The organism is Photobacterium toruni (assembly GCF_024529955.1).
In the GTDB taxonomy this organism is placed as follows: domain Bacteria; phylum Pseudomonadota; class Gammaproteobacteria; order Enterobacterales; family Vibrionaceae; genus Photobacterium; species Photobacterium toruni.
On the sequence record NZ_AP024856.1, the window covers coordinates 57,672 to 173,014 of the forward strand.

Below are 115,343 nucleotides of genomic sequence, written 5' to 3' on the forward strand. Positions count from 1 at the left end.
CAATTATCGTCAAACTAAACGTCCATATTAGTGCTGATGAGCCTGGCGATGTACGTTCAATCCTCGACGAAGTGTGCACAACACTCACTCAAGAAATCATTGACGAAGTAATAGCATCATTAAAAACAACCATGCCATTGTATGAATTTTCATATTGCCGCGATGATGGCTGGGATTTAACGATTTGAGCAGTGTCGATAATCTATAGCAATGCATAACGTCACTTATCGACAGCTACAACCCACTGAATTAATTAGAATAATAGAAAATATTTTTTAACTTTAACCTTGTAATCCTCGCTGGCGTCACTATACTCATTTATATAGTTAGCAGCGAAGTGAATTTTATGTCTTTAATGGAAGCGATGTCAGCAAGCGAAGTCATTACCAATTTTAAATTTCCAGGCATGATTTGTGAGGTCAAACGTGCCTACGATAAATACAACAAGCCGACTTATAAAGATGATAACGGTGAGCTGATTGAGGGCATCTATATTGATTTAGAAAATGAGGTTTATCACTCCTTACCTGCTTACAGTAGCTCCCAGATCAAAACGTTGGTAACGAAGACACCTGCGCATTTCTATCGTCAATATCTTAGCGGCATAGACAGAAAACGAACCACTAAACAGACACAAAATACTCTCGATGCGGGTACATATGGTCATGAGCTAATATTAGAACCACATGGCTTTTACGACCGTTATTTCCGTGGTATTACCGCAAGCGATTATCCTGATGCGTTATCACTGTCTGTAGCAGGTTATAGAGAAATGTGTGCTGATAGAGGTATTACAATACCAAAGACGGCTAAAAAAGAACGTTGTATTGAAGCATTAAAACAAGCTGAACCTCAGCTTGAGTTTCTCGATGATTTAATTACTCAACACAATAACAATACCAGCCACACGGGTAAAAAAGAGATTGATCCTATTGTGTGGGACGATGCACACCGTGTCCTAGAGTCACAGCAAGAAAATGAAATAGCCAATGCATTAGTTAAAAATGGATTGCCTGAAATATCGTTTATTACAAAATGTCCGATCACTGGCATGTGGCTAAAGTGTCGATTTGATTGGTTACGTTTTGACAACATTGCAGTCGATGTGAAAACCACGAGGAGCACCAACCCAATAGAATTTGCCAAGCAATCAGGCAACTTGGGTTATCACATTCAGGAGGCATTTTACACATATGTAGCATCTATTCTGGGCGTGAAAATAACTAACTTTATTTTCCTAACCGTTGAGTATGTCGAATGTGATTGGTGCGAAGTGTACGAACTCGATGATGGTGAGGACGCCATGCAGAAAATGATAGATGGATTAAACCTATTGAAACACTGCAAAGAAACAAACAGCTGGCGAGGATACTCTCATACTGACACGATTCGAAAAATTAAAATCCCCAATTATCTACTTTAAAGGTGATAACCTTGAATTATACACAATCATTAGCCTATCAAGCGATCATGGCAACCAAGGTTGAGTTTCAAAAAATCGTTGATACCAATGGTGCAAATTTGAATGTCGATAATGAACTGACATACATGTCGCAATGGCTAGAAAACACAGGTCCGAATGTGTGGGCAAACATCGATGCTAATTCTGTTTATTATGCAGCACTGCAAGCAGCACGCGTTGGTCTTACCTTATGTCCATTTAATAAACTGGCATTGTTTGTGGTACGCAATGACGGAATGAATGCGTATGCCGAATACATGCCAACCTATCATGGTTATATAAAACTCGCATGTGATAGTGGCCTTGTACAACAGATCACCTCATCGTGTGTTTTTCGTGATGACAATTTCACTTACCATGGTGCATTTAAACTACCTGACCACTCTGCGAAAACACTCTCTGATCGTATTGAAGACCGCGGCGAACTCGACGGTAGTTTTGCCATTGCCATTTTAAATTCTGGTGTCGTTTTTTGTGAAAAATTATCCGCAGATGAACTGAACGAAATTCAAGAAAAAATGCGTATGTCATTGAATTTTACTGTGTGGGATTCAGTGTTTGTCCACCAGATGTACCGTAAATCAGCAATACGTCGACTAATGAGATTATTGTTACCTCAGTTAGCCGAGCAATCCGAGAGTGAATCGTATATACAACGATTGAATGGCGCAATGGCTGGAGAGGACTCCATGTGGGATAAAATACAAGGCTCAGTTGGACGTCAGCATGTCATCGATAACAATATGCCTCCGACACCACCTAGCAATGTGCAAGCAGCTCCCTCTGTAGCAAGCAGTACACCTCAAAACAGTGTCACAAATAATAATGGTGTTAACATCCACAATATACAAAAGCTGCACAAAATAAATCACAAAAATGTGGTAAGTGAAAATACCGATCTCATGGCAAAACTTGTTAAAAATGAGAGTGATATACGCGTATTTGAAACGCCATCATCAACGAACAAAATGCCAACAAAAGGGTTAGGAGAATGGTAAAAATCTTTACAGCTCACCGCATACGCGGCAGCAATTGGACATTCGAGGTGAATAGTACACGTCAGCCAACTGAAGTTTCGTGGGTAAACAATAAATTAAATAAAAAACGAAGCTACTCTGGCAGTGTAGGCCAAGTGACGTCAAAAATAGGCGAGCTGTTTGCTCAATATGCACGAGATGACAACTATGCTATTAAGTTGAGCATCGACAGTGATAATGTGATGCTTGGTGCGCCTAAATCATTACGACCAATATTTCCTACTTTTACAGCAACGAATAACTATGACGTAAGTGGTTCGTTCATGAGCTTTGAAAATGCTGACGACGTTCAACCATGTGTATTAAAGATATTTAGCAAAGATGCCGACTATTTTGCTTACCTTGTACACTGGCAAGGCAAGATGATTGGGATGTCCCTTCAGAACTGGCAGAAAATCGTGCCTTTATGGCGAGAGAATGATCACGACGTCACCGCTTTAGTCGGCCTGCATCGTGATGGAACGATGGAATTTGTCGACTTTATTGACAATGGAAATGAAGATGAGCAATTGCTACGTAACTTGCGAGCGTGCTTTCCTGCTATAAATCGCCATGATGAGTCTCAATTTATGTTCGGCTTAAACCAACAAAAGGAATTAATACTTTATAAGCCGTACATTGACATTGGTGTTATCGTTAGACGTTACCACAACACAGAAAAATGCTGGGAGTTAACGTATGCAGAAGAAATTGGGGACGATACCTGTGATGGTGATGAAATAATAAAGCTAAGGACAAATGCGCTGGATGATAAACGACTCTACTCAGGCGCAATAGTACGAATAAAGGCCATTATCAAAAATGGATCAATAACACGAATTGTTGATTATACTGTGACACCAGATTTAGACGATAATGAAGATTTTACCTGTGGGCAAATGAATGCGCACTATTTATACCCACATGGTCAATTTGCGACATACGAGATGTAATTTAATTAATGCCATATGATCGACAGTTAATAAAGGCATCTCGTTTTTTGTTCCTGATCTCTTTAAGTACCCTTTCCCGTCGTTTATTATCCTCTCCATCCTCTTCGACTTTTTCTAGTAACTCACGATCGCAACGCTGCAGACGATAAATCTCCCTTTCTATTATGCTAATACCAATCTAACTAAAATTATGATCTAATTGAACCCATCATTTTTAGATGAGATTCGCTATGGACAGCCTAAACAATACTGACTTTAAAAAGCTTGCTCGCCAACAAAAAACAATTCAAATGAAAATGAGATTACTTGCCTTGGAGCACTTCAAGGAAGGTAAATCTCGTACTCAAATTGCTAAATATCTCAAAGTTAGCCGAACAAGTGTTAATAAATGGGTTAGTGTTTTTCTTGAAGAAGGCTTAGAAGGGCTTCAAGAAAAACCGCGTAGTGGTCGCCCTGCATTTCTCACATCTAAACAACGTGAGCAGTTATCCAATTATATTAAACTTAAAGCTCAAGACTCTTCTGGCGGGCGATTAATAGGCGCGGATATTCATGCTTACATTCTCAAAGAATTTGATAAAAACTACCACCCAGATTCTATCTATTATCTACTTAAGCGCATGGGCTTTTCGTGGATAACATCACGGTCAAAACATCCAAAACAATCACAGCAAGCTCAGGATAATTTTAAAAAAATTTAAAATTAAAACGATCCTTAAGATCCCAGGACATATAGCGCTCGATAAGGTCGATGTATGGTTTCAAGATGAAGCAAGGTTTGGACAACAAAATACCACGACCCGTCTTTGGGCTGAACGAGGAACTCGACCAAGAGCGATAAAACAACAGCAGTTTGAATATGCTTATCTATTTGGTTCGGTGTGCCCAGCAAGAGGAATTGGTGAGGCGTTAGTGGTGCCTTGGGTAAATAAAGAAATAATGATTGAACACCTTGCTCAAATATCACGAACCACCGAAAAAGGTCGTTATGCTATTGTGGTGATGGATGGTGCAGGCTGGCATACTGACGATATTGCCAATCAGTTTAATAATCTCAGTATCATCAAACTTCCACCCTATTCCCCTGAACTTAACCCGATTGAACAAGTTTGGAGTTGGCTACGACAACACTATCTCGCTAATCAAAATTTTGCTGATTATAACGACATTGTCGACAAGGTTTGTCTTGCATGGAATCGCTTCAATGAATCTGCTTTACGCGTCACTAAAATGTGTTCGAGAGATTGGATTAACCTGACCAGTTAATTTTCCAGATTGGTATAATACATTCTTGTTTAATAAAACCAACATTTTGTAAACGTACAAAAATATCATTATCTTTTGAATGTAATTTCATTTTACCCTCCACTTTTACATTATTGTAAATAGTAAAATGTGAGAGGGATTAAATTAAGCAGTCCATTATGCGTTGCTTAACTCATGCCTATTATGCGTTTGTATTTCACCAATCGTTTTTCATCCGTTTTATCCAACTGACAACCAATAGACTCTAAATCACGTTGATATCGCGTTAAGATTAATAAGTTTTCACGCGCCCACACACCTTCAGCATGGCTTCCTTTCACCACACGTGGACGGTGGCGTAAAGCTGGCCGCGTTACAGTGTTAGAATTATCTTTATTTGAGAAAAAAAGCACAACTTTCGTGATTCGCTTGCCCTGTTTACTCTTATGATCAGGGATCGCTGTCAACGCCAAATCAGACAATTGGTTCACCTGCTCGAACGATTTGGTATTTTTCAGTAACTCAGAAATAGATTTATAATTGACAACGAAAAGTGCGTTTAATCTTGCTAAATCAAGTGTAATTGACCAACCACCATTCGTATCTTGACTCTTATTCGCATTGGCATGCATACGTAAGAGTAAATATAACCTTCTGGATACGAGTGGCAAACTATCAATAATTTTAGCGTCATAAACAGTGAAACACTCTGTTAGTAATAACATGTGTTTTGCAATACTCGGTGTCAACACAACATCGATTTTGTGTGCTGAATAAAGCTTTTTTTGGTCAGTCGTAGTTAGCACGTTTCTCGAGGTGAATCGTTCGAAATCATGCGTAGTGTGTACGTCATGATCACGACGACGGATATAGAATTTAGCTGACTCGATAACAGAAATAACAGAAATACTAGAGCTCGTATAACTCATGATATTAACGTCGGAGACATGTCGATAATTGAGCAGAGCAATGGCATCTTGGGTGAATTCTTGATAGCCGTGCGTTTTATTCGACAGTGTGGTCTTAATATAATCAGAAGCATTGATGGTCAACGTTCGGTATTTTTCATCGATACTGGTGCCGCCACTTTTGAAATAAGCGTTGACGTAATCATCATCGTTGATCAAATCCATTGGATACGGATCTAAATGACGGACAATATATTCCAGCAAGCGCCACACTCGTTTACTTTTAACAGTAGATAACAGGTTCAGCAGATTATTATCAATACGATAATTCTGCTCATACATTCCGTTGTAATGCTTCAGTTTAAAATAATTTAACTGTGCTTTTTTATTTTCATTATCCATAGATAAACTATAACGGTTTAAATAAATTAGATATACATCAAAGCTAATATTATTTAACCAATAACACAGAATCAAATTATAAAGCTGAAAGCATACATAATTTCGATCAATAACCGATTTTCTCTGTATACTTTTTACTCCGAGTAAAAGGTGTGAACACTCTACTTTTTACTCCGAGTAAAATTAATTCACTCTACTTTTCACTCCGTTTGTTTGTACTTTTTACTCCGTTTATATGTACTATTTACTTCGTTTGTATGTACTTTTTACTCCGGCTTTGTATTTTAAGATACTGTTTTTTATGAAGAATAAACACCCATAAAAGAAAGAAAGGAAGTTCAATATTGAAAGATAAAGAAAGAAAGAAAGAAAGAATGAAGCTCATCACTTATTTATTTTTAAATGACTTAAAAAAACGGGAATAAAAAATAAGGGAGGCAAATTAGCTTGATTAAAGTAAAGATCACGAGACTAACTTTGCAACACTAACGATACCGTCGCTAGTAGGGCTAAGAAGCATGCAACCAGTAATTGATAATCTCTACATAACCGTCATACCGATCTTTTGTCATCAGGATGCAGAGCGATTAGATTATTTTTGCTCAAACCATGATATTCATTATCCACAATCAGGCTACGTAGAAAGCAAACCAATATATTTTTGTACTGTGGATCCTATTGTGATCGATGACGCCAATTTGGTATCGATGATAAACAAATACCGGGCCATCTACGCGCTAATATTCCACACTGCAGATTTCATTGCTGGACACTTAAACAATGCGAACTTAACCACTAAATCAACGATTGAATTTTCAAAAACAGCTGCATGGTTTAGACACGACATATTGTCGATTATGCAAAAGAAACTCATGCCCAATGTTGGGATAGATGACAGAGTTATTATTACGGCACCAGAGCAATTAGCGATGAGCCATTTCGATCTCAACCCCTATATTATCAGTATTAGATGCTCAAAAAGATGTTATTTATATTGAAAATGTGAACCCTACGTCCACACCAAAATTACTGCCGTTCAATATTGATAAAATCAAATACCACTACATACAAAGTCAATTGTCGACATTAATAAGTGCACTTACCTATTCTGGCCACTCTTGCACGGTTCCTATGTCATTATTTTCCCAAGAAAATAATTAAGGAGCTCAAATTGGCCTCCTTAAGTTTCCAACAGTAAACCAATTTATATGATAGTTACTATCAAGCTGTTATAGGGCGTTACTAAAGATTTTTCCAGCTTCTATCTCTTAAATTGACACTTATAGGTACAGCAATATGAAAACAATGATTAGTACTATCAACTCAGCCTTGAAGAACAAGAAAATTGCACTATTCACCGTATTTGCATGCATGATTTCAACCCCAGCTATGGCTGGTACTGGTGGTGGTGCTTTTGAGGGCTCATGGGATATGTTGAGTGAATTGGCCATGGGTTATCCAGGTCAGATCCTTGCATTTCTAACTATCTGCGGCGTCTTATTTTTCTCTGTTGTTCGTCCAAATTTAATTGGTCTAGGTGGCTCAGTCATAATCATGGTGGTGCTCGCACAGTTAAAATCAATCGTTAATGGATTCCTTGATGCAGGATTACCGATTTTATAACAACGTAAAAAGAAGGCAGATTACGATCTGCCTTCCTTTTAGGAGGAAGTGTGGCCAAAAACGAAATTAATGAAAACGAATTACATCAACTTCCATACAACCAAACCTACGTCCCTGTCAGAATCAATGATAGACAAATATTTGCAGGCCTTGAGACTGACAGTTTTGGCATTTTGATCCTTTGCTTTGTTATCGGCAATTACACACAGATGCTAGATCTAGGTATCGCGGTGGGGACGATTTTGGTTTATCTAAATGGTAAAGCAAAAACCAACTTTCAACGGGGAAAACTTCGGCACTTGATGTGGTGGTATGGGCTAGATATTCCGAAAGAAACCAGACGTTTACCTGATTGCTACAAACGCGAGTTTTTCCGGTAAATAAATAAGTATCACGGCGCATTACGGAGGATTTAACATGCCATTTTTTTCAAAAAAAAGTAAAAGTATCAAAGAGAAATTACTGCCTAGTAATATACAACGATCTTGGACAGAGGCTGTCGATCACAGCTATAGAATGACGATTGCAACTATTTTGTCGGTAGCGACCATCGTCTTGCTGAGCTACAAAATAGTAACAACAAAACCTGTCACCATCGTTATCCCACCACAGCTCAACGAAACAATCACCATTGTTGGTAATAAAGCAGGTGAAAGCTACAAAAAATTATGGGGTATTCATATCGCCTCGATGCTTGGTAATGCGTCTGAACGTAGCGTGAAGGTTGTATTAGAAGCCTTAAAACCCATGTTATCTGTTGCTGATTATGACGTAATGTCTGAACAATTATCAACACATGTCAAAGCACTCGCCCTTCGTTACCAGACCCAAAAATATACTGTCCAGGATACATATTACGATCCCAAAAGAGACATCATCTACATCTACGGTGACCGCGAACTTATCAGTAAGAAAAAAGTGACCGCCAAGAAAGCTGGCATGAAACCTATTCGATGGACCTATGAAATTACAATCAAACAAGCTGGTGGAAAACCAAAAATGCCATACATAACTCAATATGAAGGTACGCCTCGTTTTGATTCTAATCGATTAGAGAAGAAATAAGGATTTGTGTCATGAATTATAAAACTCTATTTACCGGCTGCATGCTGGTGCTTATATCGTTCACATCTAATGCTGAGCAATATCAACTCCCCATTACACCGATCGGTGAGGTTAAATTAAAACAATCGGATGCTGTAGATGACAGGATCGACGATGTAATCAATCAGGTTGTTAATAATTTACCGTCAGACAAAAAAAAAGAACTCATAAAACATTTCCCTGCCAATGACATCGCCCAACCAAACAAGACTGTCTCTAATAGCTTTGCCCCTCAGAAAGACAGTTTTGGGCGTTCGACGTTGCTTTATGAGCAAACCAGTACCGAGGTGATCCCTAAGACCACACCAGCAGATATCATCACCGAACAAATGAAGAAAAAATTTAAGCCTGTGCAACGATACAAGCTAACTGCAGGCGATAACATCACCTTACCTGCTGCCAAGTTTATCATGAACAGTATCCGCACCAATTTTGGTCAAGTCGAGGTGAAAACGACAGATCCCAATGTCGTGCTTGAAATGGATGGTTCATTTGTATATTTCACGACAGAGAAAGACGCACCATTTGGTCTGCGTATATACGAAAAAGGTGTTCCTGAGTCTCAAGTAAATATTACCGTGTGGCCGCTTAACGTCCTCGCGACAATGGTTGAGGTAAATGTGTCTCTTGATAAAGCAACGAAATCGAAAATTGCTAAAATCAAACGAGATATCAAAATTGAACAACAACACACAGAAATACGTATCCGTGACAAAGAAAGTGAGTTGATACTCGCCTCTGATCCTAAATTTCAATCATCGCCATACGAATACCGAATCAACAACATCTTTTCTCAAATTGCAGGTAATGAAACACCTAAAGGCTACAACTTCATTGAAGGCATTCCACCTAAAGCAAAGTACCCTTGTCGTTTCGATGCTAAGTCTGAAACAAAACAGCGCCTAATTTCTTCACGAAGGATCGTTGATGTTGTGCTAGTACAAAACACTCATCCAAGTCGATCTATCGTATTACGCGAAGAACAGTGTTGGACTTCAGGCGATATCATTTCTACCGCAATTTTAAACAAAGCAACACTTAAACCTAATGAAATGACAGAGGTTTACGTTATGCGCGACCGCCTTTATTACGAACGCATTAAAAATCGTAATAACCGTCCTAGTTTATTAAATTAAGTGAGAAAATGAATGACTAAATTGAAGAATCAATTTGAGGATGTTTGGGGTGACCGTAAAAAACGTATCGCACTATTATTTGTCACAGGCGGTATAGCAACAATTGGTTTAATTCCATACATCACTCCTCAACCCGATGATAATAACAATCGCAATCTTACAGCAATACAAAAAGTATTCGGGCCACTCGATACTGAACAAATTCTTGAACGTCGTGACCTAGATGGCATTGCAGAGGCCTATGAAACACTTTCTAAAATTGAACGCCGTGGCATGGATAAAACGGAAAACATTGAATTTGAGTCCTTGCTCGGTGAAATTGAAGAATTGCGGGACCAACTATCATCTACTCAGGATGAATTTACCCGACTCAAGAAAGCTCAAAAAGTCGCTGATCAACAACGTATCCAGCAAGCTTCGCTTAAATCGAACAATAACATTAGAAACACAGGCGGCACCAATATAACCGAAGAGCAAAGACGCTTTGGTGAACAACGTACCACACCAACGGAAGTCGTTAATACTCAGGCTAATCAATCAACAGTAAGCCAACCGTCCCAATTCGGTATTAGAACAGTGAATGACATGGCTGATGTGATGATGATGAATAATGGAAATATTATTAATTTAAGCCAACCGAGTGCCGTAAATAGTAGTACTGACAATACTTCACCAGAACAAAAGCAAATAGAACTCGCTAATAAAGAAAAAGCGCTCGATGAAAAAATAGCGAATAACACTATCAGTGAAGAGGCAACAGGCTACACCATTCATATTCCAACAACATCATTACTCACCGGTGTTCTGCTCTCAGGAATGCAGGCACCGACATCAATTGGTGCCAAGCGAGAGCCATTACCTGCCACAATTCGTTTTAAACATGATGCGTTGTTACCGAATAACTTTCGGGTGGACATACGTGATTGCCAAGGCACGGTCAGTGCTATCGGAAGTTTATCGGATTCACGCGCATATATGCGATTAGAAAAAATTGTCTGTATTGATGAAGATGGTTTGATTGCAGAAGTAAGCGCTAAAGGCTACGCGACAGGTGGAAATGGACAAGCCGGTATCCCTGGACGCCTAGTATCGCGCAATGGGGAAGTTCTGCGTGGCAGTGTTTGGTCAGGCCTGTTTTCTGGGATCGCACAGGGTATTTCTCCTCAACGAGTTATCGGCGTGGATGTTGTAAACGAAAACTCAGGTGGTTTTCAAGTCCCTGATCTTGGCTCTATTGGTGCATCTGCCGCGTTAAATGGGGTTTCTGGCTCTATGGATCGTATGAGTGAATATTACATAAAAATGGTCGAGGAGATCTGGCCAACTGTCGATGTTCCAGCAATGCAGGAAGTCACTTTCTTTCTGACAGATCCATTGAAGCTCACATTTAATTAAGGAGCCAAGAAATGAGTTCAGATAAATCTGCTATTGAAATTATCGAAGAAACCATACAAGAGAAGCACACTCCATCTCCCTCAAAAACCATTGAAGGCGTCGCTTCTAAAAAGAATGACAGTGAACACCATCAGCAAAAAAACAATACTGGTTCTGATAAAAACTTGTTTTTCGTATTAGTAAAATATGCGTCTATGGCCATTTTTATGGTGTTAATGTTAATTATCTACAATATGTATTTTGATAACGACACCAACGAACAAACCAAAATTGTCATTATGGACATCAACGAAAATACACAACATGTCATTTCGCAAGGTGGCGATGAAAACGCCATTATTCGTTATAACAATTTCGTCTCTAATTTATTGTCTGATCGTGGGTTCATTGTCCTTGATCGTGCAAGTATTTTAGGTCCAGTGCCTGCTGAATACCTAGCGCCACTTTTCGACCTATCCGTTATTACGCCAACGAGCTCGACATATAAACCACGAAGACCAATTACAACTCTGACCCAAAAATAATAATTATTGCGAGGCATTAGTGAAAACTGGTGCCTCATTTACTCACCAATCATCAGCTGCCCCAAACTTGGTACCTAAATAAATTAATGGGGCCAATATTGTCTGCTTAATTTAAACAATGCTCCCGGATCACACGCAAACTATGTGTAAAAGGAGAAAGCTATGATTTACCTGTCAGATTTACTACGGACCCTATTACTCACCTCTTGTTTTTTTATCTCATTATCTATCAATGCGTTTGAAATTGATCTCAAAAAAACGAAAGCAGCATTTGATAACCTGCCTAATGTTGTTGCTCAACATGCGATAGCAACTGAACGCTTGCTGATGTTGGAATTAGAAGATGGCACATTTTTACTGTCCACAGGGGATGGTCGATTTGTCATCAAGGGCGCATCGTTATTTTCTAGTCTGAACACTCGATATATTAAAAATGTAAAAGAATTTAAAGAAGCTGACCAACTCACATATAAACAAATTGGTATCAAACTTGAAGAACTGTCTGGTTTTTATATTAATGAAAGTGCAGACAAAATGGGTGGTTCAATTTTTGTCTCTCAAACATGTCCGACATGCTACATACAATTAAAGCGTTTAAAAAAGAATTTTCCTGACAAACGCTTCAAAGTCATCGTCACACCTATCCTCTCTAAAGCTGAATATCGCGACGGTATTTTAGCGCAATGCGCCAATGATCCTAGCAACGCTTTGCGATCACTCGTTGACAGAAAATGGTCGCAAGTACGGTTCCCAATTAACTCTGAGGATAACGAGTGTCGAAATGCACTCAACGCTATCAACCTCAATATCGCCAGTCTACAGATGTTAATGCAAGGACAACGCATGGCAATACCAGCTCTGATTAATAACGAAGGTCAGCGCTTTATGGGACTGGCTGACGATCACATTACACTAAAAAAATTCATCGATGGAGAATAATTAATGCAGAACAAATATCGCTTTATATTGGTGAATTCTATTTTGTTACTAACGAGTGGATGCGTCGGCGTTATTGGTGAAGAAAAAAGTACCTGTCCAGATAGTCAATCAGGTGTCATATGTGCATCAAGCCGTGAGATATATGATCTGACCAATAAATATGATAGCGCGGAAGAATATGCAGCCGCCACAGGTGATCCACGTGTCATTACGCTTGATCAGGAGGGAAATGTAATAGAAAAAAAGACAGTAAGCACCGCATATACTGGTGCGAAAAATAACGCTCCTTCTGTATCACATGATAACCAAATGTTTAGCGCGGCAGAAAACGCATATCAAACGCAACTATTACCACCACCAGAACCGCTTGCGATGAGAAAACCTGCGAACATTGTTCGTATCCTCACTCGACCTTATACGACTGAAGAAGACACGTTAAAAGTGCCGGGTTATGCCTATATCGAAGCACAATCTCGAACGTGGATAATCGACCGTAGCGTACAAATTGATAATGCTCAGTTTACGTCATTATCAATGCGACGTGACTCTATCAAACAAGATTACACACCACAGGACCCAAACCATATTGGTGTCGAAAATCGAACCGGTGCAGATGCAAAGCTGACAAATATGCAGGTACAACAAAATGCACGCCTTGAAGCTGCAAAGCTCATTCAAGATGCTCAAAGTCTCAAAGGCTTTAAATAAATAATGAGGGTGTATGGCTAATTCAGTTAATAAATTTTATGAGGATTTCGGTAAGAACGATATATCGAAATTAATGCCCGTACTTGGATTCAATCGTCGACATCAATATTTTGAATTAGATGATAGCCACATTGGAAACATGTACAAAATCCAAACGGCAGGTGGTGCTACTGACAATATGCAGGCTCAACTCGAGTCTATTTTTAAACAAGAATGGCCAGATGACAGTTTTATTCAAATTGTATTCTGGGCAAACGACGATCTCAATGAATTCACGACCAACTTTTCCTATTACCATGGCTATCGTCAAGAAGGAACAGTAGGTGAGAAATTAAACGCCATTTCTCGCGGTTTAATCAATCATTATCAAAAAGCGTCACAGGATGGATTTGCCAGAAGTGAATGCCGTCCTCGATCGTTTGACTGCTATGTTTGTGTGAAAACACCAATCAAAGGCAACCTTGGTATACCTACAAAAGAGGAACTTAAAAATTATAAATCTCTACGTGATGATCTTGTAGAGAGCTTCGATTCTGTTGGCCTATTCACTCAAAATATGGACGAGTGGATGTGGCGTGACATGATGAACAAAATGCTAAACCGCAAAAAAAACTCTCCATGGCGCCGCGGTAAAACGCCTCATTGCGCTTCACTGTTGCCGCGAGAGCAGGTGCAAGATATTGGCGGTGGTATTACGTTCGAAAAAGATAAAATTTTTATTGATGATCAGCAAATCGCTTTATTAAGTCCAAAAGTTTACCCAAAAATCATTGGCTTTGGCGATATGCTCAATGTGTTTAATGATTGGCGATTTGGTCAGCAAACTGCGTGGGGTAATTTCCTCATGGTTTTAAATGTCCATTTCCCTAACGATAAAAAAACACGAAGTGAAGTTAAAAAGAAGCGTACTTACATGGGTGCTGTTGCGAATAATCGACTAACATCGTGGATGGACAAAGTACGTTGGCAAAAGAAAGATTATGATATTGCGTTTGATAAATTAGAACAAAAACGTTCTCGGTTAATTAATTGCTACCTGCAGTTTATGATTCTTGGCGACAATGAAGACCATTTAGATAAACAAGTTTCTAAGTTTAAGCAAATTGCAGCCTCAAACGCAGGTTTCGATCTTGAGCGGGACACACATCTTACACCTCCACTATTTTTACACTCCCTGCCCTTTGGACCAGAAGTCTCTGCAATGAAAACACTTAAACGCTACAACACACTACCAAGTGATGTTGCCGCATTTTTCTCCCCTGTGTTTTCAAGTTCTAACGGTAATGCGCCTAATAAACCAATCATACCGTTTGTGACTCGCAATATGGGCATGTTTGGGTTTAATCCTTATGAGACAGACGGCTCTATGAACGGACTCGTTGTTGCAGAATCAGGCTCAGGCAAATCTGTACTCGTACAGTACATCGTCACATGCGTTCTTGGATCAGGCAATCTGCCGTCGTCGAAGATGTGGTCGGAAATGAACCTCAGTGAAAAAGAACTCGAAGATGCTTTGCGCATCAGTGACGATTTGATACAAGCCAAAAATGACGGCGGGATGGCAATGATCATCGATGTTGGTCGAAGTTACCTAAATCTATGTGACGAATTAAATGGCTTATTCTTGTCATTTGGTCCAGGCATGGAGTTCTCACTCAATCCTTTTCCATCCGTTGTTGATTTCAACTCTGCAGAAGATCCGCAATCAGGAATGATTTTAGAGATGCTTAAAATCATGGCCGATCCTTCCGGCAAGCTCGACGTCGTTACGAGTCGTATGATGGCTGATGTCCTTCAGCAAATGTGGGAAGCACACGGCACAGAATCGAGTGTCACTATCTTTCAGACAATGTGCTCGGATTCAGAAGACAAACGTTTAAAAGATATTGGTATTACTCTCAAACCCTACGCTGAAGGCGGCATGAATGGACATCTATTTACCACCAAAAAGCCACCCCCGAGCCTCGACAATCCTTTCATAGTTTGTGAACTGGAGGAATTAAAAGCTCAACCGGAAAACCAATTGATTGCACTCATGCAAATTATCAATCTCTGTTATCGACATTTTTTCCTTGCCGATGGTAATAAAGATCCGTCTAAGCAACGTCGTAAGGTATTTATTGTTGATGAGTGTTGGTCATTTTTAGGTGGTAATGATGACTATCAAGGTCAGACGAATCCTGTGGCCACGTTCCTCGAATCAGCTTTTAGACGATTTCGAAAAGTTAATGCGAGTGCCTGGATCATTACTCAGATGCTGTCTGACGTCTATGGCTCATCAGTCGGACGCGCCATTGTCGCTAACTGCGTATATCGCCTTTTCCTCTACCAAAAACGTGACACTATCGAGCAAGTAAAAAAAGACAAAATGCTCGATTTATCTGAGCAAAACTTCGAGTTACTTAAAAGCATACGAACACGAAAAAACATGTTTGCAGAAATATTTTTCCAAGCAGGTGATGACGTTTGTGAAATCATTCGCTTTTATGCCCCCAAATCCATGCTGCTGCTTTACTCAACAGATCCCCGCGACCGTGCGGAAATTCGACGTTACCAATCACAAGGGATGAGTATTGACGAAGCAATAAGCGCAATCATTAAAGATCGTGATGAAACGGATTACGCAAGCGATATGTATGATCTTGAGAATGATGACGAGAATGAAGAAATTCACGAGGAGGCGGTATGAAAACAATAGCGATTGTTAAATGGTTTGATAAAGAACGTGGCCATGGCTTTTGCAATGAGTTCTGCGTGATAAAAGGCGATGTCATTTCTTCTAACGATGTATTTATTCATTATTCAGACATCGAATCTCAAGGCTTCAAGAAATTGAATAAAGGTGAGCTTATCAAATGCAGTATTGTTCGAACCGAACGTGGAACTCAAGCTCGCGAAATCACGCGTTTTGTTAAATAAGGATGTATTCATCTTAAACCGTGAACAATCACGGTTTAGGTGTATTAACAAACAAACATATACAAGGTCACATGATGAGCTTAATAAAAAACATTTTTTTAGTGTTAGCACTCTTAATGTCAACATCGAGTTTTGCTAGTTCTAAATCACAAAATTCTGTTTTAGAAGCAATTGATGATTTTTGTCCTAAATGCGATGGACTCGTTGAGCGTTACAGACTGAAAACAAATGCAGTATGTAATGGATCACCCAACATTGTATCGGTATTAACGTCGGATGGCGGTTCGATATTACTTGGATTGAAAGCGACAAATCATCCGTATTTTCAGGCGGTCGATACGTTTTCTAACACAGCGTTCAACTGTGATTTAAACGTGTGGTCAAAACACATAGAGAAATATGTAGAAAAGATCAGTGTAGGCGGTACAAGCACCACTATTTATTAGGGACGGATTTAATATGAAAAAAATATTATTGGCTAGTGCAATACTTTTATCATTATCAGGATGCGGTGGAGGTGATGAAGATAAGGACTCCAAGAAAACACCAACAGGCAGCGTAACCAAGGCGAAATTAGATATTGATACTAGACTCACGCTTATTGAGCCAGAGGTCAATCAAGTCGAACTTATCACACTTAAATTTTCCAAAGCTGCGACAACTGACGGCTCAATACGCTATACCATCGCCAATGAAACAACCACTGATGACGACATTTTTGTTGGTACCCAAACGATCAGTTTCAAACGTGGCGATAAAACAGTAGTGCTACCAGTTTCTATCAACAGTGATCTTGTTTATGACGATGGTGAAACTTTTACATTAACGATTGATTCAGTGTCAGGTTTAGACATTGAAAATGCCTTAATGACGATTACATTGTCAGATCCACGTACTCTTCCTCAACTATCAAGCCAAACAACACAGTCAGATTTTAAAGAAACAGACGGGCAGGTAGACGTTAAATTAAAGCTCACTGAAACCTCACCGTATGATGGTTGGATAGATTTCAAATTAGAAATGTTAGATGAAACAAAAAACGAATCTGGTAGCAATGGTATTGAGGCGACGCTTGATAATGTGCGTGTTGAATTTAAAGCAGGTGCCAAAGAGATAATCGTACCAATTACGATCATTGATAATGATATTTGGAATGGCGGAACCACACCACACACGCTCACGGCTATCGATTCACAAAACCTAATTATTACTGGCGGCGCTGTTAATACTCATGAAATTAAGCTAACCGACGATGATGAGAATTATCCGACAGTGTCATTTGAAACAGAGAAAATCGACACATTAACAGAGGGAAGTAAGTATCAGGTCGCAGTTATACTTTCTCACGGCCTAGAATTTGGCACGAATGTCCCCTTTAATTTTTCAAGCGGTACAGCATCGTTAGATGACTATCTGATTAATGTCGACGGTTACGATTATTCTTCAGATACAAATCCTGGCACGAATATGGGTATAAGCTTCGAAAGCAAAGAAACTGTAAAATACATTGAAGTAGAAGCCAAAAACGACAATGTAAATGAGGGTGGTGAAACGATCATCATCAATCTTTTAGGTGACCAACTCAGCAGTAATGTTGAAGCTGGTGAGCACCTTACTAAAATTATCATCATTCCAGGCGACATTAAAATGAATGATTCTGGTGTCACTGATTTCCTAAAAGACGTTAATGATATTTCTGCCTCACCATTCCCTCTTTCCCCACAAGATTATCCTAATCAAGATGGTGAATCTGGTTTAGATGTAGATAATTTCAATAACAGCGATGGTCATGCTGGACGCTCTTATAGCAAATTAGATTACGCTGGAAATATTCTAAGCCATGATAGTGCAGATTACGAATGCATCAAGGACAATAATACTGGCGTTGTATGGGAGCGTAAGTCACAGCCTTACACGGGTGAATTACCCCCTGACGGATTAGATGACTCTCAACTACGAAGTTTTGTGAAAACAGAAATAAATGACCAAGACCGTTATCGTTTCGCACACACCGTTTTCAATGCCTCAAATTATAAATACTTTTGGTTTAACGATGTTGATTCAATAAATGGTGGTAACGAAGGTACAACGGGTGTTCGCTTAGAAGCAGATATACCCGTAAGTGCGCAGTGTGCTTTCCCGCGAGAAACAAATGCCGAAGCTAATGCAAAGTACCCTGTTATCGATGGCATTCGATACTGTTCTACCGAGCAATATTTGAAGTATCTCAATAGTGCAGCATTGTGTGGTCGTACTGATTGGGAAATTCCAACTATCCATCAATTACGTAATAATTTTGTTTATCAGAAATCTGGTATTAATGCCCAAGCACCGAATTTTTACGACAATATCAATATCACCGATGAGTACGTATCAAGCACACCATCGCCAACGAATAGCGGTTCTGTTTTCTGTTTAGATAATCAATATGGCCACGTAAAGCTGTGCAGTAAAAACACTGCTAATTCCGTGATTGCTGTAGCAGGAGGTTTAAAATGATTAAAATTATCTTAGTTTCGGCCATTGCAGCCAGCATGGCACCGAGTGTATTTGCGCAAACGTGTAACGATAAAATGGTACGTTCCAATGAACAGTCTCAGTTTATTTTAAATGATAGTCGTGGTGTAGTAACAGATGCTGTAAACGCATTAGATTGGCAGATTTGCCCACTCGGCATGAGCTTTGAAAATGGCGATTGTATCGGAACGGCAACGCAGTTCGATTCTTGGAAAATGGCTCTAGATGCTGTCAGTAGCTTCAATGCTTCAAGTGATGTGCAATATCGATTACCGACAATTATCGAGTTAAGTTCTATCGTCGAACGCAGCTGCTCATCGCCGGCTATTGATGTTGCTGCATTCCCATCCACACCTAATGCATGGTTCTGGTCTTCTACATATACATTTGGCGCGAACGATGTTGATCTAGGCCGTAAGATTAATTTTGAAGATGGCCTAGAATTTGATAATCGTGCTAATAGTAATCGGCATATTCGTCTGGTAAGGTCATTGCGCTAATGATCAAACTTTTATCTTCATTATGCCTAACAATACTGTTGGGCATAATATTAGTCCTCACATTGGACTATAAAGCAGGGGTAGAAATAAATACTAATGTCGATAATCAACGCCAACATATTAAAGAGAGTTACGCATCAGATACCAACCTGAGTCATTTTGCTCAACAACATTCTGGCCTGAGAAACATAACACTTATTTCTACGAACATTGAACACAACAAATTGGTTAGTTCATTTTGGTCAGTCACGTTTAATGACGACACTAATACCATGGTTTTTGGTATTGATGGCAAAGGGGACTGGATTAATACCCACGCTTTAACAATGACGATGCAATCGCCTGCACCGTTTAAATCCTGATTATACAGAGACTGCATTAGACATTAATGCAGCACCTGTTTCTCGCTTAAAATATTTAAACACTTCAATATCCTCTCCTTAATTTAAATCGCATCTATGCCTAGCGAATATAGTAGATCATACGACCGCTATTTGGGTATTCACTATGCGAAATCTACTGTTACTACCATTTATTTTTTTATCGTCATTTTGTTATGCGGAAATTGTTGAATATACATTTACCGATACTAACAATAATAGTGTGAGTAAAAAATCGGATGTTCAATTCCTCAATCCTTCATCAGATCTCGATGTTTTTCTCTCTGGTGGTTTGGATAGAAAAATGAAATTGAGCATTCGGGATTTAAGCACAAATACCAATATCTACGAACACACATCAAATTACATCACCATCGATGATCGACTTCAATCAAGTGCAGGTTTGGAATATTACGCAAAAATATTTTCAGTCCCTCGGTTGACTGATGGCAACTATAGGCTTACTCATCAACTCATCGATAATACAAATAGCATCGTAGTAACAGAAATTAAAGACATCACCGTAGATACTGAACTGCCGAGTTTTGGCGAGTGGAGTGCGCAAGGTGGCTATGGTATGGATGTCTCAAGTGAGACATTTAAGCTTGGACGTGGTGGGTCTGGAAACAACCGTTTTTTCTTAAACGACGTTAGCGACAATACAGAAATCGATAAAGCTCTGCTTGTGCTATATCGTGAAGATGGCAGTGAATATTCACGACGTAATGCTATATACGATCCCGTCAATACTCAGTTAACCAATCACTACCGCTATCTCTTTCCGTTAAGCAATTTGGATGAAACCTTCACCGTAAAATACGAAATTACCGACATCGCAGGTAATGTTTCACACCTATCTAGTAAAAAAATGATGATGGATAATGATCCGGGTGAAAGGACACTCGTTGGATTTTATAATCCTTCCAAGTCAGGCAGTGTTGTTCCTGGATTATCAAATTATGAAGCCTATCGATCAGGCATGACGGTCTACACCAACCCTGTTCGTTTCGTCTATCGCATTCCCAAAACAAACTGGTACGAATACAGCGAAGGTGGATTAAGAGCCACGAATGGCGCAGGCTCGGTAAGTAAAGTCAGCGAAGACGATGACAATGTTTATGTTCAATTTATTGCCCCTTACAATTTTTTCGATGGCAATTACATTCGCTTCATAAACAAATATGAGTGGGGTGGCGCTGGTGTCGGCTATTCAGTAACGTTGGATCCAAGTGCAAGAGCATCACCATATTTAGCTGGTGTTGACTATTACTACAGCGACGTTGGCTGGATGAGCATGTACCGTTACGCCATCCAGAATGATCAACTCCCTGTCTCTATCTCTAAAGTGCGGATAAGAGTGAGTGCTCGTAACTACGACCAGATTGGTTATCACATTGGCGGTAATTGCACGATCCCCGCAGGAAGCACATCTTGTGAATACCCGTGGTCATATACAATGGAAAGTGGTGAGGCTGGTTATCTTCACTCTAATGCAACCGTCTATGATACTGACAGGACTCTTAGAAGTAACCCTCGCTGGGCAGAGGTCCAGTTTAACGATAAACACTATCCAAGCATCAATGCTGTTTACGATGATGTCGAAAAAAGCATTACTGCCAATATTAATCAGCCCGGTGCCGGTTACTATTTTGACCGGTTGCGTTTATCACACGCTTGGCTAATCAATGCCGATAATGGACAACAAATTAATGCAAGTGGTGGGTTCGTCAGTCGTAATGGCGAAAATTATGTTTATAAGTGGTATCTAAAAGACATAGCAGAAGGGGACTATCAGATCCGTGTTAGAGCTAAAGAACGACACGGCCCACAAACTGATTCAACTGCCTTTTCCTACCGCAGTGATCGAACACCTCCAGTGATAACCTTTGCATTTAAAGATCAACCGTATGTCGAAGGTATGCTAATCAAAGGACTCGAAAACATCAGTTTCAAAATAGAAGACGCCAGCGATGTGGCAATCACATCTATTAATTTTAAAGGCGGTCCAGCATCAGATAACGTCGAGTTGGCATGGAATAAAAAGGATGACTATTGGGGACTAGAATATCCTCGAACTTTTCCATCGCAAGACGAGGCTGATATGTACATTCTTACATTAACAGCCACTGATGCGTTCGGTCAAAGTACGACCGAGGTTTACAGTTTTAAGTATGAACCCAACAATCTATTTTCTGTCGAGTCTGTTAAAACCCTCGCAGTCAATAGGGTACTGAGAGATAGCACCAATAAACCGCACATCTTAATTAAGTCCAACCAATTGCGTTCTGACAACGGCAACCTTGCTTTTGGTCCTCAACAGGTATTCGTCACTGTTCGTTCTGATTCACCGATGCCACTGGAGGTACATAACACTGTCATACGTCCAGGCGAAACAAAAGGTATCGATGTAGATATAGGTTCCGATGGTCGCTTGTACTTACCTTTGATTCCAGCAGAGAGCGGCATAGAAGGTAAGGCTCAATACATGCTCGAAATTAACGGAATAAATTAAGGAATGTATCATGCGGTTTTTATCGATGCTTTTTATCGCTGTCTTATTTTCTCTTCTTAGCTCAACAGTACACGCTAATACCTTTCAGAAAAAAGCTTGGGATATTTACTTCCAAGCTCAACTTGACTCTGAAATCTCTTTTTATACGTTTGCGAAAGGCTACCTCGAATACTTGAAGCACGGACGCAAGCCCATTCTTTCCATAATCGACTACACGTTACCTTCATCGTTTCCCCGTATGTGGATCATTGACCTTGCTGAGAAGAAGTTGGTGAAACGCACGTACGTATCTCACGGCACCAATAGTGGGACGCTGTTCGCGACTCAATTCTCAAACACTATTAACTCTAAGCAAACGAGTTTAGGGACATACCGTGGCGCTGAAGTCTATTACGGTAAACACGGTCGTTCGCTCAGGCTTGATGGATTGAGTGAAGGCAATAGTAACGCAAGGAAACGTGCCATTGTGATCCACGGGGCAGACTATGCTAACCCAGACGTGATTACTAAAATTGGCATGTTGGGGCGTAGTTGGGGATGTCCCGCCGTGCCGAGTGAAGATACCAATGTGGTTGTCGATTATTTAAAGGATGGCGCCACTATCTACACGCTGAGTAATCTTGATAATCCTTATCTACTCGCCAAAAAATAGCGGCTTTGAGTAGTATAAAACACCAAAATACGCCATCTGTGGCGCATGCGCCACAGCACCAAAAAAAAGCAAAAATAACGATTAAAATTAAACACTTACAACCAAAAAATGACGCCGCATTTTTTTTTAAAACTTTGGCGAAATTGATTAAAAAAACAAACAAATCCAACGAGGAGAGAACAATGGTTAAAGAAAAAAAAGTGTACTCGCACACAGTATTCTGAATACAAAAAATGCCGCGTTGGTCAATTAACGCGGCATTTTATTTTTAAGTCTGGTTGTTAACTGATAAGACTCAGAATACGTTTTAGCTTATCTGGATGGTTCAGTGCTATGTCGATAAGTGATGTTATCTGTCCAGTTTGATCTTCAGTTATATTGCGCATTTTAATTACTTTATTCGATTTTGACGTTCGTTCCAGTTGAACAGAGACTTTGCCATCATCAGAAGCATAAATGACTTCAGGCGCTTTCTTATTAGTTACTTTATCTTCATGTGCATTTAATTTCTTCACACGACGATTGAGGAGTTGGCTCACTTTCTTTTTGAACACATCTTTATTTGCATCAGCATTTTTCTCAGAGACATCTTTGACTAATTCTTTGAAAAACTGCTCAATGTCTTGGCCAGCTTCCTTTACCAACTCCAAAGCCGTTATATAACCTAAGCTATCACGTTCCGATATATCAAGACCACGTTTCGTGAACGTATAATAAATAGGAGCAGGGACTTTAAATGCTCTTAAACTACGACTTAGTTTTGTTTCAGATATCCCTTTAACAGCGGCAAACTCTTTCTGTGTACCTTCCCACTTATCTAACTGCGCACTGTAATACTTACCGAGCTCGTAACTGCTGATCGGTTTATGATTATCTGCAGTCAAAACAAGAGACTCAATTTCAGAATCTGTAAGCTCTTCTTTGATCAATTCGTAATCAAGTGGACAGTCATCCATGATTGCGCGTGCACGACGTCGAGAACCGTCAATAAAGTAAATCAGGCCATCACTGCCTTTATAACAAAGACAAGGGCTGGTCTGTGTGTCTTTGAGATCGGCTAAATCTTCTAGAGAATCTTCGGTCAGCAGCTCTTGAATACGAAAGTTCTGTAAGGGAATAGCTGAATGTTTCTCTAAATCTTCACGACCTTTGAATGTTTGTAGAGAAACAGTGACAGGCTCTGTACGGCCTTTAATACGAATTTTTCGTGCCTTAACCGCTAAACTATTTGCGTTACTGCCACCAACATAGGCGCCTTTTTGATGTCCTAATTGACCAATTTGCATAATTATTTCTCTAAGTTCAGTGTTTGCATTTCAATTTTAAACGTATTTACGAACGCCTCAGAAGAGGATATGGCTTTATGGAATTCAGTTTTCGACGTTTTAGAACGTGACTGAACAAGATCTAATACTGTACGGCCAGTTGAAGCTGCTTCAAGAAAAGCTTCACTACGATTTATGTAATTAGATATCAAGCGATCTTGTACTGAGCGACATAAGCGGCCAACAATGTCTTTTTCTTCACGCGACTTCGGATCATGATTAACAACAGCGGCTTTTAACCATTTTATATTTGTTCCATGAGATGGTAGTTGTTCTAATCGTGTAGCCAAGGTACCCATGAAATTAGTTGTCGATGCTAGATCTATAAATTTAGGCGTGATTGGCACCAGTAATGCATCAACAGCTTCAAATAAACACCATAAAATTGCATTATCTGCAGGCGGGGTATCAATTAAAACAGTATCGAAATGCTTATTTAAAATAGGTTTGATGTTATCTCTGAAATCACAAATTAGTGCCAATTTTTGTTCATCTTCGAGATTGAAGAACACTCCAACTAAGCGATCATCAGTAGGGTAAGCAATTAAGGTTTTCAAGTTAGGTAAATGGGTATTGAACATCACAGCAAGAATAATCTCTTCCAATGTATGCCCATTATCTAAAAAGGTCTTAACTGGATTATCATCTTCAAAATTTCGAAGGAGTATATCGATGAAGGTAATGATTTCTTCATCTTTTTGTTCTGCTGAGTTGAACGTTAATGTTGAACCCACACTACCTTGGGGATCCATATCGATAACCAGCACCCGCTGTGAGTCAATTAAATCTAGTGCTAATCCAACAGCAAGCGTCATGGTCGTCGAGCTCTTGCCAGTACCGCCTTTGTGGTTAGTAATAGCAATGAGTTTTGATGAGTAAAGATCTGAATAATATTGTTCAACACCCATAAATTCACGCAACGATGCAATATCATGGCGAGAATAGTAATGCGATTTAGCTATGACGATAGGTTCAATTTGATGTTCATTGCTTTGGTTGTACTGCTCAATTTTTGTTGATAACGTTTTGTTTGTCATATCAAGAAATTTGCTCAACTCACCTTTCTTCATCGAATGATTCAAGATCCGCTGATCAACGCCGGAAAATAGATTTTCATCATTAACTTTGATACGCAAAGCTTCACCAAGAGAAGGGCGCTCTTTCACCAATCTCCCGTATAAGTCTGAACAAACTTGATTAGCAACGAACATAACAACAAAACCTCTAAAATATTTTGAATATTTATAATAATAGATAAATTAAGAATAAACAAATAGAATTACACCATAGAATAAAGAATTCGCCTTTCATGAGGTAATTACTCAGTTATGTAAATTATTTTGTGTTACAACCTCAATGTGACATCTATCACGAAACGTAATTAGATGATTTTTGATACCAATAAGATTGAAATCGATATTTTCTTAAAACAGAAAGTTTGTAAATGATTCCAATAAATATTGTATAGAGTGACGAGTTGGCCGCTAGTCAAAGCCACTTCTTGGCAGCTCTCAGTAAGAGATCTAAATAAAAGTGATCAAGTAAATTACGCCACATCATTTAAAATCAGTATCTTAGCAAACGCTGATGTTCACTTTAGACAAAGAACCCCCACGTTACTCTAAAGTGAGATAGTTCGTATTGTGTCTAAAGTGACAGGTGGACGATTAGGCAATGTCCGTTCTAGGCAGTTTTCAGTGAGAGATCTAAATAAAAGTGATCAAGTAAATTACTCCACATCATTTAAAATCAGTGTCTTAGCAAACGCTGATGTTCACTTTAGACAAAGAACCCCCACGTTACTCTAAAGTGAGATAGTTCGTATTGTATCTAAAGTGACAGGTGGACGATTAGGCAATGTCCGTTCTAGGCAGTTTTCAGTGAGAGATCTAAATAAAAGTGATCAAGTAAATTACGCCACATCATTTAAAATCAGTGTGTTAGCAAACGCTGATGTTCACTTTAGACAAAGAACTGCATATTCCTCTAAAGTGAGATAGTTCGTATTGTGTCTAAAGTGACAGGTGGACGATTAGTCAATGCCCGTTCTAGGCAGTTTTCAGTGAGAGATCTAAATAAAAGTGATCAAGTAAATTACGCCACATCATTTAAAATCAGTGTGTTAGCAAACGCTGATGTTCACTTTAGACAAAGAACCCCCTCGTTACTCTAAAGTGAGATAGTTCGTATTGTGTCTAAAGTGACAGGTGGATGATTAGTCAAACCCACTTCTTGACAGCTCTCAGTGAGAGATCTAAATAAAAGTGATCAAGTAAATTACACCGAATTAATTAAAATCAATAGCTTAGCACGTATTTAAATTCACTTTAGACAAAGATAGCCCGTATTTGTCTAAAGTGAAATAGTTCAAGTTGTGTCTAAAGTGACAGGTGGACGATTAGTCAAACCCACTTCTTGACAGCTCTCAGTGAGAGATCTAAATAAAAGTGATCAAGTAAATCACGCTGCATCATTACAAATCAGTGTGTTAGCAAACGCTGATGTTCACTTTAGACAAAGAACTGCATATTCCTCTAAAGTGAGATAGTTCGTATTGTGTCTAAAGTGACAGGTGGACGATTAGTCAATGCCCGTTCTAGGCAGTTTTCAGTGAGAGATCTAAATAAAAGTGATCAAGTAAATCACGCTGCATCATTTAAAATCAATCTGTTAGCGAACAGTGGTATTCACTTTAGACAAAGATAGCCCGTGTTTGTCTAAAGTGAAATAATTCAAGTTGTGTCTAAAGTGACAGGTGGACGATTAGTCAAACCCACGTCTAGACAGTTTTCAGTGAGAGATCTTAAATACAGCCGTTTTGAGCAAATTATTGCCTACGTTATTTGAAGGGTATCCTATACGGACTTATTTATTCTTTATTAGATCGGGTCATGGTAGGAAAAATTGTTAATGTAGACCAACTGGGTTTTGACGAAGCCTAAGGATTGAAGGCGATTGGTCTAGATTTTCTGATAATGAATTAGCGGCGCTATCTTCAAGCAAAAGTGCAAGTTCAATTCGTAATGAATTAGAAAGTGGTGACATAGCCTTGATAGTTGATTCTCCATCCTCTCCGATGCTTAGTAAGATGGAAAATGGATTTTCAGTTTCCCAACAAAATGCACCATTACTCTCTGATTATGGCGTAAAAAAAATAGGTCACCGTTTTTCTGGAAACTATTATGGTGGGACTGTTGCAAAGTCTGGAGGGTCACTTCATCCAGCTAAACCAATGCCAACTTATATCCCTGAGCCTGTTATTAAAACGCAACCTTCTATTTATGATCCGATAAAAATTAGCGACAATTTATCTAAACCAAAAACAAATAAAATTTTTGCTAAATCGTGCTCTCAGCCATTTGGTAATACAGAAGCTTGTCAAAAAAAAGAATCCCTTAATAATGCTTTTCGTTTTTGGGGGATGTTCTTCAGTTCTGCTGAGGCCTTTGTTCCTCCTTTACCTATTACGGCTGTGGCGGGGGCTGAAATAACACTCGGTGCAGGTGCTGCACAAAATAAATCAATAAATGGAAAAACAGCTTTAGCACTCACTAAAGTCGTTGGTAATTTCAAGGATAAGAAATTAGATAATATGCGATTTTCGGTTGAAATATCTCCGGTGATGTCTGTCGCAGTTATGTTGTTTAAAGCCTTACAGTTTGGTGATAAAACGCAGTATACAGAAGATGAATTACGAAATAGGGAAGAGGTACAAAGCCGTATTCGTGTACAAATCACAGAGCCTGTGGGTGATAATGTTTATCCGACAGTACAAGCCTACCATGTTGATGATACTCGTATCCCTGTTCGTTATGTCAGTAAAAATGAACAAGCCCAATATTCAGTTGCTTTAGAAGAAAATGGCCCAACGATATATTGGTCACCAGACGAGACTGGAAATCAAGTTCCCCATACAACGCCCTCTCAAGATGATGGGGTGTCATTCGGTGATATTTGGGTAAATCCACTCAGTGATGCGGTTAATGACCCATCGACGGTATTACCGATGCCAGCTGAGAGTGATTGGCAAGATAGAATTCTTGTGTTCCCAGAGGATTCAGGGATTGAGCCATTGTATCTGGTCTTTAAGACAACTGCTCGTAATGAACCAGAGAAGGTGTCAGGGCAAGGAAAAGATGTTAAATGGAAAGATGGTTATTGGCTTGGAGTGGCTGCAAACAAAGGGCAAGGACAATATATACCAACAAAGATAGCGGATGCATTACGAGGGCGGGAGTTTAAAAGATTCTCTGATTTGCAGACGGAACTTTGGAAAGAAGTTGCGAAACATCCTGAATTATTTGAACAATTTTCAGATTTAAATAAAAGTCAAATTCAACAAGGAAATGCACCTTTTTCAAGACATAATTGGAAGAAATTAAAAAGGTATTCACTACATCATATTGAGCAAATTCAGCATGGTGGAGGGGTTTATAATATAGATAATTTAAGCGTTGTTACTCCTAGATTACATTGGGGAGAAATACATGGTTCAGGAGATAGAAGCTGATGAATTTAAAAAAAAACATTGAAGAATATTCAGAATTTGATTTTTGTAATTTACTAAAATATTTAAATAACGCGCAAGAAAAGGAAGCTGATGAGATCATGGATTGGTTAGATGACAATATTAAGCATCCTGATGGTTATGGTTTAATTACTCATCCAATTGAATGTGGTATTGAGGATTCACCTGAGGCTGTTATAGCAGAACTAAAACGATGGTATAGAGAGCAAGGATTATTTTTGTTTAAAGAATAAACTTGTTAGTCCAAGTTAGTAATGTCACATAAAAAACTAGTGCGCATAAGATGGCATATGTTAAATACAGCTATTATTGACAAAATTTACGTAACACGTTTCTGCCCCAAAACGTGTTAGAGCATCGGAAAATTTAAGATTCTTGGTATCAAAAAACGAACGTTTGATTAAAGGTAGATAAACCCAATCGGGCAAGTTATTGCCCAGATAAAACTAAGTGTATGATATTCATCATGTATTGATACTAAATCAACTCACAATAAAAACTTTAAAAAATCATTTCATAATTGTGAAAATAAATATTAATTAGGATTGAAGTTAAGTGAAATATTGCATAGAAAATATAGAAACACTTTTAGCCAATAAGATAAATGAGGCATATTTAGAGTTTGGTTCAAAAGAACTTAAGATCATTGATATTGGTGCATTTCCATGGCATAAGTCGATTGAATTATCTTTTCTCTTTACTGAACATGATCCTGAAGATGAAGATGATATAGCTTCTTGGGCCAATTATGATTACTCTGGATTAACTGAGGGTAAATGGAAAGAAGCAGAAGAACTCGCTTCTGAAATGTTCTCACTCTTTGGTGATTGTAATGATGGAAAAGGGCCGTTTATTGACTTCGCTAAAGCAGCCACTTCAAAAAAAGTTAAAGAAATTATAAATCAATTTAATTTATCACCTGATTTTACTATTCAAGTTTTACATCCAGATGATGACAGTAATGGCAATTACTGTGAGCTAATAAATCAAAGTGAAATAAAGTAGTCTTATATAAATTACCGAGTCAGCGTAATCTACGAGCAAGCCATATCAGATATAGCCCCTTTTTAGGGGTATATGTAGCAACGTTCTATATTGTTTATTGAAATTAGTATCGTTGTTGTTTCTATAATGATTTCTCCATTCTCTTTTGTTATTACCATGTTCATTTTTGGTTTTTCGCCAGTAATTTGAATTTCACATTTTGATGTGATGTTCTTTGTCCCTATTCTTGGTGGTTCTAACATGCTTAGTGCTCCAATTGTAAAGTACACAGCATTTACACCTTCTTTTTCCCACCTTTCATGAATCTCTTGATCTGAAAGGAAAAAGTAACACCTTATAGTTATACTGTTTCCTTTCAATATAATATCTTCTAAATAAATCGTTTCTGGTAACGTATATGACTTAAATATATGAAACCATGCTTTATCATTAATTTTTTCTAACCAATTCATGATCTTAATTTTTCCTCAAGAGCATCAACCTGCGGTTGCGACTTTCCCGCTGTAAGTTCATCGAATACAATTACGGCATCAGAATTACGTTAGCTCCGACCATGTATAACCCGAATAGTATCAATGCTCTTTTTACCTTAGATAAATGTTTTCATAATGCGCTGAAAAACGGTCACGTTTTTCGCACAGCAGAGCTTGAAGCAGTGGTCAAAGTATTATCATGTAAAACACATAAGCTCGGTGCTAAAGCGTATAGTTGCACCAACCCTCGGTGCTCTCATGAAAAACGGGTATGTAATACCTGTAAGAGCAAGCTCTGCACGTCATGCGGCCAAAAGGCCACAGAGCGTTGGATAGCGGTCATCAATTCAATCCTCCCTGATTGCAAATATCGGCATATTACGTTCACGATGCCAAAGGCATTTTGGCTAATTTTTCAATATAACAGAGTGTTATTGAACCATCTGTTTTCCCTTGCCGCCAACACATTAATAAAGCTTGCGAAAAAGAGAGGGGTAACCGTCGGTATTTTTTCGGCTCTGCATACCTATGGTCGACAAATAAATTTCAATTGTCATATTCATTTATCAATAGCGGAATTCGGCTTAAATCGACAGGGGAAGTTGAAATCATTTTCCTTTAAGTTTGATTTGCTCATGAGCCAATGGCGTTATGAGGTCATTAACCTGTTAAGAACACATTATCCCGTATTAATTTTACCGCCAGAATTGGAGGTGGAAGGCAATAGCCCTCAGTCCTGGACTGCATTTTTAGACAGAAACTATAATCGTCATTGGAATGTTAATGTTAATGTTAATGTTGCCAAAAATACCACTCATAAGACGCATACCGCGAAATATTTAGGGAGTTACGTGAAAAAGCCGCCGATAGCGGCTGCTCGGTTGGCTGATTACACCGGTGGGGATGTGACATTTACTTATCTAGACCACAGAAGTAAAAGCTATAAAGATTTAACCTTAAGCCAAACAGAAATGATGCTGAGGATATTGAACCATGTGCCTGAAAAACACTTCAAAATGATCCGTTATTTTGGTTTTTTATCGAACCGTTTACGGGGACGCTTATTGCCATTGATATATAAACAACTCGGACAAGAGGTTGTTACTGCCAAAACCTTTGGTTTTGCAGCGATGATGAAAGCATTTTTGAAGGTTGATCCGTTCAAATGTATTTTGTGTGGTGCTCGAATGGTATTCACGGGATTTATTATAGCAGGATTAAAAGTAGGTCAATTAGTATCAGCAATAGAAAATATTGCGTTACAGAGGCCAATTTAAGGCCGTAGTCAGGGTAGATCTATCCGAAATCAGTGTTTATGATCAAAACCGCTTTAATTCCATCCAAATTTTCTCATTCTTTAATCTACTTATAATGAAAAAGGTCAAAACCACGTTTTGTATTCGTTTTTCTTGATGGATAGTAATCTTTCAGATTCCTATCCATATTAAAAGTGATCAAGTAAATCACGCTGCATCATTTAAAATCAATCTGTTAGCGAACAGTGGTATTCACTTTAGACAAAGATAGCCCGTGTTTGTCTAAAGTGAAATAATTCAAGTTGTGTCTAAAGTGACAGGTGGACGATTAGTCAAACCCACGTCTAGGCAGTTTTCAGTGAGAGATCTAAATAAAAGTGATCAAGTAAATTACGCCGAATTGATTAAAATCAAAAGCTTAGCACGTATTTAAATTCACTTTAGACAAAGATAGCCCGTATTTGTCTAAAGTAAATAGTTCAAGTTGTGTCTGAAGTGACAGATGGACGATTAGTCAATGCCAGTTCTAGGCAGCTCTCAGTAAGAGATCTAAGTAAAAGTGATCAAGTAAATCACGCTGCATCATTACAAATCAATCTGTTAGCGAACAGTGGTGTTCACTTTAGACAAAGAACTCCCACGTTTCGTCTTAAATGAGATAGTTCATATTGTATCTAAAGTGAGGTAGTTCATATTGCATCTAAAGTGAGGTAGTGAGTATCATGTCTAATGTGAGATAGTTTATATTGTATCTAAAGTGAGATAGTGAGTATCATGTCTAATATGAGATAGTTTATATTGTATCTAAAGTGAGATAGTGAGTATCATGTCTAATATGAACTTTTAGGATCTAGATTAGAATTTCATAAATTCACAACAATAATTTATAAAATTATTTGATTTAGTTGTTTTTTTCCCACCAAATCTGTGCACAACCCTGTGGATAAGCTGTGATGTATAATTTGATCTCTAACTCTATCAGTTAGATCTCTTGCTCTGTATCTGAGATCTTTATAATTAAAATGCCGGATCTATGATCAAAAACATACGATCAGTAATCCAAACAATGAGATCTCTAAGCCTAAATAATGGCAAAACATTGATAGTAAAGGGTTTTTCTGGTTGTTTTCCCTGAGCAGATCAGAGATCCGATACCTGATATCAAAAATACGATATATTAAAGGAAACAATAAATGATTGTTTTTGATAAAGAACAGAATTGTTATCTTGAAAATGAAAGAGTTGGCTCTGATGGTTCAATACTGCTTTTTAAGAAAAATGATCTCGACAATATAGATATTGAACGTCTTAAGCGATCAGAAAGGGATAAGTTATCGAAAATATTAGAGAATTGTACTATTGGTACTGATAACTGTTTCTCTACACTTCAAATAAGTCAAATCCTAGACAAAAAAGTACCAACAATCAGGCGTTTTATTCAAAACCTATTAAGTACTGACTTTGCCAAAAAGGAAGCTAACTTCATACATAAAGATAATAGTCGAATAATCCTCTATGTTTTTACGCCTCAAAATAGTGAGAAAAATGTTGTAACGAGCTACTCAACAATTACTTCCATAAGCAACATGAATAGACAGCTAACTCTTGTCGGTGATTCTAATCCAGTAGAATCAGCTCATCTGTCGATTAATGAAAACGGTCTTCTTCAAGCTTTATTTCAAGATACAGCTATCCCTAGACATACGAGCTTTGCGAGCTGCTTAAGACCATTAACTAAAAAAAATAATATAACTTTTACTGATTATGAAGTTAAACATTCAGAAGACTTTTCGTCTAAATTAACGGCGATAGACAAGACAGAACGAATTGCTGATATTGAACACTTACGGTTCTTATACGTTATCATAAATCTTACAATTTCTTATTTTGAAAGGCACAAGAAACAATTTATTGTAAAAGATGAGATCGAGGCGATTTGTAGTATAGACAGAGATCAAATGCTCACTTGGTTAATGATGGAAACTGGTTCAGAGTATTGGAAAGATCACGTTGATCGTTACATAAAAATATGGGCAAATACTGAATTTCAAAGCATATCATTGTTTAATAAACAATTCTTAAAAAATAGAAAAACACCTTTATTCAGGATTGAATATGAATTAGCTAATAGGATAGATGCTAAATATCCAGAGATATATGTATTGAGGTGGGATAAGAACGCCTTACAATTCATTCTGTCAGAAAAGGGGCCATACGTGCTTCCGTGGTCGGTTATGGCTGGTTCTAACCTTGCATTTATTCTATATATCGATGCACGAAAAAAATGGCCAGGTAAAGCCTCAGCAAAACAAAAATATTACTATGATCATGAACAACTAATGAATCTGTTTCCTGTTTTCACTAACAAAGGAGAAACTCAGACAGATGAGCAGTTTATCGATTTTGTCATCGTTTCTTTGTATGAACATATCAGTAAGGTAAACATTTATCTTTCAAAAAATAAACAATTTAAAACAAAGAACTATGATCACATCAAATTTTATGATCGTCTTTCTAAGATAATTGATTTTAAAAATGTTAAAGCAAAAAAAAGATATGTTTCTCGTATTCAAGCATACATTGGCGGAATCATGTTCAACTTTGATATAGAAGGGATTGGAAAAAATAAGAAAATATATACAAGAGTAGACTATAAAAAGAATGAAGTAATATTTAACTCTTTACCTGAAAGAGTACGATCAAAAACTTTTGAAAATAGTAGTTGTTTAAGCATACCAAGCGACTTAAAGAAATTCGGTTATTATACTGTTTCTGCTCAATACTATGCATCTGATGAGATAACACTGAATACACATAAAATTATAAATCCCCGTATAAGCATTAAAGAAACACGGGATGATAAGTCATACCTAAATATACCTGAAAATATAATTAATATTGTCAAAGATGAAAGACAAACAACAGAATTAACAGACTTTACTCCCATGTTGTCAGAACATGCAGAAGAAGTATTACCGGAGTTTTTAGAGCCTGAATTACCACCTGTCGTTAAACCAAAAACAGTGAGAAATGTGAAAGCATTACCATTTAAGGTTGCACGATTTCCGTCGGGTAGAAGCCAACCAGAACAAAATCATTTGTGGATTACGATCAATCAAAATGATAAAACGAAACAAAAATTATTAGTTAGCTATTATTCGACAGAAGATGATATTAAAAACACGATTAAAGAGATCTGTCATCTAACACATGACTTCGAGGAACGTGTATCAGAGAGAATTAATAAAAACATGTATGGCTTAAAACCAATCCACATTGGACGGCATTTAATCGATAGAAATGTTATGAATGATCTATTCAGAAATATGAATTCTGTGTTAGATGAGAATTTAAAACTAAAGAATATCGACCAACTTTACTCAATAATCTGTAATAATAAAAAGCACATTATTACATATAGCGAGAAGTGTAATCCTCTCACCGAACCCCTCGAGTTCGTAAAACTCTTTCAACACTATTTTAAATAATTATTTACTGGCTGCATGCCCTTAAACAATGCAGCCAGATAACAATTACTCTTTCACTACCAATGGTACTCTTACTGCTGCTTTCAATGTGCGTGCTTGGGATTTAGTCATGTTGATTTCAAGTAATTTACAAATATAATCAAATGAATAGTCCTGCATATATGCAACAACATCAATTGGTACACGAGTTTTAGATTTTGGCCACGAGTACAGGTAATTATCGTTATATTTTCGATTTGTTTTAGTGCAGACGTGCCGTATTGCATCAATTGGAGAGTCGAACATTGAGATATATGTGTCTACTACAGAACTATATGGTTGTTTATCCATTATTTGGTCCATAAAATCATCTACTAATATAAATAATACATCAAGAGTTAAAGAATTGACTATATAAATAACTATATTTTGGTTGTTAACAAATCAGCTATACGGTGTATGTCCTTAATTCGATTATCACGAATTAGGACTGACATTATGCATAAAATTAATATTAATCCACATGCGATGCGTAGAGTGGAGCATCCAATCAAACCGCCGAAAAAATGCTTTAATTGTAATTCTAAAGTTGTACTTCAGGATGCTGATGACGTTTTTGGAAGGGCATTAGGCGCGTGGCCATGGTTATATATTTGTACGCGTTGCAACTGCCGTGTAGATACCCATCCAGGTACTGATATTCCCATGGGTACACTAGCAGATCATGAAACACGAAAGGCACGCCAAATTTCAAAATCACTGTTCGCCGATTGGGCTAAACGTAATAATTACAGTCAAACGCGGCGTTATGAATTGTTATCGTCAATGCTGGACGTCAAAATAACAAAATGCCATTTCGCCATGTTCGATCTTGATACATGTAAATCTGTTATTCAGTTATTAACTCGACATTAAAGTGACCATATCTCTAGTCCTATCTATGTTGATAATGTCACGGATAAATAAAAACCGCCTCAATAATAGACGGTTAATTATTAGTTACTCAAGTGTACCGCTTAGTTACATTACTTCACTTTTTCCTGGTACTCATTAATGCTACTTAATAATGAGTTGTAAGCGACAACACCGGGATGTAGTTTTTCCCCTACGTATATAGATGGTGTACCGCGTAGACCCAGATCTCTGAAAAGCTTATTGTTTTGATTAAGTTTTTGTTGAACGTCGGGACTATTAGCTGTTTTTTCTAATTCAGCCAAATCGACATCTAGCAAAGAAGCCAGCTTGAGAGCTTGGTCGTAATTGATGCCTTTCGTGACCATGAGCTCGTGTTGATAGGCAGGGTAGGCATTAGGTTTAATTATTGACATACCAATGGCCAATTTGGCTATTTTTGCTGACTCTGGACCTAATATTGAGACATCTTTGTAGATTATTTTTGCACGTTTGTCGTTGTCTATCAGTTGTTTTAATTCCGGCGCAAAGGCTTTACATGCACCACAGCGATAGTCAAAAAATTCGACGACTGGTACAGATCCATTGGCATTAAGTACAGGATCAGATTCATTTTCAAATAGTTGTTTAAAGTTAGCCTTCAATGCATCTTTTGCCGTAGATTTAGCTTTATTATCGACGAACTGTTGTAGTCGCAGTAACCCATTTTTTAGTAATTCAGGCTCCTCAATAAATGCTTGCGCAAGATATTCGTTAAATTGAGTTTGGGTGAGCGACACTTGTTTGTTCTCAGTTTCTGCTAATACGTTGGTTGAAATAGATGTCATTGAAAGTGCGATACCAATAATTAATTTTTTCATCATTTCATTCTCTTGTTCAAATATCCATTAACCATAACGGTTCAAATAAAAATATATTTCATTTAATGGAGTAAAAAACGTTCTATTAAATTTTATTACGCTTAAAACTTGCACTCTCCCACGTGCTGACTATACTTATCTCTATAGTAAGCGCTGGAGAATAATTTATGTCTAATCCCCAAAGACAATTACAAAACGAAGCGATGACGAAGATAATTGATTATGCTAAACAGCTATCTTCATCAACCACAGATACTAAATGGCGCGAAAAATATATATCGTTATTAAGTAACGATGACGAAAATACCTACTTAGCTTGTGCTGGAGAACGTACTGATATTATTGATAAATTAAAACATTGTGAAAAGCGTGATGCATTTAAAATCGCACCACTTACGATTGCAGGAATAGAAAAATTATTTAGTAGTTCACCATTATTAAATAAACATTTATGGCAATACGCCATTCACTGTAAATTAATTATTCACTCTGTTATTAAATCAATGTCTTTCACTGACAATAACATCACCGATTTAGAACAGGACGGTTATATCGAGGTTGTTAATTCATTGCGTTATTATAAACACACGACTGGCATACAATTTACCACCTACGTTTTCCCAAGACTAAAGGTTAAATTGGTTCGTCATTGCCGCGCATATAATAATAGTGTGCAAAAAAGTCAGCGATATATCGACGAAGAGCGTTTAGTTACTAAATTAAAAGAATCAAACAACCTTACTTATTCTGAGATGTTAGATGTAACGGGGTGGAATAAAAATAAATTGAACTTAGTGCTGCGACGTGCCTCTCAAGTGCATTATGTCGATGTAAATGAGAGCATCAATATCCATGCAACTGAGAAAGATACTATAGAAACACAGTTATCCGATTCTCAATTACATAGCTTATTGCACGATGAGTTATCACGTAAGAAAAATGTTATGCCTGAGCGTGAAATATTTTGTCTATTACACCTAATTGGGTTTGCAGTTAATCCTATGTCAAACTCAGAATTAGCAAAGCATTTCGGTGTATCGAGAGCTGCGGTAAGTAACTATAAAAAACGTGCTATTGATAAGCTGCAAATCTGTCAATTTGCGTAATAGCGTACACATCCACTTTCTAAACATGGGTTAATACAGTATTAGCCCATTTTCAAGCTTGGACAACTTGGTTTCATCCACTTATTTCTTAAGATAATATCATTTGCCTGACTCCCAAAAAGTCTCGCAGCTGTACTCAACACGTGCTCTAAATGACGTGCCTCACGTACACTCAATTGCTGAATGATCCAAAAATCAAATTCATCGACAATCAAGATGTGGTTTGGATTAAATAAATTTGGTTGATTGTTATTTGCGCTCATCGATTTACACCTCTACTACTAATAATCAGTTTTTAAAATATTAACGATTTCTTACCGCTTAAATGCAATTTAGCGGAGAAGAATTGCACTGGTTAACTACAATCTTTTATCGTTATTTTTAAATCCGCGGCATTACTTAATCCTGAAGAGTCAGTCACTTTGTATTTAAGTGTGAAGGTGCCGTCGGTGTTTGGATCGGATACATACTTAAATGAGCAAGGTGGAAGGAGCGTGATCGTACCGTGAGGTGGGGTTCCTATAATTTCACATGTATGCGTTTCTGTCACATTCAGGTCGTAAAATTCACCTGTAATAATTTTTTGTTGACCCATAGGTAGTGCGGTGCTTATCGATTCGACAATAGGTGGATTCTGCTGAAATACATCGCCATATGTTACCCCTGCCTGTGATGCATTAAAAAAACCAAACCGGCCTTTGGCTATTGTTTCATTCACGTCAAAAATTACCGCTCCATCGACTTTAGCAATAAAACGATCCGGTGATATCTCTATTTGGAACGTGTAATCGCGGCCTACTTGCCATCCTCCACCATGGTTATGATAAACGTTACTGATCCCAGAGCATGGGGCTTCAGCATGGTTCCACAAGCATGCGTTTATTGTCTCGAGACTACCGTTTACTTTAAAAAAATGAAAACCTTCTATAGCGCCTTCCTGATTGTTTTTCTTCCAATGAAACACATGAAATTGTCCATTTCCGTAGCCTACTATGTATCCAATGAAATCATCATCGCCAGCATCAACTCGAATTCTTCCAGTAAATACCTGATATTCGAAAGATTCGTGAGAAACAAACCCTGTTGCTGTTTGATTTACGCTTTGTATGACGGTATTACCGGATGGCTGAACATTCCACTGTCCATTACTCGGGTTACCTATCTGTGACCAAAGCGAAAGGTTTGCAGGTGACGGAGGCTCGCCAGCCAAGCTGGCAAACGAGGTTGTGATCGCTAAATAATATATAAATGCTCTGAGCATGATATCGCCTTTTTTTTAATAATTACAAAGACGATAATTGAAACTGTGCGAGAATATTGTAATTAAGCAGATTAAATAATCATCCTTAATTTAGTTTGCCATGCGAATCAGCCTCATGATGAGTTGTGGTTTGAATTCAATTAATGATATTAACTCAGACTTACCACATTCGAGAAGCTTCGCTAAATTAGGAATATATCGAGTTGATTAACTGGGTCTTTCATGGATTTATCATTATAAATAGCCATGCCCACAAGTAACCAAACCATCGACTCTAAAGTAAGCTTTCGCTTTCTCATCGTTACAGTATCAGTCAACGTATAAGCAAGCTTCATTAATTAACTCTAAAGGCAATAAATCAGCCAGTGTTTCAACTTCAGATCCATTTTCTAGTTGATTATAGGTAGCAGGTGTATAACCAATGAAGTTACCGTGAGCATCTTGATAGTAATTAACTTGGGTGGATTCAGCTGCACAAATAGAAGTTGCGGTTAATAAACCACAAACAAGTAAAGATAGTTTTATCATTGTTTCTTGGGGCTTGTTGCAAATAATCAAAGCAGGTAAATGAGACCTACAATTGACTCATTATTACTGGAAAACAACGTCAATATTGAAGAGACGATTAATAAAAGCGGATCTCTCCCGCACAATAGTTTGACGTTCATCATTGCGTAACCAAAAATCAAACTGCCCTTTGTTCAACATCCGTAATGATTCAAATCCCTGAATCGTTGACCATGCACGTTTTCGTATTTTAAGTCCACCGGTGGCGACAATGAGTTTCTTAATAGGCGCGTGATCAGACTCGATACCATTATTGAGGTATTTTACTTGTCGCTGCTCAACATCCTCGCGTAATCGCCCCTCCTTCTTCAAACGGGCAATCGCATTAGCATAGGATGAATGCTTGTCTGTATTTAGCGTTTTAGGCTGATTATTGATGCTGTAATGTCTTAGGCAACGCCTAAGAAACTGATAAGCGGCTTCTTTCTTGCGCTTTGGCGAAAAATAGAAATCTAGTGTTTCACCTTGCTTATTAATAGCGCGATACAGATAAAACCATTTTCCTTTTACTTTGACGTAAGTTTCATCGAGCTGCCACGAAGAGTCCATCCTGATGAATTGGTAACGATGTAACTTCTTACGTAATGATGGAGCATATTCAATAAACCAACGATAAATAGTCGAACGATTCACTGCAATCCCTCGCTCCGCCAGCATATCGCTGAGATTTGCGTAACTCATTGGGGTCGAACCATACCAACGAAGACACCAAAGAATAATCTCAGGAGTAAAGTGTTTCCATTTAAATTCAGGATTAGCCATTGAGTTGCCAGATTAAATGAGGAAAGAAACGATTCTGCGTTCAAGCTGAATTTTTTGCAACAAGCCCTTGTTAATGATGTTACCCGATCCTAAATTCTCACTTTTGGTGCTTTTCGCAAGCTAATTACTAAAAAAACAGGGTTATTCATCAGTTTATAAATTTGGTAATTATTACAGATGTTATGTTAAGTTAGTGGTTAAGTGCGTCGATCTAACTAGATATTAACAAAAAAGTTAATAACAGTGATTCATTGAATGAGTGGTATAGTTTTATCTAATTTAGGAACGTCGTTATTATTCCAAGCATTGCCATTTGCGACTTATGGGCTTGTTGCAAAAAATTAAAACAAAGAAAAAAGCTTTGCTCGTAAGCAAAGCCAAAATAAGGGATCATTATTTATTTTTCTGGGGCTCTAATGGCGTACTACGATAATCATTACCCGCTAAAATATCATAGTGAATTACGGTATCATCTTTAAATTTGGAAAAATCAAAGTAAACAGTTCTTCGAGCAGCACTTTTTTTAGTCGAAATATTGACATCATTTGCAAAGATTACGCAGCTAATATAGTCTTTCCACGTACCATCTTTGTAATTATTCCTAACAACATTGCATCTTTTGGCCTTAATTTTAGAATCAAGCTTGATTGGCTTATCATCTCTTAATATGCTCGGTGAGATAGTTACCACCTTACAGAACGCTGTAAGGCGATAAGCCATTATTGAAGTTGATCTACAGTATAATTCTTCGATGTATATATCTTATTTACCTTATCCCAAGGGATCGGGACTAGTGTTGCATTAGCTTTTTTAGCTCTTTTTAAAACAGAATTTCTAGTCTGATTATGATCGGAATAAGTACTCCCATTATAATCAGTATTAGGCGTCGCGATGGGAGATAGCTCTGTGACATAAGTATATTTACCACACCCCTCTAACCATACTTTTACTTGGCCGTTAGGTAGAAAACCAAAATCAAATGTCGTTTGGTAGCAAGAGCGACGAATACCATCAGCTTCAACTCGGTTTTGTTTTTTATACATCAGCACTTTCATTTTTGGCGTGACATTTAGTTCTGTGATATAAAATTTTGCATCAAACAAGGATGTCCAATAGAGCACTATTTTATCGGGTAAATGGTTGGTGTATTGGACTTGTCTATATCCACCCATAGTCGCAAAAGCTAAGGGTAATCCATAGCCATCATAATTGGGTAGAAACTCTTTCACGCGTTTTAGGCCACTGACCGTCATAAACTGACTATGAGTATGTAAAATAGAAGTCCAATCTTCTGTTTTATTAATACCATAGGCTTTGGTGACTCTTACTGGATAAAATGATGGCATGGCATAAGCCACCGTCCAATCAGGTACCTCATCAGGTACTCGTTCTTTATTTATCACGCCACATCCACCCAGAAAAAGGGAGAATATCACTGTTGATATAATGGTTTTCATTTACTGTCCTTGTTTACATTCAAAAATTTCACGAAGAGCGATACTGCCATCGTCCTTATAAAATTGATGATTAGCTATCCCACCATCTGCTGAATGGTGAATAAGGTCGTTATCCATAAAATCTTGTAAGCGTTTATCGTTACACAGCGATTTTACAATCTTATCTATTTCACCATCTTTAGCGGCATTTAAGATCGTTTCGCAATATTGACCAAAAGGTATAGAGCCAATTGTTTGTGGAACAATGTAAGTTGGAAAATCTTTATTATTCCAGACATCACCATCTTCGATTTTATCATCCAATGGCACACCATAATAGCTCGCTAAACCAAACATTAAGCGTAAATACAAGCGGGATAATTCGCCATGAGCCACGCGTCGATAATACAGTTTGGTGGTAATTTGCTTTTGATCACCACTCAAGGGGGTGATATCACTTTTGACTGTAAAATTTTGGGCTTTCCAGCCCATAGTAACTTCTTTTTCTTGGTGCTGTTTAAGGTCGTCTTCAAAACGTTTTTGGGTTCTTTTGAGTTCAAAATCAAAGAAACGGCCTCTTTGAGTCAGGGTTTTTATGCACTTATTCTCTAGTAATGGTAATAAGTACCCTTTATCGAGTGCGGCAGATGCATAATAACCGCCGCCAATATCAGAGTGACAGCCAGGCACTTCAAGCTCGATAAAATTTGACGCGGGATTGAATTTATTTAAACAAAAATTATAGCGGTATTCCGCTTTTCGGCTTGCGGTTAAATGAACCGCATGCTTAACACGCGCAGGGTCTAGCCATAATCGTACATTTCCTGTTTTATCATTGTGGGGAGATGTATCAAATGTTGCGAAGTCGGTGATTGCCGCTACCGTATCAAATATTCCTGCAAAAGTGATTTCACAAGAATGGTTGTGTTGCCAGTCAAAGTTAACTGCAAAGTTAATATTGTTATCTTGGCAAGCTTTAATCATTTGAGTCGCAAACTTCCCTTCTTTACCTTCTAACACAAGGTTAATAAAATGCCGTGCCGCCGCCGCACCTCGACTAAAACCCCATACGTCTAATTCAACTTTTTTAATACCATCATATGCATCAAAAACATCTAATATTCCAGAGTGTATATCCTTTAAATTTTTACATAATTGTTTAATCCCTGTCTCGGATTTTTGGGTGACACCATAATCACCAATGCCAAGCCCTTGTCCGAGAAATACTCCGCGCAGTAATGATTCATCAGCGGGGGCGATATCGGTACTGTTACCTGTACCAATCCCTGTGATGTACTCACCGTGATAAAAAATCCGTTCTTTTTTATTTGGTGTCATTATTGTTGGATAACGTTCAAACAGCTTCTGAATATTGGTATGCTCATTGGCGGCACTACCTGTAACTTCATAAACTTCAACACATTGGTTTTCGTCAGGTTTGTTTTCAATAGGAATTCGAAACTTTTCATGTTGAGGGTATTGAAAGCAGTGGTCATCTAAATCTTTAATGGGAATACGGCCGTTGTGACTCGCTATTTCAAAACGAGATTTCCACAGTGGGGTGAATCTTTTTATCTGCTCTAGCCCCCAATCTGAACTATAAGTATTATTTCCTGTGCCGTCGAAAAACAGACCAACACGAAGTGTAATGTAATTAAAACCTTTTACTTTAATCACATAGCTGGCATTCGTGATTAAATGAACCTCGCCTCCAGCCTTGGCGATATGCTTAGGTGGCAATGTTTGAGTGGATTCTAATTCAACAAAATCTCCCGTAGTGGCCGTGATTAATTGTTTGGTAGCATTGTTATGTCCTAGCGATTTTAAACGTTGAATGACATTATCTGGCTCACCATCAAGAGGGGTGCGTTGTTGTAACTCTTCTAACCATGTCGCATTATCAAACACAATTGAAACTGGGCCGGAAGCAAGTGACCTCAACACAACAGGCTTATCTGTAAGCTGTATGATAAATACAGTGCCTGATGCATCGGTTAATCGACCACTGATGTTTTTAAAAGGAACGTTATGCTCGTCCACAAACATTAACTCAATCCAGTATTTCATTTTCTCACACGGAATACAGAATGGACTTGTACCTGTTGGGCTACTCATGAGATTTTCCCTAACCAATGTTGTAGTTCTTGTTGTTCATCAATGTCTAAATGTAATCGCTCAATGACCAGAGTGAAGGATATTTGGGTCTGTTGTATTAATTGAGCGATCACCCAAAACTCCAAAGACGCTTTTTTTATCAACGAGCTACCTTGGTTAAATAAGAGAGTTAAATCAGATTCTGTCTTATTCAGTTTCGCCATTAACTCTGGAATAGTTTGCCAAAGTCGTCGTGAGACACAATAGGCGTGGTTGTTGATGTTATACAGCTCAGTAAAGTCATCATTTTCAATTATCCACCACGGCGCTTCTTGTAAAGAAAACCGCTCTGGGTAAGCATTTTCAAAAAGTGTATATTTCCCAGAGATCATCACATAAACCCGTTGTGCAGCCCCCAGTAATTTTGCCTGTCTTTCTATAGAACTGTTGTAATAAACCGCATTAAAAATATGAGGGTCATAAAAACGAAACATCACGTTTTCACCTTGATAACCCGCTAAGAGCAAGGAGCGTAAATGGGCAATAAGTGTCTGATATGATAGCGACTCAAATAGAATACCTTTAGACAGTAAAGATTCATCTAGATGAGTGTGATTGTCAGTGATAGGGATCACCCAAGGGGAGACGTCGACCAAATCATAAAAAGGTTGAGAGGCAAACAGGGGCTCAGCGCCTTCTAGATAGCTCGCTCCATTGTGTAACACTGCTTTATATGTATCGTGATTAATGAGCCAATATAAAGGGAGATTATTTTCTATTTTATTCAACATTAACTTTGCTCCTCTAGAGGACAGGTTTTCACCATAGGAACATTAGCTTTTTCTGCTTTCATGAATGCGGTAATAGAAACTATAGCTGTAGGTATTAATGCCACAGCAGCTTCGACCGCACCAGGTAATAATGGCGAAACACCCGCATAGCCAGAGCCGCTGCCTGCACTCCCTCCTGAGTTTAAATTCACTGCCGTCCCGACCAATGACACACCCGACGCGTCTATTTTGATAAAGCTACCGCCTGCTTTTAATGTAATTTCAGCACCAGCTTCAATCACAACTTTATTACCGGCTTTAATATGAATCTCATTCCCCGCATCGACTAATATCGCTTTACCTTGTTTAAGATGCAAAGTGCCATCGATCATCAATGTTTGATCACCTTTAATATGGTGACGACTTTCACCATCAACCGTTAAATGATCATTCATTTTTATCTGGGTAAAGCGCTCATTTTCTACATCAAGGTGTAAATCATGTTTAATGTTATCGGTACGGTCATTTTCAACTAAGACATTGACATCTTTTTGCGCTCGAACGTAAATTTCTTCTTTACCTGCTTGGTCTTCAAAACGTAGTTCGTTATAGCCATCACCTTGATGAGTTTCAGTGCGTAAAACAGTACGTGTTTTGTGGGCGGGTAACTCATAAGGGGGTTGGTTCGTCGCGTTATAGGTGCGACCTGTAATAATAGGCTGATCGGGATCGCCTTCTAAAAAGTCAACGATAACCTCATGGCCAACACGAGGCAGGGCAACCATACCATATTGGCTACCCGCCCAACCTTGAGATACTCGCACCCAACAACTCGCGTTATCATCACTGTTACTGTAACGATCCCAAGGAAATTGAAGTTTGACTCGCCCAAATTCATCACAATAAATCTCTTCACCTTCGGGGCCAACAACCAGCGCGATTTGTGGGCCATCAACGGTGGGTTTGGCATTAAACGGCGGGCGCCAAGGACGATGAGCGGCAATGACAACAAACTCATTATTATAGGTTGTTGCGCCTTCACCACCGGCTTCTTCTAATGCTTGGGGTTGAGTGCCAACATGGGTGACAGCGATGATCAACCAATCACGATTACAGGTTTCATCATCATGCTCTTGCAGCGTAAATTTCACGCCGGGAAGAATAGTGGGTACATTACTTTTGGCATTCGCGGTCTGGGCATCGCGTCGAAGAGATTCAATTCGAAACTGCACAAAAGGTTTACCACTGGCATCGTCTTTATAACGACCTGGGTAATCAAAATGCTCATACGTGGCTTGTTGATAATCTGCTTCTTTAGCTGCTGATGTTTGCAAAAAACTATAAGCCGGCTTTTTAAAGCTGTAGTCTTTTAGCTGAGCGGATGATGAACTAATTTGGGTGTTACGCGAAAAAGTTCGAATAAAAGGCACGCTACTGCTACCACCACTGCGGCTATTGTAAGCTAGGGGCTCAGCTAAACGGGTTACTGTTTGGGTATCGTCACTAAAGATAAGAGTATTTTTGTTATTGTCGTGATTGAAGTAATAAAAAACCCCTTCTTCTGCGGCAATTCTATCGATAAAGGCTAAATCACTTTCACGGTATTGCACGCAATATTCACGCTGTACTAATTGGCGGCTGATTGCAAAACTATAATCATTAATGCCCATTTCTTGCAACAAGATAGAGATAATTTCTGGCACTGTTTGTGTTTGAAAAATACGGCTATTTTGACGCAAGGCTAACCGCGCCAAAGGTGGTACAAATTCAACGTGATAGATTGTGTGGCTATGGCCGGTATCGCCCTGAGTGAATTGGCGCACAATACCATGCCATTGCTGTTGTAATTCACCCTGCTGCCAAACTGTCAGAACCGCATTACGATCAATAGTTTCAAGCGGCGTTAAACTGGGATTGCGGCTGGCTAAATCGATTGTAAAAGAAAAAGGTAAAGACAAAGTGTCGTTGCCTTTAAATTCAGTCACAGCAAATGTTGATGCATCAAGTCCTTCAACCGTGAAGGTAAATTGTAATCCTGTTTGTTGTGCCATGATGTTACCTCAATTAAACCTATGCTAAAGCGATGAATGAATGCCTTAGCACAGGCATAAACGACAAAAGCCCGCACTGGAGGCAGTACGGGCAATAATTATTTGATTCTTACGCTTCTAGCGGGGCGCGCCAGTCATCAGCACCAGATGTGCCAGAAACCGTGTGATCCCAATTAATTTTGCGGTAAGCCATTGAGATTTCGATCAGCTGAGTGAAATCAGCTTTGGTTGAATCTTGGCAATGTGGCATTTGATTGTCGATATTCACAATTGTTGCATCAGTTAATGTGGTTGTGAAGTAATGCTCTTGCTTACCTTCAACAGAAGTGCGGTACCACTTAAGTTCAACCGTTGGCAGCATTTCACCAGAAGCCAATGAGTTATACATTAGCGGTACGGCTTTGTTCAATGCCACGGTGAATTTGAAAGGCTTATGGACACGCTGACCAGCAGGTTGACCTGATTGTGGATCAGTTGGCACGGTTACAATGTGCTTAAACTCTTGCACCAGCATCTGGTCTTCATGACCTTCAACATAAATGTTACCGACAGAATCAGCGGTAAATGAACCCGCAGTGATGTTGCCCTGAGTGCGACCTTGGATAGAAATATAACAAGGAGTTGGCATTGTAATGTCCTAGTTTAATTAGAAAAACGTAGAGATAACTACGAAAACGCATCTAATTAAGCAGGTTTTATGCCAATCATTAAGCTATTGATATTAATGTGATTTTAAATACTCTCATCAGAATCAAGCAGGTTATTGCCTAAGTTAAGCAAGAACTTGCCCACTGAGCGATAATTTGCCCGTAAAAATATATTTGTTGAATGTTAAATAATCTAAATATTCCGACTGATAGATAATTATAAATTACGTTAATTGAATATGAATGAGCATGTTATCTAAATGATGATGGCACTAATATTTTTAGGGTATACTCCAATGAAACCAGTCCACTTTAGCTCTCACCCCGCATTGTATCATTAAAGAAACCATCTATAATAAACCGATTAAAGAAACCAACTTAAATTGAACCAATAGGTGATGATAATGCTGATCCGTGCTTACCTTCGTGCCTCAACTACCGAGCAAGATGCCCAACGGGCAAAAGAAGAACTCAAAGCTTTTGGGGTGAAGTTTAATCATCGTATTGCGGGTTATTACATCGAGAACCAATCTGGTATCAAACTTGAACGTCCAGAACTCAACAAGTTGATCGAAGATAGTGAAACCGGTGATGTGTTGCTGATTGAAAAGATGGACCGTCTAACACGTTTACCCTGGGGAGAATGGAAAACCTTAAAAGCACGCATTATGGCCAAAGGTTTAGTGATAGTCGTAGCCGATCAATCGATGACTCATACCGTGTTCAGTTCTGGCGAGCAAAACAGCATTACTCTGGCCTTAACTGAATTTATGTTGGATTTAGGCGCGGCCATGGCCCGTGATGATTATGAAACCCGTCATAAGCGTCAAGCACAGGGTATTGAGAAAGCCAAAGCTGCTGGTAAATATCGTGGCCGCCAACCTAATTTAGCCTTACATCAGGATATTTTAGATCAACTCACATTAGGTCGTAGTTATTCGCAGATTCAAGAGAAGTTAGGCTGTAGCCGGGCGACAATTGCGAAGGTAGTAAAGATTGATTTTTAAATGACTTTTTTCGTTATGGAAATACGACAAACATAAGCATGAATTAGACTAAGTCAGACCCCACCAATATAATGGTGGTTTGACACCGAATGAATCAGCATGCAGATTTAATAATGAATACAAACCTGTGGCCAATTTTACTTGACCACTACAGTTTTCTTGGTAAGGGCTTTGTAATACTAATAAGTAGTTAAAAGTAAATTACTTATACCTAAGTCATTGATGTTTAATCAACACAAAACTAAAAATTCACGATAACTTGTTTCTTGGTACTTACTTAAATTTAGCATGAGTTGCGCAATCAACTTCGACAAGTTTCACTTCGTTACAAAACCTTGAAGTTTCACCTATGCCACTCCAAAATTTTTCATAATGCCTTTCACCTGAAAAAGGGTTAGTTATGGCAATAATCGATTCTCCATTCCATGTGCTTGGTAAACCTGAAGGAACGTAACATTTATTAGGGCTCAGAGTTTGCTTAAATCTACTCTTATTCACTATCTCTGACGCCCCTCCTCCATACCATTTGCATAATACAAGAAAATCCAATGGTTGGTTTGCTGGGAGGGCATAAGTTGGAGAGAGAGATGCAAATAATGGACTTTTTTCACCATTTACAGCATAAACAATATATGAACCCCACTTATTAATGTTACCTGCAATTTCAACCCGAGCGAAATTACCAGACTGCAAATCAACAGGAAGACCGTCAAATGTCGTATTATCAGCACAACCAGACAGAACTACTGTAGCCAGAATCGTAACCGCAAAATTTTTTAGTTTATTATTCAATTTATTTTCTCTGATTATATGTAACTTTACTAATCCATAAAGCTATCCATGCCACTTCAGGTTTATTTGTTTTAAACCTTTAACTAGAGCTAATATTTCTTTTTGATGTAGTTTAAGATTAACAACCTACAAATAAAATCACCAATAAGCATAAGAAACCTATAGCCTAATCCAAATTGGCATATTAGTTTACAATATAATACAAACTGTTGTATATGATTTAAGGAGGATTAATTGTAAAGGTAGAAGGCCCTTATACAAAGAGGAGTTGAGGTATATCCTTTTTATTATGTTTCGTATGCTTTGAATTATTGTGTGCTAAATATACCGAGTGCATATTTGGTCATCAACACCAAAAGTACACAAAATAAGTGGTATTTATCTGTATGCAGTAGGGCATGATTAAAAGCATACGGTATTTTAAGGGAATACGGGCTAGGGGCGTTTATTGTGTTGAAGTGGTGATTTGTGAATTAGGTAACATGGTTAACAAAATAACAATGTGGGTTTACCTCTGTTTTCACTTAGGGAAACCCATTAAAACACCGGCTATTCTGTTCGTTTTGAATGAATAGCGATCACGTAGTGCGGGATAGATGCATACTGTTAAATAGGGCCGTTTTTAGTGAAAATTAATATAGGTGTCGAGTGCATGGGCTTTTCTAAATCTATTCTGCTCGTTTCATGTAGCAGAGTGGCAAAATAGTTAGCTGAAAGTGGTTGAGTGAGGATATATTTCAACGATTAATGATTTGTTTATTGTAGGAAATAATGAAGAAATTATTAATCTTCATTTTCAATGATGCTTTTCTTAATAGCAAGCAATGTTCAAATAATAGCGAGACGATAAAAATGAGCCAACAACATACTCTTACATTGGGTGATGTGAAATTTTATGTAAGTACGGGCATGATAGAAAAATATACGACCATTTATAAAAACATTGTTATACCTGATGATTTTGACGGTATCTCTGTAACTTCTATCGGGTCTTATGCGTTTTCTAATAATAAGGTAACGAGCACCATCCCTAACTACATTGCTTTTATTGGGTCTTATGCGTTGCCTAATAATTACTTAACAAGTGTGACCATCCCTAATTCCGTTACTTCTATCGGGTTGGAGGCGTTTTCTTTTAATGCATTAACAAGCGTGACCATCCCTAACTCCGTTACTTCTATCGGGGATGGGGCGTTTTCTAATAATTGCTTAACAAGTGTGACCATCCTTAACTCTGTGACTTCTATCGGGTCTTATGCGTTTTCTTATAATGCCTTAACAAGCGTGACCATCCCTAACTCCGTTACTTCTATCGGGGATGGGGCGTTTTCTTTTAATCGCTTAACAAGTGTGACCATCCCTAACTCGGTGACTGAAATAGGGAAACATGCGTTTTTTAGTAATTACTTAACAAGCGTGACCATCCCTAATTCCGTTACTTCTATCGGGTTGGAGGCGTTTTCTAATAATCACTTAACAAGCGTGACCATCCCTAACTCCGTCACTTCTATCGAGAGTGGTGCGTTTTTTAATAATTACTTAACAAGTGTGACCATCCCTAACTCCATTACTTCTATCGGGTCTTATGCGTTTTCTAATAATTATTCAACAAGCGTGACTATCCCTAACATTTCTATCGGGTCTGATCCGTTTTATAATAATGACTTAACAAGCGTGACCATCCCTAACTCCGTTACTTTTAATCGCTTAACAAGCGTGACCATCCCTAACTCAGTTATTTCTATTGGGGATGATGCGTTTTCTAATAATCACTTAACAAGCGTGACCATCCCTAATTCGGTGACTAAAATAGGGAAACGTGCGTTTTCTAATAATCACTTAACAAGCGTGACCATCCCTAACTCCGTTACTTCTATCGGGGATGATGCGTTTGATGGATACGTAATAATTACAAGAATTTAATTCCTCTGAATTAAACATAACACCCGCTATATAAATTTAAGAAAGGTAGCTATTGGCAGCCTTTGTTGTATCTGGACGTTACCGCGTATCTGTCGGATCGCATTAGATGGATACTGTTAAATACAGCTGTTTTTAGAGAAAAGTCATGCTAGGTGTCGAGTGATAGGTCTTTATGGTCTTAAAATCGATTCTAGGGACGATTTGACGGATGTTTTGGTTGCATCAGATTGATCAGTGATTTATGGCGAGATTGATTGATAAAAATAGGCAGATTTATTTTAAATCTAAGACATAAGGTCGCTTAGGCGGCCTTTGTTGTATCTAGTTGTTACGTGGTTTCGTCTCTGTCTCAGATCACATAAGATGCATACTGTTAAATACAAATGATTAAAATGAATTATAGTATTTACTCCATAGTAATTATTGATGTTTAGGTTATTTAATCTTATTAAACAATAAGATAACCAATAGAGATAGTTTTTACCTATCAAATGAATATCATCGATCGGTATAAACATGGTTTTTTTTAAAGTGTATTGTAAGCCTTGTAGTTCGTTTTTTTTTGTTAACCTACAACTAGGGTTGAAAGTGTTTATTTGAATCAATAGAGGCTTTTATGGTTTCAAATAGAGCTATAGATGAGGTGATTAAGATGTTTTTATTTTAAGACGGTATCGCTTTTAATTTATCTTCCTCTGTTCGCGATGCATATTGAATTTCAAAGTTTAATAGATAACAATTCATCTGTTAGCTGTGGTGGCTAACTCAAAAATTATAGATTTATTAGCTGTGGTGGCTAACTAATCGATGTTGAAATGCATCAACAAAAGACCTCGCTTTTATGATTTTAAGCGGGGTTTTTTTGTGCTTTAATTTTATTAGTGGTTATGTTTTGCGCATCAATAAGTTAATGATATAATACCTGTGTACCTAACCAGTACATATTGAGTTTAACCAACTCGAATAAAATTAAAATCAAAGGTATAAATTATGCTTAAATTAACAAATAGCTATACCCCTGCCGTATCTCGCCAGAAAATGTATGATCTCTTTGTAGATACTCCATGCTTATATCAAATTGCGCTTAATCTAAATGATACAGATATAATTGTATTAGCTGCTTTATGCGATGGTAAATCAGTAACAAACTCTGATTATTATATTGGTGCTGATTACTCGATGATAAGATTATCTGCAATAATTGGTCGATTGCGACGTAATTTTCCTATTTCTGCAATTGAAATTAATTGTTTAAATGAAATCAAAAAGCCAGTAAAGCGCAATAAGTACATTATAACTAAAGATAGTTTGGCTGATTTACTTAGTGATCCTTTAAAGGTTTTATCTGAATGTGAATGTTTAGCATCAAATAAGAAAGATACTAGAGAGAAGCAAGATATAACTCGGTTTATAAGACGTCATGGTGAAGCTACTGCGTTTAAACATTTCTTCAAGCAAGCGTATAGCCATAAATCATTAACATCTGAGCAATTAGATTCGTTGTTTGGAAAAATTGATGAAATGATTAGTTAATAATTAAGTTTGATATGAAATGACCGTCCATCGAGGCGGTCTTTTTGTATCTAGAAATGACAGCGTATCTGGTGTTTTCTTTCCTTTGAAAGCTATTGTATATGGTATGATTTTACCGTGTTTACTTCTTGAAAATATTAACAAATGAGTATTGAATTTTTAGATAGTGATTTTGATAAAGTTTCTTATTTAGCCTCTTTAATTAAAACATCAGTTACAGGTGGTAATATTAAAGATCCTACAGATAATGCAGACTTTAAAACTTTAAGATTAGAGTTATTGAAAGATAATTTTTTGGTTCAATACCTACCATCTTGGTTAAAAATATCCCGTGATTTATCAGGTGTTTGGGACTATATACAACCTAAGTTTCCTAGTTATAGGGAGAGGAGAGGTTTTATAGATAAAGAATTTTCAGATGTATTATCTTATTTAGAATTTAGTACTAAAGACGCTAGTATTGATTTGCTTAATAAAAAGATGCAATCAACTTTTTCCCCTACCAAAGACAATGTTCAAGAATTAAAACCTCCTATGAATACTCAAGAAACACAAAAAATAAGTAATAAAGTTTTTATTGTTCATGGAAGGGATAACGAGGTTAAGCAGGAAGTAGCGAGGTTTATTGATAGTGTAGGTTTAGAAGCAATTATTCTACATGAACAAGCTAATAGGGGGATGACAATTATTGATAAAATTGACCATTACTCAAATGATGTTGGATTTGCTTTAGTTCTCTATACTCCTTGTGATTTAGGTAAAAGTGTTTCTGAGCACGAAAATGGAATCTTAGCAAAAAAAAGAGCACGTCAAAATGTTGTTTTTGAACATGGTTATTTAATGGCTAAGTTAGGTAAAGATAAGGTAGCTGCGTTAGTAAAGGATGATGATATAGAAAAGCCTAATGATATAGCTGGGGTTGTTTATATTTCATTAGATAAGGCTGGAGCATGGAAGTTAGATATAATGAAAGAATTAGAATGTGCGGGCTATAAGGTGAAGTAAATATTAGTTAGTACGCATAAATAGATTAACTGTTAAATGACCGCCCATCGAGGCGGTTTTTTGGTATTTGTAGGTTAGTTTGTGATTTGTTATAGTTTAACTACAATGTAGTTACGGTGTAATTATGAGTTATCTACAATTTGAGTGGGATCCGAATAAAGCGGAAAGTAATATTCGAAAGCATGGCATTACTTTTATAGAGGCTGAATCAGTTTTTAGTGATGAATGTGCTCGAGTGATACCTGACCCTGACAGCTCATATGGTGAAGAACGCTTCATCATTATGGGGTTGAGTGAGAAACATAACACTCTCGTTGTATGTCATTGCTATAGAGGTGATGACGAAAGGATTCGAATTATTTCAGCTCGGAAAGCAGAAAAACGAGAACGTAAACAATATGAGGAGTTTCGTTATGCGTGATCAATATGATTTTTCAAACTCAATGGCTAATCCATACGCGAAAAAAGTAAAGAAGCAGATCACTATTCGACTCGATGATGATGTGGTGACTTACTTTAAATATTTATCTGAAAAGAATGGTATCCCATACCAAAACTTAATTAATCTTTACCTAAAAGATTGCGCATCAAAAAATAAAGAATTAACAATGGATTGGCAGTAAAATGTTACAGTAAAGGTCGCTCATATGTAGCGGCCTTTTTTATGCCTGGTTGATACGATTTAGCGCTGTTCACATAACATTTGTAATGTTAAATGCTAACAATTTAAGAGGTCGCTTAGGCGGCCTTTGTTGTATCTGGACGTTACCACGTATCGGATCGCATTAGATGCATACTGTTAAATACAACCGTTTTTAATGGATAGGAATCTGAAAGATTACTATCCATCAAGAAAAACGAATACAAAACGTGGTTTTGACCTTTTTCATTATGAGTAGATTAAAGAATGAGAAAATTTGGATGGAATTACTCTAAATTGAAGAGCCGTAATTATTTACAGCTCTTCTTTGTAATCTAAAATTAGTGATTAATAGGAGTACTTATGTACAACGTACTATTTAGTGTAGTTGTATCGGGACTTAATTCAAAATTCCAATTGCCACTGTTAGGAAGATGATTACTTCCACTAAGAACAAATTGAACTTCATTACTTGACTTATGCCAGATTGTTACCATATCCCGAATATTACTAGTATTCATAATGCTATGCTTTATAACATCTGAACATCCTTGAACAAATTCACCATCATTCAAGATTATTGTATAAACAGTCCCTTTGGGGATTAAAAAATCAGCAGCATCAACAGAATCTACAGACAGTGAAGCTATAGTATTAGCTTCTTCATGGGGAGTATCTGGTGGTGCTATATCATGAAATACAGGGATTGTTATAGATACAGGATGAGGTACAGATAAAACACTTTGATCAATAGTTAGTGTAATAGAATTAACGGCTCTAAGATCATCTAGTGCTGTTATTCGATAGCGAATACTTGACTCTGTAGCCCCATAAGGAGTGACACGATTTGGAGTAGATAACGTTGTTGCATTACGAAAATCGTTAGCATTCGTTGTATTAAAGGTAGCACCATCGATATCGATATATAATGTAAAACCGAACAATAAATAAGAATAAGGGATAACATTCATATTTGCGGTAAGAACTGGCGTAGTAAGATGCTGTGTCGATTCTGGCGAAGACGTAAGGTCATTCGCAATAACTGATTGTGTAACTCCTAATGATGACCCACAAATAATCGCCGCTATAAAATAAGTATTTAGTTTCATTTTTCACCCGCCTACAAAATATTTTAAAATGTCAACATGTCCTTAATGACATGTTAATATTACGTTATTTATATGATGCAAACTGTGATCGATAACTTGATATGCACGCAATTGCCCTTATGATGATAAGTATGCTTCCTCGTGAATTTATCCTCGCGTTTAACGCAACAGTTAGATGTTCTGTTCCGAAAGACGGTCTTTGTTATATCTGGATGTTACGTAGTATCTGTTTGTTTGTACGTATAAAATTTGTGATGTTAAATGCTAACAATTTAAGAGGTCGCTTAGGCGGCCTTTGTTGTATCTGGTTACTGATACCAATTTTAAGCTATGTTTTGACCTTAATAAGCCAGTAATGTTAAAGTGACCTATCATATATGATAGGTTTGGTGGTTGTGAAATGGCTTGGAAAGTGGATTTTTACTCTGGTGTTGAAGATGAAATATTAGCAATGCCAGCTAAAATTCAGGCTCGTATGATTAAGTTACTCGAATTAATTGAATTATATGGAGCAAATTTAGGCCCACCACATACAGACTCAATGGGAGATGGGCTTTTTGAAATAAGAGCTAAAGCTCAAGAAGGTATAGGTAGAGGTTTGTTTTGCTATTTAAAAGGACAGCACGTTTACGTATTAAGAGCTTTTGTGAAAAAGACGAACAAGACCCCAAAAAAAGAAATAGAACTTGCCAGAGAGCGAATGAAAGAGGTGAAGTTATGAGTTTATCTGCATTAAAAAGAAAAGCATTACAGAATCCTGAAGTAAAAGAAGCTTATGATGATCTAAGTGTTGAATTTGAATTAATTAGTTCTCTAATTTCAATGAGAGAAAAATCAGGCTTAACTCAAGATGAAGTTGCTGAAAAAATGGGAACAAAAGCTCCGAATATTTCACGCTTAGAATCTGGACGATCAAATCCTAGTCTTAAAACTTTAGTGAGTTATGCTCAAGCATGTGGATTTAAGCTAAATCTTGGTTTTAAACATGCTTAATTTTTGTAAATTTAATTTTAAAGGTCGCTCATATGTAGCGGCCTTTTTTATGCCTGATTGATACGATTTAACACCGTTACACTGTCTCAGATCGTACTAGATGGACACTGTTAAATAGGACAATTTTTAGCGAAAAGTCATGCTACGTTTATTTGTGGTCTTAAAATCGTTTCTAGAGGCTATTTGGTGAGGTTTTGGCTGTCTCATACGAAGAAATATTTTGTAACTAAAGATATGAGCAAGATTTTTCAAATTAATGTTATATAAATTTAATTTATATCTTGCTGCTTCAAGAGGTTTTTGTATGGTTCAAACCGAACGGATAGATAATTATTATATAAATGATATACGAACTCGGTTAGTAGAAAAGTTACATGAGACAAGAAGAACCATAATTTCAGGTGATAAGGACAAATTGGCTCAAGTTTTAGTTGAACTAGATCTTTATCAAAAAACGTTTGATGATTTATATGAGGGAAGGCTTTAGTTTCTTCATAATATCTAAAGAGGTCGCTTAGGCGGCCTTTGTTTTATCCGGACATTACCGCGTATCGGATCGCTTTTGATAATATATATTTATCAAATTTACTAATATGTTTAAGCAAAGTGAATGCTTATTGTTTTTTATTGGTGAATTGAAAAGTAATTAAAATCAAGATATTGAAAAAATTTGGAATATTTATGCCTAAATCAGTACAGCAACAAATTGGGAATGTGGCTCTAGTCGTTGAAAATTATGGGCTTGTTGCAAAAAATTCAGCTTGAACGCAGAATCGTTTCTTTCCTCATTTAATCTGGCAACTCAATGGCTAATCCTGAATTCAAATGGAAACACTTTACTCCTGAGATTATTCTTTGGTGTCTTCGTTGGTATGGTTCGACCCCAATGAGTTACGCAAATCTCAGCGATATGCTGGCGGAGCGAGGGATTGCAGTGAATCGTTCGACTATTTATCGTTGGTTTATTGAATATGCTCCATCATTACGTAAGAAGTTACATCGTTACCAATTCATCAGGATGGACTCTTCGTGGCAGCTCGATGAAACTTACGTCAAAGTAAAAGGAAAATGGTTTTATCTGTATCGCGCTATTAATAAGCAAGGTGAAATACTAGATTTCTATTTTTCGCCAAAGCGCAATAAAGAAGCCGCTTATCAGTTTCTTAGGCGTTGCCTAAGACATTACAGCATCAATAATCAGCCTAAAACGCTAAATACAGACAAGCATTCATCCTATGCTAATGCGATTGCCCGTTTGAAGAAGGAGGGGCGATTACGCGAGGATGTTGAGCAGCGACAAGTAAAATACCTCAATAATGGTATCGAGTCTGATCACGCGCCTATTAAGAAACTCATTGTCGCCACCGGTGGACTTAAAATACGAAAACGTGCATGGTCAACGATTCAGGGATTTGAATCATTACGGATGTTGAACAAAGGGCAGTTTGATTTTTGGTTACGCAATGATGAACGTCAAACTATTGTGCGGGAGAGATCCGCTTTTATTAATCGTCTCTTCAATATTGACGTTGTTTTCCAGTAATAATGAGTCAATTGTAGGTCTCATTTACCTGCTCTGATTATTTGCAACAAGCCCAAAATTATGATGATGCTATCGCGTTTTATACTAAAAAGCTTCAATTTACATTGATAGAAGATACTGACTTAGGTGGTGGTAAACGTTGGGTTCAAGTTTCTCCTCCTAACTCAAATGGTACAAATTTACTTCTTGCTCAAGCAAGTACCCAAGAACAGTCCAATGTTATTGGTAATCAAACAGGGGGGCGTGTTTTCTTATTTTTACAGACCAATAATTTTTGGCGTGACTACGATCTAATGGTATTGAATGGTGTAGTCTTTAATGAAAAACCGAGAATAGAAGAATACGGTATAGTTTTGGTATTCCAAGACCTATATGGTAATAAATGGGATTTACTGCAACTGAACAATACAACTGAATGATATGTAAAAATTTACGATAAAAGACCGCTTCGATAGGCTAACACCTATCACTTAAGGTGTTTGGAACGAACTGGATAACGAGTTTTATTGATACGAACGGCTCTCTGCTTGGGCCGTTTTCTTCGTTCAGGTAATATGTAACGCTTTACTTGTTTTCTCATTGCTCTCAGTTTTTGAGGAATTGAACCTGGTGAAGCGATGGCACACCACATTAATTCATCTTGAATATCTCTTAACGCCATCATAAAACTTATCAGTAATGGTGAAACATTCGCTTCTGCTGCTATTCTACTTATTTCTAAGCGAACAAGATTATAAGCTATCAATATTCCCCATATTTCTTGCTCAATACCTTATACTGATTGACTACGCAATAATATTTCATCTTCAAGCATGTCATGTTTTATTTCACCATAACTGTTTTCTATCTCCCAACGTTCGAAATAAACATCAAGCAAAGCTTGATAGTTATAATGGTCACCAACTAAGGAAGTAAGAAGCCCTTGGATATTATTTTTTTGAGTTTTTTCTGGATACAGCACTAATCTAGCCTGCCATTTTTCAGGCAGGCTTGGGTCTTTAGTTCTGGCATATTTGGATACATCCATTTCTACAATCAAATCTCGTCCTGCTTCATCAAGCTGCTTAATGACGGTATATCGTGTATTAGACTTAATTGGAGTCATCCAATGACTCGAACCATGCTGACGTTGCCAATTAATCATCAACTCGGCGCCAAGATAACATCGGTCAAAAATAGTTAAAGAATCTGGCGCTATTGAAGATATAAGCTGTTAATTACCATGACGATGGTTACAGGACTGAATGTTTCTCAGCTTGCCTTATTAAATATGAATGAAGTGATAAAACAAGAGAAGGATATTTTGCTTTGTAAGCATGCGGATATGATCGCTATTAGTGTTATGGATTTCTTTAAAAATAACAAAGAAAAACAAAACCTAAAACCATGGTTTCATGGTATGCCACCTGAATCGAGAGCAAAACTTCTTTATGCGTTAACTACCGAGAGTCCAAATATAACTGATATATTAGCAAAGAAAATTAGAGACGTAAGAAGTTATGAAACAGCACCATTTGGTACCGTTAAACTGACAGATAAAGAAAATACACAGCTAAAACTAGGGCTATCTGAAGAGAGTAAACGCTGGGCCGCTGTAGCGAATTTATTATCATTCTGGGTAAATGGCAATCCTGTTTATAGGACAATTGAAGATCATCAAGTTGAAGAAACCTTCACTCGTTTTAATCCACAAGGGCAAACTATGATGGTTGCTGATTATGGTAATAAACTAGTCCCTTATATTGTTTGGGAAAAACTTAAAATTTTTTTAGATAGATCGAATTCGTTCCTTATTTCTTCAAATGTATCACCAACTGAAAGGATCGACCAACAAAACATTAAAAAAGTAATAAAGAAATTTAATAATTACTTTTCATCTTATCCAAAAAATAAATACGAAAAAGTAGTTAAATTATTAGATGGAGAGGAATTCAGTTTTATCGTTTATAATGGAGATTTCAATCTCATAGGGGAAATACCCACTAATAATATCAGCTTATCTTTATGGAAATTAGGGTATTACCATATTGCACGTTCAAAAGTATTTCCAAAAGAATATAAAAAAAGTTCACTAAAGAAACTAATTAAGGAGAAATTAAATTCTGTTTTAGAATTAATAACAGCTCAGGAAGATACGATAGGAAAGATTGAAAACGCTAAAGAAATAAAAGATGCTATAAAGCAACATGATATGAATAAATTACTTGAACTTTTAGGGAATATCTAGTGAAAAAAATGTTCTACATTACAACTATAACAATAGTATTGTCGACTACCGCATGGGGAATGGATAACATAACGAATACAACATCTATCGATTTGTCACAAAACTTATCTAAGCAGGATATAATAAAAGTAAATTTAGCACATGCTTATTATATTTATGGCGGTAACCCAAAGCGAGCTATAGCACTTCTAAAATCATATATTGATGATAAAAAAAATATCAAAGCTCGGTATATTTATGCATCAGCATTATCACGCTATGATCTCAATACTTCGCTAACTATGCTGAAAGATCTTACTGATGAAGGCTACCCCTATGCAATGGAAACTTATGGAGAAAAAAGAACCTGCGAGCTCAATAAATACAATAAGTCTTGTCAGAAACAAGGCTACGATAAGCTATTAAAAACTACATATATCACATGGCGGAAAGCAGATCCTGAAGAGTTATATAATGACGCTTACCAAAAATATCTTGATATTCATGAGGTTCAATGAGTAAATAAACAACATACTTGGTATAGTAATAAAGCAGATAAACTACTACGTCAATGTGCTAAAGAGCATTTTTTTCAGTGCGCAAATGCTTTGCAACTTGGTTATTATTCGGTAAAAAACCGAACAGAAAAACAAGAGCATGAATATGAATATGAATATGAATATGAATATGAATATTATAAAGACATTGCAAAAAAAATCTTAATTGATGTTGAAAATAACAACCTTTATGCAACTAATTATATTGGTTGTTTTGATAAAGAAAGAAAATCAGCAAATGAGATATGTTTAACTCATGATGAATATAAAAAAATGTTGGATAACCTAGCCATTAAAGGTAATCTTCGAGAATACAGCAATTTATCATATTTATTATTTAATAGTAATGATGAATATAGCTTAACTGATTATGTTACTTTTTATGCGTATCTTCTCTATCCAGATGTAAAAATACCAAACGAATTAAAAACATCATATGACAAAGCAATAAAATTAAATAATGGTTTAGGCTGGAACTTCAAAATGATTAGCACTAATATCAAACCATGGGAAAAACTGTATAATGATAAAAATATTAATGGTTTCTTCAATAAAGTTAATCAATTAAGTTCAGAAGAATAAATCTATCCCCCTCATTATGTTGAGGGGTGACCTTTACCATGATAGCTACATTTAAATATTTTGGGCTTGTTGCAAATAATCAGAGCAGGTAAATGAGACCTACAATTGACTCATTATTACTGGAAAACAACGTCAATATTGAAGAGACGATTAATAAAAGCGGATCTCTCCCGCACAATAGTTTGACGTTCATCATTGCGTAACCAAAAATCAAACTGCCCTTTGTTCAACATCCGTAATGATTCAAATCCCTGAATCGTTGACCATGCACGTTTTCGTATTTTAAGTCCACCGGTGGCGACAATGAGTTTCTTAATAGGCGCGTGATCAGACTCGATACCATTATTGAGGTATTTTACTTGTCGCTGCTCAACATCCTCGCGTAATCGCCCCTCCTTCTTCAAACGGGCAATCGCATTAGCATAGGATGAATGCTTGTCTGTATTTAGCGTTTTAGGCTGATTATTGATGCTGTAATGTCTTAGGCAACGCCTAAGAAACTGATAAGCGGCTTCTTTATTGCGCTTTGGCGAAAAATAGAAATCTAGTATTTCACCTTGCTTATTAATAGCGCGATACAGATAAAACCATTTTCCTTTTACTTTGACGTAAGTTTCATCGAGCTGCCACGAAGAGTCCATCCTGATGAATTGGTAACGATGTAACTTCTTACGTAATGATGGAGCATATTCAATAAACCAACGATAAATAGTCGAACGATTCACTGCAATCCCTCGCTCCGCCAGCATATCGCTGAGATTTGCGTAACTCATTGGGGTCGAACCATACCAACGAAGACACCAAAGAATAATCTCAGGAGTAAAGTGTTTCCATTTGAATTCAGGATTAGCCATTGAGTTGCCAGATTAAATGAGGAAAGAAACGATTCTGCGTTCAAGCTGAATTTTTTGCAACAAGCCCTCATAAACCCGATAACAAAATAAAAAGTTAACCATATGGTTATTTTGATAGAGTGTCAAAACCATAAAAGACATCAAAAAATATAATAAAAAACAAATTGATTACCATACGATGGACGTGTAGATGAGTCTAAATTGCGCAATATTATTTAATATTTATTTTAATAATTTACCTTTTACATTATTAAACATCGTTAATAACCGTTGGTGAGCGAGGAGATGTTGTTGAATAAATTTTCGACATACAATGACTTGCTTAGTGTAATCTTCGGGTAGAAGGAGATTTAGCTCGTGTGCAATAGTTTGAGCGTATTTGATCTCTTGTGCTGATGGCGGTGTTAACGCTTCAGGAATGGCTTTTAAAATAGAGGCTTCTAATGCCTCATTAAATTCTGGCCATGTTGTTAGATCAATACGATCTTCATTAGTTAATGATAACAAAGCTTCTTGTTGTTTTGAAACAGTAAAGTGATAAGTAATATTTCCAAGCTTAAATTCAATGATATTCATATTAATAATGCGGTTACTTACAGTAAATACGTACTAAATGAGGTAGTGAAATATACGGTTAAATTTTTCTTAACCTCAGCTAAACGATGAATAAATGCCTTAGCAAAGACATAAACGATAAAAGCCCGCACGGTCGAAACAGTACGGGCAATAGTTATACTTAGAATTACGCTTCTAGCGGCGCACGCCAGTCATCAGCACCTGAAGTACCTGAAACCGTGTGATCCCAATTAATTTTGCGGTAAGCCATCGAGATTTCAATCAGTTGAGTAAAATCAGCTTTGGTTGAATCTTGGCAATGTGGCATTTGATTGTCGATATTAACAATCGTTGCGTCTGTTAACGTTGTTGTGAAGTAGTGCTCTTGCTTACCTTCAACGGAAGTGCGGTACCACTTAAGTTCAACGGTTGGTAGCATTTCACCTGATGCCAATGAGTTGTACATTAGCGGAACGGCTTTGTTCAATGCCACAGTAAATTTAAAAGGCTTATGGACACGTTGGCCAGACGGTTGACCTGACTGTGGGTCAGTCGGTACTGTTACGATATGCTTAAATTCTTGCACTAACATTTGGTCTTCATGACCTTCAACGTAAATGTTACCCACAGAATCAGCGGTAAATGCGCCGGCAGTGATGTTGCCCTGAGTTTGGCCTTGGATAGAAATATAACAAGGAGTTGGCATTGTAATGTCCTTTAATATGAAAATTTTTAGAATGTGTGCGTACATATAGCAGGATGTGTGCCAAAACTCAAAGTTATATAACCTGTTGTTTTTATATGGCATTTAGATATATGGTTTTATCAACAAACAGAGGTGAGCGAGTTGTTGCTTATATCGGGCAAAATGTTGCTTAACGGGCAAGATATTGCTTCTGCTGAGCAAAATGTTGCTTGAAAAGATACCTATCTAAAAATATATCATTATTTTCAGTTGGTTACAGTGTTAACTCTTGGCTTAATAGTTGCATGGCTATTACTCGTTATGAGTAGTAACGAAATAATGGTGTCTTTCGTGGCAGCATTTTGATCTATTTTACGAGGAGTAATAACTATTGAGTACGATGGGATTTTATCAGAGTCGGCAATTTAAGTTTGTGGATGATGAAAGAAAACTGAGAAATTCTATAAGATATCAATTAATTAGAGATGAGATCAATCGTCTTAATAATCCATCTTATGGAAAAATTGATTGGGATAAAATCAAGATGTTGTGTGAGGATCTTGCTAGAACTGACGGGTTGAACTTTTTGACAACACTCTATTATACAACAGCATTGGTCAAAAAAAAAGGGGTGAGTGGGCTTGCAAATGGGCTTGAACTTCAACTTGCTGCGTTAATGCATCTCTATGAAAATAAAGATGCTAATCTAGTTAAATGTGCAGATCTATATCGTTGGATGATTGCGAGATTAGGCAATGATTTACGTCGATTAGAGCCTAAAGAATCACAGCTTAAGGACCTTTACCGTTGTGAACGTTGCTGTAAAGAAATTTATGAACTATTTCTAGACGTACATCCTCAACATGTTCCTGATTTAGAAGCCATTAGTTATGTGATTTTTGAACATGTCGATTATCTTGAAGGTAAGTTAAAGCTAATAGAGGCAGATAAACAAAATCATATTAATGAGCAACAAGATATCCCGCCTAAATTACCTCTGCGTAATAAGCATCTTATACGCTTTTCTTGGGTGTTTTTCTTCAGTTTGTTATTAGGGCTATCAGTTTTTGTTATTAAAGACTATTTGAGATCTACAACAAATTCATTGTTAAAGCGAGTTACGGCAGAGAAGTTAGAAGCTCAAGTACTTACTACAAAGCAAATTGATCAATTGCAGCATCAATATTCACCCTCTGTATTCACTGATAATAAGGCGACTATTATTCCTTTATATTTGCGTCAAGCGAATAATGAAATTAATGCATTATCTGGTAAGAATATAGCTCAAGCATTTTCTTTGATGGATACCGTTAAGCAACTGTATCCTAATGATGCACAAATAGAACAACATCAGCAGTATATTGCAGATATCCTAGAGCGATTTGAGACACAATATCGACGCTTTAAAACAGCCAGAACCAATATCGCAAACTTACAACAAACGATGAATCAAAGTCATAGTAATAAATTGGCAGCACTATCAGACGAAATTAATGGCTATGCGATTAGTTTATCGCCAGTTTATGGAAGAATTAGTTATATTGAACAACAAATAGCAAATAAAAATCAGCCAGAAGTACAAAAAGAGCTTCAGCAACTTGATGGTGAAATAAAAGGGCTAGAATTGAAATTTTCACAATTAATAGATCAAAGTAAAAATATTTAAATGTAGTTACCATGGTAGAGGTCACTCTTTGATCATCAGAAATATAAAGATTTTTTTGGTAAGCGTCATTATATAATTCTTCATGATCAGCTTTTGAAGTGGTCAAGTAAAATTGGCCACAGATTTGTATTCATCATTAAATCTGCATTCTGATTCATTCGGTGTCAAGCCACCATTATATTGATGGGGTCTAACTTGGTTGTAACACCGTATAATATATTCAGTGATCGCTACTTTAACTTCATTCGATAAGCGATAACCTGAAGTTGGCATCCACTCTGTTTTAAAACTTCTAAAAAATCGTTCCATTGGTGCGTTATCCCAACAATTTCCACGTCGACTCATACTTTATGTAATTTGATACCTCCAAAGTAATCGGCGAAATTGTTTACTTGTATAATGACAGCCTTGATCGGAGTGAAACATGACACCTTTAGGCGCCCTCGAACTTCATAAGCCATCGAAAGGGCTTTACCTGTTAGATCTGTATTGGGTGAGCCTGACGTTGCCCAGCCAATCACTTTACGGGCAAATAAATCAATCACAACAGCAAGGTACAACCAACGTTGTCCTGACCAAATATACGTTACATCGCCACACCAAACCTGATTAGGCTCAGTAACTGCAAATTGGCGATCTAATATATTAGGGATATTTAGATGTTCATTTTCTGCTTTTTTATAACGATGCCTCTTAATCTGGCAGCTAACTAACCCTAAATTTTTCATGATGTTAGTGGCTTTATATCGACTTAACGGTACGCCTTTAGTTGTAACGATACCTGCAATCGTTCTGGCTCCTGCTGAGTTACCACTTGCACGATGTGCAGCCTTCACTTCACTAGATAATAGTATTTGCTCTTTTGACTGCGTTTTAGGCCGTTTAGTCCAATATTTATAGTTACTGCGATGAATATTAAAGACATTGCAAATGATAGATACAGGATAATAAGCTTTTAATTCATCAACTAAAATGAAGTTTTGAATGAGTCCGATACCAAAAGAGCGGTTGCTTTTTTTAGTATTTCTTTCTCCATTTCAATCCGTTTAATCTTCTTTTCTAACTCACGAATTTTAAGCTGATCAGGCGTCATTGGTGTTGCTTTTGGTGTAATCCCACCACGCTCATCTTTAAGCTGCCGAACCCACTTATCCATTGTTGATTTACCGACATTCATCGCTTCAGCTGCTTCTTTTACGGAGTAGCCTTGGTCTAAAACGAGTTGTGCTGATTCCAATCGAAATTCTGGTGTAAAATTAGGACGTATTCTTTTAGTCATTATGTCACCTATTAAATTATGAGGTGATGATATCACCTCTTACTAGATGGCAAAATTAACTATGCTACTTCACATAGTCTATTAGTCGCCCATGGATGGAGCTCAGTCACTTCTACTGCCCTTCATGAACAAGGTTTTGATAGTTTGCTTATTGAAGCATGTTTATCACATGCAGATCAAAATGAATTAAGAGCAAGTTACAACCGCTCGGATTATTTAAAGCAGCGTAAAGAGATCATGAGCTGGTGGAGTGCATATATAGAAAAAGCTGCGCAAGGCAGCTTCTTCTATAATTAGCAAGTGTATAACTCTTTAGATACTAGACAAGAACTTAATTAATAAAGTGTCTTACTCAATTTAAAGTTCTTAAATAGTAATGATGTAAACGGATTAGCATCTACTTCAGTATTTAAACGATAAATCACATCACCATTATCAATAACGAATCTATAATCAACACTCGTTTCACTAGCACCTACAACCAACCCTCGTTCAAGAAGACGGAAAAATGCCCATGGCCCTTGAATCGTAATTGCACGTGGTGATAAATTCTCCGACGCAGGAACTAATGATAATTTAGAGACTGCAGTTTCACGTAATGTATTGGGCCAAATCAGCTCTACTGGTCGACGAGAACCGTGGCTATACTCAACATATTGACCATCAACATTAATTACGCTACGGCGTTGATTAGCACTTAAATTAATTGGCTCAAGCGTAAACTCAACATCTAATATACCTTTACGGTTAAAGAAAGCTTGTTGAATTTTTTTCGCACTTGCAAATTGTTTAAGTACATCACTACGTAATAATGCCTGTTTATCACCACTATTCATATCCATTGAAAGATTATCATTAATAAATAATTTCAAGTCATTATTATAAAAAGTATCCAGTGTGCCACCAGGCGCAAAGAAAACTTCAAAATCCTTTAATGACACATCTTTCGATGCATTACTATTGAATGGATAACGTGAAGCAAGTTTTTCTTTATATTCCTTATATACATCACGCTGCCAACGAACTTCAACATATTTAATCGCTTCTTGCCTAACCACATACCAACTTTCATCTGCAATATCTTTAACTAAACTATCAAGCGGTTTAGGTAAATTAGTAGCCATCTGTTGTAATGCATAAATAGGATCGTTATCCTTTAATGCTAATCGCTCTTTCGTTGCTTCTAAAGCCGCCTTACCTTTGTCAGGTGCATCTTGAATCGCTTTCATATAATGATAAAGTTGTTGTACTGAGGCCATCACTTCTTGTAGATATGCCGGTTGTTTACCATTATTGTCCAAAATTGAATCTATCTCAGTAAACGGTGTTGCAATCATTGATGCTACTTTATATTGCGGCGTTGCCATCAACACCATCCTTGCCTTATCATTTTCAGGTAATTTTGGAAATAACTGAGTATTTATATCAACAATTTTAATAAAACGCTCTATTGGCTGTTTATGACCAACAATATTACCCAAAACAGTTACTGCTTCATTAATATCTGAAAAGTACTTAATTTCGATATTATTTAAGCCTAATTGCCATGTATTTACATAATCATCAACATACAAATCACGAATCTTTTGGCGTAACACTTGTTTATCTTCTGAACTAAACTTAGCCACTGTTGACTCACCTAATACCCAACTGTCAGTCAATGCTACATCTGACAATAATTCGATTTTAGGTAAAAAGTAACTATTAAAACCTTTGGTCGTTAATAACTGTGGAATGTTTAGAGCATCATCTTGTGCGCGCTGACCAAAAACCACCTCAAATACAGGACCAACCGCTTTTTTTATATTAAGAGGCGCACCTAATGTTTGATCTGCCGTACGTTTTAAGTTGTTATAAACACGATCAGCCAAATCCACTGAACTTAGATCCTGTTGAGTTCTCTCGATTAAATTATCATACGGACTCATTATCGAAATCGCATTTTTATTACCGTGATTACGAAGACCTTGTAAATCAGTATGTGCTAACGAATAGTTCAAATGTGCAAGTAATTGATCTTGAGTTTTAGCGTCATTAGGAAAGTTTTTCTGCCACACTTGTGCAAAATACCGTTTTACAACATCATCTTGACGTCCACTTTGATCAGTCAACATTCTAAAGACCCGTAATGCAGATAACTCTTGTTGCTCTGAATTAGCACTCTTAATATCCACAGCTAACTGTTTCATTAAAGCAGGTAAGAACCGAAACTGTAGTAATCCTAAATAGGTCTCTTCAACTTTTGGTCCGATCTTATGACCTTGATAAAGTCCCATATCAGATAAATACTTAGGCTTATCTTGAAACACTCCAAACTCTAATGTTGCTTGACGAATTGAATTTAATGGTCCTAACAACTCTTGCTCTGAGCGCATCAATTTAGCGTCCGAATATTCCTCTTTAAATAAGCTGACTTGCTTTAGTACTGCATTTTCATGAGCAATATTCTGTCTGTAATAACGTTGCCAACCACCAATTAATAATACAGATGCAATACTGCATGCTAAGACCGACATCGATAACACTTTTCTCTTATGGCGAATAACACGCAAGCTGTCTGATGCAATACCCGCTTCTGGATAAATAATCTCGTTAAAAAGTCTCTTTACAAAAAAGGTGGTTGAGTTTTTAGACAGTTGAGCGCTATTAATTGTATTTGATAAACCATAACGACGAGATGCAGCATCAACAAATGCATTAGTGGGTACTCCTTGCTGATAAACAGACATAAAGTAAATACCACGAATTAACGCGGGTGTTGAAAACTGATCACTAGCAAAAGCATCTACTAGTAACTGCTTTAATACATCATGTAACCCTGCTACTTGACGAGAAAAACTATAAATGGCAGTACGATCTTCAGTATCAACGGCATGACGTAACGCCAATGGTAAAGAATCATTAATCCGTTCAATAAACTGAGTGTAGTCTTGGTCAAATTCAGCTAACCAGTGATCAAAATCTTTTACAGTATCCAGTGAAAAAGTAAATCCCATGACCTCTTCACGTTGACTTTGGGTATAATTTCGAAAATAAGGTTCAAAACCATGTAAAAGATCCAATTTAGTCAATGCGATATATACTGGCATTCGTGTTGATAAAATCTCCATCAACTCACGTAAGCGAGCACGTAATAAATTAGCATATGCACGACGCTCAGCAACAGTTGAACTCGCAAGGTGCTCAATATCAAGAGCAATAACGACCCCATTTAATGGTCGTTGTGAACGCGTTTTTTCTAGCCAATTAACAAAATTAAGCCATAAACGCCGTTCCATCTCTCCATCATTATTCTCTTCATTTTGGCGTTGTGTCAGTAATTCGCCATCAGGATCAATTAACACTGCATCATCACCGATCCACCAATCAAAAGAATATGGATTTTCACTCTTTTTTCCTGATGCTCGCATTACACTAGAGAAAACAAAATTCTGACTAGAACGATTAATTAAACTTGTTTTACCCGCATTTTCTAATCCTAAGACTAAATACCAAGGCAAACTATAAAGATAATTACGCTTATTTAAATTTTGTTTTAGCTCTCCCATTACTTGGTTAAGCTCGACCTGTTGACGAGCTTCTAACCGCTTAATAGGATCTTCAAGTAAAACCTCTTCGCGGGCTTTATCTTTATTAATACGTTGCAAGCTACGCCATTGCATACCTCCCCATACTGTAAAACAGCACAACGAGAAAATAATGCTTAGCACTACACGAGATGTAACAGTAACTAAAGGTTGTTGACCATAAATATCTAACCAGGGACCTGCCCACCAAATAGCTACATTAATTAAAATAAATGTAACTAATGTAATCACAGGTAATGATATTTTAATACTTGAAACTAATCTTAAGCCGATTGATCTTATTAAATTCCACATTTTATATTTTCCCTGTGGTTATTCTGCTGCAATATTATTTTTAATTTGTTCAATTAATGACGGTTCCCATTCCGTAACCGACATTTCATTTACTTGACGATATAAAGTCTGATATTGCTCTAATGCCATTGCTGGCAATGCGTTTTTCTTCATCACATCAGCTGATAACAAACGCCAATAAAAAGCATCTCTCGGTTCAGTTGCTTGTGATAACCCGTCATTAAGCATTTTGAGAGAATGAGCAATTCCCTCTTCAAGTGCTAGTGCAAGCGCTTCATCACGTTTCTCATTCCAACTGCCCATTTGAACCGCTTCATCAACCTTTACATTGCCAACAGAACTATCTAACCACTTCAAGCTCACTTCACTAATAAAAGGCACTAACCCTTTAAATGAACAGGTTTTCAATGCTGGTAGCCGTTGAATAAAACGTTGTAATTCATCTTTAATAATCGCAGCCCACATATCTTGTCCCAATGCTATTGCGATACGATAACTTAAGAAATGTCCATCTAACCAATAAGGCGCTTTAGTTAAACTTTCTTCTACTCGACGCCACAATTCAATATCAGCCCCACGCTGTAAACCTTCTTCATAATCACTAATACGATCTAATGAAACTGGCATTAACTGCGTTTCTCCATTCACATTGGCATCAGGTAAACTATGAATTGAATACCACATTGCAAAACGACGAATACGGAGGCTTAACATCACTCCATCACAACCAAGCTCAGAAAGACAGTCAACAGCTTTCAGGAGTGACATTTTAAAACTACGTTCACTACCACTATCAATATCTAAATTAGGCATCGGCACTGCAAATACGGCTGCCGTCACATTATTAGAATTAGACGAATCTACCGCTGAAGTTACGCTTGCCTTTGGCGTTTCAACTTTAGAGATACTACTCACTTGAGCTAATTTATGCCGTAAACGCGCACTAATATCATTAACAACATCTACAGATAAAATTAGCTCTTCAGCCTGAATACAAAGATCTTGCAACAATGTTTCTAACTTTGATTTAAGCTCAATATCAAATAAGGCACTATCTAATTTATCAGCAGCAACATACGTTCGCTGGCAAATTTGATTAAAAAACTTTTTACGGTGGACTGCACCTCGTTCACCAGGTATAGGTTGACATTCAAACCAAAAATGCGAGATAAAATCTACTAACACACCAATAGATAGAGTGAAACGCTCCGGCGTAGCTTTATGTTGCAAACACTGCATTAACACTGTGAGCAACTTGATATCTTTCGTTTTTGTCGAGAGTAAACTGATGACACTATTTTCAACATCTTCCCATTGCACTTCGCCATGAGAAAGTGAACCCACTTTCATCATCTGACTATCAATAAAATTCAGCAGAGGATCATCTCTCAAACGCTCACCGACAGGGTTATCCACCATTATCGGAGCAATCAGTTGCTCTCTAAAACTTGTCATTGACATTTAATACTCCTACCAACGACAAATTTCTCGCATTGGTTTAATAACCTCAGCAAGATTTTTATTATCAAACTCTAAATTATCGATACCTGCCACATCGGATCGTAATATCAGTTGTGGTGCAGAAATCATCGCTTTAATTACATCAATTGCAGGAATACCACGACCTGAACGCAATAAATACCCACTATTATCACTGATCCAATCCTGCGTCACGACAGGTGATCCTGGAATTGATATGGTGACTCGTCCGGCTTGAATTGGTTGTGGTAAAATTAACTGAATACGGCTAATTTTTTCAAAACAAGTCAACATCAGAATTGGAGCCATTGAAGTCTTACCTTGCAATGAAATATTCGTTGCAGTTTCTGTTAACCACATACGCGATAATTCGTTATCTTTATCTTTATCTTTATCTTGTTGATTAAAAATAAATCCTTTTGTATCCCCTCGACTTTTTTCACTATTTACAGCACGTATCCATGATGACGGATATTGCACAGTATTAAGACTAGTCGGCGTTTTAACTGCTGTAACAGGAGTATTAAAAACCTCATCAAAACACTGTAAACGTTCAAGCTTTGATTCAATATCTCGGCATTGATTAGCCTGAGCGAATGTCACTGATAAAATTGGTTGTGCCGATACTAAGCCTGACGCAAAGGTCAGGCTTGACGATAGTACGATCCATTTCATTATCATCTGATCTGGATCTCCAGCTTTTGACATTTATGTGCCAGCGTACGTTTAGGTAGACCTAAGCTTTCGGCAGCCTTCGCACGATCACCATGATACTGTTCTAATCGATTGCGAATAATGGCTTTTTCGTAAGACTCTAAGGCGTTTCTTAAATTATTAATCGCAGAAAAGTCATTACCATTAACAACAAGTTCCTTCACCGACATTTTTATATCTAATGGTAACTTGGCAATAAACGCCGATTTTATAATCAAAGCTCCACATTGAGTTTGTACACAAGCAAATTCAATTAACGAACGTAGCTCACGTACATTACCTGGATAATTCAAACTCTTAAGCTTATTAAGTGCCAATGGTGACAACCCTAAAATATTACGCTGCTCACGATCGTTATACTGACGGATAAAATAAGTTGCTAGCTCATCAATATCAACCAACCGACTATTCAGATTTGGTACCAATAATGGGTATTGATATATACGATAATAAAGATCTTGTCTGAACCCCCCACTATTCACACTTTGACGTAAATTAACATGGGTTGCCGCTATTAAACGAAAGTTCGAAGATTGCTCTTTATTCGATCCTAAAGGCCGATACTGGTATGTTTCCAATACTCGCAATAATTTAGCTTGCAAAGCCAATGGTAACTCACCCATTTCATCTAGAAATAATGAACCGCCATCAGCTTGGGCAATCAACCCTTTACGGCTTATCAGTGCACCTGTAAATGCCCCTTTCTCATAACCAAATAACTCACTTTCTAGTAAATTTTCAGGGATTGCAGCACAATTAATTGCAACAAAAGGTTTATTTCGACGGGATGACAAGCTATGAACAGCTTTCGCTACCAACTCTTTTCCTGAGCCAGTTTCACCTTGAATAAGCACCGTGAGATTAGAGCTAGCAGCCATTGCTATTTGTTCACGCAACTGCTCCATAACGGCACTACTTCCAATCAGCTTGCATGTCATATCTAACCATGCATTTTTTTCCTGTTGCTGGGCTTTTAATCGTACAATAGAATCACTCAGTTGTTGTTTATACGAATGCTGCATCTCCATATCTTTGAGTAACATCCATTGTGCGACAAACGCATCACTAAACTCATACCAATTATCATCAGTCAACAATCCATTAATTATGTTCTGCTGCCCAATAAGTACCTGAATAGCTGCAACTTGTTTATCAGTATTTAATAATGGTGTAATTAATAGACTACTACGATCATCAACTAATTCAGCTAATTGCTTAAACGGCTCATTCTGTTGCCAATAAACTAACCGATTATGATCAAGTAAAATCAATGATGCTTGTTGTAATACATGAGAAAACGGATGATCGAAATCACTCACATCCCATGTCCAATCTTTATTATCAGCAACGAATAAGCTGCGACCATCATCCGCTGGATAAACAACATAACTGGCCGTTAACGCTAACTCTTGCTTTAATGTATTATTATAAAAATCAGTCAGCTTGACTCTATCTCTATAACTAAGTAAAGCTGATGTACAATGAAGCCATTGTTGCATGACAATTACTCCACTTCACCACAAAACTGTCCATCCGCTACCATCAAATGAATGCGAGTGATCGCTTCACGGTGAGCAAGTCGATTCAATAAGGCTAAAGAAACTGGTGGTAACATTTGACCTTCAATAATGGCTTCTAACATACGCGCACCATTTTCTGCACGTGTCGCCCGACGTAAAATCTCTTCAATTAGGCAAGGCTCAATGATCACCTCAGCTTTATAACGCGTTGTTAATAACTTCTCTAATCGTGATAACTTACCGCGGACAATCTGTTCCAGCACCTCTTTATTAAGTGGTAAATATGGCACGACTTCCATACGAGCTAATAGTGCCGGCTTAAAAAAAGCAGCCAATTCTGGGTACATCTTTTCTTCTAGTAACTCTGGCTGATCGGCATAATCAACAATGGTTTGATAACCAAGGTTAGAGGTTAAGAAAAACACAATATTCTGGCAGTCAATAATACGGCCTTCACCATCGGCTAATTCTCCCTTATCAAAAGCTTGATAAAACAAATTCAATACTTCGGGGTGCGCTTTTTCAACTTCATCAAGCAACACAATCGAATAAGGCATTTTGCGCATAGCTTCTGTTAAGACACCACCCTCACCAAAACCGACATAGCCAGGAGGAGAGCCAATTAAGCGAGACACTGTATGCTTCTCTTGATACTCTGACATATTAATTGTGGTTAAGAATTGTTGACCACCATAGAGCTGCTCTGCTAACTGTATTACAGTTTCAGTTTTACCGACCCCACTAGGCCCAACCAATAGGAAAGCCCCTTTTGGTCGACCGGGACGACGAAGATCTGCACGAGCAGTTAATAAATGGCGATGAATGCCAGCAATCGCAACATCTTGACCTTTAATCGCTTCACCTAAAATACGTGGTAATTCTGTAATTTTGGTTAATTCATCCGTATTCATTTGATCAACAGGTACTCCTGTCCAATCAGCAATGACTTGAGCAATTTGCGCTACATCTACTTCTGGATAAATAAGCAATTCATCATGTGGAATTTGCTCAAGCTGAGCATAAAGAGCCACTAATCTATCTCGTAACTCATCAGCAGATAACTCTACTTTATCTGTTGGTGCTATTGATTCTGATCTTGGAGAGAGAATCTGCCTACGAGTCTCAATAATATCAATCACTAATATCTTTTGCTGCTGCCATGCTTGATACAAAGACTCACATTCTGTCTGTTCTATATTTTCAGCTTCGGTCAAGACAGCTAAACGATCGTCATCTATAGATAGCCCTAATTGCTGCTGACGATGGATCATCTTTATTTCTAACTGGCGCTGATGATAACGGCTCTCTATTTCAGCAATACGACGTGGTGGCGCACTCAAATTAATCGCAATACGTGCACAAGCTGTATCTAACACATCAATCGCTTTATCCGGTAGTTGACGGCCAGAGACATAACGAGCCGATAATTCTGCTGCTGCACGTAACGCATCATCACTAATCAATACATTATGCGCATTCTCATAAACACTATGGAGGCCACGCATAATATCAACAGCTTGTTCTGTCGTTGGCTCATCAAGTTTCACTAATTGAAAACGACGCGTTAATGCTGGATCTTTTTCAAAGTACTTCTTGTACTCCTTCCAAGTAGTCGCAGCAATCGTGCAAAGTTCACCACGAGCTAAAGCAGGTTTAAGTAAATTAGCAGCATCGCCACTGCCTTCTTGGTTGCCAGCTCCTATCATCGTATGGGCTTCATCAATGAATAAAATGATAGGTGTTGCTGAATTCTTAACCTCATCTAATACTGATTTTAGGCGTTTTTCAAATTCACCTTTAACCGAAGCACCAGCTTGCATTAAACCAAGATCAAGTGCCCATAGCTCTACCTGCTGCAGTGACTCTGGCACTTTTCCTGCCACAATACGTGAAGCTAGCCCTTCAATAACTGCACTTTTACCAACGCCTGCATCACCCACAACAATTGGATTGTTTTTACGACGTCGACATAAAATATCAATCATCAGATTAATTTCAGTATCACGACAAAGTACAGGATCCAATTTTCCTTGACGGGCTTGTTCAGTGAAATTTGAACAAAAACGAGCAAGGGTACTGTTGTCATTACTTAAGGCTGGCGTCGTTTGTGCTAAAGCAGTATTAGTAACCGCTGTCTCTGATGATTCCATAACTAAAGACGAAAATTGTTTACGGAATGACTCGCGATTAATATTTTCAAACGCTTTAATTAAATTAAATGCTAAATATCGATCTGGCCGTATTAATGCTGCTAAAAATATAACGCCTGATCGTAATTCAACTTCATTCATTTCAATTGATGCAAGTAACCATGCTTCTTGCAATAACTCTACCAATAAAGGTGAAAAAGAAGGATAGGTATCATTACCAATTTCATGTGGCATTGCTTCACCACATGTTTGTTTAATAATTTCACTGTTTAAACCAGCATGGTTTATTAATATTCGTACGTCAGATAATGGGTTTTCTAAAAGAGAAAATAAAAAATGTTCAAAAGTCACCTCATTATTTTCACGACTCATACATAATGCTGCCGCTTGTTCCAATGCAAGTTTAGTTTGTGCATTTAACTTATTAATTAGCACCGGAAGTTCAATTCTGATCACGATAATGCCCTATTGAAGAATGTGATTAAGCTGTGTTAAAACATCTATTGATTTATTATTTAATAAAACAGAATACACAATAAAAATAGCGAGCCAAGATAAAGAAAAACCAGCAAATATAGTCCAAAGAGGTATTTGCTTCGTTAACTTATATTTTTTCGCAGCTACGAGTTCAGTTGCAGATGTTAAAGGTTGCGGATCTTTATCTTTTAACCTACGCAAAATTTCATAAAGACTAGCAAATACTTTATCAAAAGCTTCTTTACCATTATTCATCACCTTATATCTACCTTCAAACCCTAGAGCTAAACAAAGATAGATAAATACAAGTAAATCTTGGTACCGTTCTGGTTCAGCCTCTAATCGAGAAAGCACAGAGAAAACTTTTTCACCTCCCCAAGTTTCATTATGAAATCGAGTTAACAATGAATGTTCAGCCCAAGCACTATCCGCGCCCCAAGATGTGCTCATTACGGCTTCATCAACAAATGAACACAGAATATAGCGATAAGCTAAAATAACAGCATGTTCATACTCAAGCTCGGTTAGTTCTACTTCAATTGCTTTAATTTCTTCGACTGCTTGATTGTAAATTTCTTCAATATTATCGCAACTTCCTAATCGGCGAATACGTAAAGCCATACCTAATAATGGTGTAGCTGCATCAATAAATACATTAATATTATTCCCACGTAACTGAAACCAAAAGTCTTGGTCTTGATTAATATTATCTACATTATCAAACAATAAATCGTCATAACTGCTTTCGCGAATACGACCAGACTTCTTTACTACGCTATCCATCCTAATTAACTCCTAATCGCCCAAAACTGAAGATCAAGATCAGGAAAATCACCTGCCACATGAAACGCAAAACCACTCGAATTTATAAACATTTCCCATGCTGTACTGGTCTTATCAAGCTGGAAATATGTGTAGCCAGCATGGTAAGGCAATTGACGCGGAGCAACAGGCAAAGGCGATAATGGAACACCAGGTAATTGCAAAGAAATAAGCTCACGAATCTTCTCAACTGATGCAATTTTTGTCTGTTGCATGAATAACTTACGTAAATCATCTTGTGGCATACGCGCACGGACAGCTAATATAAACTCAGCATCAACAACAAGATTAGTATCTTGAATCGAAGCCACCATAAGACCATATTTACGTTTATGTAACTGAATTGAGACTGCACGAGGTTCAAGCACAATACTTAACGCTTGACGCAACATTGACATTACTGTCATAAATGTTTGCTCTGGCATATCATGATCATAACTAGCAAACTCTGCTGTCATTCTGCTTTCATCAGTAAACGTTGCAAGCTCACCACAAATAGACGTCAATTCTTTATATAACGCTTCTGGATGAACACTACGTAAGTGCGTAATATGCTGTAATCTAGGTTGAGTGCGATTTAACATTTGTAACAACATAAAATCAGCAACATCGGCAACCCCACCTTGATTCGATAAACCAATACGTGATGCAATATTTTTTGCACGCTCTCGCATTAATCCAGCCATTTCACCAATAAAACGCTGCAAGCGAGGTACAACTTTCACATTAAGGTGGCAAGGGATGAAATTATCATCCAACATTACACTGCCATCAGGGCGTTTTTCTAAAATACGAGCGATCGCAATAGAAGCATATGCACTACGGTCATCTTTACCCAACATTAATCTGATACTCGTCGAACTCACATCGATTAAACAACTATCACCTTGTAAGGACTGAATATCTCGCACTTCTTCGCGCTGAGATTTATAACGTGTTATACCAATCGAGTCATTCCAGCTTACTTCAGATAGTGAATCACTACGTAATGGAATAGTTAAGTAAATAATTTGATTCGCAAGTGAACTATCAATTATTTCTAAGGCATCAGGCAATAAATCTTGCTGAGGAATATTAAATGATGTGCCATCAGGCATAATTCCAGCAGCTCTCTCAATCGCAATACGACCAAAACTTAAATATTCTAAATTTAAACTTAATTCTGTTATCCCATATAAATATAAACTAACAGAATTAAGTCTTTCATCAATCACACTTTCAAAATATCGTTGTTGTTGTTGGAAGTGTTGAGGCTTTATAAATAACCCCTCATTCCATATTACTCGACTTTTAGATGACATATTATTCAACCCTATCCAGCATCACTTGATTATCTTTTATATAGATAAGTAGATGATAATCTCTACCCAACGTTTTCACTTTTACAGTTTTTTTCCAGTCACTATGATCACTATCCGAAAAAAATGCCATAACGCCGATATAACGCGTGTCAGCATCTAATTTTATTTTTTCGATAAACTTAAATTTATTAGGCAACAAAACATAATCATAATCTTCAATATAATTACTTTTTAATGTTGCTTTATATTTCAAAGCTAATTGATCATAAGATGCCGAATTAAACATTGAATCATCTTCAAGCTCAAAAACTTTTAATTCAATCGGTGATGCTTCTTCATTATTATTAATATTTATTGAGTCTGTAGTTACCATACTTATTGTTATCGTACTGGCCTCTAAAGTCGGATCATATTTAGAACTACACCCGATTAACAATAACAACCACACATATATCACTACGCGCATCAAAGAAGATATTTTCACATTTATACCTCCAGCTGTTTCTCTCGCAAGTTCTTGTCATAAGATTGATCGAAAATTTCCCAAAATAACTTCTCAAAACCGTGTTGACGATTTGATGTTAACTCTTTGTGATAACTCTGGTACATTTCCCAAGCCCATGATTCAGGTGACTGGCTTGTAACTTGCCCAGGACGACGGTAACGCAAAAAACGCCGCATCAATACTTCAGGTGAAAAAGCTTGTATGATCTGATTGAGGGCATCATTAATCGCAATATGTACAGCTTCGTTATGATCTTTAACTGTGCGTAAACTTTCTTCAATCGCTGCAGGGGCTGATAAATGTACTACGCTACGCTGGTTATCAAACATTACTTGCACTGTTTCGTCATAACTTAACCCTAATCGCAATGGGTTATCTTCAATCGGTTGTAAATTTTTATTCATCACACCATAACGGCTAGTATTCACTTGCTGATGAAGTTCAATAAGTCCTTTCACTGCAGCTTGCAGTGACGCTCCCATTTCTTCAGAAAGCATTTGCATTTCAGCAAGGTTTTCACTATTACTAGTCCGTACACCTAATCCACGAAATAATGGACCTGTTAATAAATGATTTTCGTCATTAATTACAGCAGATTGATTATTTGAGTAAGAAAACTCTCGGCTCATTTCTTCTTCAAGCAAATCCAACGTTTTATCGTCCATTATCTTATCCTTGTTGATATATGTTGCTGCGGTGAGTAACTTTGAATCCTCACTTGGATTCGATTGATATTTAAAACCACTCAACGAAATAGCTGAAGTTGGATCACTGTCGGTATCTGCCTGTATTGTTCTTTCATGACCAAACCACTGATGTTGAGTATTGATTAATGATTGCGTATCTAACTGCGAATGTTGTTGCGTCGATACGGACATTAATGATTCAGTATCTAGATGATGTTTTAATGCATCGAGTGCCATTAGAGGATCATCAATAGCAAACTCTTTCTCTTCAACCGTTAAATCTAGCTCTTCACCAAATAAATCAAGATGTTCTGAGTCAGATAACATATGCTCTATATCTTGATCCTTATCGCTAAACGAATTATCGATAGAAACACGAATAAGATAAGGGCCAAGGGAAATAACATCGTTTTCATTTAAACGCGCATGCTTATCCCAACCAATAGGCATCTTAGCGTCATTGATATAAGTCTGATTAGAAACATCTGTTATACAAAAACACCCATCAATTAACGAGATACGACACTGAGTCGACTCCAGCACACCTTGACGATCTTTAAGATACCAATCACTTGATAAACTTGAACCAATTGTTCCACCAGTAGCAATAAATTCTTTTGTTGCAGATAAACCTGGTTCTAAAGACTGCGTATTAGTGATTTTCAGTTTCAGAAGTTTTTGTTCAGCCATACGTTTATCCTTTACTGTCGAACTTGGATACAAACTTTACGATCTTTATCGACTTGACCTAAAAAGGAAGACCACCCTAACGACAGTGTTGAGTCTTTTCCTAATTTTAATAATGGTACTTCGTTTTCTTTGAGCTCTAACTCTAAATCAAACGCCATCTGTTCACGAAGAATGAATTCGACTAATTTACAAAACGGTTTGTATTCTTTACCTGAAGGCAAAAAATCGTCAAATCGAGTTTGAATCAGCCCTTTAATTTCAATGACAAATTTGCCAGTACAATCTCGTACTTTTGAACCAATAATCGTACTTTCACCTAACTCACTGTTTGCCATGCCAAGACACATACGCTGATGAGCAGGGATAACAACACTACGTTCTTCCCACTGCCGAATAGAAACACTATCTAAATCAAAGCAGTGTGCAATAATCCCCGCAACCACTTGAGGGGAGCGACTTCTACCCGCTAATGTACCAGCATAAGACAGCATTTTTCCCCAATTGATATCCGTTTCACCACGAAGCTCATCATCAGCGAGACCAACAAAAGCAAATAGTTGCGATGAAAAGCTATCACTGGCATTTTCTTGAAAACGAATGTAATAACGGTATTTACGCCAAATGCGATAAACCAGTGCCAATAATCGATTATTAAAAAAATCGAGGAAATGCCGACGTACACCGGTTTCACTCTCAGTAGCTATTTGTTCAAGTAAAAATCCAGGTAAAGGAGATTGCGCGCCATTTAACCCAAAAAAAGTTGTTTCAAGACAAAAACCACCTTGCTCTAATAACTCTAATTTTGAAATATCACTAGCTGCAAATCCTAAACTCGGATTTGCTTTAAACAATAAACGACAATTTGCTTCCCAACCTTCACTATCTGGATCTTGATCAGCTAAACGTTGTAATAACTCAACCAATTGATAAAAGTCATAGGATCGTACTTGTTGTTGTAATATATTCACTTTTTCTGATGTACAATGAATATTATCAAGTGTTAAATCAAAGGCTGTAGACCCACTTGCGTTCCCCATGAATACTGTTCCTGATTCACACTATTAATCACAATAAGCTCATGAAATGAATTTATGCTGGCATACAAGGAGAAAAATCGGCTCAATACACTACCAAATAAATACAAGTCACCTTCAGAACTGAAAGCCTCTTGATTAAGTTCTAACTTAGACTGTAAGCCCCTAACTGGTAATCCTTTAATAATTCTCTCTACTGGTTTAGAGGTTATTTTTACAATTCCATCAAGACGCTGTTTTGCAACACGCTCAGCCTGTCGATCAACAAGTGCTCTAAAATCATATGCTCGTAACACTGTATACAATGCATCTTTCGATAATAATGAAAGATAATTAAGCGATAAATTAGAAATTAACGTCCACAATAAACTACCATCTAAAGTAGGTCTTAATGGTTGCGTCGGCTCCGTAATATTAGAAAAGGTCGCAAACGATGGTGAACTATTGGTCGGAACACAAATATCACCTAAACCTAATTCCAATGGTAACTGCCTGTTAGTACAAGTGAGTTGTAATGAGATAGCCTCACTAAAACCGATAGCTTGAGTCTCATCACCACGTACAAACGAAATATAATGATCAAAGCCATCATTACGCATACTATCTTTAACTCTGGCACGATAATAAAGAGCTAAACGATGACGTGAACGCTCAATTTCATGCTGGAAACTTTCAAAAGCGGTATAAACCCGTTTTTGCCCTCGTGCACGCGACTCGTCTACCTCTTGTCTGCCTTGGACATGGTCAATACTAAATATCTCAAAATGTGTTGGAAAACGACTTGATGGCATGATCTTATATTCAGAACGCTTTCCAGTGAGATCTATAGGATCAGCATCATGAGAAAATAAATTAATAACGGGCGTGCAAAACAATTTAAAACATTCCTCACGAATGCGAACATCCGCTGGCAATGTCTTTGAAAATACAAATCGAAGATGAAACACTTGTCCCATATTCGGTGTAATAAAACGATCAATATTTTCCACATCACCAAATAAAAACACATCTGGAAAAGTTAAGTATTCTTGTAAAATTCGATAACCTTCATACACATTCTTTGGATATGGCATCACAGCATCAGCACTATCAAAACCACGACTTCTAAAGTGTGATGCTGGAATAGAGAACTGCTTATCATCACAAATCAATTCAATATGTGCTAAATAATGATTCAGCCATAAATAAAGCATCTGCGCACTGTAATGCTGACCACCAAGAAAAAACTGTAATGTCTTCAGATTAATATCAGCTAAACCTTGCTCACCTAATACATCTAACTGTAAATCAATAATCGACGATTCACGGCTATGTATTGTAGTAACATTAGTGAGTTTTAATGGATAAATATCTATATCCCGACAAGTTTTAAATTGGCACACAGTATCAAGCACAGCTTCACTATCAACATCAGTATTTGCTTTAATTATTTGACGAACACTGATCGCTTTTTCGATTGGCGAAAATTGAACAATACTAAAGCTTGGCACCGGGCGTAAATAATTAGGCCATAACATATTAATGATAGAGTGCGTTAACTCCGGAAATTCATCCTCGACCTTTTCCCGTAAACGAGCAGTTAAAAAAGCAAATCCTTCTAATAATCGTTCAACATCAGGATCTGTATTTCGCCCTTGCAAAAAACGGGATAGCTGTGGGTGAACTTCTGTAAAAGCAGCCCCTTGCTCTTTTAAAAAAGCCAGTTCATCTCTAAAGTATTTTTCTTGTGACAAAGTCAAATTACTCGGTATTTACGACTGTTATCCAATAGCAAATCAATACGTACTGATTCATGCAGTGCACTAGAATTGATGCATGCTGTTATATGAAAAAAAATATTTAACGGACTTCCATCATCTGGCATATATCGAATATCAATCTGTTTTAATCGCGGCTCATAACACTCAAGACAGCGCCGAATGGCTAATTTAATCTGTAAAGCCAAATCATGAGTTCCCAATGTTGCATCATTAAAATCAATCAAACCTAATTGTGGCGCACTCATTGCTTCACCAAGTCGGCTATTAAGCAATTGCGCCACATTTCTTTTAATTGAGTCCAATATTTGCTTCGTATCAGGAGCTGTCGTCATTGTTATCTGAGGTGAATCAGTCTCTAATCGTTCAAAGAGACTGACACCATAAGCCCTATCTGCTAGCTCAATATAGGACATTAAATTATGCCTGATCTAAACGACCAACTAGCGATAACTCAAAATTTGCACCCATATATTTAAAGTGAGGGCGTACAGATAACGCAACTTGATACCAACCTGGATCGCCTTCAACATCGAGTACTTCAATTTTTGCAGCACGTAATGGACGACGACTACGAACATCTGCTGGCGGATTTTCTTGATCAGCAACAAACTGCTTAATCCAAGCATTCAATTCACGTTCAAGATCTTGACGCTCTTTCCAAGAACCAATTTGCTCACGTTGCAACACTTTAACATAATGTGCTAAGCGGTTAATGATCATCATATAAGGTAGTTGAGTACCTAACTTAAAGTTCATTTCTGCTTCGCGTCCCTCTTTTGTATTAGGGAACACCTTCGGTTTTTGAATCGAATTAGCAGAGAAAAATGCAGCATTATCACTACCCTTACGCATAGTTAATGCAATAAAGCCTTCCTCCGCTAGTTCAAACTCTTTACGATCCGTGATCAAAACCTCTGTTGGGATCTTAGCTTGCAATTCACCCAAAGATTCAAATAAGTGCACAGGAAGATCTTCAACTGCACCACCACTTTGAGGACCAATTATATTTGGACACCAACGATACCGTGCAAAGCTATCTGTTAAGCGTGAAGCTAATGCAAATGATGTATTACCCCATAAATAATTATCATGGGAATCACTAACATTTTCACGGTAGTTAAATGTTTTTACCGGATTTTCATTAGGATCATACGGTGTACGTAGCAAGAAACGAGGTGCAGTTAGAGCTAGATAACGAGCATCATCAGACTCGCGCAATTGGCGCCATTTAATATAACGAGGGCTATCAAATGTTGCTTTTAAGTCTTTAATATTTGGTAACTCTTCAAAAGATTCGATACCAAAAAACTCAGGTGCAACACCTGAAATAAAAGGGGCATGAGCCATTGCACCAACAGCACCGACATACTGCAATAATTTCATATCTGGCGATGATGGAGTAAAAGCATAGTTACCAATGATCGCACCAACAGGTTCACCGCCAAATTGACCATAACCAGAAGAATATACATGCTTATATAAACCAGATTGAGCAGTTTCTGGCGCAAACTCAAAATCGTCTAATAATTCTTCTTTAGTTACATTTAACAATTCGATCTTATTGTTCTCACGGAAATCAGTGCGATCAACTAGCATCTTGACGCCACGCCATGCTGATTCAATTGCCTGAACTGAATCGTTATGCAGAATCTCATCCATTTGATCACTGATTTTACTATCAAGCTCAACGAGCATTTGATCAACAAGTGCTTTATTAACTTGATCTACACCATGCTCACTACCTAATAGATTTTCTATAAAAGCAGCAACACCTTTTTTTGCAATATCGTAACCATCATCACTCGGTACCATACGAGTTTGAAGCATAATTTCATCAAGTAAACTACCTTGGGTTGCACTTGACGATTCAACAGCTTTTTGTACAGACATTTATTGGTCCTTTAGAAGAATTTCACCTACAGAAATGATTATTTTTCTGCTTCGCCACTAACAAGTTGCAGCTCACTTAATAACATTTCACGAGACTCTTGAGACTCAATAAGTTCTTGAAGACGAGAGCGAAATGCTGGGATATTTCCAAGTGGACCTTTTAATGCAACCAACGCTTCTCTTAACTCAATTAGTTTTTTTAGTTCAGGGACTTGCTGACTTATTGCATCAGGAGAAAAATCATCTAATCCTTTAATAGAAAGCGAAATAGATAAATCAGAATCAACATCAGATAATTTATTTTTAACTGATGTCGTCAGCATTAAATTACTTTCACGCATGACTGATTCGAAATTATTTTTATCAATTGAAACAGCTTTACGATCTTCAATCGCGGTATCTTCAGCATGCCCTTTGAATTCACCAAGAACTAGCGTTTTTAATGGTAATTCTGTTTCTGATTGCACATCACCACTATGAGGAACATATTTAATATTAATACGTTCTTTTGGTGCTACGCTGCCTTCTTTCGACATATCTTTTCCCTGTTATATTTGTTTTTTAGATTAAAATTGGCCATTTTAAAGCGCATGATAATAGCCTTAAGTTGCATAAGGATTGAGGCAAATTAAACATCTAAAAAAATAATCATTCAAGAACAAATTTGATCAAGAAAATTTAAAGAGAATAAGTATAAAAAAACAACACCAAAAAATTTTATATAAATATTATTATATTACAACCAGTTACATGAAATGCTTTATAAGCATGTAATTGCAATTACAACACATTAAAAAACAACCAACAATATGATTTTAAACAATTAAATCAAATAATGCGGTTTTTATGATCAATTCAATAAAAAAAAATTATTTATACTAAAAAAAAAACTTATATTACAAGATGGAATTGTATTATCTAAATAGTAAATTATTTATTAGGCAAATTGTTGCCCCAATTTTTAACGTGCTACGCTAATTAGATTTATTACTCTGGAGCAATAATTAAATGAATGATGTCATCACACTCGGCAGTCCAACATCAACAAAAGGTACTGTGGTATCAGGTCACTCAAATGTCATGATTAATGGGCAACCTGTTGCATTAGTTGGCGATATTGCAACCTGCCCATGTGGTAGCAAAAGTTGCAGTGGTCAAGGTCCAATCGTGGCTCAATCACCACGAGCTGCCAATGTTAATGGGGTAAATTTTGCACGTGCAGGAGATCTTGTGAATACGGGATGCGGGATCTGTTTTCTTAAGCCAAGCTTGCATATTGTCAGTCTCAGTACTAACACAACAAAACCTACCAATATGGGAAATGGCATCAATATAGGCAATAACATTTATATTAATGGGTAAATTATATACCGTTATCATCGGGTATAAATTTCCCAAAGCAGCACTATCAATAATTTTCTACAACTTGACAATATTCAATACATTTACAACGAGCAATAAGTCGCCTGACGAGCAAGTTATTGCCCGATCTTAAGTAATAATTTGCTCAACTTAATAAAAACCTATCACCACCCAAACTTAATTATTTAAAAACAATTAGTTACAAATAAGATAAAGTTGGCACAGATAATGCTATTCGTAACTACCAAATATTCAAACTCATTTTTAATTCAGTATTAAGGACATTACCATGCCAACTCCTTGTTATATCTCTATCCAAGGCCAAACTCAGGGCAATATCACTGCGGGTGCATTTACTGCCGATTCAGTGGGTAACATTTACGTTGAAGGTCATGAAGACCAAATGCTAGTGCAAGAATTTAAGCATGTCGTAACCGTGCCGACTGACCCACAGTCAGGTCAACCGTCTGGCCAACGTGTCCATAAGCCTTTTAAATTTACTGTGGCATTGAACAAAGCCGTTCCGCTAATGTACAACTCATTGGCATCAGGTGAAATGCTACCAACCGTTGAACTTAAGTGGTACCGCACTTCTGTTGAAGGTAAGCAAGAGCACTACTTCACAACAACGTTAACAGACGCAACGATTGTTAATATCGACAATCAAATGCCACATTGCCAAGACTCAACCAAAGCTGATTTTACTCAACTGATTGAAATCTCGATGGCTTACCGCAAAATTAATTGGGATCACACGGTTTCAGGTACTTCAGGTGCTGATGACTGGCGTGCGCCGCTAGAAGCGTAATTCTAAGTATAACTATTGCCCGTACTGTTTCGACCGTGCGGGCTTTTATCGTTTATGTCTTTGCTAAGGCATTAATTGATCGCCTTAGCAGAGATTTAATTGAGGTAATATCATGGCACAACAGACAGGATTACAATTTACCTTTACCGTTGAAGGGCTTGATGCATCAACGTTTGCTGTGACTGAGTTTAAAGGCAACGATACCTTGTCTTTACCTTTTTCTTTTACAGTCAATTTAGCCAGCCGCAACCCAAGTTTGTCCCCTAGCGAAACCATTGATCGCAATGCTACACTAACGGTTTGGCAACAGGGCACATTACAGCAGCAATGGCATGGTATCGTGCGTCAGTTTGTTCAAGGTGATACGGGACATAGCCATACAATCTACCAAGTAGAATTTGTGCCCCCTTTTGCACGTTTAGCGCTGCGTCAAAATAGCCGTATTTTCCAAACACAAACAGTGCCAGAAATTATCTCTATCTTGCTGCAAGAAATGGGTATTAATGACTATAGTTTTGCGATCAGCCGCCAATGTACACAACGTGAATATTGCGTACAGTATCGTGAAAGTGATTTAGCCTTTATCGATAGAATCGTCGCTGAAGAAGGAATACTTTATTACTTCAATCATAGTAGCAATAAAAACACCCTCATCTTTACTGACGATACCCAACAGGCGGCAAGTTTAGCTGAGCCTCTTGCTTACAACAGTCGTAGTGGTGGTAGCAGTAGCGTACCGTTTATTCGAACTTTTGCGCGTAATACCCAAATTTGCTCATCATCCGCTCAGCTAAAAGATTACAGTTTTAAAAAGCCTGCTTATAGTTTTTTGCAAACTTCAGCAGCGAAAGAAGCAGATTATCAACAAGCTACATATGAGCATTATGATTACCCGGGTCGTTATAAAGACGATGCAAGTGGTAAGCCCTTTGTACAGTTTCGAATTGAATCATTACGACGCGATGCCCAGACGGCTAATGCAAAAAGTAATGTGCCCACTATTCTTCCCGGCGTAAAATTTACGCTGCAAGAGCATGATGATGACACCTGTAATCGTGACTGGTTGATCATCGCTGTCACCCATGTTGGCACTCAACCTCAAGCATTAGAAGAAGCCGGCGGTGAAGGTGCAACAACATATAATAATGAGTTTGTTGTCATTCCCGCTCATCGTCCTTGGCGCCCGCCGTTTAATGCCAAACCCACCGTTGATGGCCCACAAATCGCGCTAGTTGTTGGTCCTGAAGGTGAAGAAATTTATTGTGATGAATTTGGGCGTGTCAGAATTCAGTTCCCTTGGGATCGTTACAGTAACAATGATGATAACGCCAGCTGTTGGGTGCGAGTTTCACAAGGTTGGGCAGGTAGCCAATATGGTATGGTTGCCCTGCCTCGTGTAGGCCATGAAGTGATTGTTGATTTTTTAGAAGGTGATCCCGATCAACCGATCATCACTGGCCGTACTTATCACGCCACCAATCAGCCTCCTTATGAATTACCTGCTCATAAGACCCGCACTGTTTTACGCACTGAAACCCACCAAGGCGATGGTTATAACGAACTGCGTTTTGAAGACCAAGCAGGCAAAGAAGAAATTTACGTTCGAGCGCAAAAAGATGTCAATGTCTTAGTTGAAAATGACCGTACCGATAATATCAAACATGATTTACACCTTGATGTAGAAAATGAACGTTTTAGCCATATTAAAGTGAATGATCATTTAACGGTTGATGGTGAAAGTCGTCACCATATTAAAGGTGATCAAACATTGATGATCGATGGCACTTTGCATCTTAAACAAGGTAAAGCCTTATTACTCGATGTGGGTAATGAAGTACATCTTAAAGCGGGTAATAAAATAATATTAGATGCAGGAAAAGAATTAACGCTTAATGTAAATGGTAACTTTATTAAGTTGGATGCATCAGGCGTGTCGTTAGTGGGAACAGCATTAAACTTAAATACCGGAGGGAGTGCGAGTAGTGGTAGTGGATATGGGGGAATTTTACCTATCACGCCATCAGGATTGCAACCCGCTCCTTCACTTGTTCCTGCATTACTCACGGCAGCACAAACAGCAACGTTAAAAGCTGCGGCACCATTTTGTGAAGAGTGCGAAAAATGTAAAGATGGCGAGTGTGAAATATGATGGCATTAAGCCTTTTATCTCAATTACAACAAGCTGTAGATAATAAGCAGAATGTTTTTGCTGTGTTAAATAAGACCAGCGATAGTAATCCATTAATGCATTTTTCTTCGTCTGATTTAAGCCAAAGTAAGCCACTATGGCTAGGAACTCAGTATCAAGAATGGTTTGATGTCATGCCAACGCTTATTCAAGTTCCTTTAAACGATCCTTTTATTCAATGGGTAGAGCAAGCAAAGCCGATTGATTGGGGAATATTTATTGTTTCCCCCTTCAATTTTGACGATGTGTATCAACATCTCCAAAGCTTAACTCAAGTATGGCTACCTAATGGGCAATATTGTTTTTTTCGTTTATTCGATCCTCGTTTTTCCATGCCAATAGCCCTGCAATGTAATGATCTTCAGCGAGCTGAATTAATGGGGCCGACCAGTCAATGGCTCAGTTACCAACATCAGGTTATTCGCCATGATGAGATTACGCTTGGTCGAGTACGTGAATTTCCTTGGTGGGATGTGCCTTCGTCAGTAATGAAAACACTTGAAGCTGAAGAGACCGAAACATTGGTGAGTAATTTAATTCAGGACTTAGAAGACCTAAGACCCGATCTTTTCTTGTATTTTCCACGCCCACTTTTAAAAGCCAAAGTTCAACGATTTGCCAAAAATAACAAACTAGAGACAGATCATCTTTGGCAGCGCTTTATCCACGATATTGAACAGGACATACAACAATAATGATGACCAATAAATACCAGCAATTAGCCAGCGAGATAGAAAATAGACTGGCAAAATACCCTGTTCTCATCAGTAATTACCGTCAATATAGTGAAAGCTTTTTACTCCAGCGTGCTGATGACATAAGTCACTTAGCTGATGTGCCATCTCTGTTTGACATGGAAAAAACATTTAAGGTTAATTCGCAAACCAAAACGGTAGATAAAGATGATAAAGACTACGGCACGGTAGCGAAGTGCCCACTAAATGGTGAGTTGACTATTTATAATCAATTTGAGTCTATTTATGAAACACCGATTACGGCACTTCCAGTGATCGTTACTTCGATAAAGGATCATAATGAGCAGTATAAGCAGCTCACTGATAACAATGGGAAAGTCGTATTTAAAGGCTTAAAACCAAGCGCTAAATATAAAATATCCATTAACTACAATCCGACACAAGCCAATGTTGATGCGTTATTTTCATCTTATCAATCTATCGCTGATGAACTGCAAATATGGCTGCAAAAACAGTGGGATGACCGTTTTAAACGAACATGGCAAGAGCAAATAAATACACCACAAGGTGAGCTAGCGTTTGGATTAGTTCAAACTTTTTTATCCTCTATTGGAGAAGCGTTAGTTGCATCATGGCAGCAAATTAAAGATCTTTTTGAGTTATTAAGTGATCCTGAGAAGGCGTTAAATAACTTTTCTGAAGGTGCGTCTGATCTGATTGCTGAGATCAAAGCGAAGATGGAAAGTGCGCCAGAAAAAGCTCAGAAAGCACTCTTATTTGCCTCTGATGAAGCGGCCATGTTTTTGTTTGCTAATGCAGTGATTGATTTTCTAACCATGATCCCCAATCTCGGTGTGCTAAAGCAAATTGTCAGCACGGGAGGAGGCGTTGTTGTTGGTGTTGTATTTGGTATCTTAGGTGGGGTTGTAATCAGTTGTATTGCAACCCCAGCCGTTGGGATGGCTTACTTAGTGTTAAAACTTGGTAAAAAAATTGCTGGTATTATCAAACCTATCATCCAACTTATCGAAGAGTTTTTCACATTGGCGGTGGGTTTAGTCGATAAGATCCAAGATTATGGAAAATTGCATCTAAACGGCATTGTCAAAGGCAGTGTGACCAAAAGTGGCGAGTTTATCTCTAAAGCAAAAAATAAGGCATACACCACACTAAAAATAAAAGAAAAAGATATTGATAAGCATCCAGAAAGCTCAAAAGACTTGGCAGGCAACAAGACTGATAGTTTACAAAATACCTGCACAAACAATTGCCCCGTTTCAATGATTAATGGTGAAGAATTACTTAATATTGATGATTTCACGTTACCCGGGCCACTTGCCTTTACGTTTTCACGCCTGTATCGAACAACCGCAGTTGAAGTAAATCGAGGCTGTGGTTTTGGTTGGAGTCATTCATTATCTCAAGTTTTAACGTTTTCAGACAACGGTGTTATTTGGCTTGATAATGAGAACAAACAGACTTCATTTCCTTTACCTAGTGCACAGCGCCCTGCCATTGTTAACCCTATAGCAGATAGTGCGATTTATTTGGGGAATAAAGAGAACGAGTATTTATTAGTTCAATCCAATCAAGTAACGCATCACTTTGAACGTGATGGTGATCGTGCTCGATTAAGTGGTTTTTCTGATGGGTATGGTAATCGATTAACGGTGCGCTATAACCAATGCGGTTTACCCGATGCGGTTATTACACCGCTTGGAACAGGATTATGGCTGGTATATGCCCAAGACAATCAATTATCTCAAATAGAACTAAGAACCCGAATTGTTGAGGATGGGCGTTCAAACTGGCGTACCGAACGTGTGTTGATGACGTATGCGTACAACCGTCAGCAACAGCTAATGTCAACGCGAAATAGAGCCTTTGAAGGCGAAGATTATGAGTATAACGAAGATAACGTCATTTCACTTCGTCGTATGGCGGGTGGAATTGAGTTCTTTTGGCTATGGCAAGGAACGGGGAAGCATTCAAGAGCAATCAAGCACTGGAGTAACACGGGAATTGCTGCGGAATATGAATGGAATGACAACGATGGTTCGGTTGTGGTTACTCATTCAGATGGTAGTACAGAAACCTATATTCATGATGAGCATGCCAAATTAGTCAAAAAAATCGATCCCGATGGCGCTGTGACAAAAAATGAATATAACAGTGATGGATTATTAGTCAGTTGTATTGATCCTATGGGTCATGAGACTCGTTATATTTACAACGATAATCTTGAACAAGAAGCCGTTATTGCCGCTGATGGCACTGTTACTCAATATGGTTATCATCATGGTCAATTAACCCAACTTTTTAAAGATGACCAAGAATGGCAATTTGGTTATAACTCGCAAGGTGATATCAATAAGAAAGTCGATCCATTAGGCAATACCACCCAGTATAGATATACCGACCACGGTAAGATCAACGAGATTATTTACGCCGATGGTTCAGTGCATCAGTTACATTGGAACAAGCTAGGTATGATGTTGGGTGAGACCTACCCCGATGGCAGTCGTATATCGTATCGCTATGATATTTTTGGTCGTATTGTTGAAGAAAAAGCCCCTACGGGAGCGATAACACATTATGTTTGGGATGATGCCGATCGCCTGGTTGAAATCATGTTACCCAACGGAAGTCGTCAACAATACCGTTATAATGCTTACGGGAAAATAACCCAAAGCATGGATGAAACCGGGGCGAAAACGGTCTATGAGTATGCAGTTAATAGCCACCTTGTTAGTCGCGTTATTCATCCCGACGGAAGTTCGTTAAGCTATCAATACAATAATGCCAAAGGGTTTGTTAGCCAGATCACTAATGAAAATGGCAACAACTATTTGATAGATTATTATCCTAATGGCTTAGTGAAACAAGAAACCACTTTTGATGACAGACAGCTTCGCTATCAATATGATCTCAACGGTAATTTAACCAGTAAAACTGAAGTCGGCAAGCAAGGTACCGAGCTCACCACGACTTATACCCGCGACGTTATGGGACGCTTGTTGGCAAAAGAATTGCCTGATGGGGCTGAAATTCAATATCAATATGACAAGCAAGGTCAGCTTATTGGTATTGATGATGGTGTGATACCACTGGCATGGCAATATGACCCATTAGGCCGCTTGACCGCAGAGCATCAAGGTTGGGCATCGCAATATTATCGCTACGATCAAGTAGGACAACTGACTCACTGGCAGTTACCTGATCACAATATTCTAGAGTATAAGCATGCTAAAGGTGGCTTACTGGAGCAGATCACACTCAATGATCGTCCATTAACATGTCATAGCTATCAACAAGGTTTAGAAGTCCATCGACAACAAGGCGACATTCAAAGTCGATTTAGTTACGATGACCAAGGCCGATTGCGTAGCCATTTACAGCACCAACAAGGTCATACTGTTAGCTCCCGTGATTATTCTTATAATGTGGTAGGTAATCTATCAAAAGTGAGCGACAGTCGTTATGGTGTGACGCATTATGAGTACGATCCGCTTGATAGATTACAAGCCGCAAAAGGGGCGTTAGAAGAAGCCTTTACGCACGATCCTGCGGGCAATCTGTTAGAGCAGACTTTAGGCTCATCCATTGGTCGTACTAAATCGTTAGTTACCCATAATCAGTTATTGTTGCAAGGCGATGCACATTTTGAGTATGACGAATTTGGGCGCCTAACCATTGAAAAACGTGGTAAGGACCAGTGCTTAGTTACCCAGTATGAGTACGACTTCCAGCACCGTTTAACTCAGGCCAAGATGCCTGATGGCAGCACTGCCCGTTATGTTTACGATGCCTTCGGTCGCCGTGTCAGTAAAACGGTGGTTGATAAACGAGGACAAAGCACAACAACTGAGTTTGTATGGCAGGGAAATAATCTGGTTGCAGAAGAGCGTAACGGAGAAGATTATCAAACCTACGTTTATGAACCGGGTAGCTTCAAACCACTGGCGTTATTAAAGAGTGAAGGCAAAGCGTGCGAAGTCTATCACTATCACCTTGACCACCTCGGCACCCCGATTGATTTAACCGATGAGCAAGGCAATACCGTTTGGCAAGTGCAGTACCGCTGTTACGGTAATATTGCCGTTCAACATGTTGAAAAGATTGTTAACCCGCTGCGTTTTCAAGGACAATATTATGACAGCGAAACGGGGTTGCATTATAATCGACATCGGTATTACAGCCCAAAAACTGGTCGTTTTACTACCATCGACCCGATAGGCTTAGCGGGTGGTTTAAACAACTATCAGTATGTGCCTAACCCATTGAATTGGGTAGATCCGTTAGGGTTAAGTGCATGTCCACCTGATGATGATTCAGCTGTACGGTTAAATAATTTAGCAGATCAATGGAATACTGAAAATACCCCACCAAGTGCCCAAAATAGTACATATAAGCAACGATTGAACCAAACGCCGACAAACGGTGTCTGGAGTGGTCCTAGGGGAGAGAGTACATTCACTTCTAATAACCCAGCGGTCAAAGGGGAAAAGGTTAATTATTCAAATGGTTATCCGAACTTTACCCCTTTCACAAAACATACAGTCCATATTGATGATTTTATAAATAAAGTCATTAATAGCTCAGGAGATTCTAGATATAACCTACATAAAGAAGCTGACCAAATTCTAGCCAAGAAGCTACGTGTTCAAAGTTCTATCATAAAAAAATTCAGGAGAAAGCAAAAATTCACGTGGCATGAAGTAGAAGATATGGGTACCTTACAACTAGTACCAACCAAAATAAATTCTAAGTTTGGGCATGTAGGCGGTATTGCTGAAGCCACCAAAAGAGGACGAAATGATTAAGACAATTGATAAGGTATTTGGGGAACTTACTTTCAGTACTGCATGGAAGAGATCATATGATGTTATTTTCTTCGACAAATTATATAAAATATTGCTAATTGTTGAAGAAAATGATGATGATAGAAAGACAATCCGTGAAGAACAAAGAGATTCGTACATATATTACTCTCAAAACAAAGTTATTATAGAAAAAAAAATAGAAGAAATATTGATATCTTATACAAAAGAATTTTTGTCTGAATACGGTATGAAAGAAGAGAATGAAGATAAAATAATTAACTCAATAGAACCAACAGTAATAATTTTCCCAATGGTTTTAGATGATGGAGATTTGAATTTTGGATTTTTATTTGAATCAAAGTTCGATCCTGAAAATGGAGTTGGCATTCAATATATAAATGGTAACTATGAGGTATCAACTCAAGATATACTAACATAAAGTGATGAATTACAGGGAGGTGAAGGGGGCTGTCGCACAATTTATAACAATTAACGATGCACCATTTTTTAGGCGTAATTAGACTGCGCGCGCGTAAAATCTCTAGTAAGCCGTTTCACCGTCAATATCAAGACCCAGAGATCTTATTGCGAATTACATGAACGGTGATGCTGAAAATAATTCGAGCGTTATCTTTACTTTTCCTAATATCCAGTAGTCTAAATAGAACAAATAACCTAAGTAGTTTTTATCTACAATTGAGTTAACTCTTTAGTTAGCTCAATTGTGATCACCAAGCGATTCTGTAACAACTAACTTCACTCCATTTCAATGCATTTACCCACTCATTTCACATAATATCTATAATGACTACCAAATTTATAAGTTAATGAATAATAGTATTTTTTTGTAATTAATCTGCAAATTAAATCCAAAGTGATAATCTATAATCTAGTAACATCATTAACAAAATAACAACGTCATATTGAGGCTTATTTAAGGTGACTTTCTTAGAGAAAATGAGCTGTTTCAAGGGGAATTATCACGAACGCTGATCGCGAAGTGCGGGATAGATCCATACTGTTAAATACAGCCATTTTGAGCAAATTATTGCCCTGACTTGTTCTGATATATGATCCTTAAAATTTTTATTGCAGTGAACTTATTATGAGTAAAGATTGTGGGTGTCCTGCCTGTAATCCTGTTAATCAACGTAATTTTGAATATGTTGCTCCTCGGAAGTTAACGCTTAAAGAGCGTATTCATAAACAACGAATGGAAAATTTAGCTGCAAGTGATCGTGCTTTTGAGTATGTCAAAGCTAATGAGACTCGATATGCGGAACATAGGGCATCAATTATGTCCGAAAGAAAGATGGCTAAAGCTGGTTTACTTGATGCTCTTGAGAATGGAGTTTTAGATACAGCTCATTATGTCGGTGGGATAACTAAAAGCATTGGGGATAAAATCACCTCTGATACAGAAGCTTTTGTGGCGTCCGTTATTGATAATCCAAGCATTATACAAAACACAGTGGATAATATAGCCTCAACTCTTATTGATGGAATAACATATTTTCCTGATGTTGTTATTGATGAGGTAGCCCCAACTCTAAGTTATGGGGCTAAAAGTAGAACCAATCAGCGGATAGATAATGCTTTAACGGGAGTTTCTGATGAGGTTGATGAATTAGGAAATGATTTTGTTAAGCATAATAAAGCCATTAAAAATGGTGATTTTGAGACAGCTGGTAAAATCATAGGAAAGTATGCATCATCTATGATGTTGCCAACTAAGAAAATTAAAGCAATATCTGAACTATCAAACGAAAGTCGTTTATTTAAAGGTGTTTATAAAGGTAATTCAATCATCTTAAAAGACGTTGATATTGTAGATCTGCATTATAAAAAGCGAGAACGTTCTGAATATAATGAATTACGAAAAGGATTTAACAATAATATAAGAAAGGACTTTTTAAAAGATTTGTCTCTTGATGACAAAGTGATTTCTCAGTTAAAACAACATGGTGTTGGTGATTCTGATATTTTGAAGTTATCAGATGGGAAGGTTCCTCGTGGTTACCAAGTGCACCATAAAGTTCCTTTAGATGATGGTGGGACGAATGATAAAAATAATCTTGTCTTGATTAGAAGCTCACCTGAACATTCTGTTTTCACTACATATCAAAAACAACAAACATCAACTTTGAAAGTTGGAGGGGATGGCGAGATAATAGAATGGCCGATTCCAAACGGAAATGTATACCCAAAGGAAGTTAACTGATATGAACAATATAGAAAAATTACTTTATATTGAAAATAATAAAGAAATTAAATCATATGGGGAGGGGTTTTTATTGCCTCCTGCGAGTAAAGAAGATATTGAAAACCTTAAATTAAGAATGAAAAATACATTTGATATGGAATTATCAAACGATTATTTAAGATTGTTATCGTTGTCAGATGGTTTTTCGGTAAATGGTTTTAATCTTTATGGTTCGAAAATATTTTCAAATGGATATTTTATTAATGGTCTTTGGGATGCTAATCAAGAATTCAGAGAAGAACCTTCATTAAATAAGTATATAGCGTATGGCGATGAATCCTCTATGAGGTTGGTTTTTAACATTGAAAATAGTTGTTATGAGGCTGTTGAGTCTATCTCTTGGGACCATATTGCTAGTTTTGATTCATTCCTTGAATTATTGCAATATGTTTTTAATGATGCTTGTATTTTTAATTAATCAATTGAAAAAATCAATAAAGGTATGATCTCCTGTTTGTGCATGTTAGTAATATCATATTTTCAGTGCGCATAAATAGCTTTGATGTTAAATACCGCCCAATTTGAGGCGGTATCTTTGTATGTAGCGTAGATTCATGCATTTTATGAGTACCACTTCCTTGTGGTTTTTTTATTTTTCCTAGTTCTACACGTCATGTAGACCTAGGGACGATAGTTCATATTTATCGTTAAATACAACTACTTGCTCAGTATTGTATCATTAATTAGGCGTTTATTTTACTTGATGCCTAATAAGCTGTACTTGTTGAATATTATCTGTACAGTTTGAAAATTATAGAGGTCTGTCTGTTGTTTGCGCCCACATAAAGCTGTGATGTTAGTATGTAATGTCACATAAGATTGATACTGTTAAATACAGCTGTTTTTATGGAAAAGTCATACTTGGTGTCTAGTGCTAGGTGTTTGTGGCCTTAAAATCGTTTACAGGGGCTATTTGGTGAGGTTTTGGCTGTCTCATACAAAGACATATTTTGTAACTAAAGATATGAGCAAGATTTTTCAAATTAATGTTATATAAATTTAATTTATATCTTGCTGCTTCAAGAGGCTTTTGTATGGATCAAACCGAACGGATAGATAATTATTATATGAATGATATACGAACTCGGTTAGTAGAAAAGTTACATGAGACAAGAAGAACCATAATTTCAGGTGATAAGGATAAATTAGCTCAAGTTTTAGTTGAACTAGATCTTTATCAAAAAACGTTTGATGATTTATATGAGGGAAGGCTTTAGTTTCTTCATAATATCTAAAGAGGTCGCTTAGGCGGCCTTTGTCGTATCTGGACGTTACCGCGTATTATAGCAGCGATAATCAGCCAAAAATGTTAAATACATACAAGTATTCATCCTATACTAATGCGATTGCCCGTTTGAAGAAGGAGGGGCAATTACGAGAAGATGTTGAGCAACGACAAGTAAAATACCTTAATAATGGTATCGAGTCTGATCACGCGCCTATTAAGAAACTCATTGTCGCCACCGGTGGACTTAAAATACGAAAACGTGCATGGTCAACGATTCAAGGATTTGAATCATTACGGATGTTGAACAAAGGCCAATTTGATTTTTGGTTACGCAATGATGAACATCAAACTCTTGTGCGGGAGAGATCCGCCTTCATTAATCGTCTCTTCAATATTGACGTTGTTTCCCAGTAATAATGAATCAGTTGTAGGACTCATTTACCTGCTCTGATTATTTGCAACAAACCCAACGCATGGGTGTTGAGCCGTACCAACGGACACATCAAGGGATGATGTCAGGAGTAAAGTGTTTCCATTTGAATTCGGAGTTGGCCATAGGAGAAGACTCGGAAGAAGGTTATACCTATTCATATTCAATTAACGTAAATTTATAATTATCTATCAGTCGGAATATTTAGATTATTTAACATTCAACAAATATATTTTTACAGGCAAATTATCGCTCAGTGGGCAAGTTCTTGCTTAACTTAGGCAATAACCTGCTTGATTCTGATATAAATCTTTTAAATCACATTAATATCAATAACTTAATAATTGGCATAAAACCTGCTTAATTAGATGTGTTTTCGTAGTTATCTCTACGTTTTTCTAATTAAACTAGGACATTACAATGCCAACTCCTTGTTATATTTCTATCCAAGGCCAAACTCAGGGCAATATCACTGCAGGCGCATTCACTGCCGATTCAGTGGGTAACATTTACGTTGAAGGTCATGAAGACCAAATGCTAGTGCAAGAATTTAAGCATGTCGTAACCGTGCCGACTGACCCACAGTCAGGTCAACCGTCTGGCCAACGTGTCCATAAGCCTTTTAAATTTACTGTGGCATTGAACAAAGCCGTTCCGCTAATGTACAACTCATTGGCATCAGGTGAAATGCTACCAACCGTTGAACTTAAGTGGTACCGCACTTCTGTTGAAGGTAAGCAAGAGCACTATTTCACAACAACGTTAACAGACGCAACGATTGTTAATATCGATAATCAAATGCCACATTGCCAAGATTCAACCAAAGCTGATTTTACTCAACTGATTGAAATCTCTATGGCTTACCGCAAAATTAATTGGGATCACACGGTTTCAGGTACTTCAGGTGCTGATGACTGGCGTGCGCCGCTAGAAGCGTAATTCTAAGTATAACTATTGCCCGTACTGTTTCGACCGTGCGGGCTTTTATCGTTTATGTCTTTGCTAAGGCATTAATTGATCGCCTTAGCAGAGATTTAATTGAGGTAATATCATGGCACAACAGACAGGATTACAATTTACCTTTACCGTTGAAGGGCTTGATGCATCAACGTTTGCTGTGACTGAGTTTAAAGGCAACGATACCTTGTCTTTACCTTTTTCGTTTACAGTCAATTTGGCCAGCCGCAACCCAAGTTTGTCCCCTACCGAAACCATTGATCGCAATGCTACACTAACGGTTTGGCAACAGGGCACATTACAGCAGCAATGGCATGGTATCGTGCGCCAATTCACTCAGGGCGATACGGGCCATAGCCACACAATTTATCACATTGAACTTGTGCCACCTTTGGCGCGGTTAGCCTTGCGTCAAAACAGTCGTATTTTTCAAACACAAACGGTGCCTGAAATTATCTCTATCTTGCTGCAAGAAATGGGCATTAATGACTATAGTTTTGCGATCAGTCGCCAATTGGTACAGCGTGAATATTGCGTACAATACCGTGAAAGTGATTTAGCCTTTATCGATAGAATCGCCGCTGAAGAAGGAATACTTTATTACTTCAATCATAGTAGCAATAAAAACACCCTCATCTTTACTGACGATACCCAACAGGCGGCAAGTTTAGCTGAGCCTCTTGCTTACAACAGTCGTAGTGGTGGTAGCAGTAGCGTACCGTTTATTCGAACCTTTGCACGTAATACCCAAATTTGCTCATCATCCGCTCAACTAAAAGACTACAGTTTTAAAAAAACCGCTTATAGTTTTTTGCAAACCTCTGCAGCTAAAGAAGCAGATTATCAACAAGCCACGTATGAGCATTTTGATTATCCTGGTCGTTATAAAGACGATGTAAGTGGTAAGCCCTTTGTGCAGTTTCGAATTGAATCATTACGACGCGATGCCCAGACGGCTAATGCAAAAAGTAATGTGCCCACTATTCTACCAGGGGTGAAATTTACCCTGCAAGGGCATGATGATGATACCTGTAATCGTGATTGGTTGATCATTGCCGTCACGCACATGGGTACTCAACCCCAAGCATTGGAAGAAGCAGGCGGTGAAGGAGCAACGACTTATAATAATGAGTTTATTGTCATCCCGGCGCATCGTCCTTGGCGCCCGCCATTTAACGTAAAGCCGCGGGTGGATGGCCCACAAATCGCCAAAGTTGTCGGCCCTGAAGGGGAAGAGATTTATTGTGATGCATTTGGTCGCGTCAAAATTCAATTCCCTTGGGATCGTTACAGTAACAGTGATGACAAAGCAAGCTGTTGGGTACGAGTCTCTCAAGGTTGGGCGGGCAGTCAATATGGTATGGTTGCCCTTCCCCGCGTTGATCATGAAGTCATTGTTAGTTTTTTAGAAGGCGATCCCGATCAGCCTATTATTACCGGCCGCACCTATAACGCGACAAACCAACCCCCTTATGAGTTACCCGCCCATAAAACCCGTACGGTATTAAGAACAGAAACTCACCAAGGCGATGGCTATAATGAACTGCGTTTTGAAGACCAAGCTGGTAAAGAGGAAATCTATGTTCATGCCCAAAAGGATGTCAACGTATTAGTTGAAAATGACCGTACCGACAACATTAAACACAATTTACACCTTGATGTAGAAAATGAACGTTTTAGTCATATTAAAGTGAATGATCATTTAACGGTTGAGGGTGAAAGTCGCCAACACACCAAAGGCAACTATACGCTGGCGGTTGATGGCAGCTTACACATGAAACAAGGTAAAGCCTTACTGCTCGATGCGGGTAATGAAGTGCATCTCAAAGCAGGCAGCAAAATTGTCATTGAAGCCGGTGCGGAATTAACCCTTAAAGCAGGCGGTAGCTTTGTCAAAATTGATGCATCAGGTGTATCAATATCGGGGGTTGCGATTAATCTCAATTCAGGCGGCAGTGCTGGAAGTGGTTCTGGCTATGCGGGTGTTTTACCATTATTACCGGGGGCGGTTGAAGCGGCCGTGACGTTAAATACTGTGTCTCCAATCGTTTGGTCGCACCAACTTGAAGCCATGAAAGGGAATACAATCGTTTGGTCACAACAACTTGAAGCCATGAAAGGGAATACACCAGTTTGCGAAGTTTGTATGGAGAATGAGCAATGAGTTTTACTACTGAGCTCCCTTTGCCGATCCCCGATTTTAACGTCCTCAATAAAGAGGCCTGCTTTCTTATCCTTGATGGCAGCCAAATTGAAAAACTTGAGTTGTTATTACTGCAACAAGATTTGCAACCTCAAGCTATTTGCCCGATACGCTTTTTACCTCTAAGAGAAGTCTCATCATTCATTGTTAAGCTAACTTCAGCCGCTATGTCTTGGTTTACTCAATATAACCACGCAAATGTTGGATATATCATTAGTAGTGAAGCCAGTATCGAACAGCTTGCCATCATACTGTCGGATTTCTTTGAAGTTCTTTCGGCATATGGCTCTAAGGTGTTTTTTAAAGTTGGGCAACCAGAAGCAATGAATGTGATCTTAAACGATCAAGAATGTCATCTCTGGGAATCGTTATCTAAAGTTTGGCTACCTACACGGAAAGGCTGGGTTTCGCTTAATCACGACGAAACTATAAGCACAAAATCACAGCCAGAAACCTATCACTTATCTGACCAACAGTGGAAACAATTAGGTGATATCACACGCCGAAATACAGTCGAAAAAGTACATCAACATTTGACTACTTACTTCCCAATGGCGCTAAAACAGCATAATGCTCCCCTGCTATGGACAGAAGAATGGGTGAAAAATGCCCATGATATGCACTTTGAAACAGATACCGATGTCCTCCATTTTTTTAATATTCTCGCATTACTCGGAGAGAATGTGTTAAAGACTGATCGCTATCCTCATATCAAGCAATTATTAGAAACACCATCAGCGCAAACACCGTCAATGCGAGTTACAAAGGCTGATGAACTCGCCCATAAGGAGATCTCTCATGTCAAGTGATGCTTACAATGCTGCAAAAATTGGTGGGTCAGCTAGCCCTAGTTCACCTGCGGGAGCCTGTCCGCTACAAGCTAAACAAATCGGTATTATTCCGGTTCGGTATGCTATTGATGGTGTGATGGGAGAAGCCCCCTCTTATCCATTACCTGACGGGACTCATTGGAAGCCGCCCTTTAAACTTCATCAACATTATACGCTTCGTCAGCTTCGTGACGGTTGGCTGTATGTATTTAGTGAAAAGCTGAAAGTACTTCATACCTATAAAATTGAAGGTGAAATTTTTACGGCTCAACATGAAGGCGGTACTTGTGCATCATGTTTAACCTATGATTCCGATGATACAATTTGGCTTAGCTACGCGCATCAAGCTTGGACGTCACGTATTGTTACACTATTCAGTAATGAGGAAAAATGCCGCAAAAAATGGATGCGGCTGTTAAATATCTCGGCATTTAAACGGAGTATGAATGGACCTCATGCTGGAATGGCGAAAAATCTTGAGTCTTCAGTGGCTGATATTGGCTCTGTTAGTCAAGATATCATTAATGGTTTTTCAATCACCTCGACACCATTAGAGGCTGACACGTCTACGTCAGAGGGTGAGTTTAGTCGAACTAAAAAAGCGATTGCAGCCCCGACTTATCAAGCGGCCCTTCCAAACGCTAATGTCGATAATGGTTTATTCATTGCGCTAGAAGATCCATTGGCTGATATTACCGACATTGCGTTGAAATTAGGTACATTTCAAGCACAAAAAGAATACATCTTTGGTAGTGATACAGATAAACACAAACTGCTGATGTCAGAGTTTACCCGTTCTATTGCACGTGTACCTTATGACCCAAAAACTGCGCCAATGGCATTGAAAAATAAACTAAAAGACAGTCCATTGGAGACATTAAAGTTTGAGGCTGCTTTAAATGAGTACTTACGCTATCAATTCCCACTGAGTCAAATGCAATATGGGAGTGAAGCTTATGCTGCTTATGCCTTATCTTCTGATACGGTACGTAGCGCTACACGAAATACACTCCAAAATACTTATAGTTACACTCCAACAGATAAAGATATTGAACACTTCAAAAGTAGAGAAAAAAATATTGGTGAAATCAACTGGGAGCTAATGTCTACGTTCCTCACCAATAAGTATAACGACCTAGATAAACTAGAAGGTGAAGCAGCACCGTTAATTGAAGATCTCGACAATGCGTTAATATCATTGGGAGAAGATGCATTACGCGTCGGTATTGATATTGAAAGTGAACAGGGACAAAGCTTCCTCAATCAATTGTTCTCACAATTATTTTCTTTAATGACCGCTGTATCAAAGGATTGGAAAGCCGCCCAAAAACAGTCACTACTGGCACTGGCGCCTTATTATTACAGCCCTGAATTTCAATCTGTGATCCATACGCAAATATCGAATGATGCGGTATCATTTTCAAGTTCAAGTGATATTACCAATATGGTCTCTCGTATTGGTGAAAGCTACGGATTGCTTGTTGATGGACGTATTCCTGACACCGATGATGCGATAAAGGCAACACTCGTTGCTGCAAAAAGCGCATTTTCAAAGGCAAGCAGTTCAGCTTGGAAAGGACTGATGGATAGTCTGTTTCCATACCATTTTTCAGGTAAAAATGGGTTGGCTTCTGGACTACAGCTTATTGTCGCTCGAAGTTTAGTGAGCAAAGAGAATAAAATTCAAATTTCTTCAGATTATAGTACGCAATTGGCGAAGTTTAATAAGACGTTAACCCCCTTTCTTCAACAAGCAGAGCGTCAATCTGGTCAGTTACATTCCCAGAATACAACCGCAATGCGTAATGCACTGGCGAAGACAAAACAACAAATCGCAAATCATATTGCACAAGAAATGCCACTATTGATCACGTTTGAAAAAGAGGCCATGAATACTGCGGTGCGTGAAAAACTGACTGCGTCAATTGTAGGGCTTCGTTCTCGTATTGGCCAATCAATGGAAAGTATTAATGGTGCAGGCACTGTTATTGGTGGATTTGCAGCAATTTGCAACCTTTGGAATTTATCGGTTGTGTCTAAGCAAGTGGCCTCTAAACTTAATAATGCGAGTTCGACCCAAGAGCAAGCGGATGTGTATATCGAATTGGCATCAACGATATCGTGGACCCTCTCTGCATTTGCGGGAGTGGGGCGTGATGCGCAAGTGATACCAAACGAATTTATTAAAAAGTCAGTTCAAGCTGCTTTGAGAACAGCCAGCAACATTGAACCACAAGTTATCATAAAACGCTTTGCGGCCGCGGCGAAAGTAACCGCTATCTTTGGTTTGTTTGCGGCCAGTACAGAAATGTACTTAACAGGTCGACAATGGAGTCAGTCAGATGATGCTTTTGAAAGAGTATTACTGATAGGTAAAATTGGGGCTCTTTTTGCTCAAGGTGTCGTTTCTCTAGCTCAATTAGCTTATATAACTAGTAATGTTGCAATTGGTAGTATTGTTGCGGCTTGGATGGTCAGTACCTTATTCTATGCAGGTCTTGCTTACCTAATCTTCTCGGGTTTGTATAATTATTTTCATCGCGATGAAATGCAAAAGTGGTTAAAAGGTTCAACTTGGGGTAAGTCACCTAAAACACAAACACCAGAACAAGAGTTAATGGGGCTAGAAAATATCATCTGGAAGCCTAAGATCGAATTGACTAAGGACAGTGTCGATATATATTTGCCCTCTTATCTCTTCGATGATGAAAAGCAACATTTAGATTTACAAATCGTTGTACAGAAAAAGTCTAAAAATATAAATTTGAGTTATGCGCCTCCTCACATCATCCAAGAAGAAATGAATAAACCGCGGAAAGTGATGATTGATGTCTCTCAAGCTAAACGTAAAAAAACGGCGAACGGTGTCTCTTATATTGCTGTTCCTGTGACCCATGATGAAGGTGATACTGTTGTTATTGCTATAAACTATGACAGAGCATGGACACATAATTGCCAAAGTTACGTAGGGCGTTTAAACAAAACGGGAACGTTTGATTTAGAAAAAACTAAAGACGTAATAAGCAACTCTAACGGCGCCGTCGGTATCAAACTGTCTATAGCAGGATTAAAGTAATGGAAACACTCGATAAAGAACAACAATTTGAACGCCTCTATGCCACTCATCCTGTCTACGAATGGGAGCTAATTGTTAATCCAATATCTTTTCGAACTAAGATGGTATACGTCATGCTTTTAGGATCTCTAGGCGTTGGTATGATATTTTTCCTTTTAGGATTCAGCTGGTTATCTTTGGTTCCTGTTGTTGTAGGTTCTTTTTTAACCCCGTGGTTTCGCTATTTAGTAAATTCAGACAAGCGCCACTATTATGCAATAAATCAGTACGGGATATACTCAACAGAAGAACAAATCATTCCAGAAATTGCTTACACCATTGTAAGACGCTCGGCATGGGTTGGCTGCGCTATTTGTGTGTTTGCAGCAATATTCATTGGACCGATGGCATTTGTGGGGGCTGGCGGCGCAGCATTGATGTCATTTACGATGACAAACTTTCGTTCTGTACCATATAAGAATCAGTGTTTGTTTGATGGTTACGCTAAATTAGACAATATTGATGGAATTGTATACGAATTATTTACAGCGAATTACCATTATGGATTTGATTTAATGATTCCAGAAAGTAAATTAACGTCAATTATTGATGTCATCAAACAATATAACGACACCTTTGAAGAAGAGTTCGTTGATTTATATAAAGATGCTAAATTCCACGCTCGGCCTGTTATTCTGGAAATAGTGCGTTAAAAGAGTTCATACAAAGATCAATAACCGCTTGTTATTTATGAGCGGTTTTTATTGGGTTCTGTCGCTCGATAGAGAAAGAAAGTGACGATGTAAGCTTAATTAACATTATTTCGATAAGGTAATGGATTTCATCAGCCACCAATACCCTTCTAATATCATTCTTCAAGCCTTTCGTTATTACTAATTTTGCCATTAACGATAACATATCGACGAACTTCACCACCACTTTTACATAACATCTGTTATGACTACCAAATTTATAAGTTAATGAATAATCGTATTTTTTGTAATTAATCTGCAAATTAAATCCAAAGTGATAATTTAGAATCTAGTAACATCATTAACAAAATAACAACGTCATATTGAGGCTTATTTAAGGTGACTTTCTTAGAGAAAATGAGCTGTTTCAAAGGAAATTATCACGAACACTGATCACGATACTTTGTTCACATAATGTCTGATTATGTTTAATGGTGTATATATCCTAAAATCAATGCAACCTCTTGTATTTAGGGGTTTTATCATTGAAGTATCGCGAAATGAGTAAGAATTACATTTTTCGAGAATTAGAGTGCCAAATGACTAAGGAAGAGGTTGCTGAACTGTGTTTTAAATCTGTGAGAACTGTCACAGGTTGGGATGAGGGAAAACCAATTCCGCCTGAGTGTAAAAGGCTCATGAGAATGGCTAAAGGTCGGGAACTAAGCATTAGTGAAGATTGAAACCAGTTCAAAATGTTGTATGACCGGATGGAGCTGCCTACGGGTCAAGTCGTTAGGCCACAACAGGTTTTAGCAGGGATTGCACTGTTAGGTATTCAATCCGAGTTAGAGGTAAAGACTTCGACACACCTTCTTGGAATAGCTAGAGCGATAGCTAACATAAAGAAATAGTATTAGAAAAGTATGGTTCTTTTAGACTGAGTTTTTATATTCATTACTACTATTTAACTAAAGGTAACGCAGGCTGTTAAGGTAACTGCGATTGGAACAAAGAAGTACCTTGTTTGTTGAATGAACCAGTCCTCCTTTTTGGTCATATCAAGGAGAAAGAAGCCGAGCCCCGTTATTGGGCTCGGCTTCAATTTTAAAGAAAGTTAAAAATTTTAACTACAAGTTGCGTCTTGAAAGGTCTATCAAAGCTTCATTAAACTTTATGCGACTGTCTTCAGGGTAGCGACCTAAATCTGCTCTTACGAATGCCAAGGCTTGGTCTTCATTACCAGAAAAGGCTGCCTCTAAAGCTAAATAGCGATTCAATGTTCTTGGTGACAGTTGGCTATCTCGTAGCTTCTGAAGTTCTGATACAGCTTCTTTAAACTCATACTTATCAGAGAATATCAATGCAATGTCACAATAGCCTAACAATGGATAGTGGTTATTTGGATAACGAGCTACACAGTCTTTTATCAAATCTAAACTGCGGCTCTTGTTTTGTTTGATTTTTGCATGGAACAGTGCGTCAGCAATATCCGCCATTTCAATGGATTGTTCTGAATTAATAGAACGCAAATTATCGATTAGTTCCTGCAATTTTCTTTCATGTACGATTGCATCTTCTGAATTAATTAGGCTGTTGAAATAAGCTTGTGTATGAAATTGATTACCACGTTCTTTTTCATAGTTCTCTTTGGCATATTTTAGCGCCTTTCCATACTCACCAAGTTGAACGTAGACTTGAACGATTTCTCTTTTAGTACGAGAACTTACGTATCGATTTTCTTTGATAGGGTTGAAACGGCTTAGTGCCTCATCATAACGACCTTGGAGGCGATAGAAAAAGCCAAGAAGAAAAGAATGCTCATCGCCTTTAATAAGCTGAACTTCTCTCATGAACCTCTCATCCTTAGTCTTAGCAAGGGCTAAACAAAGGTAATACCGTATATCTTGTAGAGATGATTCATCGATATTATCTTGCTTAGCTAAAATTATATCGGCCAACTCGATTATACGTTTGAGACTACCTCTGTTGTGATACAGATCTTTCATGCAACGAAGATAGTGGGTTGGAATCATAAAGCGCTCGTCGACTTGAATTCCTTGTTTTAAAGATTCTTTGATAGCGAAAATTGTTTCGGAGGAATCTAATTCGAACAAATCATCGTCTGTTACCGTAGCGGCAACTTTTTCTGAAACTAACTTTTGAAGTCTTTGGTCCAACGTGATTCTATTTCTAGCAATGTAATCTCTTACAATATCGTTAACACGAACAATTTCATTATCTAATCCGATTAACTCTACGATATGTTGGCTAGCAAGATCTTCAAGAATAGGGTAGTAAGTTTCTTCGTCAACTATAGAAAAGACGAATTCTGTCGATATGATTTCAAACCTAGACAGCATCCGAATAAAGTTTGAAGTTTTCTCACAGTCCTCATGTTTAGCAAGTAAGACTGAAGCTTTGTCTGAGTTATATTGAGCGAGCGTACCAATTTTATCTTCAAACTTGATTTGTGAATCATTCACTAACATATCTGCCGCGTACTTAACTTGATCAGGGTAGCCAGAAAGTACATTGCAAACATCTTGGAACTGGTCTTTCGTGATATCTAATTCATAGTGTTGGCAAAGTTTACTAAAGTAATTGGTCCTATCTGAAACGCTAAGCTCTGATAGTTCGAGGAAAAAAAACAGGTCGCTTCTAGGTTGGTTTTTAAAAATCACCTTGTATTTTGATGCTATACAAAAGACAGGCTGTTTTTTTCCTTTGTATTCAAGTATAGCTTTTTTAAACCAATCGCTTATCTCTTTCTTGTAATTCGCAATAGCTCCCGAATCAACAATATAGAATATCTCGCGAGCATCATGAGCTGCATCCATAAATTTATGAATTATTGCAATTTTATCGTCTAATGATTTATCAGTCATGTTAAGGAGGTCTGACCCAAAGTCTACTAGACCAAAATCATTCAGCTTTAAAATAAACTCTTCAATAGACGCATCTCTGTCAATAGCAATGGAAGCGGGCTTGAAAGGGTCTTGAGTAACATCTGTTTTCTTTAATACATAGTGAAGCAAGGTTCTTCGCCCCACGCCTGGGAAGCCAGAACAAAAAATAGCGAGAGGTTTATCTTTAAAAAAATCAAGAAGGCGGCCTTCAAAGTGGTCGGTTTCAGTATTTCGACCAGCAAAAAAATTGTCACGCAACTTAAACTTAGGATGTTTTTTCCAACAGATCTCTCGAAGTTTCGTGTGAATTCTGCGAGCTGCAACTGGTGCTCTAGTGATTGGCTTCATGTTGTATGTGCGCAACCAATCTGGGATCCTAGGATCGTCAAATTTTATCGAGCTATCAATAATGATTGGATAAACCTTAGACAGGGCTTGAGTATCCAAGCGTTGTTTCGCTTCGGATATTTCAGTTTTCACCCATTCAGAGTTTAGAGAGTGTTCTGAGATAAAGAGTACGAACAGTTCGGCCTTATCTAGACCTAATAGAATCTCATCTAAAGAACGCTCACCTTCTTCAAACGTATATTCGTCATAGACAATTTGATCTTTATCGAGCCAATTCGCAACATTGCGAACATAGCTAGCTTTATCTTTACTCGAATGAGACAGAAATGCTTTTATCATTTATTCACCTATTTCAAACTGTAATAATATCGCTTAAGTCTTCAACATCCGCTAAGTCGGCCAACATCTTACTGTAGGTAATTAGCTCACCCTGAAGTACTTGGAGCTCATCTCTAAAACAAGCCTTCTCTGCATCCGTCAGGTTTTCATTAGCAGAGGTGATGGAATGCCATTTGGATGTGAAAGGTCTAACGATCTGATTTAATACTATGACGGCAATTTTAGTGAACTGAATGCAATGTCTACCGTTAGACTTGATCACATCCCTAGTGATTGGGAACAATTGATAGACACTATCTAGAGCTGCTTTTTCACTACCAGAGTCATCATTGATAGGTTGAGTTGTAACACGTGTAATCAACTCAATGTAAAGATCCCATGCTGCTGCCTTATCTTCATCTTGTGGTTTCCATTCCATCTCCAAAAAGGGAGCTTTGATTTTCAAAGACGTCATATCCCAATTTTCAAGCCATTTTGAAAGCTTCATTGTGCCGACCTAAACCTTGTTTTTCATATAGTTAAAGTTGAATATTACATCCATAAATTTAAAGAACAACATATCAATTCGTTAATTGCTGATATAAATCCCATGTTTGTTAAATGCAGTAGATAGGATGTATAGATATAACTGTATTTGTTATTAGGTAGTAGTTCATCACAGGCTGATAGCTAGGTCGAATTTACCCCCGTGATACAACACGGGGATTAACGACGAACAGCATTCGAAGAATGGATAACTTCTAGTAGGGCAAAACACCATTAACAGGATGTGAATGAGTAAAAAGTCTACCCAACAATGGGGCAGAAATGAGTTTCAAACTTTGTTGTCACACTTTTCCTAGATAGCTATGTTGATAAAACCTAAGTTTCGATCTTTATTGTTACAATTGGATTCTGACACCCATAATAGAAACGAGCTTCGGAAGAAGAAAAGTTTCAATCTTTAATGTACACCCACAACTACGGCAATAGCTTGCCGTAGTAAATTTGATCGTCATTGGTCATTAATTGTTGAAGCGTAAAGTTCGCTAATCGCACTCAACTTTGACTCTAATATCAACTTAGTTGAGTTACTTAAATACTCTTCATTAAGGATATTGATATTACGTTTTAGCTGCCCGTAAGTGCCATTCAAGTTTAATTTAACGCCTTTATTAGTAACATAAACAGAGCAATAACGACGTATATCACGCTCCTGATACCTAATTTGCGTTAAAACTGAAGCATTGTGATCACGTTGCTCTCTATTAGCATTCTTGTCGCCATTTTTGCCTCGCACATTCTCCTTTTGCGACCATGATGGTGATAATAATGACTCCGCCTGCCTGCAAAGAGAGTGCCACCTAGACCGTTTTAACCTTTCATCTAGTGCTTGAAACCCATAGTGTTTAACGTAACTAAGTAGTGATTCTCGCTCTAATTGAATGGCGTGAAGATCTGTTACATTCTTCTCTCTCTTCCTTATTGCAGCATTAAGTAACTCTAATTTATCGGTTAATGCATCAAACTCGGATGCAAGTTTCAGATCAGCGTCAGATTTAAACACTCCAAATATCGACCAGTATTCATCAACCAACTGCTTACAAGAGTTTTTATCTGTGTAATTGAGATACGATACATCGCTATCGATAGAGCTATCAGAGCTATCAAGATATTCATTAATCTTTCTCGATATTATTATCGCTTCTTCGTTATGTAAGAGCGCAAGATCAAACCGTTGCATCACGTTACCAGGTGAGAGTTCAAGACTTTTCAGAACAAGGTAGAGTTCGTGAAGTCGCTTTAAAGAAGTTAAAAACTCTTCTTTTTGAGTATTAATCCTCTTCAATCTTTCTTCATGCCAAAGCTTTTCTTGAAATAAGCGGTTCTCCTTAGCGACGAGTTTAGTCGTAATATCTGCATGATAATTTTTTGCTTTGTTAAGCGATTTTTGAAGCCGTTCAACTGTTCGTTTTTCTGCGGTATATCGAACATCAGAGAGTCGGCCTTTCGCTCGGTCTAACTCAGGATCCAAACTGCGTAATAAGGTTAGTGCTTGAGTTATTTCACCTTGGTTCATTTGCTCAATATCATCTTTTGACATGTAACTTAGTGGCTTAATACGAGATGAAAAACTTTGAAGCAATGAACGGACTTTTCTAATATCAGTCGTAAGGTAATGACGAAAAGAGCGTGTAATAGCCTTGTCTATCTTTTGGTTCAAATGGGCAACAATAGCTGATGTTCTACTACTTACTAATGCGAAATCCAGATCAGACCTCAACTCATTAGTCTTGCTTATATGCTCCTGTGATAGATACTCAAAACAGCCAACACGACGTTCCAGCTTACGCAACGTCAACAAAGCATGTGAGGTCTTTACCCTTTGTTGCTTGAGTTGATTTAAGCCCTCTATCCCTGTGTTGAGTTCAGTGTAAAACTCCCCCATAGAAATAAATTGAGAGGTGATCTTTAAATTAGGGATGCAATTACCCAGTCGTTTGAGGTTATCAAAATCAACTTGCTTAAACTTTCTTAATGGTACGACCGTAAGGTTGCGGCGAAGATCTCTTGCCGTAAGTAAGTTGGCCGCAGCCTTAGAACGGGAGTAGCTAGCGTTTTTTCCAGCCCTTGAGCAATAGCTTTGCAGCCGTAAAGATAGGGTATTAACTCGATTTTGAGTGTGATTATTTTGAAATTCAAAGTTAACTAGATTGTCTCTAACAGCTTTAAGCGCAGTCAGAATAGAACTAGGGATATCTGTGTAGCTAAGATGAGCTTTACAGTAACGATAAGCCTTTCTAAGTCGTACTAAGTGGTAAGCGACGTCATTTCTATAATTCATCAAGTTTGGCTTTGTATCTACAGCAAAAGGCAGTCGCTCATTTGGAGAGAGTGACATTTCTGAAATAGAGACTTCCTTTGATAAAAACTCAACGTCAAATTCGTTATCACTTAATTTATTGATAACAGGGTACTTAGCTAAAACGGTCAGTTCGCCATTCTTGTTTGTTGCCGTTAACTGTTTTTCACCGAAGTAAAATACGTTGTTGGCGGCTCTATGCTGCTCTTTAATAGCGAGATATGAATTATTAGAGCCGAACATAATGTAATCTTCAACAGCAGCACTATTAATTCCATTATCTACAGGGAATAGCCATAATAGGTTAATACCCTGTTTTCTAAAGAAAGCCTCACGGCTATAGGCAACATAAGTCGTAATCCAGCTACGATAGAACTCTACTGCCCATTTGTTAGCTTGTTGGTCCTCAAAGTAAATATCCGGCTTTCTGCGTGTGTTAACTTCATCATCATTAGAAAATATGAAATGGCTATTGATAATACTTTGAGATAAGACAGACTTACTACGCTCTAACTCAGAGATAACATCGTACTTACTATTAGTTCGCCACTCATTCTCTTTGTCAGAACAATAACTCTTATACAGATCATTACCGGCACCCGTATAGAAAGGGCAAGAGCTAATCTTTTCAATATTACTGTCTTTAGCGTGCTTGTTGTGACAAAAAGCGTAAGTAAATTGTTCTTTACTGTCTTTTTCTCCAGTATTTCTTCTGCCATAAAGCGGGGAGTTGCAGAAAGAACAGCGTAGATAATGCTCATCGTGATCATGTTTTGCTTTGTTGATGTTAGCTAGGATTTCCTGATACTTAACATCAGTTGGCTTGAATGGGTTTTCTAGCAGTCGCCCAACAGTTGTTACTTTTTTGGGGTTACCATAAAACACCTCCCACAATGGCCGGCTAACTACATTAATCACTGACACCGTTTCTCTCCTAAACTAGCTTGCATTGCATCTACACACATACAACGAGAACAGCATTTTATTCCTTCGCCAGCAAAAAAGTAATAGATAGCGAGATAAATTGAGTTTTAAAAAAGGTATTTGTGTCAGCGGACAATAAAGATCGAAACTTTTTGGGTCTATTTAACTGATTCTTTTGTGCCAGCGGTAATTGCTCTAACACATTTTTTGGACATTTCTGAGTTACGAATGCCATCAGTGTCTACCTTGTTCGCATAAATAAAAAATATGGGAAAACTCTATATCAGTGGCCAATTTTACTTGGCCACTTCATACGAAGAGCTATGAACAACATAGTGACACGGGTGTCATGCGTCAACAATTAGTTGAGCTGCATAACAGCAATAGCGCAGCAGCCGCACTAAACGTGGAATTACGTACTGAATTGGCCGCGTCACAACAATCAAAAAAGAACCTGGAGCGATTAAATGCGAAAATGGAGTCAGCGGTGTTAGAGTTAAAAAGATCCTTGGGAAAAAATTCACATCAATAGGTGATCTTCTAGCACAAGTAAATTAAAGAGGTGATTATCCAATCATCTATACTTTGATTTTTGCACATATATCCTTCTTGTTACTAAAGTAATCAATTTTAGCGTTGGCTTTTATTGTTCGACTGGTCGTTATTGTTTGCTTGTGAACATTGATACCGTATTTAGATATTAGTTTTTCACTACCAAGTGTTTTGATCTCGCCATCGTTAGCCAACTTATCCAGCGCCTTCATCATGGCTGATTGTTGAGAAAATGAAGACTCATTTGGTACACATTCGATGATGCTTTTTTCACTAGCAATAACGGGTGATACCATAGAAAATAGAAAAGCATATGCTATTGTTATTGCACAAGCTGAAAGTGCATCGTTGGTGATCAACAGTATAAGTTTCTTCATAATAAATATACTCAATGTTGGTTAATTACCTTGAGTATACCTGTCAATTTTTCACAGTGGCGATAGTATTCATTGCATTGTTATATTAAATACTTGTCGAATTAGACATCACGGTATTATAAGTTAAATAATCTACCCTGACAGTGAATAGCAATGTTATAAGTGAGTAAATAAATAGAAAATAAAAGAATATAATTAAGAGTTAGGTTGTATGTCGATTACTGCAGATCATGTTGAATACTTTATTGACACGACTCAACCTTCT

The 115,343-nt window shown here is 37.8% G+C and carries 96 protein-coding genes and 5 pseudogenes (1 of these 101 only partly in view); 61 read left to right on the plus strand and 40 right to left on the minus strand.

The features are described from left to right. From OC457_RS19545 to OC457_RS19565, 5 genes are all read left to right on the plus strand, one after another. On the plus strand, window positions 1-188 hold the 3' portion of the coding sequence (locus tag OC457_RS19545) for a hypothetical protein (RefSeq protein ID WP_080176319.1). The gene continues 31 nt to the left of window position 1, outside the view; 188 of the gene's 219 nt are visible here — the last part of the coding sequence; its start codon lies off the left edge, out of view; it ends in the stop codon at window positions 186-188. 158 nt (window positions 189-346) lie between these two features. After that, window positions 347-1,423: a PD-(D/E)XK nuclease-like domain-containing protein gene (locus tag OC457_RS19550; RefSeq protein ID WP_080176320.1), complete on the plus strand. Its 1,077-nt coding sequence runs from the start codon at window positions 347-349 to the stop codon at window positions 1,421-1,423. Window positions 1,424-1,434: 11 nt separating this feature from the next. After that, window positions 1,435-2,460 (plus strand): recombinase RecT, encoded by a 1,026-nt coding sequence (locus tag OC457_RS19555; protein ID WP_080176321.1) that lies wholly within the window; start codon window positions 1,435-1,437, stop codon window positions 2,458-2,460. Continuing rightward, window positions 2,454-3,431 (plus strand): hypothetical protein, encoded by a 978-nt coding sequence (locus tag OC457_RS19560; RefSeq protein ID WP_080176322.1) that lies wholly within the window; start codon window positions 2,454-2,456, stop codon window positions 3,429-3,431. Before OC457_RS19555 ends, OC457_RS19560 begins: the two co-directional genes overlap by 7 nt. Window positions 3,432-3,661: 230 nt before the next feature. After that, window positions 3,662-4,697, plus strand: a protein-coding gene (locus OC457_RS19565) for an IS630 family transposase (protein ID WP_262054095.1) whose coding sequence is annotated in 2 segments (ribosomal slippage) — window positions 3,662-4,120 and window positions 4,122-4,697 — 1,035 coding nt in all. Because the reading frame shifts where the segments join, the coding sequence is not laid out codon by codon here. Between the two features lie 167 nt (window positions 4,698-4,864). Here OC457_RS19565 and OC457_RS19570 read toward each other — a convergent pair. Then, window positions 4,865-5,986: a hypothetical protein gene (locus tag OC457_RS19570; protein ID WP_080176323.1), complete on the minus strand. Its 1,122-nt coding sequence runs from the start codon at window positions 5,984-5,986 to the stop codon at window positions 4,865-4,867. Between the two features lie 518 nt (window positions 5,987-6,504). On the opposite strand from OC457_RS19570, the gene OC457_RS19575 reads away from it, so the two are divergent. From OC457_RS19575 to OC457_RS19655, 17 genes are all read left to right on the plus strand, one after another. Then, window positions 6,505-6,984 (plus strand): hypothetical protein, encoded by a 480-nt coding sequence (locus OC457_RS19575; protein WP_080176324.1) that lies wholly within the window; start codon window positions 6,505-6,507, stop codon window positions 6,982-6,984. A gap of 298 nt (window positions 6,985-7,282) precedes the next feature. Beyond that, window positions 7,283-7,609 carry a hypothetical protein gene (locus OC457_RS19580; protein ID WP_080176325.1) on the plus strand — a complete coding sequence of 109 codons (327 nt, stop codon included), beginning with the start codon at window positions 7,283-7,285 and terminating at the stop codon, window positions 7,607-7,609. 50 nt (window positions 7,610-7,659) lie between these two features. Beyond that, window positions 7,660-7,989: a type IV conjugative transfer system protein TraL gene (locus OC457_RS19585; RefSeq protein WP_065176488.1), complete on the plus strand. Its 330-nt coding sequence runs from the start codon at window positions 7,660-7,662 to the stop codon at window positions 7,987-7,989. 37 nt (window positions 7,990-8,026) lie between these two features. Continuing rightward, window positions 8,027-8,674 carry a TraE/TraK family type IV conjugative transfer system protein gene (locus OC457_RS19590; protein WP_080176326.1) on the plus strand — a complete coding sequence of 216 codons (648 nt, stop codon included), beginning with the start codon at window positions 8,027-8,029 and terminating at the stop codon, window positions 8,672-8,674. A gap of 11 nt (window positions 8,675-8,685) precedes the next feature. Continuing rightward, window positions 8,686-9,849 carry a hypothetical protein gene (locus OC457_RS19595; protein ID WP_080176327.1) on the plus strand — a complete coding sequence of 388 codons (1,164 nt, stop codon included), beginning with the start codon at window positions 8,686-8,688 and terminating at the stop codon, window positions 9,847-9,849. Between the two features lie 12 nt (window positions 9,850-9,861). After that, window positions 9,862-11,244, plus strand: coding sequence for a TrbI/VirB10 family protein (locus OC457_RS19600; protein ID WP_080176328.1), 1,383 nt, complete (start codon window positions 9,862-9,864; stop codon window positions 11,242-11,244). 11 nt (window positions 11,245-11,255) lie between these two features. After that, window positions 11,256-11,768: a hypothetical protein gene (locus OC457_RS19605; RefSeq protein WP_080176329.1), complete on the plus strand. Its 513-nt coding sequence runs from the start codon at window positions 11,256-11,258 to the stop codon at window positions 11,766-11,768. A 162-nt stretch (window positions 11,769-11,930) separates the two neighbouring features. After that, window positions 11,931-12,707 carry a hypothetical protein gene (locus tag OC457_RS19610; RefSeq protein ID WP_065176482.1) on the plus strand — a complete coding sequence of 259 codons (777 nt, stop codon included), beginning with the start codon at window positions 11,931-11,933 and terminating at the stop codon, window positions 12,705-12,707. A gap of 3 nt (window positions 12,708-12,710) precedes the next feature. Then, entirely contained in the window at window positions 12,711-13,415 is a 705-nt protein-coding gene (locus OC457_RS19615) for a TraV family lipoprotein (RefSeq protein WP_080176330.1), read from the plus strand. Between the two features lie 13 nt (window positions 13,416-13,428). Next, the gene (locus OC457_RS19620) at window positions 13,429-16,104 is read left to right on the plus strand and encodes a TraC family protein (protein ID WP_080176331.1); all 2,676 of its coding nucleotides are present in this window, start codon (window positions 13,429-13,431) and stop codon (window positions 16,102-16,104) included. Further along, window positions 16,101-16,334, plus strand: a complete 234-nt coding sequence (locus OC457_RS19625) for a cold-shock protein (RefSeq protein ID WP_065176478.1) — start codon at window positions 16,101-16,103, stop codon at window positions 16,332-16,334. The genes OC457_RS19620 and OC457_RS19625 overlap by 4 nt, the downstream gene beginning before the upstream one ends. Window positions 16,335-16,450: 116 nt before the next feature. Next, window positions 16,451-16,780: a hypothetical protein gene (locus tag OC457_RS19630; RefSeq protein WP_144379617.1), complete on the plus strand. Its 330-nt coding sequence runs from the start codon at window positions 16,451-16,453 to the stop codon at window positions 16,778-16,780. A gap of 13 nt (window positions 16,781-16,793) precedes the next feature. Beyond that, entirely contained in the window at window positions 16,794-18,833 is a 2,040-nt protein-coding gene (locus tag OC457_RS19635) for a Calx-beta domain-containing protein (RefSeq protein WP_080176333.1), read from the plus strand. Beyond that, on the plus strand, window positions 18,830-19,351 hold the full coding sequence (locus OC457_RS19640; RefSeq protein WP_080176334.1) for an Lcl C-terminal domain-containing protein: 522 nt from the start codon (window positions 18,830-18,832) through the stop codon (window positions 19,349-19,351). Before OC457_RS19635 ends, OC457_RS19640 begins: the two co-directional genes overlap by 4 nt. Beyond that, the gene (locus OC457_RS19645; protein ID WP_080176335.1) at window positions 19,351-19,713 is read left to right on the plus strand and encodes a hypothetical protein; all 363 of its coding nucleotides are present in this window, start codon (window positions 19,351-19,353) and stop codon (window positions 19,711-19,713) included. Before OC457_RS19640 ends, OC457_RS19645 begins: the two co-directional genes overlap by 1 nt. Window positions 19,714-19,858: 145 nt before the next feature. Further along, complete coding sequence (locus tag OC457_RS19650; protein WP_080176336.1) at window positions 19,859-22,243, plus strand: Ig-like domain-containing protein; 2,385 nt, start codon at window positions 19,859-19,861, stop codon at window positions 22,241-22,243. A 10-nt stretch (window positions 22,244-22,253) separates the two neighbouring features. Continuing rightward, window positions 22,254-22,895 (plus strand): murein L,D-transpeptidase catalytic domain family protein, encoded by a 642-nt coding sequence (locus OC457_RS19655; RefSeq protein WP_080176337.1) that lies wholly within the window; start codon window positions 22,254-22,256, stop codon window positions 22,893-22,895. A 281-nt stretch (window positions 22,896-23,176) separates the two neighbouring features. Here OC457_RS19655 and OC457_RS19660 read toward each other — a convergent pair whose 3' ends face one another. Both OC457_RS19660 and OC457_RS19665 read right to left on the minus strand, forming a co-directional pair. Further along, window positions 23,177-24,181 carry a hypothetical protein gene (locus OC457_RS19660; protein WP_080176339.1) on the minus strand — a complete coding sequence of 335 codons (1,005 nt, stop codon included), beginning with the start codon at window positions 24,179-24,181 and terminating at the stop codon, window positions 23,177-23,179. A gap of 2 nt (window positions 24,182-24,183) precedes the next feature. Continuing rightward, window positions 24,184-25,386 (minus strand): ParA family protein, encoded by a 1,203-nt coding sequence (locus tag OC457_RS19665; RefSeq protein WP_262054096.1) that lies wholly within the window; start codon window positions 25,384-25,386, stop codon window positions 24,184-24,186. A 1,922-nt stretch (window positions 25,387-27,308) separates the two neighbouring features. Between OC457_RS19665 and OC457_RS19670 the strand changes: the two genes are divergently transcribed. From OC457_RS19670 to OC457_RS19680, 3 genes are all read left to right on the plus strand, one after another. Then, entirely contained in the window at window positions 27,309-28,730 is a 1,422-nt protein-coding gene (locus OC457_RS19670) for an S-type pyocin domain-containing protein (RefSeq protein ID WP_159447886.1), read from the plus strand. Further along, a complete protein-coding gene (locus OC457_RS19675) occupies window positions 28,730-28,981 on the plus strand; it encodes a bacteriocin immunity protein (RefSeq protein WP_080176342.1) in 252 nt (83 codons plus the stop codon). The genes OC457_RS19670 and OC457_RS19675 overlap by 1 nt, the downstream gene beginning before the upstream one ends. A 322-nt stretch (window positions 28,982-29,303) precedes the next feature. Then, on the plus strand, window positions 29,304-29,753 hold the full coding sequence (locus tag OC457_RS19680; protein WP_080176343.1) for a hypothetical protein: 450 nt from the start codon (window positions 29,304-29,306) through the stop codon (window positions 29,751-29,753). A gap of 62 nt (window positions 29,754-29,815) precedes the next feature. Here OC457_RS19680 and OC457_RS19685 read toward each other — a convergent pair whose 3' ends face one another. Further along, complete coding sequence (locus tag OC457_RS19685; RefSeq protein WP_080176344.1) at window positions 29,816-30,205, minus strand: hypothetical protein; 390 nt, start codon at window positions 30,203-30,205, stop codon at window positions 29,816-29,818. 101 nt (window positions 30,206-30,306) lie between these two features. Here OC457_RS19685 and OC457_RS19690 point away from each other — a divergent pair, with 101 nt between their 5' ends. The 3 genes from OC457_RS19690 to OC457_RS19700 all read left to right on the plus strand — a co-directional run bounded on the left by OC457_RS19690 (window position 30,307) and on the right by OC457_RS19700 (window position 35,864). Then, window positions 30,307-31,503, plus strand: a complete 1,197-nt coding sequence (locus OC457_RS19690) for an IS91 family transposase (protein WP_080176345.1) — start codon at window positions 30,307-30,309, stop codon at window positions 31,501-31,503. A gap of 1,172 nt (window positions 31,504-32,675) precedes the next feature. Further along, window positions 32,676-34,970, plus strand: coding sequence for a hypothetical protein (locus tag OC457_RS19695; protein ID WP_080176346.1), 2,295 nt, complete (start codon window positions 32,676-32,678; stop codon window positions 34,968-34,970). Window positions 34,971-35,447: 477 nt separating this feature from the next. Continuing rightward, window positions 35,448-35,864 (plus strand): zinc-finger-containing protein, encoded by a 417-nt coding sequence (locus OC457_RS19700; RefSeq protein ID WP_159447887.1) that lies wholly within the window; start codon window positions 35,448-35,450, stop codon window positions 35,862-35,864. A 110-nt stretch (window positions 35,865-35,974) separates the two neighbouring features. Here OC457_RS19700 and OC457_RS19705 read toward each other — a convergent pair whose 3' ends face one another. Then, a complete protein-coding gene (locus OC457_RS19705; protein WP_080176349.1) occupies window positions 35,975-36,724 on the minus strand; it encodes a DsbA family protein in 750 nt (249 codons plus the stop codon). A 164-nt stretch (window positions 36,725-36,888) separates the two neighbouring features. Between OC457_RS19705 and OC457_RS19710 the strand changes: the two genes are divergently transcribed. Beyond that, window positions 36,889-37,827 carry a sigma-70 family RNA polymerase sigma factor gene (locus OC457_RS19710; protein WP_080176350.1) on the plus strand — a complete coding sequence of 313 codons (939 nt, stop codon included), beginning with the start codon at window positions 36,889-36,891 and terminating at the stop codon, window positions 37,825-37,827. 41 nt (window positions 37,828-37,868) lie between these two features. Here OC457_RS19710 and OC457_RS19715 read toward each other — a convergent pair whose 3' ends face one another. From OC457_RS19715 to OC457_RS19760, 10 genes and pseudogenes are all read right to left on the minus strand, one after another. Beyond that, window positions 37,869-38,090 (minus strand): hypothetical protein, encoded by a 222-nt coding sequence (locus OC457_RS19715; protein ID WP_065177100.1) that lies wholly within the window; start codon window positions 38,088-38,090, stop codon window positions 37,869-37,871. A 92-nt stretch (window positions 38,091-38,182) separates the two neighbouring features. Beyond that, window positions 38,183-39,088, minus strand: coding sequence for an Ig-like domain-containing protein (locus OC457_RS19720; RefSeq protein ID WP_080176351.1), 906 nt, complete (start codon window positions 39,086-39,088; stop codon window positions 38,183-38,185). A 194-nt stretch (window positions 39,089-39,282) separates the two neighbouring features. Next, a pseudogene (locus OC457_RS19725) lies at window positions 39,283-39,511 on the minus strand (transposase domain-containing protein); the annotation flags it as partial. A gap of 168 nt (window positions 39,512-39,679) precedes the next feature. Beyond that, window positions 39,680-40,417, minus strand: coding sequence for an IS6 family transposase (locus OC457_RS19730; protein ID WP_262054097.1), 738 nt, complete (start codon window positions 40,415-40,417; stop codon window positions 39,680-39,682). Between the two features lie 393 nt (window positions 40,418-40,810). Beyond that, on the minus strand, window positions 40,811-41,137 hold the full coding sequence (locus OC457_RS19735; RefSeq protein ID WP_080176490.1) for a hypothetical protein: 327 nt from the start codon (window positions 41,135-41,137) through the stop codon (window positions 40,811-40,813). Continuing rightward, window positions 41,137-41,874, minus strand: a complete 738-nt coding sequence (locus tag OC457_RS19740) for a DUF2931 family protein (protein ID WP_080176489.1) — start codon at window positions 41,872-41,874, stop codon at window positions 41,137-41,139. Before OC457_RS19740 ends, OC457_RS19735 begins: the two co-directional genes overlap by 1 nt. Continuing rightward, window positions 41,875-43,968, minus strand: a complete 2,094-nt coding sequence (locus OC457_RS19745) for a phospholipase effector Tle1 domain-containing protein (protein WP_080176488.1) — start codon at window positions 43,966-43,968, stop codon at window positions 41,875-41,877. It lies immediately after the preceding gene. Next, the gene (locus OC457_RS19750) at window positions 43,965-44,738 is read right to left on the minus strand and encodes a DUF4123 domain-containing protein (RefSeq protein WP_080176487.1); all 774 of its coding nucleotides are present in this window, start codon (window positions 44,736-44,738) and stop codon (window positions 43,965-43,967) included. The genes OC457_RS19745 and OC457_RS19750 overlap by 4 nt, the downstream gene beginning before the upstream one ends. Continuing rightward, window positions 44,738-46,768: a type VI secretion system Vgr family protein gene (locus OC457_RS19755; RefSeq protein ID WP_080176486.1), complete on the minus strand. Its 2,031-nt coding sequence runs from the start codon at window positions 46,766-46,768 to the stop codon at window positions 44,738-44,740. Before OC457_RS19755 ends, OC457_RS19750 begins: the two co-directional genes overlap by 1 nt. 109 nt (window positions 46,769-46,877) lie before the next feature. Then, window positions 46,878-47,396, minus strand: a complete 519-nt coding sequence (locus OC457_RS19760; RefSeq protein ID WP_080176485.1) for an Hcp family type VI secretion system effector — start codon at window positions 47,394-47,396, stop codon at window positions 46,878-46,880. Window positions 47,397-47,819: 423 nt separating this feature from the next. On the opposite strand from OC457_RS19760, the gene OC457_RS19765 reads away from it, so the two are divergent. Then, on the plus strand, window positions 47,820-48,422 hold the full coding sequence (locus OC457_RS19765; RefSeq protein ID WP_080176484.1) for a recombinase family protein: 603 nt from the start codon (window positions 47,820-47,822) through the stop codon (window positions 48,420-48,422). 273 nt (window positions 48,423-48,695) lie between these two features. Here the strand turns inward: OC457_RS19765 and OC457_RS19770 are convergent, their stop codons facing one another. Next, window positions 48,696-49,214, minus strand: coding sequence for a hypothetical protein (locus tag OC457_RS19770; protein WP_080176483.1), 519 nt, complete (start codon window positions 49,212-49,214; stop codon window positions 48,696-48,698). A 771-nt stretch (window positions 49,215-49,985) separates the two neighbouring features. On the opposite strand from OC457_RS19770, the gene OC457_RS19775 reads away from it, so the two are divergent. The 5 genes from OC457_RS19775 (at window position 49,986) to OC457_RS19795 (ending at window position 54,298) form a co-directional block, all read left to right on the plus strand. After that, on the plus strand, window positions 49,986-51,137 hold the full coding sequence (locus tag OC457_RS19775; RefSeq protein WP_210436117.1) for a leucine-rich repeat domain-containing protein: 1,152 nt from the start codon (window positions 49,986-49,988) through the stop codon (window positions 51,135-51,137). 990 nt (window positions 51,138-52,127) lie between these two features. Next, on the plus strand, window positions 52,128-52,670 hold the full coding sequence (locus OC457_RS19780; protein ID WP_080176482.1) for a hypothetical protein: 543 nt from the start codon (window positions 52,128-52,130) through the stop codon (window positions 52,668-52,670). Between the two features lie 144 nt (window positions 52,671-52,814). After that, window positions 52,815-53,675, plus strand: a complete 861-nt coding sequence (locus tag OC457_RS19785) for a TIR domain-containing protein (RefSeq protein WP_080176481.1) — start codon at window positions 52,815-52,817, stop codon at window positions 53,673-53,675. Window positions 53,676-53,799: 124 nt separating this feature from the next. After that, window positions 53,800-54,096, plus strand: a complete 297-nt coding sequence (locus tag OC457_RS19790; RefSeq protein WP_045037152.1) for a BrnT family toxin — start codon at window positions 53,800-53,802, stop codon at window positions 54,094-54,096. Continuing rightward, window positions 54,089-54,298, plus strand: a complete 210-nt coding sequence (locus OC457_RS19795) for a BrnA antitoxin family protein (RefSeq protein ID WP_080176480.1) — start codon at window positions 54,089-54,091, stop codon at window positions 54,296-54,298. Before OC457_RS19790 ends, OC457_RS19795 begins: the two co-directional genes overlap by 8 nt. A 358-nt stretch (window positions 54,299-54,656) precedes the next feature. Here the strand turns inward: OC457_RS19795 and OC457_RS19800 are convergent, their stop codons facing one another. Beyond that, window positions 54,657-55,424: a hypothetical protein gene (locus tag OC457_RS19800; RefSeq protein WP_080176479.1), complete on the minus strand. Its 768-nt coding sequence runs from the start codon at window positions 55,422-55,424 to the stop codon at window positions 54,657-54,659. A 400-nt stretch (window positions 55,425-55,824) separates the two neighbouring features. Between OC457_RS19800 and OC457_RS19805 the strand changes: the two genes are divergently transcribed. The 4 genes from OC457_RS19805 (at window position 55,825) to OC457_RS19820 (ending at window position 58,379) form a co-directional block, all read left to right on the plus strand. Beyond that, on the plus strand, window positions 55,825-56,145 hold the full coding sequence (locus tag OC457_RS19805; protein ID WP_080176478.1) for a type II toxin-antitoxin system RelE/ParE family toxin: 321 nt from the start codon (window positions 55,825-55,827) through the stop codon (window positions 56,143-56,145). Continuing rightward, a complete protein-coding gene (locus OC457_RS19810; RefSeq protein ID WP_065176947.1) occupies window positions 56,142-56,417 on the plus strand; it encodes a helix-turn-helix domain-containing protein in 276 nt (91 codons plus the stop codon). The genes OC457_RS19805 and OC457_RS19810 overlap by 4 nt, the downstream gene beginning before the upstream one ends. Window positions 56,418-57,222: 805 nt before the next feature. Further along, window positions 57,223-57,960 (plus strand): IS6 family transposase, encoded by a 738-nt coding sequence (locus OC457_RS19815; RefSeq protein ID WP_262054089.1) that lies wholly within the window; start codon window positions 57,223-57,225, stop codon window positions 57,958-57,960. Between the two features lie 41 nt (window positions 57,961-58,001). Next, entirely contained in the window at window positions 58,002-58,379 is a 378-nt protein-coding gene (locus OC457_RS19820; protein ID WP_080176598.1) for a VOC family protein, read from the plus strand. Between the two features lie 353 nt (window positions 58,380-58,732). On the opposite strand, the gene OC457_RS19825 is transcribed toward OC457_RS19820, so the two are convergent. Then, window positions 58,733-59,104 carry a transposase gene (locus OC457_RS19825; RefSeq protein WP_262054090.1) on the minus strand — a complete coding sequence of 124 codons (372 nt, stop codon included), beginning with the start codon at window positions 59,102-59,104 and terminating at the stop codon, window positions 58,733-58,735. A gap of 78 nt (window positions 59,105-59,182) precedes the next feature. Here OC457_RS19825 and OC457_RS19830 point away from each other — a divergent pair, with 78 nt between their 5' ends. From OC457_RS19830 to OC457_RS19840, 3 genes are all read left to right on the plus strand, one after another. Then, window positions 59,183-60,187, plus strand: coding sequence for a hypothetical protein (locus tag OC457_RS19830; RefSeq protein ID WP_080176599.1), 1,005 nt, complete (start codon window positions 59,183-59,185; stop codon window positions 60,185-60,187). After that, entirely contained in the window at window positions 60,187-60,684 is a 498-nt protein-coding gene (locus OC457_RS19835; protein ID WP_080176600.1) for a hypothetical protein, read from the plus strand. The genes OC457_RS19830 and OC457_RS19835 overlap by 1 nt, the downstream gene beginning before the upstream one ends. A 90-nt stretch (window positions 60,685-60,774) precedes the next feature. Beyond that, a complete protein-coding gene (locus OC457_RS19840) occupies window positions 60,775-61,305 on the plus strand; it encodes a hypothetical protein (protein ID WP_080176601.1) in 531 nt (176 codons plus the stop codon). A gap of 116 nt (window positions 61,306-61,421) precedes the next feature. On the opposite strand, the gene OC457_RS19845 is transcribed toward OC457_RS19840, so the two are convergent. The 3 genes from OC457_RS19845 to OC457_RS19855 form a co-directional block, all read right to left on the minus strand. Beyond that, window positions 61,422-62,159 (minus strand): IS6 family transposase, encoded by a 738-nt coding sequence (locus OC457_RS19845; protein ID WP_262054089.1) that lies wholly within the window; start codon window positions 62,157-62,159, stop codon window positions 61,422-61,424. Between the two features lie 222 nt (window positions 62,160-62,381). Next, the gene (locus OC457_RS19850) at window positions 62,382-62,735 is read right to left on the minus strand and encodes a hypothetical protein (protein WP_080176595.1); all 354 of its coding nucleotides are present in this window, start codon (window positions 62,733-62,735) and stop codon (window positions 62,382-62,384) included. A 166-nt stretch (window positions 62,736-62,901) separates the two neighbouring features. Continuing rightward, window positions 62,902-63,420: an Hcp family type VI secretion system effector gene (locus OC457_RS19855; RefSeq protein WP_080176596.1), complete on the minus strand. Its 519-nt coding sequence runs from the start codon at window positions 63,418-63,420 to the stop codon at window positions 62,902-62,904. Window positions 63,421-63,799: 379 nt separating this feature from the next. On the opposite strand from OC457_RS19855, the gene OC457_RS19860 reads away from it, so the two are divergent. Next, window positions 63,800-65,065 carry a type VI secretion system ImpA family N-terminal domain-containing protein gene (locus OC457_RS19860; protein WP_080176597.1) on the plus strand — a complete coding sequence of 422 codons (1,266 nt, stop codon included), beginning with the start codon at window positions 63,800-63,802 and terminating at the stop codon, window positions 65,063-65,065. A gap of 102 nt (window positions 65,066-65,167) precedes the next feature. Here the strand turns inward: OC457_RS19860 and OC457_RS19865 are convergent. Next, window positions 65,168-66,344: pseudogene (locus OC457_RS19865) on the minus strand (IS3 family transposase). Between the two features lie 81 nt (window positions 66,345-66,425). Between OC457_RS19865 and OC457_RS19870 the strand changes: the two are divergent. Beyond that, a pseudogene (locus OC457_RS19870) lies at window positions 66,426-66,641 on the plus strand (integrase); the annotation flags it as partial. A 38-nt stretch (window positions 66,642-66,679) separates the two neighbouring features. On the opposite strand, the gene tssM reads toward OC457_RS19870, so the two are convergent. From tssM to tssB, 14 genes are read right to left on the minus strand one after another with little or no spacing between them, the layout of a single operon-like run. Further along, the gene (tssM, locus tag OC457_RS19875) at window positions 66,680-70,225 is read right to left on the minus strand and encodes a type VI secretion system membrane subunit TssM (protein WP_080175978.1); all 3,546 of its coding nucleotides are present in this window, start codon (window positions 70,223-70,225) and stop codon (window positions 66,680-66,682) included. A gap of 18 nt (window positions 70,226-70,243) precedes the next feature. After that, complete coding sequence (tssA, locus tag OC457_RS19880) at window positions 70,244-71,686, minus strand: type VI secretion system protein TssA (protein WP_080175979.1); 1,443 nt, start codon at window positions 71,684-71,686, stop codon at window positions 70,244-70,246. A 9-nt stretch (window positions 71,687-71,695) separates the two neighbouring features. Next, window positions 71,696-72,412: a type VI secretion system-associated protein VasI gene (gene vasI, locus OC457_RS19885; RefSeq protein WP_235866987.1), complete on the minus strand. Its 717-nt coding sequence runs from the start codon at window positions 72,410-72,412 to the stop codon at window positions 71,696-71,698. After that, window positions 72,382-73,917, minus strand: a complete 1,536-nt coding sequence (locus OC457_RS19890) for a sigma-54 interaction domain-containing protein (protein WP_080175980.1) — start codon at window positions 73,915-73,917, stop codon at window positions 72,382-72,384. Before OC457_RS19890 ends, vasI begins: the two co-directional genes overlap by 31 nt. A gap of 5 nt (window positions 73,918-73,922) precedes the next feature. Next, the gene (tssH, locus tag OC457_RS19895) at window positions 73,923-76,544 is read right to left on the minus strand and encodes a type VI secretion system ATPase TssH (RefSeq protein ID WP_080175981.1); all 2,622 of its coding nucleotides are present in this window, start codon (window positions 76,542-76,544) and stop codon (window positions 73,923-73,925) included. A gap of 9 nt (window positions 76,545-76,553) precedes the next feature. Next, the gene (gene icmH, locus OC457_RS19900) at window positions 76,554-77,348 is read right to left on the minus strand and encodes a type IVB secretion system protein IcmH/DotU (protein WP_080175982.1); all 795 of its coding nucleotides are present in this window, start codon (window positions 77,346-77,348) and stop codon (window positions 76,554-76,556) included. A gap of 5 nt (window positions 77,349-77,353) precedes the next feature. Continuing rightward, window positions 77,354-78,688: a type VI secretion system baseplate subunit TssK gene (gene tssK, locus OC457_RS19905; protein WP_080175983.1), complete on the minus strand. Its 1,335-nt coding sequence runs from the start codon at window positions 78,686-78,688 to the stop codon at window positions 77,354-77,356. Between the two features lies 1 nt (window position 78,689). Then, complete coding sequence (gene tssJ, locus OC457_RS19910) at window positions 78,690-79,154, minus strand: type VI secretion system lipoprotein TssJ (protein ID WP_096777873.1); 465 nt, start codon at window positions 79,152-79,154, stop codon at window positions 78,690-78,692. Between the two features lie 20 nt (window positions 79,155-79,174). Next, window positions 79,175-80,569 carry a type VI secretion system-associated FHA domain protein TagH gene (gene tagH, locus OC457_RS19915; protein ID WP_080175984.1) on the minus strand — a complete coding sequence of 465 codons (1,395 nt, stop codon included), beginning with the start codon at window positions 80,567-80,569 and terminating at the stop codon, window positions 79,175-79,177. Window positions 80,570-80,580: 11 nt separating this feature from the next. Further along, window positions 80,581-81,606, minus strand: a complete 1,026-nt coding sequence (gene tssG / locus OC457_RS19920; RefSeq protein ID WP_080175985.1) for a type VI secretion system baseplate subunit TssG — start codon at window positions 81,604-81,606, stop codon at window positions 80,581-80,583. Beyond that, window positions 81,570-83,336: a type VI secretion system baseplate subunit TssF gene (gene tssF, locus OC457_RS19925; RefSeq protein WP_080175986.1), complete on the minus strand. Its 1,767-nt coding sequence runs from the start codon at window positions 83,334-83,336 to the stop codon at window positions 81,570-81,572. The genes tssG and tssF overlap by 37 nt, the downstream gene beginning before the upstream one ends. 2 nt (window positions 83,337-83,338) lie before the next feature. Continuing rightward, window positions 83,339-83,776: a type VI secretion system baseplate subunit TssE gene (gene tssE, locus OC457_RS19930; RefSeq protein WP_045044606.1), complete on the minus strand. Its 438-nt coding sequence runs from the start codon at window positions 83,774-83,776 to the stop codon at window positions 83,339-83,341. Window positions 83,777-83,780: 4 nt separating this feature from the next. Then, window positions 83,781-85,253: a type VI secretion system contractile sheath large subunit gene (gene tssC / locus OC457_RS19935; RefSeq protein ID WP_045044605.1), complete on the minus strand. Its 1,473-nt coding sequence runs from the start codon at window positions 85,251-85,253 to the stop codon at window positions 83,781-83,783. A gap of 38 nt (window positions 85,254-85,291) precedes the next feature. Then, a complete protein-coding gene (gene tssB, locus OC457_RS19940; protein ID WP_080175987.1) occupies window positions 85,292-85,789 on the minus strand; it encodes a type VI secretion system contractile sheath small subunit in 498 nt (165 codons plus the stop codon). A gap of 472 nt (window positions 85,790-86,261) precedes the next feature. Here tssB and OC457_RS19945 point away from each other — a divergent pair, with 472 nt between their 5' ends. The 16 genes and pseudogenes from OC457_RS19945 (at window position 86,262) to OC457_RS20020 (ending at window position 107,701) form a co-directional block, all read left to right on the plus strand. Next, window positions 86,262-86,615, plus strand: a complete 354-nt coding sequence (locus OC457_RS19945; protein ID WP_080175988.1) for a PAAR domain-containing protein — start codon at window positions 86,262-86,264, stop codon at window positions 86,613-86,615. 289 nt (window positions 86,616-86,904) lie between these two features. Next, complete coding sequence (locus OC457_RS19950; RefSeq protein WP_080175989.1) at window positions 86,905-87,423, plus strand: Hcp family type VI secretion system effector; 519 nt, start codon at window positions 86,905-86,907, stop codon at window positions 87,421-87,423. A 112-nt stretch (window positions 87,424-87,535) separates the two neighbouring features. Further along, complete coding sequence (locus tag OC457_RS19955; RefSeq protein WP_080175990.1) at window positions 87,536-89,572, plus strand: type VI secretion system Vgr family protein; 2,037 nt, start codon at window positions 87,536-87,538, stop codon at window positions 89,570-89,572. Then, window positions 89,569-90,306, plus strand: coding sequence for a DUF4123 domain-containing protein (locus tag OC457_RS19960; RefSeq protein ID WP_080175991.1), 738 nt, complete (start codon window positions 89,569-89,571; stop codon window positions 90,304-90,306). The genes OC457_RS19955 and OC457_RS19960 overlap by 4 nt, the downstream gene beginning before the upstream one ends. Further along, the gene (locus tag OC457_RS19965) at window positions 90,306-95,129 is read left to right on the plus strand and encodes an RHS repeat-associated core domain-containing protein (RefSeq protein ID WP_080175992.1); all 4,824 of its coding nucleotides are present in this window, start codon (window positions 90,306-90,308) and stop codon (window positions 95,127-95,129) included. Before OC457_RS19960 ends, OC457_RS19965 begins: the two co-directional genes overlap by 1 nt. Continuing rightward, on the plus strand, window positions 95,122-95,568 hold the full coding sequence (locus tag OC457_RS19970) for a DUF6985 domain-containing protein (protein WP_080175993.1): 447 nt from the start codon (window positions 95,122-95,124) through the stop codon (window positions 95,566-95,568). Before OC457_RS19965 ends, OC457_RS19970 begins: the two co-directional genes overlap by 8 nt. A 666-nt stretch (window positions 95,569-96,234) precedes the next feature. After that, entirely contained in the window at window positions 96,235-97,350 is a 1,116-nt protein-coding gene (locus tag OC457_RS19975) for an HNH endonuclease signature motif containing protein (protein ID WP_080175994.1), read from the plus strand. Between the two features lies 1 nt (window position 97,351). Further along, complete coding sequence (locus tag OC457_RS19980) at window positions 97,352-97,810, plus strand: YrhA family protein (protein WP_080175995.1); 459 nt, start codon at window positions 97,352-97,354, stop codon at window positions 97,808-97,810. A gap of 616 nt (window positions 97,811-98,426) precedes the next feature. Further along, window positions 98,427-98,609, plus strand: coding sequence for a hypothetical protein (locus OC457_RS19985; protein ID WP_080175996.1), 183 nt, complete (start codon window positions 98,427-98,429; stop codon window positions 98,607-98,609). An 11-nt stretch (window positions 98,610-98,620) separates the two neighbouring features. Next, window positions 98,621-99,034, plus strand: a pseudogene (locus OC457_RS19990) (DDE-type integrase/transposase/recombinase); the annotation flags it as partial. A 436-nt stretch (window positions 99,035-99,470) separates the two neighbouring features. Next, window positions 99,471-99,989, plus strand: coding sequence for an Hcp family type VI secretion system effector (locus tag OC457_RS19995; RefSeq protein ID WP_080175989.1), 519 nt, complete (start codon window positions 99,471-99,473; stop codon window positions 99,987-99,989). Between the two features lie 112 nt (window positions 99,990-100,101). Then, window positions 100,102-102,171, plus strand: coding sequence for a type VI secretion system Vgr family protein (gene tssI, locus OC457_RS20000; protein WP_080175997.1), 2,070 nt, complete (start codon window positions 100,102-100,104; stop codon window positions 102,169-102,171). After that, entirely contained in the window at window positions 102,168-103,019 is an 852-nt protein-coding gene (locus OC457_RS20005; RefSeq protein WP_080175998.1) for a DUF4123 domain-containing protein, read from the plus strand. The genes tssI and OC457_RS20005 overlap by 4 nt, the downstream gene beginning before the upstream one ends. Next, complete coding sequence (locus tag OC457_RS20010; RefSeq protein WP_080175999.1) at window positions 103,009-106,116, plus strand: toxin VasX; 3,108 nt, start codon at window positions 103,009-103,011, stop codon at window positions 106,114-106,116. Before OC457_RS20005 ends, OC457_RS20010 begins: the two co-directional genes overlap by 11 nt. Beyond that, entirely contained in the window at window positions 106,116-106,808 is a 693-nt protein-coding gene (locus OC457_RS20015; RefSeq protein WP_080176000.1) for a hypothetical protein, read from the plus strand. Before OC457_RS20010 ends, OC457_RS20015 begins: the two co-directional genes overlap by 1 nt. 524 nt (window positions 106,809-107,332) lie before the next feature. Then, window positions 107,333-107,701 (plus strand): annotated as a pseudogene (locus OC457_RS20020) (regulator). Between the two features lie 216 nt (window positions 107,702-107,917). Here the strand turns inward: OC457_RS20020 and OC457_RS20025 are convergent. The 3 genes from OC457_RS20025 to OC457_RS20035 form a co-directional block, all read right to left on the minus strand. Next, window positions 107,918-110,383 (minus strand): toll/interleukin-1 receptor domain-containing protein, encoded by a 2,466-nt coding sequence (locus OC457_RS20025; protein ID WP_080176002.1) that lies wholly within the window; start codon window positions 110,381-110,383, stop codon window positions 107,918-107,920. A gap of 13 nt (window positions 110,384-110,396) precedes the next feature. Beyond that, window positions 110,397-110,870 carry a hypothetical protein gene (locus tag OC457_RS20030; protein WP_080176003.1) on the minus strand — a complete coding sequence of 158 codons (474 nt, stop codon included), beginning with the start codon at window positions 110,868-110,870 and terminating at the stop codon, window positions 110,397-110,399. A 507-nt stretch (window positions 110,871-111,377) separates the two neighbouring features. Further along, the gene (locus tag OC457_RS20035; protein ID WP_080176004.1) at window positions 111,378-114,149 is read right to left on the minus strand and encodes a competence protein CoiA family protein; all 2,772 of its coding nucleotides are present in this window, start codon (window positions 114,147-114,149) and stop codon (window positions 111,378-111,380) included. A 286-nt stretch (window positions 114,150-114,435) separates the two neighbouring features. Between OC457_RS20035 and OC457_RS20040 the strand changes: the two genes are divergently transcribed. Then, a complete protein-coding gene (locus OC457_RS20040) occupies window positions 114,436-114,681 on the plus strand; it encodes a hypothetical protein (protein ID WP_080176005.1) in 246 nt (81 codons plus the stop codon). Window positions 114,682-114,727: 46 nt separating this feature from the next. On the opposite strand, the gene OC457_RS20045 is transcribed toward OC457_RS20040, so the two are convergent. After that, window positions 114,728-115,078 (minus strand): hypothetical protein, encoded by a 351-nt coding sequence (locus OC457_RS20045; RefSeq protein ID WP_080176006.1) that lies wholly within the window; start codon window positions 115,076-115,078, stop codon window positions 114,728-114,730. Between the last annotated feature and the right edge of the window lie 265 nt (window positions 115,079-115,343).

Excerpts from the sequence above, each read along its gene's own strand:
- OC457_RS19550 (WP_080176320.1), top strand. The coding sequence starts at position 347 with ATGTCTTTAATGGAAGCGATGTCAGCAAGCGAAGTCATTACCAATTTT.
- OC457_RS19560 (WP_080176322.1), top strand. The coding sequence starts at position 2,454 with ATGGTAAAAATCTTTACAGCTCACCGCATACGCGGCAGCAATTGGACA.
- OC457_RS19570 (WP_080176323.1), bottom strand. The coding sequence starts at position 5,986 with ATGGATAATGAAAATAAAAAAGCACAGTTAAATTATTTTAAACTGAAG.
- OC457_RS19575 (WP_080176324.1), top strand. The coding sequence starts at position 6,505 with ATGCAACCAGTAATTGATAATCTCTACATAACCGTCATACCGATCTTT.
- OC457_RS19580 (WP_080176325.1), top strand. The coding sequence starts at position 7,283 with ATGAAAACAATGATTAGTACTATCAACTCAGCCTTGAAGAACAAGAAA.
- OC457_RS19590 (WP_080176326.1), top strand. The coding sequence starts at position 8,027 with ATGCCATTTTTTTCAAAAAAAAGTAAAAGTATCAAAGAGAAATTACTG.
- OC457_RS19595 (WP_080176327.1), top strand. The coding sequence starts at position 8,686 with ATGAATTATAAAACTCTATTTACCGGCTGCATGCTGGTGCTTATATCG.
- OC457_RS19600 (WP_080176328.1), top strand. The coding sequence starts at position 9,862 with ATGACTAAATTGAAGAATCAATTTGAGGATGTTTGGGGTGACCGTAAA.
- OC457_RS19605 (WP_080176329.1), top strand. The coding sequence starts at position 11,256 with ATGAGTTCAGATAAATCTGCTATTGAAATTATCGAAGAAACCATACAA.
- OC457_RS19610 (WP_065176482.1), top strand. The coding sequence starts at position 11,931 with ATGATTTACCTGTCAGATTTACTACGGACCCTATTACTCACCTCTTGT.
- OC457_RS19615 (WP_080176330.1), top strand. The coding sequence starts at position 12,711 with ATGCAGAACAAATATCGCTTTATATTGGTGAATTCTATTTTGTTACTA.
- OC457_RS19620 (WP_080176331.1), top strand. The coding sequence starts at position 13,429 with ATGGCTAATTCAGTTAATAAATTTTATGAGGATTTCGGTAAGAACGAT.
- OC457_RS19625 (WP_065176478.1), top strand. The coding sequence starts at position 16,101 with ATGAAAACAATAGCGATTGTTAAATGGTTTGATAAAGAACGTGGCCAT.
- OC457_RS19630 (WP_144379617.1), top strand. The coding sequence starts at position 16,451 with ATGTCAACATCGAGTTTTGCTAGTTCTAAATCACAAAATTCTGTTTTA.
- OC457_RS19635 (WP_080176333.1), top strand. The coding sequence starts at position 16,794 with ATGAAAAAAATATTATTGGCTAGTGCAATACTTTTATCATTATCAGGA.
- OC457_RS19640 (WP_080176334.1), top strand. The coding sequence starts at position 18,830 with ATGATTAAAATTATCTTAGTTTCGGCCATTGCAGCCAGCATGGCACCG.
- OC457_RS19645 (WP_080176335.1), top strand. The coding sequence starts at position 19,351 with ATGATCAAACTTTTATCTTCATTATGCCTAACAATACTGTTGGGCATA.
- OC457_RS19650 (WP_080176336.1), top strand. The coding sequence starts at position 19,859 with ATGCGAAATCTACTGTTACTACCATTTATTTTTTTATCGTCATTTTGT.
- OC457_RS19655 (WP_080176337.1), top strand. The coding sequence starts at position 22,254 with ATGCGGTTTTTATCGATGCTTTTTATCGCTGTCTTATTTTCTCTTCTT.
- OC457_RS19660 (WP_080176339.1), bottom strand. The coding sequence starts at position 24,181 with ATGCAAATTGGTCAATTAGGACATCAAAAAGGCGCCTATGTTGGTGGC.
- OC457_RS19670 (WP_159447886.1), top strand. The coding sequence starts at position 27,309 with ATGGAAAATGGATTTTCAGTTTCCCAACAAAATGCACCATTACTCTCT.
- OC457_RS19675 (WP_080176342.1), top strand. The coding sequence starts at position 28,730 with ATGAATTTAAAAAAAAACATTGAAGAATATTCAGAATTTGATTTTTGT.
- OC457_RS19685 (WP_080176344.1), bottom strand. The coding sequence starts at position 30,205 with ATGAATTGGTTAGAAAAAATTAATGATAAAGCATGGTTTCATATATTT.
- OC457_RS19690 (WP_080176345.1), top strand. The coding sequence starts at position 30,307 with ATGTATAACCCGAATAGTATCAATGCTCTTTTTACCTTAGATAAATGT.
- OC457_RS19695 (WP_080176346.1), top strand. The coding sequence starts at position 32,676 with ATGATTGTTTTTGATAAAGAACAGAATTGTTATCTTGAAAATGAAAGA.
- OC457_RS19700 (WP_159447887.1), top strand. The coding sequence starts at position 35,448 with ATGCATAAAATTAATATTAATCCACATGCGATGCGTAGAGTGGAGCAT.
- OC457_RS19705 (WP_080176349.1), bottom strand. The coding sequence starts at position 36,724 with ATGATGAAAAAATTAATTATTGGTATCGCACTTTCAATGACATCTATT.
- OC457_RS19710 (WP_080176350.1), top strand. The coding sequence starts at position 36,889 with ATGTCTAATCCCCAAAGACAATTACAAAACGAAGCGATGACGAAGATA.
- OC457_RS19715 (WP_065177100.1), bottom strand. The coding sequence starts at position 38,090 with ATGAGCGCAAATAACAATCAACCAAATTTATTTAATCCAAACCACATC.
- OC457_RS19720 (WP_080176351.1), bottom strand. The coding sequence starts at position 39,088 with ATGCTCAGAGCATTTATATATTATTTAGCGATCACAACCTCGTTTGCC.
- OC457_RS19730 (WP_262054097.1), bottom strand. The coding sequence starts at position 40,417 with ATGGCTAATCCTGAATTTAAATGGAAACACTTTACTCCTGAGATTATT.
- OC457_RS19735 (WP_080176490.1), bottom strand. The coding sequence starts at position 41,137 with ATGGCTTATCGCCTTACAGCGTTCTGTAAGGTGGTAACTATCTCACCG.
- OC457_RS19740 (WP_080176489.1), bottom strand. The coding sequence starts at position 41,874 with ATGAAAACCATTATATCAACAGTGATATTCTCCCTTTTTCTGGGTGGA.
- OC457_RS19745 (WP_080176488.1), bottom strand. The coding sequence starts at position 43,968 with ATGAGTAGCCCAACAGGTACAAGTCCATTCTGTATTCCGTGTGAGAAA.
- OC457_RS19750 (WP_080176487.1), bottom strand. The coding sequence starts at position 44,738 with ATGTTGAATAAAATAGAAAATAATCTCCCTTTATATTGGCTCATTAAT.
- OC457_RS19755 (WP_080176486.1), bottom strand. The coding sequence starts at position 46,768 with ATGGCACAACAAACAGGATTACAATTTACCTTCACGGTTGAAGGACTT.
- OC457_RS19760 (WP_080176485.1), bottom strand. The coding sequence starts at position 47,396 with ATGCCAACTCCTTGTTATATTTCTATCCAAGGTCGCACTCAGGGCAAC.
- OC457_RS19765 (WP_080176484.1), top strand. The coding sequence starts at position 47,820 with ATGCTGATCCGTGCTTACCTTCGTGCCTCAACTACCGAGCAAGATGCC.
- OC457_RS19775 (WP_210436117.1), top strand. The coding sequence starts at position 49,986 with ATGAAGAAATTATTAATCTTCATTTTCAATGATGCTTTTCTTAATAGC.
- OC457_RS19780 (WP_080176482.1), top strand. The coding sequence starts at position 52,128 with ATGCTTAAATTAACAAATAGCTATACCCCTGCCGTATCTCGCCAGAAA.
- OC457_RS19785 (WP_080176481.1), top strand. The coding sequence starts at position 52,815 with ATGAGTATTGAATTTTTAGATAGTGATTTTGATAAAGTTTCTTATTTA.
- OC457_RS19790 (WP_045037152.1), top strand. The coding sequence starts at position 53,800 with ATGAGTTATCTACAATTTGAGTGGGATCCGAATAAAGCGGAAAGTAAT.
- OC457_RS19795 (WP_080176480.1), top strand. The coding sequence starts at position 54,089 with ATGCGTGATCAATATGATTTTTCAAACTCAATGGCTAATCCATACGCG.
- OC457_RS19800 (WP_080176479.1), bottom strand. The coding sequence starts at position 55,424 with ATGAAACTAAATACTTATTTTATAGCGGCGATTATTTGTGGGTCATCA.
- OC457_RS19805 (WP_080176478.1), top strand. The coding sequence starts at position 55,825 with ATGGCTTGGAAAGTGGATTTTTACTCTGGTGTTGAAGATGAAATATTA.
- OC457_RS19810 (WP_065176947.1), top strand. The coding sequence starts at position 56,142 with ATGAGTTTATCTGCATTAAAAAGAAAAGCATTACAGAATCCTGAAGTA.
- OC457_RS19815 (WP_262054089.1), top strand. The coding sequence starts at position 57,223 with ATGGCTAATCCTGAATTCAAATGGAAACACTTTACTCCTGAGATTATT.
- OC457_RS19825 (WP_262054090.1), bottom strand. The coding sequence starts at position 59,104 with ATGATTAATTGGCAACGTCAGCATGGTTCGAGTCATTGGATGACTCCA.
- OC457_RS19830 (WP_080176599.1), top strand. The coding sequence starts at position 59,183 with ATGACGATGGTTACAGGACTGAATGTTTCTCAGCTTGCCTTATTAAAT.
- OC457_RS19845 (WP_262054089.1), bottom strand. The coding sequence starts at position 62,159 with ATGGCTAATCCTGAATTCAAATGGAAACACTTTACTCCTGAGATTATT.
- OC457_RS19850 (WP_080176595.1), bottom strand. The coding sequence starts at position 62,735 with ATGAATATCATTGAATTTAAGCTTGGAAATATTACTTATCACTTTACT.
- OC457_RS19855 (WP_080176596.1), bottom strand. The coding sequence starts at position 63,420 with ATGCCAACTCCTTGTTATATTTCTATCCAAGGCCAAACTCAGGGCAAC.
- OC457_RS19860 (WP_080176597.1), top strand. The coding sequence starts at position 63,800 with ATGGGATTTTATCAGAGTCGGCAATTTAAGTTTGTGGATGATGAAAGA.
- tssM (WP_080175978.1), bottom strand. The coding sequence starts at position 70,225 with ATGTGGAATTTAATAAGATCAATCGGCTTAAGATTAGTTTCAAGTATT.
- tssA (WP_080175979.1), bottom strand. The coding sequence starts at position 71,686 with ATGTCAATGACAAGTTTTAGAGAGCAACTGATTGCTCCGATAATGGTG.
- vasI (WP_235866987.1), bottom strand. The coding sequence starts at position 72,412 with ATGTCAAAAGCTGGAGATCCAGATCAGATGATAATGAAATGGATCGTA.
- OC457_RS19890 (WP_080175980.1), bottom strand. The coding sequence starts at position 73,917 with ATGCAACAATGGCTTCATTGTACATCAGCTTTACTTAGTTATAGAGAT.
- icmH (WP_080175982.1), bottom strand. The coding sequence starts at position 77,348 with ATGGATAGCGTAGTAAAGAAGTCTGGTCGTATTCGCGAAAGCAGTTAT.
- tssK (WP_080175983.1), bottom strand. The coding sequence starts at position 78,688 with ATGTCATCTAAAAGTCGAGTAATATGGAATGAGGGGTTATTTATAAAG.
- tssJ (WP_096777873.1), bottom strand. The coding sequence starts at position 79,154 with ATGCGCGTAGTGATATATGTGTGGTTGTTATTGTTAATCGGGTGTAGT.
- tagH (WP_080175984.1), bottom strand. The coding sequence starts at position 80,569 with ATGGCTGAACAAAAACTTCTGAAACTGAAAATCACTAATACGCAGTCT.
- tssG (WP_080175985.1), bottom strand. The coding sequence starts at position 81,606 with ATGGGGAACGCAAGTGGGTCTACAGCCTTTGATTTAACACTTGATAAT.
- tssE (WP_045044606.1), bottom strand. The coding sequence starts at position 83,776 with ATGTCCTATATTGAGCTAGCAGATAGGGCTTATGGTGTCAGTCTCTTT.
- tssC (WP_045044605.1), bottom strand. The coding sequence starts at position 85,253 with ATGTCTGTACAAAAAGCTGTTGAATCGTCAAGTGCAACCCAAGGTAGT.
- tssB (WP_080175987.1), bottom strand. The coding sequence starts at position 85,789 with ATGTCGAAAGAAGGCAGCGTAGCACCAAAAGAACGTATTAATATTAAA.
- OC457_RS19945 (WP_080175988.1), top strand. The coding sequence starts at position 86,262 with ATGAATGATGTCATCACACTCGGCAGTCCAACATCAACAAAAGGTACT.
- OC457_RS19950 (WP_080175989.1), top strand. The coding sequence starts at position 86,905 with ATGCCAACTCCTTGTTATATCTCTATCCAAGGCCAAACTCAGGGCAAT.
- OC457_RS19955 (WP_080175990.1), top strand. The coding sequence starts at position 87,536 with ATGGCACAACAGACAGGATTACAATTTACCTTTACCGTTGAAGGGCTT.
- OC457_RS19960 (WP_080175991.1), top strand. The coding sequence starts at position 89,569 with ATGATGGCATTAAGCCTTTTATCTCAATTACAACAAGCTGTAGATAAT.
- OC457_RS19965 (WP_080175992.1), top strand. The coding sequence starts at position 90,306 with ATGATGACCAATAAATACCAGCAATTAGCCAGCGAGATAGAAAATAGA.
- OC457_RS19970 (WP_080175993.1), top strand. The coding sequence starts at position 95,122 with ATGATTAAGACAATTGATAAGGTATTTGGGGAACTTACTTTCAGTACT.
- OC457_RS19975 (WP_080175994.1), top strand. The coding sequence starts at position 96,235 with ATGAGTAAAGATTGTGGGTGTCCTGCCTGTAATCCTGTTAATCAACGT.
- OC457_RS19980 (WP_080175995.1), top strand. The coding sequence starts at position 97,352 with ATGAACAATATAGAAAAATTACTTTATATTGAAAATAATAAAGAAATT.
- OC457_RS19985 (WP_080175996.1), top strand. The coding sequence starts at position 98,427 with ATGGATCAAACCGAACGGATAGATAATTATTATATGAATGATATACGA.
- OC457_RS19995 (WP_080175989.1), top strand. The coding sequence starts at position 99,471 with ATGCCAACTCCTTGTTATATTTCTATCCAAGGCCAAACTCAGGGCAAT.
- tssI (WP_080175997.1), top strand. The coding sequence starts at position 100,102 with ATGGCACAACAGACAGGATTACAATTTACCTTTACCGTTGAAGGGCTT.
- OC457_RS20005 (WP_080175998.1), top strand. The coding sequence starts at position 102,168 with ATGAGTTTTACTACTGAGCTCCCTTTGCCGATCCCCGATTTTAACGTC.
- OC457_RS20010 (WP_080175999.1), top strand. The coding sequence starts at position 103,009 with ATGTCAAGTGATGCTTACAATGCTGCAAAAATTGGTGGGTCAGCTAGC.
- OC457_RS20015 (WP_080176000.1), top strand. The coding sequence starts at position 106,116 with ATGGAAACACTCGATAAAGAACAACAATTTGAACGCCTCTATGCCACT.
- OC457_RS20025 (WP_080176002.1), bottom strand. The coding sequence starts at position 110,383 with ATGATAAAAGCATTTCTGTCTCATTCGAGTAAAGATAAAGCTAGCTAT.
- OC457_RS20030 (WP_080176003.1), bottom strand. The coding sequence starts at position 110,870 with ATGAAGCTTTCAAAATGGCTTGAAAATTGGGATATGACGTCTTTGAAA.
- OC457_RS20045 (WP_080176006.1), bottom strand. The coding sequence starts at position 115,078 with ATGAAGAAACTTATACTGTTGATCACCAACGATGCACTTTCAGCTTGT.